The sequence below is a fragment of the Thalassococcus sp. genome, assembly GCF_982780845.1.
This window is the reverse complement of the sequence record NZ_CEYADA010000007.1, coordinates 1-115,343: the sequence shown is the minus strand read 5'-3', so window position 1 is coordinate 115,343 and position 115,343 is coordinate 1. Positions and strand designations below refer to the sequence as shown.

The window sequence follows — 115,343 nt, the reverse complement described above, 5'->3', positions numbered from 1 at the left end:
CAGAAGGCATTCGCGCGCCGCACCCGCAGCGGTGATGACCTCCATCCCCTGATAGCGGCCGATGCCATGATCGACATGAACTACCAGATCACCGGGGGACAGGGACTGAACTTCGGTCAGGAAGTTTTCAGCCTTACGGCGTTTCTTGGGCTGGCGGATAAGCCGGTCGCCCAGCACATCCTGTTCGGAAATGACCGTGATTGACTGGTCGTCATTCCACGGGCCTTCAAAGCCGTGTTCCAACGCCCAGACAGCCAGATGCAGGCCCCGTTTGCCGATGCGCGTGCCATCGGAAATCGGAATGGCTTCGGCCAGCCCTTCATCTTCGATCAGACCGGTCAGTCGTTCGCGCGCGCCCTCGGAATAGGATGCGATGACGACCGGGCCACGCTCAAGCCTTGCTTTAACATGTGATGCCAATGCGCCGAAAAGACTTATACTTTCCTGCTGGCGCTCAAAGGCAAAGTTACGACCCACGCGACCACCAGCATCCACTGCACCGGGACCGGACGCTTGTGGCAGCGGACTTAGCTGAACGGTCCGGCGATCACTTACGGCCTCGTCCCAAGCCGCTTCATTCAGATAGAGTTGATCCGGCGGACAGGGTTTATAGACCGTATCCATTCGGTTCTTCGCGCCCATCGCTTCTTTGCGGGTCTCGTACTGATCCATGATCGAGTCCCAGCGCGCAATGCGGGCCGGTGTCGTCTGTTCATCCAGCACAACTGTGGCGTCAGGCAGGTAATCGAACAGGGTTTCCAGATGTTCGTGGAAAAACGGCAACCAGTGTTCAAGCCCTTGGTATTTGCGGCCCGCGCTGACGGCCTCGTACAACGGATCTGCCGCACCGCCAGAGCCGAATTCGATCCGGTAGTTCTGGCGAAAGCGCGTGATGGCCTTTTCATCAAGGATCACTTCGGACACCGGCGCAAGTTCGATCAGATCAAGCTTGTCCGTGGTGCGCTGACTTACGGGATCGAACCGGCGTGCGCCGTCCAGAATGTCGCCAAACAGGTCCAGACGGACAGGACCGCCCTCACCCGGTGGGAAGATATCGATGATGCCGCCACGGATGGCATAGTCGCCCGGCTCCATGACCGTTGGCGCCTGTACAAAGCCCATACGCACCAGAAAATTCCGCAAGGCGCCTTCGTCTACGCGGTCCCCGACGCGGGCGGTGAAGGCCGCTTCCCGCAAAACTGACCGCGCTGGCAAGCGCTGCGTCGCCGCGTTCAGCGTTGTCAGCAGAACAAATTGGGATGGCATCCCGTGCACCAATCCTGCCAGCGTCGCCATACGCGCCGCAGAGATATCCGGGTTCGGAGATACACGATCAAACGGAAGGCAGTCCCACCCCGGGAAGGTCACAACCGGCATGTCGGGCGCGAAAAAGGCCAAAGCTTCTTGCATGTGCGACAGGCGCTTGGCGTCGCGTGCCACGTGGATGACGGGGCCACCTGCGCGTTCGACCTCTTTCAACACCAGACGAGCATCAAAGCCCTCTGGTGCGCCGCCCATAAGAATTGGTGTGTTCTGTGCCATACTGGCTGACATGGACCGCGCCTCAGGCGGCGTCAACCGCCGAAAACGCCTGCACTCAGGTTCTGGAACATACCCCAGAGCGCTGTCACAAAGATCGACACCATGCCGATGGCCTGCACAATCAGGCGGTGACGCGTCATCGCCTTGCGCAGCGGTTCGTCTGATAGCTGGTTTCCGGTGATCTTACGGGCTGTCCTGATGCTGAGCCCCCAAACCAAGGTCATAGGTGCCGCCATCAGGAAAATCGCCTGCGCCAGTTCGATGTCAAAAACAAAGGCCAGCACGGCCAAAGTGCTCAGCAGGAAGGACCCGATCGCCGCCATGATCAGTCCGGCTTCTTCGGTGATGAACAGAATGCGGTTACAGTTGATCCGGACAAGGCTTTCAAAATCCTGCTCCGCTTGACCACCCTGTCGCGCTGCGCGTGCCACCATGTCGAACGGAACGCCAATCACCCAATGGCTTGCTGTAGACCACAAAACCGCAAGCCCGATCCAGAACCAGAGGTTGGAGAAAGATCTGAAATCGATCAGTTCGTAAACTGTTTGATGCCAATCCACGCGGCACTCCATTCTAAACGTGAGCCATGTCTAGCGCCCCTTTTCAGGATTGCCCAGACAGGCTGTTCGAAACGGCGAAGACTGGACAATACTGTGGCTTCCAGTGCATCCAAGTGGAAACCGGAACACAGTAAGCGGACATCCACATGCAGCCTGTACAAGCCCCCTTTCCAGCCACACGCTTTCGCCGCGCGCGCAAATCCCAAGCCATGCGCGATCTGGTACGGGAAAACACGCTGACACCGGCCGATTTCATCTGGCCCGTGTTTGTGCGCGACGGTGAGGGCGTATCCGAGCCGATCCCCTCGATGCCCGGCGTGAACCGCTTGTCTGTCGACAACATCGTCAAAGCCGCAAAAGAAGCACATAGCCTTGGCATTCCGGCGATTTGCCTGTTCCCCTACACAGATCCATCCAAGAAAACCAAAGACTGCGCTGAGGCATGGAACCCCGACAACCTGTCGAACACCGCCACCCGCGCCATCAAGGATGCGGTGCCCGAGATGCTGGTCATGACGGATGTCGCACTTGATCCCTATAACATCGATGGCCACGACGGATTTGTCGAAGACGGCGTGATCGTGAACGACCGCACGGTCGAGGCATTGGTCAAACAGGCCCTGTCGCAGGCGGACGCAGGGGCAGACATTATCGGCCCGTCGGATATGATGGACGGCCGTATCGGCGCAATGCGTTCGGCTCTTGAGGCTGAGGGGCATCAGAACGTACTTCTGCTCAGCTATTCGGCAAAATACGCATCGTCTTTCTACGGTCCGTTCCGCGATGCTGTGGGCGCATCCGGTGCGCTGAAAGGCGACAAGAAAACCTACCAGATGGATCCCGCCAACAGCGATGAAGCGCTGCGCCTGATCGCACGTGATCTGGCGGAAGGTGCCGATATGGTCATGGTCAAGCCGGGCATGCCCTACTTGGATATTTGCCGCCGCGTGAAAGACACGTTCGGCGCGCCGACCTATGCCTATCAGGTGTCCGGCGAATACGCGATGATTGCGGGCGCAGGCCAGAACGGCTGGGTCGATGGCGAAAAGGTCATGATGGAAAGCCTGATGTGCTTCAAACGCGCAGGCTGCGACGGGATCCTGACCTATTTCGCGCCAGAAGCGTCCCGTTTGCTGAATAAATAGCGATAACTCGCGTACCATATTCAGAATGCGTGACATTCTGCGCAACAAGGGATAGAATTTCGGCATAATTCGGCGCACAAGCCGGAACAGGCAACCATCGAGAGCGGTAATATGAACAATTTTTCACGACGGGGCTTTGCCCTCGCGCTTGGCGCAACCAGCCTGACAGCGGCATGCGCAAACGGTGTCGGCAGCAATGGCGGCGCACGCATTGATGCGCGCGTTGATGCGACACTGAACCAGATGTATTCGCAATACCCCGGCACAAACACGCTGCGTGCGAAATCCACCGGTATGCTGGTCATGCCGCTGGTGACCGAAGCAGGCCTTGGTCTGGGTGGCGCGTACGGACGTGGCGCACTGCGCATCAACGACGTGACAGTCGACTACTATTCGGTCGCGAAAGCATCGGGCGGTCTACAAATCGGCGCACAGCAATACGCGCACGTTCTGTTCTTTATGACGGACGAAGCACTGCTGAACTTCCGCCGCTCGCCCGGTTGGGCGGCTGGCGCGAACGTCGAATATGCGATCCCGTCGGGTGGCGAGACGCTGGCAGCCGAGACCACGACTTCGACCGCACCGATCATCGCGGTGATCTTTGGTCAATCCGGTCTGCGCCTTGGCGCTACATTGGACGGCACCAAGTACACGCGGATCATTCCCTAAGCCATCACGGCAGAATTTGAAAGGGGGTCGAGTTTTCTCGGCCCCTTTTTTCATGTGCGCACAACAAAAAAGGGCCGGAAAACTCCGGCCCTTTTCTAACCTTGTCGAAAAGATCAGCTGCGCGCTTCGCGGATCAGTTTCAGGATATCCTGAGCAGCCTCGGGGATGTTGGTGCCCGGACCAAAGATCGCTTTCACGCCTGCCTTTTTCAGGAAGTCATAGTCCTGCTGCGGGATAACACCGCCACAGATGACCAGAATATCCTCGGCGCCGGCCTCTTTCAGGGCCTGAACCAGCTGCGGTGCCAGCGTTTTGTGGCCAGCCGCCTGACTGGAGATACCGATGACGTGCACGTCATTGTCGACGGCGTCCTGCGCGGCCTCTTCCGGTGTCTGGAACAGCGGGCCTACATCAACGTCAAAGCCGATGTCGGCAAAGGCTGTTGCGATGACCTTGGCACCACGATCATGACCGTCCTGCCCCATCTTGACCACCAGCATACGCGGGCGGCGGCCTTCTTGTTCAGCGAACTCTTCGACTGACCGCTGGATCGCGGCAAAGCCTTCGTCGCCTTCATAGGCCGCGCCATAGACGCCAGCCAATGTCTTCACCTCGGCGCGGTGACGTCCGAATACTTTTTCCATAGCCATCGAAATCTCTCCTACCGAGGCACGGGCGCGTGCTGCCTCAACTGCCGCTTCCAGAAGGTTGCCACCTTCGGCGGAACGACGTTCCAGTTCGGCCAGTGCCGCTTCGCAAGCCGCCGCATCGCGGGTCGCGCGGATGTTGTTCAGACGCGCAACCTGAGCTTCGCGCACCTTGTCGTTATCGATATCAAGGATGTCGAGGTCGTCTTCTTTCTCAAGACGATACTTGTTCACGCCGACGATCACGTCTTCGCCACGGTCGATTAGCGCCTGACGGGTCGCCGCTGCCTCTTCGATACGCAGTTTAGGCATGCCGGAAGCCACGGCTTTGGTCATGCCGCCCATTTCGTCGACTTCTTCGATCAATTTCCACGCGGCTTCGGCCAGATCGTGGGTCAGCTTTTCGACGTAGTAGGAACCAGCCAGCGGATCGACGACCTTGGTCACGCCGGTTTCTTCCTGAAGAACCAGCTGCGTGTTTCGTGCAATGCGCGCACTGAAGTCTGTGGGCAAAGCAATGGCTTCGTCCAGCGCGTTGGTGTGCAGCGACTGCGTGCCGCCCAGAACCGCGCTCATTGCCTCGTAAGCCGTCCGGATCACGTTGTTGTAGGGATCCTGTTCTGCCAAGGACACGCCGGATGTCTGGCAGTGGGTCCGAAGCATTTTGGAACGCTCGCTCTTGGCACCCAGATCGGTCATGATGCGGTGCCACAGCATCCGCGCGGCACGCAGCTTGGCGATTTCCATGAAGAAGTTCTTGCCGATGGCAAAGAAGAACGACAGGCGGCCTGCGAATTTGTCCACGTCCATGCCACGGGCCATCGCCGTGCTGACGTATTCCTTACCGTCCGCCAGCGTGTAAGCCAGTTCCTGAACAAGGTTCGCGCCAGCCTCTTGCATGTGGTAGCCCGAAATCGAGATCGAGTTGAACTTGGGCATCTCGTTCGAGGTGTATTCGATGATATCCGCGATGATCCGCATCGACGGTTCCGGCGGATAGACATAGGTGTTGCGCACCATGAATTCCTTCAGAATGTCGTTCTGGATCGTGCCGGACAGAACCGAGCGGTCATGCCCCTGCTCTTCCCCTGCTACGATAAAGTTCGCAAGGATCGGAATAACCGCGCCGTTCATCGTCATCGAGACCGAAACCTTGTCCAGCGGGATGCCGTCGAACAGGATTTTCATGTCTTCAATGCTGTCGATGGCCACACCGGCCTTACCAACGTCGCCCACAACGCGTGGGTGGTCACTGTCGTAACCACGGTGCGTGGCAAGATCGAAGGCAACCGACACACCCTGCTGACCGGCAGCAAGGTTGCGACGATAGAAGGCGTTGGATTCCTCGGCTGTCGAGAAACCTGCGTACTGGCGGATCGTCCACGGACGACCTGCATACATTGTCGCTTTAACACCGCGCGTGAACGGGCCGATGCCCGGAAGGCTGCCCATATGCGGCAGGTCCTTCACATCGTCTTCGGTGTATAGTGGCTGAACCGGAATGCCTTCCAGCGTGTTCCATGTCAGGTCATCAAGGGGCCGGCCACGCAGTTCCTTTTCGGCCAGCGCCTTCCAGTCGTCTTTGTTGGCTGTCATGTCAGTGTCCTTCCGTAGTGCAAGCCGTCCCCGAATGCGCAAATCGCGCGACCAAAGCGGGGTGGCATGGCGAATGGGAATGCGCGGCACGGGCCTGGCCTGTCCGGCATTGAATTTTTTCTCGGCCCGAGGGGGCGAAGCTATTCGTTTTCAACGCAGTCGCGCCTATATTGATAGGCATGAGACGGATACTTGCCTCTGCCCTTGCGGCGTTGATGTTGTCTGGTCCCGCAGCGCACGCCGCTGACGGAGCCGCAGGTGTGCCCATTCTAGAAGCGGGCAACCATGAATTGTCTGAATTTCTCTGGCTGAAACGGCCCATCGTCGTCTTTGCCGACAGCCCCGCCGATCCACGGTATGTGGAGCAGATCAACCTGTTGACCGAACGGCTGGATGTTCTGGAAGAGCGCGATGTGGTCATTCTGACCGACACCGATCCAGCGGCCCAATCAACCATCCGCACCGAACTACGCCCGCGCGGTTTTATGTTTGTCCTGATCGCAAAAGACGGCACCAAGGTGCTGCGCAAGCCGTTCCCTTGGGACGTGCGCGAAATCACACGATCTATCGACAAACTGCCATTGCGCCAGCAGGAAATCCGCGACCAGCGCAACGCATTGCCATAAGCCACGGCAAACCCCGACTGGCCCGCGTTCATGCCGAACGTGGCCTGAGCCGTGGGGGCGTTCATCACGCCCCCTGCTATCGGGGATTGCCGGATCATCGGCTTATTCGAACTCCATGATCACTTCGTCGACGGCAAGGTTGTCACCAGCCGATGCGTTGATCTTGGACACGACACCCTTACGCTCGGCGCGCAGGATGTTTTCCATCTTCATCGCCTCGACGGTGCACAGCGCCTGACCTTCCTGAACCTCTTGGCCGACTTCGACGTCGACTTTGACGATCAGACCCGGCATCGGGCAGAGCAGCATCTTGGAGGTGTCCGGCGGCAGTTTTTCCGGCATCAGGCGCGCAAGTTCGGCCTGACGCGGGGTGCGCACGTGAACTTTCAGATCAGCACCGCGGGACCGGATACGGAACCCGCCCGAGATTTTGCCAACCTTCAGCACCAGCGGCGCACCATCAACGTCCATCGTCGCCAACTGATCACCCGGCGTCCAATCACCAGATACGCGCAGCTCTGCACCATCTTCGAAACGGACGGTCGAACCGTCACGATCCGCAGCGATAGTCACGTCATAGCTTTGACCCTGCAGGGCAACGTTCCAGCTTTCACCAACGTGGCGTTCGTGGTTATCCAGACGCCCCGAGATACGGGCGCGACGGATTTCCGCGACACGGTTCATCGCTGCCGTTGCCGCTGCGATCCGGCGCAGATCGGCATCGCCCAGTTCAACGCCTTCGAACCCGTCAGGATATTCCTCGGCGATGAAAGCCGTGGTCATATTGCCCGAGGTAAAGCGTTCGTGGTCCATAACCGCAGACAGGAACGGCAGGTTGTGACCAATGCCTTCGACCTCAAAGCTGTCCAGCGCGTTGCGCATCACTTCGATGGCTTCGGCACGGGTCGGGGCCCATGTGCACAGCTTGGCGATCATCGGGTCGTAGTACATCGAAATCTCGCCGCCCTCGTAGACGCCGGTATCGTTACGCACGATGCCAGCACCCAGTTCGCCTTCTGCCGGCGGACGGTAGCGTGTCAGACGGCCGATGGACGGTAGGAAGTTGCGGTACGGGTCTTCGGCATAAAGACGGTTTTCAATCGCCCAGCCGTTGATCTTCACGTCGTCCTGAGTGATCGACAGCGGCTCGCCATTGGCGACGCGGATCATCTGTTCAACCAGATCGACGCCTGTGATCAGTTCGGTCACAGGGTGTTCCACCTGCAGACGTGTGTTCATCTCAAGGAAGTAGAAATTCCGGTCACCGTCGACGATGAATTCCACTGTACCCGCGCTGGTGTAGCCCACTGCCTGCGCCAGAGCGACAGACTGTTCGCCCATCGCTTTACGTGTGGCTTCGTCAAGGAACGGCGACGGCGCTTCTTCGACAACCTTCTGGTTGCGGCGCTGGATCGAACATTCGCGTTCGTTCAGGTAGACGCAGTTACCATGGGCATCGGCCAGAACCTGAATTTCGATGTGGCGCGGCTGTGTGACGAATTTCTCGATAAAGATACGGTCATCGCCGAAGGACGACGCTGCTTCGTTTTTGGACGACTGGAAGCCTTCACGCGCTTCTTCGTCGTTCCACGCGATCCGCATGCCCTTACCGCCGCCACCGGCAGAGGCCTTGATCATCACCGGATAGCCGATCTCGTTCGAGATTTTGACGGCTTCATCGGCGTCTTCGATCAGACCCATGTAACCGGGAACGGTGCTGACGCCCGCTTCCTGCGCGATTTTCTTGGACGTGATCTTGTCGCCCATTGCTTCAATCGCTTTGACCGGCGGGCCTACGAATGCCACACCTTCGGCTTCCAGCGCCTGTGCGAACTTGGGGTTTTCCGACAAGAAACCATAGCCCGGGTGAACGGCCTGTGCGCCGGTCTGACGGATGGCATCCATGACCTTGTCGATCACGATGTAAGACTGGTTTGCGGGCGGCGGGCCGATGTGTACGGCTTCATCGGCCATCTGCACGTGAAGCGCGGCTTTGTCAGCATCCGAATATAGCGCGACCGTCTGGATACCCATCTTGCGCGCAGTTTTGATCACACGGCAGGCGATTTCGCCGCGGTTCGCGATCAGGATCTTGTTGAACATGTCCGTCCCTTTCCAGTCATGGCTCCTGCGGGTCCTCTCCCGCTGGGGCAAGGCATGAAAAAACCGCCAAAGCCAGACGGCTTTGACGGCGTTTCAATAGTGATCGGTCCCAGAAGGGACCGGCTGTTCAGATCAGCAGCGTTCCGGATAGGATTGGCAATAAGCGACGTTGCCGCCTGCGCCAACAATTGCGCCGGTCGCGATGTCGCCATCAACCGCTGCAGCTGTACCTGCACCCGCGGCCGCGCCGATGAGTGCCTGTTCGCCAAGCGTGTCGCCACAAGCCGCAAGGCCGAAGAGCGCCACGATAGCAGAGATTTGTGTGAGTTTACGCATTTGGAATGCTCCTTTTGATTTCTCGCCCTGTGCTGATGGAATAGCGCGAAAACAGCCAAAAGGTTCCAACAATTCGTGCGCACACCTGCGTGATCGGCAGATTTTTGCCCGAACTGCATAAATTCAGAGGAAAAAACGGGCGGCTGGCTCGGGGATGCGCCAAGCCGCCCTTTAGGGGAAGGGTAACGGTAATCGCGCAGCAGATCGCCTGCCTGCGCCGTCAATGACCCGTTAAGGGACATCCAGAGGCTGACAAAAACATTCCCACCTTCCAAGAGGTTGAATGCTTTTGCACGCGGATCGGCTTGATCCCGCCTCTTATCGGATGCCCTAAGCAGGATCATGCCCATAAATCCTGTTCAAACGCTTCGGGAAACGCGTGACGCGCAGCCTTTTCGTCGATGACCAGCAAAGATTCATAGCTTTCCGGATCGAACGGATCGTCCACCGGCAAAACTTCGCGACCGAACAGCCAGCTCAGGCGTCCCGCGTCCAGATTGCCCCGTTCGAACGGTTCGGTCCCGAAATGCAGCCACAACGCGTTCATGAACCACAAGTCCGCCTTGCGATCAGGCGAGCGGCGATCGGCAAAGCGTTCGCGACGTGTGATCGGCGTGACCCCTTTGGGGTTCGGACGGCGAATGGTGAATTGGAAATCTGTACCGGGAAGACGCCCCGGGAAACCGCGATGTTTCAGCATGTGCCGCCCTCCACCAAAGTAAAGGACATCGCGCGGCAGGGTGTCAGGACGGCCTCAGCGGGCCGTCCCGACGAAAACTTATTTGAATTTGCCTGTGTATTCCGGCTCGACGCTGATCGGCTCCGGATCAATGATGACAAACTCTTCTTCTGTCGAGCTGCCGCCACATGCCGCGAGGGTCGCGACAAAGCCGAACAGCGCGAAGAATTTGATGCTCTTAGACATGCTCTTCTCCTGTATCCATTTTTATGGGCGTCGCGGGCCTTGGGTCCCGACTGCCCCGTTTTTGAGGTGGCTCCCTGGAGGAAACCGTCCTTAGGAATACAGGAAGACGTGTCGCAAAGATACGTTTTGCCAGCGCAATCCGTGACTTGTGACTCGAAAGCCGCAAAAGCGGGTTCAAAGTAACGACGCCGCGCAAGATATTGTGTTCGCATTAAAATGCCTCCCAGATGCAGAGACCATCAGAGATGCTGAAAAGTTCGAAAACCTGCAAGGCATCAGGATCGGCAACACCAAATTCAGTTGGCCTGTCACCCATACTGATCACTACCTGAGAAGCGCTCAGGCCCTGCCCTGCGACGTCCTGCAGCACGTAATCCGAACACAAGAATTCCAGATCGCCCGTTGAAACGGCCAGATCATCCGTGGTGTTGGACAGTTCCGGCACAACAAAGCGGTAGCGCAGCAGGTCCATGTCCTTCAGGACTTCCTGCAAATCAGCTATCCGGTCGGATGGCAGGATAATGGACTGCGCAGAGGCAGAGGCCGCAAAGACAGCGGTAGCGAACAGCGCGATAACGTTTGGAATGGCTATGAAGTTTGTGAGAAAGTCGCAGCCCCGACCACCTGATGGTGCTCCTCCCGCCGGGGCCGCGTGACTGCGGATCTTATCCGCTGTCGTTAACTCTGTGCCCGAGTTGCGGTCAATCGCCACGCTCGGTGCTGGAATCATTAGCAGATTGCAAACATTACGCAACAGGTTATCTGAATGCCGGAAATCCCCCGCATTCAGCGCCTGTTCGCGCACGTCATATTTGCACTGCCAAGTCGACATTCTGGTTCCTTCAGAACAAGATTGGAGCGCGCGACAGACGCCGCGCGCAACGGATCACAACGGGATATTGTCGTGCTTTTTCCATGGGTTGGTAAGCTGCTTACCACGCAAGGATGCAAAGGCACGGCTAACACGGCGACGCGTGGACCGCGGCTGGATGACCTCATCGATAAAGCCGCGTTCGGCGGCCACGAAGGGGTTCGCAAAGCGGTCTTCGTATTCTTGCGTGCGTGCTGCGATTTTCTCGGGATCGCCCAATTCGGAGCGGTAGAGAATCTCTGTCGCACCCTTCGCACCCATCACCGCAATCTCGGCTGTGGGCCATGCGTAGTTAAAGTCACCACGCAGGTGTTTGGACGCCATAACGTCATATGCACCACCGTAAGCCTTACGCGTAATCACGGTCACTTTCGGGACCGTTGCTTCGCCGTAAGCGAACAGCAGCTTCGCGCCGTGTTTGATAACACCACCGTATTCCTGCGATGTGCCCGGCAAGAAGCCCGGAACATCAACCAGCGTCAGGATCGGGATTTCGAAGCAGTCACAGAAGCGCACGAACCGCGCGGCTTTGCGGCTGGAGTCGATATCCAGACAGCCCGCCAGAACCATCGGCTGGTTCGCAACAACACCCACGGTCTGCCCTTCCAGACGGACAAAGCCGGTGATGATGTTTTTCGCGTAATCTTCCTGAATCTCGTAGAAGTCGCCTTCGTCCGCGATTTTGGTGATCAGCTCTTTCATGTCATAGGGCGTGTTGGGGTTGTCGGGGATCAGTGTATCCAGCGACTCTTCCACACGGCCCGGTTCATCAAAGAAAGGACGAACAGGCGGCTTTTCGCGGTTGTTCAGCGGCAGGAAGTCGACCAGACGACGAACCTCGGCCAATGCCTCGACATCGTTTTCGAACGCACCATCGGCAACAGACGATTTCTTGGTGTGAGTGGACGCACCACCCAGTTCTTCTGCGGTGACGACCTCGTTGGTCACGGTCTTCACAACGTCAGGACCGGTGACGAACATGTAGGACGTATCCTTCACCATAAAGATGAAGTCTGTCATCGCGGGGCTATACACCGCACCACCCGCACAGGGGCCCATGATGACGGAAATCTGCGGGATCACACCGGACGCCATGATGTTGCGCTGGAACACTTCCGCGTAACCCGCAAGCGACGCAACGCCTTCCTGAATACGCGCACCACCCGAGTCGTTGATGCCGATCACAGGCGCGCCGTTTTGCATCGCCATATCCATGATTTTGCAAATCTTCTGCGCGTGGGTTTCCGACAGCGACCCGCCGAACACGGTGAAGTCCTGCGAGAAGACATAAACCATACGGCCGTTGATCGTGCCCCAGCCGGTCACAACACCGTCGCCTTTCGGGCGGTTTTCCTGCATGCCGAATTCGGTGCAGCGATGGGCGACAAACATGTCGAACTCTTCAAAGCTGTCTTCGTCCAGCAGCAGCTCGATGCGTTCGCGCGCTGTCAGTTTGCCCTTGGCGTGTTGCGAGGCGATACGCTTTTCACCACCACCCAGTCGGGCCTCGGTGCGGCGATCCTCAAGCTCTTGCAGAATATCTTTCATCGGACGGCTCCCTTCGCTGTTCTATGCTGCATCGCAGAGCAAGGGGGCTGGCTCAAGGAAAATTCGGCAAATTTGCAAAGTTTGAATAATGTCAAAATCGAATATTGCAAAATCGCAAATACGCAAACGCGCTGTTGCAAATCATTCTGGCAATGGACAGCCCCCATGTGCCGCCCTACCACTATACCATGAAAAACGCCCCTGACGTCCGGTTTATGGACCGGTCAACGCCACCGCATATTTTGACGCTGATCTTACTGGCCGGAATTTCCGCGCTGGTCATGAACATGTTTTTGCCCAGCCTGCCAAAGATGGCCGAGTACTTTGATGCCGATTACGCGCTGATCCAGCTGTCTGTTGCGGTTTATCTGGGCGTGAACGCGGTGTTCCAGATTTTCATCGGCCCCGTGTCCGACAAACTGGGCCGACGGCCCGTGATCCTTGGCGGGATCGCTGTCTTTCTGATTGCGACGCTGGGCTGCATCTTTGCCACGAACATCTGGGTCTTTCTGGCATTTCGTATGATGCAGGCCACAATCGTGACCGCGATGGTCCTAAGCCGTGCGGTTGTGCGTGATATGGTCCCACAAGATCAGGCGGCCTCAATGATCGGTTACGTCACCATGGGCATGAGCGTGGCGCCCATGATCGGCCCCGCCATCGGTGGCGTTTTAGACCAGGCGTTTGGCTGGCAGGCGAATTTCTGGGCCTTCTTTGCATGTGGCATTCTATTGCTTGCACTGGTCTGGCACGATCTGGGGGAAACCGCTGCTAAGTCCTCGCTCAGCCTAGGCCAGCAGTTCGGCGAATACCCCGAGCTTCTGAAAAGCCAGCGTTTCTGGGGCTATGCGTTGTCTTCTGCATTCTCGTCAGGCGCGTTCTTTGCTTACCTTGGCGGCGCGCCGTTTGTCGGATCCGTGGTCTTTTCCCTGCCCCCTGCGATGCTGGGCCTGTATTTTGGTGCACCCGCGCTTGGTTACTTCATGGGCAACTTCATTTCTGGGCGCTATTCGGTACGCATTGGCGTGAACCGCATGGTCCTGTGGGGCGCGCTGATCAACGGCGTGGGCATCGCCATGTCGCTGGCATTGTTCGGACTGGGGTTGGGATCAGCGATCAGTTTTTTTGGCTTCATGACCTTCGTGGGTTTGGGCAATGGCATGACCATTCCCAACGCGACCGCCGGCGCCCTGTCTGTGCGCCCACATCTGGCGGGCACGGCCTCTGGCCTGTCCGGCGCGATCATGATTGGTGGCGGCGCGCTGTTGTCGGCCCTGGCGGGCATGCTGCTGACGCCAGAGGCAGGCGTATGGCCCCTGCTCTGGATCATGCTCAGCACGTCGATCTGCGGTGTTCTTGCCATTGTGTGGGTCATTCACCGCGAACGTCAGATTTCAGCACTGGACGCCACCAGCTAAATTTTGCAAACCTTTGCAAAGAACATTGCAAAGGCGCAAAATGGCTGTCCAGAAACTCTATGTCGGCGCAAAGCTTCGTGAATTCCGGTCGCGCCTTGCGCTGACCCAAAAGGACTTTGCAGCCAAGTTGGGCGTGTCCCTGCCCTATCTGAACCAGATGGAGAACAACAACCGCCCCGTATCATCGGCGGTTATTCTGGCCTTGGCGCAAGAGTTCGGCTTTGACGTCACCGAGCTTGGCCACGGCGACACGGAACGCCTGATCACCGACATGCGCGAGGCTTTTGCCGATCCGGTGTTCACCGACACGCCCCCACTGGCAGACCTGCGGCTGGTGGCATCAAACGCCCCTGCCCTTGCCCGATCCTTTCTGGAATTGCACCGCGCCTATCGCCAGACCCATGAACGTCTGGCATCCCTCGACGAAGCATTGGGCCGCGAAGGATCGCAGCTTCAGCCCAGCCCGTGGGAAGAAGTGCGCGATTTCTTCCACTATTGCGACAACTACATCGATGCCGTCGACCGCGCGGCCGAGCATTTTGCCCAAAGCCTGGAAGGCCGCGGCGACGTGCGCAGTGCTGTCATCACCCATCTGGAAAACCACGGCATCCGCGTCACCATCGGCCCGATCCGAGGCCTGCGCAACTACGATGCCTTGAATAAGACACTGACCTTGTCGGAATACGCGACGCACGAAACTCAGACTTTCCAGATCCTTTTGCAGGTCGCCCTGCTTCAGCAGGAAAAGCTGCTGGATGCGACATTGGACTTGGCCCGTTTTCAGACCGAAGAGGCGCGGATCATCGCGAAAATCGGCTTGGCCAACTACTTTGCCGGTGCGGTTCTGATGCCGTACAACGCGTTCCTGAGCTCAGCACAGGAAACGCGGCACGATCTGGAACGGCTATCGACACGGTTCGGTGCATCCATCGAGCAGGTCGCGCACCGTCTGTCTACGCTGCAACGCCCCAGCGCCAAGGGTATCCCGTTCTTCTTTGTCCGCGTCGATCAAGCGGGCACGATCACGAAACGCCATTCGGCCACACGCCTGCAATTCGCCCGTTTCGGCGGGGCTTGCCCGCTTTGGAACGTACACAGCGCCTTTGAAACGCCCGGTCGTTTTCTGCGCCAGCTGTGCGAAACGCCCGACGGTGTGCGCTATCTGTCACTGGCGCGGGACGTGTCCAAAACTGGCGGTCAATACGGTGCGCCTGTGCGCCGCTTTGCCATCGCTTTGGGATGCGAGATCAAGCACGCGGGCGCGCTGGTGTACGGCGATGGTCTTGATTTGGCGCGCGACGATGCGTTCGAGCCTATCGGGATTTCCTGCCGGATTTGCGATCGTAAAAACTGCCATCAGCGATCGGTCCCACCGCTTGAACGCAAGCTGACAATCTCGCCCGACCGCCGCGATATCCTGCCTTACGACGTGCAGTAGGTCTGGTTCGGCCAGTCACGCGCCAAGGCCGCCATGACCTGGGCATCGTCTTCGGTCAACGGCCCCTCTGCATGGGGCCGAAACCGCATGCGGAAGGCATCAAGCACCTGTTCGCGATTGTCGTCCGTAACGCCAAATCCAAAGCGGATCGCGTTTTGGTAAAAATCATCTGCGTCGTCGACCATCTCTGGCCAGATCGCCAATCCACGCAAAGCCAAACGCCGCCAGTCAAAGCGCCTGCCAGGATCGATTTTGCGTCCCGGAGCCATGTCTGAATGGCCGATCACCCGTTCAGGCGTGATCGACCAGCGGTCCATGATACCCGTCATCAGTGTCTCAAGCGCAGTCATCTGCGGTTCGGAAAAAGGCTGCGATCCGGTGTTGGAAATTTCGATCCCGATAGAGCGTGAGTTCATATCGGTGATGCTGCCCCACTGCCCCGCGCCCGCGTGCCAAGCGCGCTTGGCCTCATCGACAAGCTGCCAGACCGTGCCGGTTTCGGAAATCACGTAGTGGGCAGAGACCTGTGCTTCTTCGTTGCACAGCCAGTCACGCGCTTTTTCGGCGCAATCCATGGCGGTGTAGTGAAGCACGATATGGTCAGGCTGCGCGCCATCACGTCGCGGCCCGAAGTTGGGCGATGGATGCCAGATGATGCTCAGTTGCTGCTCCGCACGGCGCGGAACGGTGCCGGGTTCCATGTGCAGGCGAAACCGTCGCCGTCACTGTCCAACCCTTCGCGGTCTTTCTCGGGACCGCCGCTGGCCAGAAACGCTTCTTGGGCCAGATCGGGGCTGGCATAGGCGGCACAGTTGCGTTCTTCCTTGGCCTTGCTGGCAAAGCTAGACCGACGGTACAGCGACTGTCCTACCACGTTTGTGGTGCGCAGCGCGTAATCAACGATATTCGGACCCGTCGCGCCTTCGCGTGTTGGCAGGGCTGTGGGCTGGATCACCTGATAGGCCGCTTGGTTTTGTGCACGCAGAGCGGCGTCTGCCTGAATGCTGCGTTCGTCAGAAACAGCGCCGAAGTCGTTTTCGTTGGAAATCCCGACCGAGTTCGAAACGACCTGCGGCGGCGGGTTGGACGGCGATGCCTGAACCGGCACCTGACCCGAATTTGCCGCCCGCAATGCTGCCATGGCGTCGGCCTCAAGGCTGTCATCAGCCGCACTTGCTGTCGCTGCGGCAGAGGTAAAGCTGCCCTGTGGACCCAATGTCGAGGTGCTGACAGAGGCCGCAGGCGGGATCACCGCCGTGCTGGGTGCGCGACCTTCCAGTCGCGCATCGACCGCTGCGCGGCGGTTGCCATCCACGTTGTCAAAACCAACGCCAGCCGCACTATCGGGGATCGAGGGCGAACATGCCGCCACAGCAGAAAGTGCGAAAAATGAAGCAACCAAGAACCGCATGGTCATGTCCCTAACAGGTAAAACGCAGCCGGATTACCACCATTTCTCGGGCTTGGCCACAAAGCCTGCGGCCTGCTCAAGAGCGTAGGCGGTATTCAGCAGATCGCCTTCTTCCCACGGACGACCGATCAGCTGCAGGCCCAGCGGAAGGCCGGTGCTGTCCAAACCGGTCGGCACCGAAATACCCGGCAGACCGGCAAGGTTCACAGTCACGGTGAAGACGTCGTTCAGGTACATCTGGACCGGATCGGCGTTCTGCATTTCTCCCAGACCAAAGGCCGCCGACGGTGTCGCCGGTGTCAGGATCGCGTCGACGCCTTGGGCAAAGACATCCTCGAAATCCTTTTTGATCAGCGTACGGACCTTACGGGCGCGGTTGTAGTACGCATCGTAGAAGCCAGCCGACAGAACGTATGTGCCCACCATAACGCGGCGCTGCACTTCGTGGCCGAAGCCTTCCGCGCGGGTTTTTTCATACATTTCGGTGATGCCGTCGCCTTTACCGATCTGCGCGCGGCGGCCGTAGCGAACGCCGTCATAGCGTGCGAGGTTCGAAGACGCCTCGGCGGGGGCAATCACATAGTAGGTCGGCAGCGCGTATTTGGTGTGCGGCAGCGAGATATCGACAATCTTCGCGCCAGCGGCTTTCAGCATTTCCGTGCCGTCTGCCCACAGCTTTTCGATTTCGGCGGGCATGCCGTCCATGTGGTACTCTTTCGGAATACCAATGGCTTTGCCTTTAATGTCGCCTGTCAGCATCGCCTCGAAGTTCGGCACAGCCAGATCGGCGCTGGTCGAGTCTTTGGGGTCGTGGCCGCACATCGCTTCAAGCATGATGGCTGCGTCGCGCACGTCTTTGGTCATCGGGCCCGCCTGATCCAGAGAGGACGCAAACGCCACGATGCCCCAACGGGAACAACGGCCATAAGTCGGCTTGATGCCGGTGATGCCGGTGAAGGCCGCAGGCTGGCGGATGGAACCGCCGGTGTCTGTACCGGTCGCCGCCAGACACAGATCAGCGGCAACGGCCGAAGCCGAACCGCCGGACGAACCGCCCGGTGTCAGTTGACGATCGTCAACCTTCCACGGGTTCACAGCGTTGCCGTAAACGGATGTTTCGTTGGACGAGCCCATGGCGAATTCGTCCATGTTCAGCTTGCCCAGCATAACCGCGCCAGCATCAAACAGCTGCGTGGTGACAGTGGATTCATATTCCGGCTTGAAGCCTTCCAGAATGCGCGATGCCGCCTGAGACGCCACACCTTTGGTGCAGAACAGGTCTTTGATACCCAAGGGCAAACCACACAGGTCCGGCGCATCGCCCGCCTTGATGCGTTGGTCCGCCGCCTTCGCCATATCCATTGCGATTTCAGGCGTTTTGTGAACGTAAGCACCCAGCGCATCCGCGCCTTCGATGGCGGACAGGCATGCCTCGGTCAGTTCAACAGATGTGACGTCGCCTTTGCGCAGCGCGTCGCGCGCTTCGGCCAGCTTCAGTTTATTCAGATCAGACATTATTCAACCACCTTCGGAACCGCGAAAAAGCCTTCACGCGCGTCGGGCGCGTTTGCGAGGATCTTGTCCTGCTGGTTTCCGTCCGTGACGCCATCCTTGCGGCGCTTCAAACGCATCGGCGTGACCGAGGTCATCGGTTCGACACCTTCAACATCGACTTCGTTCAGTTGCTCGATGAACCCGAGAATGTCGTTGAATTCTTGCGCCAACGCGGGCAGCGCATCGTCTTCGACCTTGATGCGGGCCAGTTTCGCCACGCGCCGTGCGGTCTCTGTATCAATGGACATGGGCCATACCTTGTCTGTCTTTGGGTTTCTTGCAGTCGCGTTTAAACCCGCGTTGCAAAACCCGCAAGCGCATGGGGGCATTTGCGGCCCCCTTACCCGCAGAAACAGTATCGCTTTTGCCTCTTTTGGCTCTACCATCACGCAAAACAATTCAGGGAGAGCTTGCAATGAACATTATCTGGCTTGGACACGCATCGTTCCGCATCGAAATCGGCGATGCCGTTTTGCTGGTGGATCCGTGGCTGAACGGCAACCCCAGCTTTCCGACCGAACGCGCCCAAGAGGCCACCAAAGGTGCGACGCATATCCTGCTGACGCATGCCCATTTCGATCACGTGTCCGAGGTTGTCGACCTGTCCCGCGCCCTATCGGTTCCCGTCGTGGGACAATACGACCTGATGGGCTATTGGACCGAGCACGAGAAAATCGAAACCATCGGCTTCAACAAAGGCGGCACGGTGGATTTGAACGGCATCAAGGTCACTATGGTGCACGCTGTTCACTCCTCGACATTCCAAACGGCAGACGGCCCCGTCGCGCCAGGTAGCGAATGCGGCTTTATGATCTCGGGCGAAGGACACACGATCTATGTCTCTGGCGACACCGACGTGACCGCCGACATGGGCGTGTTCAACGCGCTGCATGAACCGGATATCGGCATCCTCGCCGCTGGCGGGCATTTCACGATGGATATGAAACGTGCAGCTTTCGCCGCGAAAACCTTTTTCAATTTCAAAACACTGATCCCCTGCCACTACAAAACGTTTCCAATTCTTGAACAATCGGCAGAGCTTTTGGTGCAGGCCCTGCCCGATACCAACGTGATCGAACCCGAGGTGCTGGTGCCAATCACGCTTTAAAGCCGCTAACTCTCTGCTTTATCGAACGGGTTCTTCCCGTGGGGATCATTTACGCCTATAGTTGCCGCAACAAAGACAATACGTTGAACAGGCATCCATGGCGCGTAAGAAAACCACGGCGAAACCCAAAGCCACAGCCGCCGCAAAACCCGCAGTTCCCGACCATGTGAACGTGATGATCGTCGCTCAGGCCGGACGTCTGCAGTGGGAAGCAGCCCTGTTTGCCCTGTCCTTTGCGCAAAGCGGCACGTCCAAGCGGTTCCGCCTGTTCATCGCCGAACCTGCCGAAGGGTACAAATGGCCCGGAGAGCCAGGCATCCGGAACAACGAATTGCGCGAGATGCTGACCGAGTTGGGCGCAACATTTGTCACCTTTGAAACCCATCACTTCGGCCCCACCTATCCCTATGGCAACAAGATCGAGGCGCTTAAGGCGCTGCCCAAAGGCGAACCTTTCATCTTTTTCGACACAGACACGCTGGTTCTGGATGCGCTGGACAAGGTGCCGTTCGATTTCGACAAACCCACAGCCTCGCTCCGCCGTGAAGGCACTTGGCCTGTTCTGGAACTCTATGGTCCGGGCTACACGGACATCTGGAAATCGCTTTATGACAAGTTCGGACTAAAGTTTGAAAGCTCGCTGGATCTGTCCCAGCCCGACGAATACTGGCGCCGCTATCTCTATTTCAACGCGGGCTTTTTCTACTACCGCTGCCCGCACGAATTCGGCGATAGATTCCTCGAATACGCTCTGGCCATCCTGAAAGACCCGCCACGTGAACTGGTCTGCCAGAGCCTTGATCCATGGCTCGATCAGGTCGCCCTGCCATTGGTTATCCATGCATTCGGTGGCGGGCGCGATGCTTTGCCCGAAGGGCTGTTAGACGGCAGCGTCACCTGTCACTACCGCGTTATCCCGCTGCTTTACGCCCGCGAAGACGACAAGGTTGTGAATACACTTCAGGCGATTACAGCGCCCAATAAAATCAAGAAAATCCTGAAGAATTACGATCCCTACAAACGGATGATCTATCAGGGACGCGGCGACAAAGTGCGTGCTATGTTCGACCGCAATGACCTGCCGCGCAAAGAACAGGCGATCCGCAACCGGATCAAATCCGCGGGTTTCTGGATGCGCTAGGGCTTGCATGTCAGACATCACGCGTTGCTAATGTCCTCCGTAACCAATGGGAGGCATTGATGACTGAAGATTCCACACCCGGATTCGATACGCTTTTGATCCACGCGGGCGCCCGCCCCGATCCGGCCACTGGCGCACGCCAGACCCCGATTTACCAGACCACGGCCTATGTGTTCCGCGATGCCGAACACGCTGCCGCACTGTTTAACCTGCAGGAAGTCGGCTACATCTATTCCCGCCTGACGAACCCCACTGTCGCCGTGCTGCAAGAACGCATGGCTGCCCTAGAAGGCGGCGTTGGCGCGGTATGCTGTTCGTCCGGTCATGCGGCGCAAATCATGGCGCTGTTCCCGCTTATGCAGCCCGGCTGTAATGTCGTTGCCTCGACCCGTCTTTATGGCGGCACGGTCACGCAGTTCAGCCAGACAATCAAACGTTTCGGTTGGTCGGCCAAGTTTGTCGACTTTGACGATACAGATGCCGTTGCCGCCGCTATCGACGACAACACGCGCGCGATTTTCTGTGAATCCATCGCCAACCCCGGTGGCTACATCACCGATCTCGATGCGATCTCGAAGGTCGCCAACGATGCGGGCCTGCCCCTGATCGTCGACAACACCTCGGCAACTCCCTACCTCTGCCGCCCGATCGAACACGGCGCGACACTGGTTGTGCATTCCATGACAAAGTACCTGACGGGCAACGGCACGGTCACGGGCGGTGTTGTTGTGGATTCCGGCAATTTCGACTGGTCGGCATCCGACAAATTCCCGTCGCTCAGCGCGCCGGAACCTGCCTATCACGGCCTGAAGTTTCACGAAACGTTCGGACCCTTGGCCTTTACCTTCCACGGCATCGCCATCGGCCTGCGCGATCTGGGCATGACGCTGAACCCGCAAGCCGCGCATTACACGCTGATGGGGGTCGAAACCCTGTCCTTGCGGATGCAGCGCCATGTTGAAAACGCGAACACCGTGGCCTCATGGCTGGAACAGCACCCAGCCGTCGAGCGCGTCACATACGCGGGCCTGCCTTCGTCCCCCTACTACGACCGTGTCGAACGTATCTGTCCGAACGGCGCAGGCGGGTTGTTCACTGTGGCGCTGAAAGGCGGCTATGACGCTTGCGTCAAATTCGTCGATAGCCTTGAACTGTTCAGCCATGTGGCCAACCTTGGTGACACCCGTAGCCTCGTGATCCACTCGGCCTCAACCACGCACCGCCAGTTGACACCGGAACAGCAAACCGCAGCCGGTGCGGCACCCAACGTGGTTCGTATCTCAATCGGGATCGAAGACGCGAAAGACCTGATCGCGGATCTCGGCCAAGCCCTGGACAAAGCGTCCAGCTAACCATCTGCGCGGCCCGAGGCCGTAAGCCGGAGGCGACAGGCCGAGATATCGAGCGCGTGGGCCACAGGCCCGCGCACCACTTACAAACAAAAAACCCCGCGTCTCCGCGGGGTTTTCTTTGTCTTATGCGAACCAAATCAGGAAATCTTGGTCAGCAGCTCATCCAGCGACTTCTTCGCGTCACCATAGAACATGCGCGTGTTGTCTTTGTAGAACAGCGGGTTCTCGATGCCCGAGTAACCTGTGCCCTGACCACGTTTCGATACGAACACCTGCTTGGATTTCCAGCATTCCAGAACCGGCATGCCAGCGATGGGCGAATTCGGATCTTCCTGCGCGGCAGGGTTCACGATGTCGTTCGAACCGATAACGATCGAGACGTCTGTTTCCGGGAAGTCCTCGTTGATCTCGTCCATTTCCAGAACGATGTCGTAAGGCACCTTCGCTTCGGCCAGCAGAACGTTCATGTGGCCCGGCAGACGACCCGCAACGGGGTGGATCGCAAAGCGCACATTCTTGCCTTTGGCACGCAGACGACGGGTCAGTTCCGCGACGTTCTGCTGAGCTTGGGCAACCGCCATACCGTAGCCCGGGATGATGATGATGCTGTCTGCATCTTCCAAAGCCTGAGCAACGCCATCAGCGTCGATTGCGATCTGTTCGCCTTCCACTTCCATAGCCGGACCAGCCGCACCACCGAAGCCACCAAGGATAACGCTGATGAACGAACGGTTCATCGCTTTACACATGATGTAGGACAGGATCGCACCGGACGAACCAACCAGCGCACCAACAACGATTAGAAGGTCGTTGCCAAGGCTGAAGCCAATCGCGGCCGCCGCCCAACCCGAGTACGAGTTCAGCATGGACACAACAACCGGCATGTCCGCGCCACCGATACCCATGATCAGGTGATAGCCGATGAACAGAGCTGCCAGTGTCATCAGTGCCATCGGCACCACGCCACCTGTCTGGAAGTACCAGACCAAGCAGACGATCGACAGAAGTGCGGCAGCTGCGTTCAGCAGGTGACCACCGGGCAGCTTGATCGCGGCCGAGTTCACCTTGCCCGCCAGTTTGCCATAGGCAATGACAGAACCTGTGAAGGTCACAGCACCGATGAAGATACCAAGGAACAGCTCGACCCGCAGGATCGAAATCTCGACACCATCTTTCTTCGCCAGAAGTGCTGCAAAGCCCTCAAGCGATTTCTTGGCCGTGTCGTCCATAGACATCACGTTGCCCAGCTCGATGTGCGCGTTGAAACCAACGAACACAGCGGCAAGACCAACCAGAGAGTGCATCGCCGCAACCAGTTCCGGCATCTGGGTCATCTGAACCCGCTGCGCCAGTTGGAAGCCAATCACGCCACCCAGCGCGATCAGGATCAGCGATACATACCACAGGCCCGCACCCGGACCGACCAGCGTCGCTGCCACAGCCAAAGCCATGCCCACGATGCCATACCATACAGCGCGTTTCGCGCTTTCTTGGCCCGACAATCCCCCAAGCGAGAGAATGAAGAGAACCGCTGCGACAACGTAAGCCGCTGTTGTGAAACCGAATTCCATTGTTTCTACCCCTCAGCTTACGATTTCTGGAACATGGCGAGCATGCGCCGTGTCACAAGGAAGCCGCCGAAAATGTTGATGCCTGCCATGAAGACCGACAGACCGGCCAACAGGATCACAAGGAACGAGCTGGACCCGATTTGCATCAGGGCACCCAGAATGATGATCGACGAAATCGCGTTGGTGACAGCCATCAGCGGTGTGTGCAGCGAATGCGACACGTTCCAGATGACCTGGAAGCCGACGAAGACCGACAGAACGAACACGATGAAGTGCTGCATGAAGCTGGCCGGTGCAACCAGACCAACACCAAGGATCAGGGCCGCCATGACACCCAACAGGGTTACCTGCTGTTTTGTCTGGGCCTTGAACGCCGCAACTTCTTGCGCGCGCTTTTCTTCCGGCGTCAGTTCCTTGGCTTTTTCCTGCGGCTTCGCAGCAATCGCCTGAACTTTCGGCGGCGGCGGCGGGAAGGTCACAGCCTTTTCATGGGTGATGGTCGCGCCACGGATGACGTCATCTTCCATGTTGTGGTTTAACTGACCGTCTTTTTCAGGCGTCAGGTCTGTCATCATGTGACGGATGTTTGTCGCGTACAGTGTGGACGACTGTGTGGCCATACGGCTCGGGAAGTCGGTGTAACCGATGATGGTTACGCCATTTTCCGTGACGATCTTCTCGTCCATCACGGTCATCTTACAGTTGCCGCCCTTTTCAGCCGCAAGGTCGACGATAACCGAGCCCGGTTGCATGGCCTTAACCATGTCCTCGGTCCACAGTTCCGGCGCTTCGCGGTTCGGGATCAGCGCTGTGGTGATCACGATGTCCACTTCCGGCGCCAGTTCGCGGAACTTCTTCAACTGCGCTTCGCGGAATTCCGGCGATGAAACAGAGGCATAGCCACCTGTGGCCGCGCCGTCCTGCTGTTCTTCTTCAAAGTCCAGATAGACGAACTCAGCGCCCATGGATTCAACCTGCTCGGCCACTTCGGGACGAACGTCGAACGCCAAGGTGATCGCGCCCAGCGATGTGGATGTACCGATGGCGGCCAGACCGGCAACACCGGCGCCCACAACCAGAACCTTGGCGGGCGGTACCTTACCAGCAGCCGTCACCTGACCGGTGAAGAAGCGGCCAAAGTTGTTACCCGCTTCGATTACCGCGCGGTAACCGGCGATGTTTGCCATGGACGACAGCGCGTCCATCTTCTGCGCGCGGCTGATACGCGGAACCATGTCCATCGCGATGACAGAGGCACCAACATCAGCGGCCTGCTTCATCAGCGCTTCGTTTGCAGCCGGATAGAAGAACGAAATCAGCAGCTTGTCAGCTGTCAGAAGTTTCACTTCGTCTTCGGTCGGCGGGCGAACTTTGGCAACGACGTCAACCGTTTTCCAAAGATCAGCAGCCTTGGCGATAACTTCTACGCCCGCTTCGGCATATGCCTCGTCGGAGAACCCAGCGGCAGCACCCGCGCCGGATTCAATCGCGCAATCATACCCCAGTTTCTGAAGCATCTTCGCCGAATCCGGGGTCATCGCTACACGCGCTTCGCCCTCCAGAATTTCCTTTGGCGTCCCTATTTTCACGGTCTCTGTCCCCTCTCGTGTCAGAACAAGCCTATTGATGCACTGCACCACCAACCCTTTTGGGTCCGTGATACTGACCTACCACAGCCAGTGCGATGCAGCCATAGACCATAACAAACAGCAAAGCAAAAGCCACATTGCGCTTTGTTGCGTAACGACATGCTGCGCCGCAATAAATGTACCTTAACGTCTCACCCCTTAGGTCCGGATCGGACCCTTTGGCCCGCAATGCGGGTGAAACTACAGCAACGAACAGAGGCAAAGTCAGCAATCCGTAAGCGAACTAAGTCCGGAGTGTAGCCAATCGCCTTTCACGGTAAGCCCCGAGAATTGTTTCGTTTTCCACCGTTCGCCCTGCCTTTCTACACCAAAATTTGGCGGGCCAAACAAATTTATTTCGCGGTTTCAAATAGATAACGATATACAAGTGTGTACAATTGCATGCCATTCCGAGCACTGACAAAAAGTCGCGGACCTGCAGGCAAAAACTTTTCTGCAATTCCGGATTTTCACAACGTTGCGTCACTCAAATCGCCAAATTGGCGAATCTCTTCGCGCTCTACTTGCAGTGTTTGCCCCCTGCGATACGCTGCCGGAATATGAGGGAGGAACACCATGGATTTGTCAGGCAAACACGCGCTTGTCACAGGCGGCGGAACAGGTATCGGACTGGCTATTGCACAGGCACTGGCCAACGCGGGCGCCGAGGTCACGATCACGGGGCGCAGGCTCGAAGTTCTACAAGATGCCGCCAGTGACCGCATTCATCCTCTGGCCATGGACGTCAGCGACGAAGCTTCAGTGGTTAACGGTTGCGCCGAGGCCGTCGCCGCACGCGGTCCGATCCAGATCTGCGTGCCGAACGCAGGCATTGCCGAAGGTCGCAGCATTCTCAAGACCGATCTGGATTTCTGGCGCAACATGATGGCCATCAATCTGGACGGTGCGTATCTGACGATCCGTGAATGCCTGAAATCGATGAAAGATACCGGCTGGGGCCGCGTTATTGCGGTGTCATCTATTGCCGGCGTGAAGGGGCTGAAGGGCGCGCCCGCCTATTCGGCCTCGAAACACGCGATGATCGGACTGATCCGTGGGCTGTCGGCGGACTATGCCGGACGCAACATGACTTTCAATGCGCTCTGCCCCGCCTATGTAGATACCGAGATCATAACGCGGAACGTGAGTTCGATCATGGAGCGTACCGGCGTCGATGAAGATAAGGCACGTCACATGATGGTGGGTCTAAACCCCCACGGCAGGTTGATCGCCCGATCCGAGGTAGCTGACGCTGCGTTGTGGTTGTGTGGCGATGGGTCGGCCAGTGTAAACGGTCAGGCGATCCAGATCGCAGGCGGCGAAGTCTAGGCGGCACAGACAAAACAGGGGGCAAGCACAGTGGCAAGCATCGGTACAATCGCACGCCGGACATTTCTGTTTGGCGCTGCCGCCGTCGCGGGCGGGGTCGCCTTTGGTGTCTGGCAGGTCAAAAAGGACCGCCCCAATCCCTTGCAACTTGCCGAGGGCGAAACCGCTTTATCCCCCTTTGTTGTTATCGACAGCGACGGCGTGATCATTGTCACGCCGCGCGCTGATATGGGCCAAGGCACACAAACCACACTGGCCGCCCTTGTCGCGGAAGAACTTGATATCGCTTGGGAGGATATCCGCGTCATCCACGGGCCGCCGTCGAAAGTGTATTACAACCACGCTTTGTTGGCCGACGGTTTGCCGGGCAAGACATACGAACACTCTGCCTGGGCGCGCGCGTTTGGTGACGCGCTTGGCGGTGTCGGCAAACTTCTGGATTTGCAGGTCACTGGTGGCTCGACCGCTATGAAGGACGGGTTCGAAAGAATGCGCATCGTCGGCGCGACCGCACGTCAGTTGCTGGTGAAAGCAGCGGCAAACAGGCTGTCGGTGCCTGTAGGTCAATTAAAGACGCAGGACGGACAGGTCATCGCGCCAGACGGCACCGCCATTCCCTACCCCGATCTCGCCGCCGAGGCCGCACAGCTGGAACCGGATGATGTTATTCTGCGCGATCCATCCCAATGGCGTTATGTGGGCACATCGATGCCGCGTCTGGATGTGCCCGCGAAAACAAACGGAACGTTGCAGTACGGCTTGGACATCCGTCTGCCTGACATGCGCTTCGCAAGCCTTCGCAAAGCACCGTTCGGCGCGCGTGGCGTTGCCTCTTATGACGCGAGCGCGGCGCTCGCGCTGGATGGGGTGGATAAGGTTGTCGAATTGGACAGCGGCCTTGCTGTCATCGCATCGAACACATGGTTGGCAATGAAGGCCGTCAACATGATCGATGTCGACTGGGACATGGACGATGGATCAATCGACACCGACATGGCCTTTGCAGTATTGACCCAAGCGCTTGATACAAAGCCCAATTCCAAGATGCGGGACGACGGCGATGCCGACAGCCTGCCGGATGGTGCGACCGAAATCACAGCCGATTATCAGGTGCCATATCTGGCCCACTCGACGTTAGAGCCGATGAACGCAACGGCTTGGGTCACCGCTGACGGGCTTGAAGTATGGGCAGGCAATCAGGCCCCACTTTTCGGACGGACAGCCTCCGCAAAAGCGGCTGGACTGGATGAAGACCGCGTGACCCTTCACACCCCCCCGATGGGCGGCGGCTTTGGCCGACGAGGCGAGATTGATTTCATGGTCGCAGCCACCCAGGTTGCCATGGCCCTGCCCGGCGTTCCGGTTCAAACCGTCTACAGCAGGGAAGAAGACTTTGCCCACGACTTCTATCGTCCGGGCGCGGTTGCGCGGCTGCGTGGTGCGGTTCAGGATGGCAAACCTGTTTTGTTCGATGCCGCGGTCGCCGTGCAGTCCTGTACGCAGCAAGTGATGGAACGCTGGCTGGGTTTTGCGCCGTCAGGTCCCGACAAAGTGGCTGTCGAAGGCCTGTTCAACCAGCCCTACGCCATCCCGAATTACCGCGTCACCGGACATCTGGCAGATTTGGATATCCCCGTGGGGTTCTGGCGATCTGTCGGCAATTCCCACAATGCCATTTTCCATGAATGTTTTCTGGATGAACTGACCATCGCAGCAGGAGCCGACCCGCTACAAGCGCGGCTGGATTTGATGCAGCCAGAGGACCCGGTTTCGGCCAAGGTTCTGGCAGCTGTTCGGGACATGTCCGGCTGGACCGGTCAGACGCCCGACGGTGTGGGACGCGGCGTGGCGTTTTGCCATTCCTTCGGGACACCCGTCGCACAGGTCGTTGAGGTACACCAGACAGACGCAGGCGTCAAAATCGCCAAGGTTTGGATTGCCTGCGATGTCGGCACTGCGCTTGATCCGGACAATATCCGCGCGCAGATGGAGGGTGGATGCCTGATGGGCCTGTCCTCTGCCATTGGCGAGGAAGTGACATTTAAAGACGGTCAGGTCGACCAGCGAAACTATGGGGCGTACCCGCTGATGCGCATAAATTCCGCGCCGGACGTCGCGGTGGAAATCCTACAGAACAACCCCGCTCTGGGCGGTGTCGGAGAGCCCGGAACACCCCCTGCGGCCCCTGCCCTGGCAAACGCCATTTTCGATCTGACAGGCGTCCGAATCCGGTCTTTCCCGCTGGGCAATACGGTGAAATTCGTCGCGTAATTCCCCCTGAAAATGCACCATAATCAGCGGTTTTCACCGGATTTCCCCTAGAAAACCGTGCCGGATCACATTTCAGCCGCATTGTCGCCAGATGCGTCCCTAAAGTTGCCTCAATGTATCTTTAGATACACACGTGAACGTCCCGCAGTGCGTGGATGAGTAACGGTATGAGGATCGGCAGCGTAGCCTGCTGAATTAGGGTAGAAAAGTTGGCAACGTACGAAGTCCAGTTTTACACGGTTGATCCGAACGGGATTATTCCGACCGGTACCGGCCAACAGTTCACCTGGACCACTGCCGACTATGGCGGCTACGCCATCATCACCGACAACGAAACCAACGGCGGCGACCTTTATCTGGACGATGACAGCGCTGGGGGCGAACAGGCCACAGCAACTGTTGTCGTTGGAACGTCACAGGTAAATACCACCGTTGACGCCGAAATGGTATGGACGGTTACGGATAACGTCACCGGCGAAACCTTCCAGATTGTCCAGTTCGAAGTCGAAGGATCCGGCGGGGGTATGTACACCCTTTCCGAGGTTCCGCTGATCGAAGGCCGTTCGTATACGGTCAACGCATACGACTCGAACCCCAACGCTTCTGCTGGCGACGCGGCCTTTACCTATGCCGACTATGTCGTTGGTGACGATATTGTCGAAGGCACCTCGGGCAACGATTACATCGATGCCAACTATTCCGACGCCGAAAACGAACGCATCGACGAACCCGAAAGCGCGACAGGCGCTGACAGTGTTGTTGCGGGAGCTGGCGACGATACCGTGTTCGCAGGCGTCGGCGACGACACCATTCACGGCGACGCGGGCAACGACCAGCTAAATGGCGAAGCGGGCAACGACCAGATTTTCGCAGGCACCGGCAATGACACCGTGTCCGGCGGCGACGGAAACGACAGCCTTTACGGTGCGACAGGAAGCGACTCGCTTTCTGGTGATGCCGGAGACGACGTCATTTACGGCGACAGCAGCGTCGAGACGCTGAACTGGGTCTTTGAAGGTGATCAAGGCACAGACCTGACCGCTGGCTTCACCCAGAACACCGGCGATATCGACGTTTCGGTCAGCTTCTCGACAACCGATCCCGCAAACGCGGATTTCGAAGTCGACACACAGAACGATCAGTATACCGAAGCTGGCGAACCGTTTGTTGAAAACTCGTCACTGTTTATCTTTGGTCAGGGCGCCGCCTATACGTCCACCACAACGATCGACTTTGCGGCGGCGGCAGGTTCTACGGTTTCTGGCGAAGTCGAAAACGTCACCTTCCGTATCAACGATATCGACTGGGGTGACGCGAACCACACCGATATCGTTACCGTTCGTGCCTACGACGCGCTCGGCAATGAAATCGTTGTCACGCTAACCCCCAGTGGCGGCGACACGATCAGTGGCAACACGATCACCGCAAACACAGTCGCCAACGCGACCTATGATGCGGATGGGTCTGTCCTTGTTGAAATCGCGGGCCCCGTATCGTCGATCGAGATCGACTATTCGAACGGCCAAAGCGGTACACAGGGTATCTGGCTGACCAACATCCAGTACGAAACTGTCCCGACTGCGGGCGGCAACGACACCCTGTTGGGCGGCGACGGCAACGATACGCTTTATGGTGAATTCGGCGACGACTTCCTTGATGGCGGTCTTGGCAGTGACACCCTGTTTGGTGGCGACGGCAACGACTATCTGCTGTCGACTAGCAACGACGTAGCAAACCAGCCGAATTATCTGGACGGTGGTACCGGCAACGACACCATCGAAATTTCCGGTGACTTGACAGGTCTGGACACCATCCTTGGTGGCGACGGCATCGACGAACTGCGCCTGTACCCAAGCGACGGGCGCGACCTGAACGTCGATATGACCACCGGCACAACGTCGGATGGCATGACCGGCGCACAAGAGTTTTCGGGAATCGAAAACGTCACCACCGGCGAAGGCAATGACACCGTCACGGGAGATGCAGGTGACAACGTCATCGCGACCAACGGCGGCGACGACTCGATCCTTGCTGGCGACGGCAATGACACACTCTGGGGTGGCACAGGCAGCGACACGCTTGAAGGCGGAGCCGGTGCTGACATGCTCAACGGCGACAGTGGTATGGACTATGCGTCCTATACCACCTCTGACGCTGCTGTTTATGTTGACCTTGGCACCAATACCTTTACCGGCGGTCACGCGGAAGGCGACCAGAACTGGGGTGGCCTTGACGGTATCATCGGCTCCGACTTCAACGATACGCTGATCGGTTATGACGGGTCTGGCGCCGACTGGACCAACGCCATCTACGGTGGCGCGGGCGACGACTATATCGATGGTATGGGGTCGGACGACTCGCTTTACGGTGAAAGCGGCGCTGACTCGATCATCGGCGGCACCGGCAACGACTATATCGACGGTGGCACCGAAAGCGATACGCTGGTCGGTGGTGAAGGTGGCGATACATTCGTCGGCGGCGACGGCTTTGACTACATTGATTACACCGGCTCGACCGCAGGTGTTAACGTTGATCTGAGCACCAACACATTCTCGGGTGGTGACGCGACAGGCGACACCATGGTCGACACGGTCGAAGGTGTTTGGGGTTCGGATTTCAACGACTCGATCACGGGTGCTGACGTTGGCCCGTCCAGTGACAACCTTATCGACGGTGGTGCGGGCGACGATACGCTAAGCGGCCTAGGTGGCAATGACACCATCGACGGCGGCATCGGCAACGACAGCATCATCGGTGGCACCGGCGCTGACCTTCTGGGTGGTGGCGATGGCAACGATACGATCGTCGGCTCGGAAAACGACACGATCCTTGGTGGCACCGGCGACGACTACATCCAGCTTGAGGATCTGGGCGAAGCTGGCAGCGGCACGATCACCATCGACGGTGGCACCAGCAACCAGACAACAGGCGACACGCTTGATCTGAACGGCCTTGCCGACCGCTCGACCCTGATCCGCAATGTGGATGAGGTGACCGGCGAAACATCCGGCTCGGTCACGTTGCTGGACGGGACAATTGTCACCTTCAGCAACATCGATCAGGTCATCTGCTTTACGCCGGGCACACAAATCCTGACCGAAACAGGTTTCCGCGCAATCGAAGACCTGAAGGTCGGCGATGGGCTGATCACAATGGACAACGGCATTCAGCCGCTGGCTTGGATCGGCTCGCGGTCGGTTCCGGCTGTGGCCAACTTTGCCCCGATCCGCATCACCAAAGGTGCGCTGCCCGGTTTGGAAAACGATCTGGTCGTCTCGCCCCAGCACAAAATGCTGCTGTCCGGTGGTGACGTAGACCTGCACTTTGGCACCGACGAAGTCTTTGCCCCCGCAGCGCATCTGGTCAACGGTGACACGATCCGCCGTGAAGAAGGTGGCATGGTCACATACATCCACCTGATGCTGCCGCAGCACGAGGTGATCTTTGCGGAAGGGGCCCCGACTGAAAGCTTCCATGTCGGCAAAATGGGCCTGAAGTCGCTGTCGGCTGAATCGAAAGAAGACCTGTTTGATGCGTTCCCGCATCTACGCTTCAACCCCGACGCATACGGCCCGACAGCACGCCGTTGCCTACGCAGCTATGAAACCGCAATCCTGACTGGCAGCATTCATGCAGCGGATGAAGATCAGACGGTAGCTGCCTGATAAAAAAGACTTATGCACTCTTGCGGCCCGGAAGGGATTTCGCCAAGGACCACGCGCGCGCTGCTTCGCCAAAGGCCTGAAACAGCGGTCGGGAAACAGGGTCGATGCCCGCTTGCCATTCGGGGTGCCATTGCACGGACATGGTAAAGCCCGGCGCACCTTCAACATAGATCGCTTCCGGCGTGCCATCAGGTGCTAGCCCATCGACCACGATCCGGTTTCCCGGTTTCTTGATACCCTGACCATGAAGCGTGTTTGTCAGCACCTCGCGTGATCCCATCAACTGATGGAACGGCCCGCCCTCTGTGAAAGTGACGGTGTGGCGAAGGGCGAATTTTTCCTCGATCGTGCCATCAGGGGGCATCCGGTGGTTCATCCGGCCCGGAAGGTCGCGGATTTCCGGATAAAGGCTTCCGCCCATGGCGACGTTGATTTCCTGAAAACCGCGGCAGACACCAAAAATCGGCTGACCGCGTTCGATGCAGGCGCGCACCAGCGGAAGAACCAAAGCATCACGGCACCGGTCAAAGGTGCCGTGCGCTTCTGTGGCTTCTTCGCCGTATTCCTCGGGGTGGACGTTTGGCCGACCGCCCGGCAACAGGAAACCGTCGCATAGATCCAGCAGTTCATTGACCGTGACCAAACGTGGGTCAGCGGGGATCAACATAGGCACCGCTTCGGACACTTCTGCCACCGCTTCGTTCACCATCGCGCCCCCTGCCTGAACGCAGTAGGTTTCGTTGATCAAGTGGTGGTTCGTGATAATGCCGACGACCGGACGGGCCATGACGGGTGCCTTTGTTGTTTCTTTCCCTCAATAGGTAGTGCAATCCCCGAGGACATAAAAGCCCCGTCAGATTTCAGCGACCAATCCCACCGCCTCAATGCCTGCTTTTGCGGCGGCCGCGTCGTTGTCAGACGTATCGCCTGTGACCCCAACGGCCCCAAGAACACGACCTTTAGCATCGCGCACCAAAACGCCGCCCGGTACGGGAATCAAATTACCGCCATAAGCGCCGTTGGCTGCGGCGATGAAATAGGCCTGTGCTTCGGCGCGGGCCATTTGGGCTGTACCAGCCATGCCCAGCATCACAGTGCCATAGGCTTTGCCGTGGGCGATCTGGAAACGTCCGGGGGCTGCATCGTCTTCGCGTTCGAAAGCCTGCACATTGCCGCCTTCGTCCAGAACGATAACGGACAGCGGCTTCATGTCATTCGCGCGGCCATGCTCGATTGCCTTGCGGATGATGGTGCGCGCGCGGCGCAGGGACAGATTTGCCATGTGTTTCCTCCTCATGTGCAAAGGGGCGGAAGAACCGCCCCCTGATTAGTGATGTTCTGGCGCGGCTTTAGCCTGCTTTCAACTCAAGACGTCGCTGGTGCAGAACCGGTTCGGTATAACCCGACGGCTGTACACGACCCTTGAACACCAGATCGCAGGCCGCTTGGAACGCGATGCCGTCAAAACCCGGCGCCATTGGGGTATAAAGCGCGTCACCCGCGTTCTGCCCGTCAACGACCTCGGCCATGCGCTGCATGATCTCCATCACCTCGGCTTCGCTGACCACATCATGATGCAGCCAGTTTGCAATGTGCTGGGCCGAGATCCGGCAGGTCGCGCGGTCTTCCATCAGACCGACGTTGTTGATGTCCGGTACTTTGGAACAGCCGACACCCTGATCAACCCAACGCACCACATAGCCAAGTATGCCTTGCGCGTTGTTTTCAACTTCGCGGGTGATCTGGTCCTTGCTCCATTTGCGGTAGCTGGCGGTCGGGATATCCAGAACCGTATCCACATGGGCACGGCGGCCCCCTTTGCGCAAACGTTCCTGCACGGCAAAAACATCAACGGTGTGGTAATGCAGCGCGTGCAGCGTCGCAGCGGTCGGTGACGGAACCCAAGCGCAGTTCGCACCGGATTTCGGGTGGTCAATCTTGGCTTCCAGCATTGCGGCCATCTTGTCGGGCATCGCCCACATGCCTTTGCCGATCTGCGCCTTACCGGACAGACCACATTCCAGACCGATATCGACGTTCCGGTCCTCGTACGCACCGATCCACGCCTTACGCTTGATAAAGTCCTTGCGGCTGAACGGACCGGCCTCCATCGAGGTGTGGATTTCGTCGCCGGTACGATCCAAGAAACCTGTGTTGATGAAAGCCACGCGCGATTTCGCGGCGCGGATGCATTCCTTCAGGTTCACCGAAGTGCGGCGTTCTTCATCCATGATGCCAAGCTTGACCGTGTACTGCGGCAGGCCCAGAACCTTTTCCACATGGGTGAAGATGTCGTTCGCAAACGCTACTTCTTCCGGTCCATGCATCTTGGGCTTAACGACGTAGACGGAACCGGTGACCGAGTTGCCGCTTTCGCGACCCAGATCGTGTTTCGCGATCAGGGCGGTAACCATCGCATCCATCAGACCTTCATAGATTTCGCCGCCGTCTTTGGTCAGGATCGCAGGGTTGGTCATCAGGTGGCCCACATTGCGCACCAGCATCAGTGCGCGGCCTTTCAAAACAACTTCACCCGCCCCATCCGGCGACGTGTAAACGCGGTCGGCGTTCAGCTGGCGGGTAACCGTTTCGCCGTTCTTTTCAAAGGTATCGACCAGATCGCCCTTCATCAGCCCGAGCCAGTTGGAATAGGCCAGAACCTTGTCTTCGGCATCCACACAGGCGACGGAATCTTCGCAATCCATAATGGCGGAAATCGCGCTTTCGATCTGAACATCAGCCAGACCACACTGATCGCGGCTGCCGATCGGGTGCGTACGATCGAACACCAGCTCAACATGCAAGCCGTTGTTTTTCAGCAAGATTGAATCGGGCGCTTTGGGGTGGCCTTTATAGCCGACGAACTTTTCCGGCGCTTCAAGCGGGTTATCATCGACCAGAAGAACACCCTGATGGACATAGTAGCGCTGTGCGTCCGCGTGGCTGCCACCGTTGATCGGGAAAGCGCCATCAAGGAACACGCGCGACCGTGCAACAACGCGCGCGCCGCGACCCTTGGCATAGCCGCCTTTCGGCGCAGGGCTACCCATGGCGTCGGTGCCATAGAAGCCGTCATAAAGGCTGCCCCAACGGGCGTTCGCGGCGTTCAAAGCATAGCGGGCATTTGTGATCGGAACGACAAGCTGCGGACCGGGAACCGACGCGATTTCAGGATCAACGTTGGCGGTGTCGATTTCGAACTCGCCGCCTTCGGGCAGCAGGTAACCGATTTCTTCCAGAAATGATTTGTAGGCTTCGTGATCATGCGGCGCTTTGCGGTTCCGGATGTGCCATTCGTCAATCTTCTGCTGAAGCGCCTCGCGCTTATCCAGAAGCGCCTTGTTCTTTGGCCCCATCTCGTGTGCCAAATCAGACAGACCTTTCCAGAAATCATCAGATTCCACGCCAGTGTCAGGCAATGCCTGCGTTTCAATAAAGTCGAAAAGGGTTTTGTCGATCTGTAGCCCAAACTTTTCGATCCGATCAGACATATAAGCCTCCCTCAGTCAGTATGCCGTTGTGTGCGGTCGCCCCGATGCGAATAGATACGTTGTTTCCGATGGGAAACAAGGCGGAAAAGCAGGAAACTTTTTCAAATCGAGCAAAACATCGGATTAGGTCTTTTGCTCCGGCGATTTGCCTTGGTTCGCGCGGCGATGCCTTCGACATCTGTCAGAACAGTAGCGCACCTCATCCCAGACCTTTTCCCACTTCTTTCGCCAAGTGAACGGCCGCCCGCAGGTTGCGCAGGTCTTTTGCGGCAGGTCGGATTTGCGTTTTCCCCGTGGCATCAGAAATCAAAGCTCTGCTGTCGGCTGTCTGACGTATCGGTCCGCCTTTTACGCGGCGCACGGTCGTTGACGAAATGCCCATCTTTGTCCTTGCGGCTGGCATGCTTCACCACAACACGCGCTGCGGTCTTCCCGAATGACGGATCGCGACGCACTGCCCAGATACGATCCCGCGCTTCTTTTGAGGCCTGCGCCAGATCGACGATGGCGCGCGGATAGGTGCGCCCGATTACCCTGCCCTCGCCGTCCCAGCGCCATGGCTCTTGCAGAAACCGGTCCGGCACCTCGGCCAGTTCCGGGCACCACCGGCGCGTGAAGGCACCTGTCGGGTCCTGATCCAGCCCCTGTTTGACCGGATTATAGATGCGCAACGTGTTGATGCCCGTTGTCCCCGACTGCATCTGCACCTGCGGCCAATGAATACCCGGTTCATAGTCTGTGAACGCGCGGGCGAAATGCTGCCCGCTGTCCCGCCAATCGATCCAGAGATGATAGGACGCAAAGCTCATCAACATTGCGCGCATTCGGAAATTGATCCACCCCGTAGCGTTTAGATAGCGCATGCAGGCATCCACAAACGGCACGCCTGTTTCGCCATTTTCCCACGCAGTCAATGTGGCCCGATCAGCTGGGCGCGACCTGAGGGTTTCAAAAGCGGGATGCAGGCAGCGATGCTCAAGCTCCGGTTCGTCTTCGAGCTTTTGGGTAAAATGATCCCGCCACGCGAGCCGCCCTTGAAAGCTGCGGAGCGACCCAAGCCAACCATCCCGCGTGCAGCGGCGCATTTTCTGTTCATGCGCTGTGCGCTGCACCACTTCACGGATCGACACAGCACCAGTGGCCAGATGAACCGAAAGGCGGGAACAGGCATGTTCGGCAGTGACAGGCGATGACATCGCCTTGCGATAGCTCTGCCCGCGCTCGGCCAGAAAGCTTTCCATGGTTGCCAACGCCGCCGTGCGCCCACCATGCTGCCGCTGCGGACAATGATCATGCGGCGCATCAGGGACCGGATCGCTTGCAAGGGAAACAGGGTTTAACGCCTTTGGCGCAGGCAAAGCATCTTTGGAAAGAAACGCGTTTCGGTGTTTTGACCAATTATCCCGGTCACCCAATCGCCGGACGACAGCGCTTTGTGGCAATTCTTGCCAAATGACGCCCGCGTCGCGCGCCCATGCGGCAACGCGTTTGTCACGGGTGTATGTCCAATCGTTACCTGTTTCTTCGTGACTGATCAGGTGGGTCGCATCGGCCTCGGACAAAACCTTAGCCAGTTCTTCAACCGCATCGCCACACCGGATCACCAAATCCGACCCAACAGCGCGCAGTTGCTCCCGCAAATCGTCGACCGCTTCGGCAAAAACGGAAAACTGGCGGCCTGAGGTATCGCTCAGCCGCCAGTAGTCTGTTTCGAAAATGTACAGCGGTATGACATCGCCAATCTCGACAGCGCGCATCAGCGCCGGATGGTCAGCCAATCTCAGATCCCGTTTGAACCAAAGAACCGCTGTTGTCATGTTTAGTTGTCAGGGGTGCCCGAAACGGACCCTGTCGCGTTGCCGCCCGGCGCGTAATTGCCGCCGTCGTAATTCTCAAGAACGCTTGTGCCCACGTCGGCGGGTGCCGTGCTTTCTTCGCCGCCTTGGTACACCACATAGGTCACGAAAGCCGCCAAAAGGATCGCCGCATAAACCATTGCCGCCTTGATCCCGAAGAGCGGTGTCTTGTGTTCGTATTCTTGCGTTTCGATATTTGTATTCGGTGCAGACATTGTATCCTCACTCGTCGGTTCGGTTAACTGGTTTTGGACCCGAAAAATTCAAGCCCGATCTGCTTTAACAACCGTTGAACCCGTCCTATTGTTCCAACAAAGCGCCGCGAAGCATCGCGCGACAGCAGTCACCTGATACAGGAGGTCCCCGTGAAGGACGCCAGCCCTCAGACCATTTATTTGAAAGATTACAAACCCTTCGGCTACGTCGTTGATGATGTGCACCTGACCTTCAAACTGGCGCCCAACTGCACGCGGGTCGTCAGCAAAATCACCTTTTCACCGAACCCCGATGCGACTGACCGCCAGTTCCGTTTGCATGGCGAGCAGCTGAAACTGATCAGTTCTAAAATCGACGGGACGGATGTAAGCCCTGTCATGCTGGACGACGGCCTGGTGGTCGATGCCCCCAACGAAACATTCGTGTGGGAGGCCGAGGTCGAAATCGCGCCCGAGGCCAACACCGCTTTGGAAGGGCTGTATATGTCGAACGGCATGTACTGCACCCAGTGCGAGGCAGAGGGTTTCCGCAAGATCACCTATTACCCCGACCGCCCCGATGTTATGAGCGTCTTCACCGTGCGGATCGAAAGCGATCTGCCAGTGCTGCTGTCCAACGGTAACCCAGTGGCCCAAGGCGAAGGCTGGGCCGAATGGCACGATCCGTGGCCCAAGCCGGCCTATCTGTTCGCGCTGGTGGCCGGTGATCTGGTCAACCACCCCGACCGTTTCGTCACGCAATCCGGCAAGGATGTGGAACTGAATATCTGGGTCCGCCCCGGTGACGAAAACAAATGTGCCTTTGGCATGGAGGCGCTGAAAGCGTCGATGCGTTGGGATGAAGAGGTCTACGGTCGCGAATACGATCTGGATATCTTTAACATCGTGGCCGTCGATGACTTCAACATGGGCGCAATGGAAAACAAAGGCCTGAACATTTTCAACTCGTCCTGCGTTCTGGCCTCGCCCGAAACAAGCACCGATGCCAACTTCGAACGGATTGAGGCGATCATCGCGCATGAGTATTTCCACAACTGGACAGGCAACCGCATCACCTGCCGCGATTGGTTCCAGCTGTGTCTGAAAGAGGGTCTGACCGTCTACCGTGATAGCCAGTTCACATCGGACATGCGCTCGGCTCCGGTGAAACGGATTTCCGATGTGATCGAATTGCGCGGCCGTCAATTCCCCGAGGATCAAGGCCCCCTGTCCCACCCTGTGCGGCCTGAAAGCTTTCAGGAAATCAACAACTTCTATACGGCGACTGTGTACGAGAAAGGCGCAGAAGTCATTGGCATGCTCAAACTGCTCGTAGGGGATGACGCCTATGCCAAAGCGTTGGACATGTACTTTGATCGCCACGATGGTCAAGCCTGCACGATCGAGGACTGGCTACAGGTATTCGAGGACGCGACAGGCCGCGATTTGACCCAGTTCAAGCGTTGGTATTCGCAGTCGGGCACGCCGCGCCTTGCCGTGTCTGAGAAATTCGAAGACGGCACCTATACGCTGACCTTCAAACAACACACGCCCCCGACACCCGGTCAGGATGTGAAAGAACCTCAGGTGCTGCCCATCGCTGTTGGTCTTCTGGCGCAAGACGGGACCGAGGTGACGCCGACAACCGTTCTGGAAATGACCGAAGCCGAACAAAGCTTTGACTTCGGCGGACTGGACGCGAAACCGATCCCGTCGATCCTGCGCGGCTTTTCGGCCCCTGTGGTGTTGGAGCGGACAACATCACGGGAAGAAAACCTGTTCCTGCTGGAACACGACACCGACCCATTCAATCGCTGGGAAGCGTCACGCACGTTGGCGCGTGAAGGGCTGATCGCCATGATCACCGATGGTGTGGGGTCTGATACGCTCTGGCTGAACGCCTTGAAGACCGCGGTCTCTGACAGCACGCTTGATCCGGCCTACCGTGCTCTTTTGCTGTCGTTGCCAACGCAGTCCGAACTTGCACAAACCCTGTATGAACAAGGCGTCACACCCGATCCGATGGCGATCTGGACAGCGACGGACACGCTTCGGGAAGACATGGCAAAAAGCTGGGCCGATATCCTGCCAGCCTTGGTCGAGGAAACTAAGGTCACCGAGACCTTCAAACCCGACGCGGAACAGTCCGGTAAACGCGCGCTGGCGGCATCGGTATTGGCCATGCAGACCAGATTGGACGGCGGCGCAGTTGCCAAGGCCCAGTTCGAAACGGCCGATAACATGACCCTGCAACTGTCGGCCCTGACCTGCCTGATCCAAGCGGACGCGGCAGAGGACGCGTTGAAAGCCTTCTACGACCAGTGGAAGGACGACCGCCTAGTGATGGACAAATGGTTCGGCCTGCAGGTCGGTGCAGCCAAGCCTGCCGACGCAGCGAAACGCGCGAAAACGCTGACGGAACACTCTGATTTCGATTGGAAAAACCCGAACCGCTTCCGCGCCGTTTTTGGTGGATTGGCCATGAACCACGCCGGTTTCCACAATGCCGACGGATCGGGTTACGCGTTGCTGGCAGACTGGCTGATCAAGCTGGATGCCAAGAACCCGCAAACAACCGCCCGCATGTGCACGGCTTTCCAGACATGGAAACGCTATGATGCAGATCGCCAAGCCAAGATGCGCGCCTGCCTGACGCGGATCAGCGAAACACAAGGCCTGAGCCGCGATACAACCGAGATGGTGTCGCGCCTCCTGGGTTAACTCAATCAAAGCTTGCAAAACTCCCTCGTTTGATCGACCTTTGCGGTCGTTACGAGGGAGTTGATTTGTGCATATTCTGATCGCAATTGTTGGCGCCATTGCCGCCGCCTATTTCTTTTTCATCCGCGCCCGCAACGCAGCCGAAATGACCGGCGAACTTATTGATGCGGCGAATGATGTGCGGCTGGCGGCCCGCCGCTTTGGCTTTAAGCGCAAGGCAAATATCCATCCTGCCGAAACCATCGAAGACCCGCATGTCGCGATGGCAGGGATCGGCACGTCCTTTCTGGAACTGGACGGGATGCCCACCAAGGAACAGCGCGGCGCCCTGATCAACTCTCTGGCCCGCTCTACCGGTTTGGCCACCACGGACGCGGACGAATTGTGTGTTCTCGGGCGTTGGATGATGGGCGAATGCGGTGGGGCCCAGCAGGCTGTTCCGCGGCTCAGCCGGAAGCTTTACAAACTTTCCGGCACCGAAGGGTTCGGCCCCATGATGGCTGTGATCAAGGACATCGCAGAAGCAGGCTCTGGCACGCTAAGCAGCCAGCAAAGAACAGCCCTGGAAGATCTGCAGTCAGCGTTTCGCATCAAATAAGCGGCAAAATCTGGCCTAAAGTTCACACAGCGCGTACTTTTCTTTATATCGTATCCATGTCATGGAAGTTTTGAATATAGGTTATTAAGTGACGGGCCATGAGAGACCGTATTGATCCACTGATCCAAGAACGCGCGCCGTGGCTGTTTGCCAGTCGGCCGGGCACCAAATACGCCCGTGGCGTTCTTGATTTCATGTTGGGATACAAGAAGACCGTCGCTTTGGCGCAGACCTTCCGCGACATGCCCTCGGCTGATCTTATGAAGATTATGGGCGAGCTTCTGGCGAAAGATGTCGAAGCGACCGGTCTGGAAAACATCCCCCGCAATGGCCCTGCTCTTTTGGTGGCAAACCATCCGACCGGCATTGCCGACGGGATCATATTGTTTCACCTGCTGCACACGATCCGGCCTGATCTTTACTTCTTCGCAAACCACGACATTTTGCGGGTCATGCCGCAGATGGAGGACATGATCGCCCCCGTCGAGTGGCGTCAGGAAAAGCGCAGCCACGGCAAGACGCGCGAAACCATGGCCTACACCCGCAAAGCGGTGGAAGAAGGCCGTCTTGGCATCATTTTCCCATCAGGCCGTCTGGCCAAGCGCCGTGGTCTTAGCCTTCATGAACGTCCGTGGATGGCTTCTGCCGCAATGATCGCGCGCAAGTATGAATTGCCTGTGGTGCCGCTGAATATCCGCGCACGCAACTCGGCCCTGTTCTATCTGTTCGATATGATCCACCCGACGCTGCGGGACATCACCCTGTTCCACGAAACGCTGAACAAAGATCGTCAGCCTTTCCGCGTAACTGTCGGCGAACCTATCTCGGCCAAGGGGCTTCCGGCGAAGTCCGAAGAGGGGATCGAGGTATTGCGCGAGGCGACATTGGCGCTTGGTGGCCATCGGGCACCGGCGGTGTCGCTGGTCGAAAATTCGCGCCGCCCTTTCTGGCTTAAGGCGTTAAAACCGACCTAACCTTTTTCGGTACTCGCAGGTGGTTTAAGCGTTGCGGGCCGTGCCACGGGCCGTACCGATCCAACCGGTTTGCAATAGCTTTGGCTGCGCGTCCAGGCCATCATATCATTGCGCTTTTTGCTGCTATGAAACGGGCCCCAATCGGCAGCAACGCCCCGCATTTTCCGCGACACCACCTGATCACGTGCGACGGTTTTTGCCATGATCCGTAATCCGCATGACAAGTTTGCCGGACCACTTTTCAAAGCCGATCCCGTTGTCGCGCGGCATTTATAAAGCCGCGCCGTCGATGGAAAAATCTGCATCAAACCGTACCACAGATCGCCGCCACCAACCGCAGTCGGGCGGAATGTGCTTTCGTGTTTAACCAGCGAAGACACGAGGCCAACCCAAAACGCTTCGCGTTGTTTGATCGACGCTGTCGGATAGGCCGGACACCAATCCGCGATATCCTGCGGCGTCAGCTTTGGCAGGTTCGAGGCATGCGCCCTGAGAGACGACTGGACAACCCGCGTCCACAGCGCGGACGCGCCGTTGTTGCCCCAACGGGCCGCAGGCAGGAAACTGTCGCGGGCAACGGGGCGCAGCGACTTGGCCACGGCCTGCCGATCAGCGGAAAATGTACGATAAGGTGGCGCGGTTTCGACCGGCTCTGCAACACTCTCGGTCGCGCCGGTTTCGGGCGTTTGGGCCCGTGTTGTCGAAGCGCTGACAAAGGCACCGCTGGCAACCAATATGAACACAATAACTCTGAACATCAGGAAAAGTTGTGGCAACAATCCACACTCAACGCAAGTTTGAACACCTTGCTATATCAGCCGGTTGGCCAAATCATGCTCGCGCGTTTGTTCAGGCTTCACGGACACTGCAGCGAAAATTTCTTCAAACTGGCACGGAGAAGCGCGGGTTCCGCCATAGTCATGCCGCATGCTGGCAATAGGATCATGTGCAACAAACAATAAAAGCGGTCCCAAATGCATCCTTCAGCGAAAGCCAAATCGCGGCTCCGGAACATTACGTCTTCCCTGCCCCGCAATATCAATGACACATGGTCGGATCGCGACGCCTTTGACACAGGCCGCAAGCTCGCACGTCAGGATGACTGGGATCTGCTGTCTGCGCTGATGATGGACGCCGATGAAGGGCGCAACGCTACGCGCGAAGGAACACCGTTGTGCGAGGCGCTGGCCAAAGGCGCACGTGCCGATGCGATCATGGTCGCGCAATCTGCAGCGCGCCGCGGCGAATGTGCTGATGCTGCGGCCTGCCTTCAACAGCTTGAAGACGTCTATTCCGAAGACAACCTTGACCCCGCCTGCGGCTTTGTTCTGGCCATGGCCCATCTGGATACAGCGCGGGCCTTTGCCACCCCGACCGATGACGCGGTCAGCCCCGAAAGCAAGAAACACTTCAAGCGTGCCGAAGACATCTTTCAATGTTTTGGCAACCAGAAAGACAGCTCGCTTCTGATCGCGCTGCTGCGGTGTGCGTTGATTGATGCACGCCCCAATCACTGCAAGGACCTTGCCCCTGCATATGACGCGCTGATTGCCGCCGACCCGCAGAACCCTCGCCATCTGCGTCACTACGGCCGCAGCCTTGTCACACGCGGGATCGCACCAGAGGACATCGCGGCGGATATGGCCGATCTTTATGACCTGCAGGCGTACACATGGATTTACGTCGGCGCCCTGGCGCAGGACGCTATGATCGTCAGTTCCTTGAACGTCCAGAAATTCGTGATCGGTGTCCGCAAGGTCCTGTCGGGGCGCACGACGCAGGTAACCGCGAACCGCCTTGCGGCAGCCTGCGCCAAAGCCGCGCGGACCATGCCGGAAAACAGCCGTGCGCAAACCGTTCTGTCCGAATGCGCCGAGTGGGTGTCGGACAACCATATCCGTCAGGTCCAGCCCGACATCTGGCACGGCATCATCGGAACCGAACAACCCAAGCATACAGCCGCAGCAGTGCCCACGCCTCCGGTCCAAAAAGGTGTGCTCGCGCGTTTGGGGCTGGCTTGGCTGTCCAATCGCTAGCCAAAACCGCCCTTCCACCCCTTGAAACGCACCTTAAGCGCTGCTCAGCCTCTTGCCCCTGTGGCACGGCTCGCTTAAACCCGCAGACGTTCAAGCGGATAAGGAAAACACAGGATGCTGGATCTGAGCTTTGAGTCTCCGAAACCCAAGGTGATTGCCGGGGCAAAGCATGATTGGGAACTTGTGATCGGGATGGAGGTTCACGCCCAGATCGCGACCAAGGCGAAACTGTTTTCCGGTGCCTCGACCCAATTCGGCGCCGAACCGAACTCGAACGTGGCTTTCGTTGACGCCGCCATGCCCGGCATGCTGCCCGTGATCAACGAATTCTGTGTCGAACAAGCTGTGCGCACCGGTCTGGGCCTGAAGGCACAGATCAACCTGTTCAGCGCGTTTGACCGTAAGAACTATTTCTACCCTGATCTTCCGCAGGGCTACCAGATTTCCCAGCTGTACCACCCCATCGTGGGCGAAGGCGAAGTGATCGTTGATATGGAGCCGGGCATCGCCCGCCTTGTGCGCATCGAACGCATCCACATCGAACAGGACGCAGGCAAGTCGATCCATGACATGGATCCGGCGATGTCCTTTGTTGACCTGAACCGCACAGGCGTTGCGCTGATGGAGATTGTCAGCCGCCCCGACATCCGCGGCCCCGAAGAAGCGGCGGCCTATGTGGGCAAGCTGCGCCAGATCCTGCGCTATCTGGGTACGTGCGACGGCAACATGCAGAACGGCAACCTGCGGGCTGACGTGAACGTTTCCGTCTGCCGTCCGGGCGCATACGAAAAGTATCAGGAAACGCAGGACTTCTCCCATCTCGGCACACGCTGCGAGATCAAGAACATGAACTCCATGCGCTTCATTCAGGCGGCAATCGACGTCGAGGCACGCCGCCAGATCGCTATTCTTGAAAGCGGCGGTTCCGTCGATCAGGAAACACGTCTGTACGATCCGGACAAGAACGAAACCCGTTCCATGCGGTCCAAGGAAGAAGCACACGACTACCGCTATTTCCCCGATCCCGATCTGCTGCCCTTGGAGATCGAGCAAGAGTGGGTGGACGGCATCGCGGCATCCCTGCCCGAACTGCCGGACGAGAAAAAAGCGCGCTTTGTCAAAGACTTTGGCCTGTCCGAATACGATGCATCGGTTCTGACAGCCGAGGTTCAGAACGCATCCTATTTTGAAGCCGTGGCAGGTGCCGCAGGTGACGGCAAACTGGCCGCAAACTGGGTGATCAACGAACTGTTCGGTCGTCTTAAGAAGGACGACCGCGACATCACAGACAGCCCTGTTTCGCCTGAACAGCTGGCAGGCATCATCAAGCTTATCAAAGCCGGCGACATCTCGGGCAAGATCGCGAAAGACGTGTTCGAGATCGTCTACACAGAAGGCGGCGACCCCGCCGAGATCGTAGAAGCCAAAGGCCTGAAACAGGTCACAGACACCGGCGCAATTGAAAAGGCCGTGGATGACGTGATCGCGGCGAACCCTGCTCAGGTCGAAAAGGCCCAGCAGAACCCGAAACTGGCAGGCTGGTTTGTTGGTCAGGTAATGAAAGCAACAGGCGGCAAGGCGAACCCAGCTGCGGTGAACCAGATCGTCACGGCCAAGCTGGGTCTGTAACCCGACCCAACGATAAGAATTCGATCAAACCTGCCAGTTTCTGGCGGGTTTTTTCGTGGGCGTTTAGGGTATTCCCCACCTGATGCTCATTCGCTCTGGCACATGGCCGCAGGGCTGATATGATCCTTGCCGATCAATGACATGCAGGCCGTTATGACGACGTATGAATACAAAGTGGTCCCCGCCCCGCGCAAAGGCGTGAAAGGCAAGGGCATCAAAGGTGTCGAAGGACGTTTCGCAAACGGCTTAGAGCAAGTGCTGTGTGAACACGGTGCTGACGGCTGGGAATATCTTCGCTCAGATACTCTGCCGTCTGATGAACGGTCCGGCATTGCAACATCTGTTACAACGTGGCGCACTGTTTTGGTCTTCCGCCGCCCGACCGGAACAACCGGTGACGCGGAATTCGAACCCCGTCTGATCGAAGCCGCCCCCACCGCGACAGAAGCCACCGAGCATGCCGACACAGGCGACATTGATGGCGAAGGTGTCGCTGAAACAGAGACCGCCGCCGGGGAAGAAACCGCGCCCGACATGGACGCGGCTTCAGACGACAAGCAGAAAGACGTTTAAACGTCCAGATCCATCGACAGGGCGTGGATGCGTCCCATTAGATCCTTGCCCAAAGCGTCATGCACAGCGCGGTGACGCTTGATCCGGTTCAGGTCCTTGAACGCGTCCGAGCGGATGACCACATGGTAATGGCTTTCCCCACCCTCCTGATATCCGGCATGACCGCGATGGCGTTCACTGTCATCGCGAACCAGAAGTTCCCGAGGCGAGAAAGCCGAGATTAATTTTTCTTCTATTTCAGTAGTCTTAGACATTTTTCCCTCTTAAGCCCCTACACACTGCCAGCCATTCGTCTAAACTCTGGCGTCCGAGTCGAAAAGGTGAAGCACATGAGCAGACCAGACCCCTTCGGTTTTGATATGTCTATCTCTTCTGCGAAGAAGAAGAAAACACGTGGTCGTCGTGGCATGACCGGTGAGTCCGAAACCTCTACGCGCGTGTGCGAGCACGAAGGTTGCGAAGAGCCGGGCAAATTCCGCGCGCCCAAAGCGCCGGATGTGCTGGATGACTTCTTTTGGTTCTGCAAGGACCACGTGCGCGAATATAACGCCAAGTGGAGTTTCTTTGACGGCAAGACCGAAGCCGAAATGAACGCGCAGGAAAGCGCCGACAAGGTTTGGGAACGCAAGACAAAGGAATGGCGCGATCCAGAGGCGCGGGCTTGGGCCCGTCTGGGCATCGAAGATCCCCATCAGGTTCTGGGTGCCAACGCCACGCGCAACCCCGGTAAGGGGGCTACTGATGGTGGCCGCCGCCTGCCGCCGACTGAAAAGCGTGCGATCGAAATCCTTGAAGTCGAGGCCAGCGTCACGACCAAAGCGGATATCCGCAAGGCCTATAAGAAGCTGATCAAGGTGTTGCACCCTGACATGAACGGCGGCGACCGTTCACAGGAAGAGCAGCTTCAGGAAGTCGTCTGGGCATGGGAACAGCTGAAAGACAGTCGGAACTTCAAGTGACCTTCAAAGCCGCCGAACTCGAACTTCCGTTTATCGGCGGCTTTATCCCCTTGGACCAGCGCAGCGCCACAGCGGCGCTGGCCACAAAAAACCTTCTGGAAAACAGTGGATTGGCTGCCTTTGACCGTAGCCACCTTCCCGGCCACATGACCGCGTCGGCGTTTGTCGTGTCACATGACCAAAGCCACGTTCTTTTGATGCACCACCGGAAACTGAACAGGTGGCTGCAACCGGGTGGCCACTGTGACGGCGACACCGACTTCAAAGCCGTCGCGCTGAAGGAACTGTCAGAAGAAACCGGACTGACGGATGTGCATCTGATATCAGATCGTCCCTGCGACGTTGATGTGCATACGATCCCCGCGCGGGGTGATATGCCTGCGCACGACCACCACGACGTCCGCTTTCTGTTCGTTGCAGATATGAAAAGCCCGCTTTTGCCCAATAGCGAAGCGATTGATGTCCGCTGGATACCGCTGTGCGAACTGGACCAATACACAAATGCACCTTCGGTGTTGATTGTCCGAACGTTGGCCAGCCTCGCCAGCAGCGGTTGAATATCTCCTAAAAAATATCGCCCTGCCTCCGTTGGTTGGAACGCGACGTGCAGGAACGACATGCGGAGACTCATTGGTAACGTTTCAAACGTCGCCAACATGGGTCGGCTGTCATTGTGGACAATGAACTTTAAAGGGCGAACCCAGTGCAACACTCTATGCCATCGAAGGACAATGCGACAGCGACACCAATCATGGCCTCAACTGATCAACAAGAAGCAATCACAGATATCGCCGGTCGCATCGGTGATCTGAGCATTTCGTTTGCCGGTGTTTCGGGAAATATCGAGGACACCTCTGTTCAGGTCAAACGCCAGTCCGAACTGTTCCAAGACATCGCGACCCGCGCCAAGGACATGACCGATGCCACATCGACAGTTCTGAATTCGGCGCAAAAAGCACTGCAGACGTCTGCCGACGCGGAAAACACCGCACAACAGTCACAGCAAAACGTGTCCGAGATGGTCACATCCGTCGGTGGGCTGATTGATGACGTCCGTCGCATGGCCGAACAACTGTCCCGACTGGAAGAGTCCCTTGCTCTGGTCGGCCGCTTCTCAAGCGAGATTGACGCGATTTCCCGCAAGACAAACCTTCTGTCCCTGAACGCGGCCATCGAAGCCGCCCGCGCTGGCGAACACGGTCGTGGCTTTATGATCGTTGCGAAAGAGGTCAAGGATCTGTCCGGTCTGACATCCGAGGCGACTTCGGAAATTTCCGACACGCTGGAAAAGCTTGGCAAAGAGTTGATGGCGGTGAAAACCGAAACCACCAGCGCCCTCGAAAAGGCCGGTGGCATCCGCACCCAGATTGATCTGGTCGGTTCCCTGATTGAACAGATGCCTGTGGTGATGTCGGATCTGAACACCGCCCAGCGCGAAATCGTGTCTGCGTCCAGCAAAACGGACAACGATATTTCGGAAATCCAGACACGGATCATCGAAATGTCTTCTGGCATGTCCCAGTCGTCCAGCAACCTTGCCGAAGCGGGCAACCAGATGCGCGAGATCATCGAAAGCTCGGAGGCGATCATCGGCATGACGTCCCGTCTGGGCGTCGAAACCGTGGATACGCCGTTTATCCGTGCGGTTCAGGATTTGGCCAAGCGCATTGGCGAACGTTTTGAAACGGGTGTCCGTCTGGGTGAAATCGGCCTGCACGAATTGTTCGACACCAACCACAAACCGATCCCCGGTTCCGACCCTGTGCAGTATATGACGCGATTTGTGCGCTTTACCGATGCGGTACTTCCGGAGTTTCAGGAACCGATGCTGCTTTTCTCGGATCGTGTGGTGTTCTGTGCCTGCGTCGACAAAAAAGGTTTCTTGCCCACGCATAACGACAAATTCAGCATGCCGCAGGTTGCGGGCCAGCCTGAGTGGAATGCCGCAAACTCGCGCAATCGCCGCATCTTTAACGACCGCGTCGGTCTGGCGGCGGGCAACAGCGAACGTCCGTTCCTGTTGCAGGCCTATCGCCGCGACATGGGCAACGGACGCTTTGCTTTGATGAAAGACCTATCTGCCCCGATCTTTGTCGAAGGTCGCCATTGGGGTGGCGTACGTCTGGCCTATCACGTCTGACAGACTTAGATCGGTTCGATCTTCTGAAACGAGTCGCGCAGGGCATCTGACCATGCGCGGCTTAGCGCCTGAAAACCGGTGTCATCGGCTTCGATGCGGCGTTCGCGGGCAATGCACAGGCCGTCACGTTCGATCACAGCCAGATCAAGCGGCATGCCCACCGACAAATTAGACCGAAGCGTCGAATCCATCGACAGCAGCACGGCCTTTTCGGCATCTTCCAACCGTGTCTCGCTTCGGATCACGCGATCCAGAATGGGTTTGCCGTATTTGTGTTCGCCGATTTGCAGATACGGCGTATCTGGCGTTGCTTCGATAAAGTTGCCTTCGGGATAGACAAGGAACAGACGCATCGCGCCGTCTTTGCGTTGCCCAGCTACAAGCAAGGAAGCACTCGCGCTCTGGTTCATGCGATCCAGCTTTTGCGCCACATCCTGACGGACGTCGGCCAGCGTGTCACCGATTAGCTGCGCCACGGCCAGCATGCTGGGCGCCTTCATGATCGACGTGTGTTCGTCAGCTTCGGGATCGTCGATGGCTTCTGTCAGACGCGCCAGCACGGTTTGCGTGACCGACAGACTGCCCGCTGTCGCGATCATGATGACCTTTTCACCCGGCTCTTCGAAGGTGAACAACTTGCGATATGTCGCAATGTTATCAAGTCCGGCGTTGGTCCGTGTATCGGACAACATCACCATGCCTTCATCCAGCAGCAAACCAACGCAATAGGTCATAACCGTTTTCCTTCTTTCACCCTTGGCTATCCCGTCCTTTTGAACTGCACAAGATATGCCAAAGGACAGGGGCTACTGCTGTTGGGCGACATCAGTCACGATCACCTTTGCGGTCAGGTCTTCGGTGGCCTGCCCTTCAATGAGACCACGGATGGGGGCGGCGTCCTGCGCATCCAGACCGGACCCCAAGCGGACATACAGATCGTTCGGGCAGCATCGGTTTGCGGCGTCAAATCCGACCCATCCCAGTCCATCTACGTAAAGCTCTGCCCAAGCATGTGATTCACCATGCGCCTGACCGTTCGCGTCTGAATAAAGATAGCCGGTCACATAGCGCGCGGGCATGTCCACCCAGCGGGCCGCCGACATAAGAACATGGGTGTGGTCCTGACAAACCCCCTTCCCTCCGGCCAAGGCCTCGGCCGCTGTGGTGGCAGGCTCTGTTTCGCCACTGACATAGGCGATGGCGTCATTGACGGCTGCGGCAAGTGCATGGGCACGGTCCAGTCCGGCAGAAACATCCAACCCTTCGACCGCCGTTTCAGCCAATGACCGGATTGCCGCATCGGGCTGTGTTTGTTGTGTCGGGCGCAGATATGCTGACGGCAGGACCTTTTCACGATGCCCACGCAGGACACCAGCGCAGTCTTGGGTCTCGACGGTGCCTTCGACGATGATCTCGATATCTTCGGCGGGGCCCTGCACGCAGACCGTTTCGGTATAATCCCCTGCACCGCTTAGAAAAGAAGACCCCCGAATGGCCCCTTCACAGGAGACCGACCATTCCAGCACTTTCTGGCCTTCGTGATCGGCAGGTGTCAAACGATGGCTCTGGATCAGGCGTTTTACCGGAGTGTCGAACTTGTAGTGCGTGACATGACGGATATGCAGCTTCATGCGGGTACCCCTGCCAGATATGTGTTCTGAATGATCATCGCCGCCTCGGCATTCCGACGCATATAGCGTGTCAGGAACTCGTGCAGACCTTCATCAAAAATATCGCCAACCCGCGCCTCGGCCAATTCGGCCAGCATTGATCGCGCGACGCCTTGCGCCTGCGATGGTCGCCCGTACCGGCGGGACAGCATATCCAGATGTTCGTTGATGGCCCGCGTGCAAGACAACAAAGACCTCGGGAACTCTTCGTTCAGGATGACGAAGTGGGCGATTTTGGTGGCGGTGATGTCACCGCGATAGGCCCATTTGAATGCCCGATAGGCGGACATGGATCGCAACAAAGCGGTCCACTGCGTCTGATCCAGTGCAGAGCCCACATAAGACAAAGACGGCAGCAGCACGTAGTATTTCACATCCAGCAAACGTGCCGTGTTGTCCCCACGCTCGATCGCCATACCAAGACCGATAAAGCGATATCCGTCATCTCGAAGCTGAGTTCCGTCGATTGCGCCACGGATCAAACTGACCGTGTGCAGCGTCCATTCCGCCAGATCGGTCAGCGACAGTTTGGATCGTTCGGTTCTCTGGAAATCCTTCAGTTCCTGAAAGCTGCTGTTGATCGCGTCCCATGTATGACCGGTCAGTGCCGTCCTTACGACACGGGCGTTTTCCCGTGCCGCACTCAGACAGGACAGAACCGAGGTCGGGTTGTCCGCATCGAAGAACAGGAAGGTCGTGATGTTACGCTCGACCAATTCGCCGAACTTCTCAATGAAACTGTCATAGACGCCCAGCGCCCGAAGCACCGCGTCCCAGTCGTTTCGAAACCCGCCGCCCACATCAGGCAACAAGGCGTTGCGCGCGCCCACTTCCAGCAGGCGTGCGGTTGTTTCGGCGCGCTCGATATAGCGGCCCATCCAGTAAAGGTGATCAGCTGTACGGCTTAGCATGCTCTTACTCCGCCAGAACCCAAGTGTCTTTGACCCCGCCACCCTGTGACGAGTTCACAACCAGCGACCCTTCGGTCAGCGCCACGCGCGTCAGACCACCGGGCACCAGTTCGACCTTTTCACCAACCAGACAGTAGGGCCGCAAATCCACGTGCCGTGGTGCGATGCCTTCATCAACGAAGGTCGGACAGGACGACAGCGCCAGCGTTGGTTGGGCGATGTAATTCCAAGGCTTCTCTTCAATCTTGGACCGGAAGGCCTCGATCTGGCTTTTGGTGGACTTCGGGCCAACCAACATGCCGTAGCCGCCCGATCCATGAACCTCTTTCACAACCAATTCGCCCAGATTTTCCAGAACGTATTTCAGGTCGTCCTTTTTTGCGCATTGCCATGTGGGCACGTTTTCCAAGATCGGCGCCTCGCCCAGATAGAAGCGGATCATCTCGGGCACATAGGTATAGATCGCTTTGTCATCCGCGACCCCTGCCCCTGGCGCAGAGCAGATCGACACGCCCCCAGACCGGTAGACGTTCATCAATCCTGGTACGCCAAGCATAGAGTCCGGACGGAAGCACAGAGGATCGATAAAGGCGTCATCCAGACGGCGATAGATCACATCTACTTTGCGTGGGCCTTCCGTGGTGCGCATCCAGACAAAGTCACCTTCGACAAAAAGGTCCTGCCCTTCGACCAATTCGATGCCCATAAGGTCGGCAAGGAAGGAGTGTTCGTAATAGGCCGAGTTGAACTGACCGGGCGTCAGGATCACCACAGTCGGATCGCCAGAACATTTTTGCGGCGCGACCGAGGCCAACGTCTTTTTCAAAAGGTCCGCATAACCATCCACCGGAGCAATCCGGTTTTCGTGGAAAAGCTGCGGGAACATCCGCATCATGATTTCGCGGTTCTGCAGCATATAGCTAACGCCAGACGGTGTCCGGCAGTTGTCTTCCAGTACATAGAACTGGTCCGGACCGGTGCGCACCAGATCGATGCCGACAATGTGACTCCAGACATTGCGGGGCGGGCGTATCCCGACCATGGCTATTTCGTAGGCATCGTTTCGCGTCACCAGATGTTCCGGAATTATCCCTGCGCGGATGATTTCACCACGGTCATAGACGTCGGCAATAAACGCGTTCAGCGCCATGGCCCGTTGGCGAATGCCCTTTTCAAGCTTGCGCCATTCCGCGGCGGTGAACACGCGTGGGAACATATCAAAGGGGATCAGGCGTTCCGGATCGCCGCCTTCTCCGTAGACAGCGAATGTGATGCCCACACGGCGGAACAGGGCTTCGGCTTCGGATTGCTTCAGGCTGCGCAGATCGTCGGGCATATCGCGGTGCCAACGCTCAAGGCTTTGGTAGGCTTGGCGGACCTCGGCACCGTGTAGCATTTCGTTAAAATAGTTCGGGGCGGCGTTATTCATTCTTTTGGCTCCCACTCAGTCCCATCCCTGATCAGACTGGGCAAAAGCGCAAAGCACAATCCCATGCGCATGTTTTTTCAACACACAAACCAAAAGCGACGCTATTTTCAGCAAGCGGCTCGGTGCAGCGGGCCCACCCAATCCATTTCCTTCTTAACGAAGTCGCATACACAGTGGTTCCCTAGAGCGCAGGATAGATTCCTGTTGATACAAAATTCGCCCATAGATTGAGCAAACTTCGATTCTGCGCGCCGTCAATGCCACAGAAAGCGTCGCAAACGACGCACATATTCGCCCAAAAAATAAACTCACCCCATTTTAACGCTCAAAAATTGTGCAATTTTTCGCATTTTATTGGCCAAATTCATGGTCGGACTCACAACTTTGCATCGTGCTGGACAAAAAATTGGCCTGTCCGAAACGGGCACCCAACAGCGCACTGATCATCCTCCGGTCAGCACCGCTAACAAATCCAACGTGGCACACGGTCGCCATTCCGCCCAAGGGGGGAGGATGGCCGCCGACCAACTAGAGTGCCGATCTAGACAGGGACCGAACGAATGAAAATGACCAAAACCTTGAAGCTGGCCGGCGTTGCTGCCTCGGCTCTGATCGCAGGCGCATCCGGCGCTTTCGCTCAGGAGGCTTCCTGCCCGATTAAAGTCGGCGTTCTGCACTCGCTCTCGGGCACTATGGCGATTTCGGAAACCACACTTAAAGACACAATGGAAATGCTGGTCGAACAGCAGAACGCAAAAGGTGGCGTTCTGGGTTGCGAACTGGAAGCCGTGGTTGTCGACCCCGCATCCGACTGGCCGCTGTTCGCTGAAAAAGCACGCGAACTGCTGACCGTACACGAAGTAGACGTCATCTTTGGCAACTGGACATCGGTTTCCCGTAAATCCGTTCTGCCGGTTATCGAAGAATTGAACGGGCTGCTCTTTTACCCAGTTCAGTACGAAGGCGAAGAAAGCTCCAAAAACGTCTTCTACACTGGTGCCGCTCCGAACCAGCAGGCGATCCCTGCAACAGATTACTTCCTTGAAGAACTGGGCGTCGAAAAGTTTGCTCTGCTGGGCACAGACTATGTCTACCCGCGTACAACAAACAACATTCTGGAAAGCTACCTGAAGTCCAAAGGCATCGCGGAAGAAGACATCTTCGTGAACTACACGCCTTTCGGTCACTCTGACTGGGCGACGATCGTTGCTGACGTTGTTGCACTGGGTGCGGACGGCAAACAGGTTGGCGTCATCTCGACAATCAACGGCGACGCGAACATCGGCTTCTACAAAGAACTGGCCGCGGCTGGCGTATCTGCTGACGACATCCCTGTCGTAGCCTTCTCGGTTGGTGAAGAAGAACTGTCCGGTCTGGACACATCGAACCTTGTTGGTCACCTCGCTGCTTGGAACTACTTCCAGTCCGCTGAAGGCGAAGCCAACGCCGAGTTCATCAAAACGTGGAAAGCCCGCATGGGTGACGAGCGCGTGACAAACGACCCGATGGAAGCACACTACATCGGCTTCAACATGTGGGTGAACGCAGTCACAGACGCTGGCACAACCGACGTTGATGCAGTTCGCACAGCAATGTACGGCCAGGAATTCCCGAACCTGACAGGTGGTACAGCGACAATGCTGCCGAACCACCACCTGTCCAAGCCGGTTCTGATCGGTGAAATCCGCGAAGACGGCCAGTTCGACATCATCAGCCAAACAGAAGAAGTGCCGGGCGATGCATGGACAGACTTCTTGCCGGAATCCGCGGTTCTGAAGTCCGATTGGAAAGACCTTGGTTGCGGTATGTACAACACCGAAACCAGCACATGTGTTCAGATCAAGTCCAACTACTAATCTGACCTAAACGAGGCGCGGCCAGTCCTCCCTTTTTCCGGCCGCGCCCTTTTTCTACCGACGTCCCCCAAATGACAGGCCCTGTCTTATGCTACGCGCAACCCTACTCGTGATCGCGTTTTGTCTTGCCCTGCCCGCCCAGATGGCCACCGCACAAGACAGCCCCCTGCAAACCCTTCTTCAAAGCCAAGCTGGCGAAGTTGCCAAACCCGGCCGTAGATCCGTAGGTGTCGTCATTGACGCTCTGGTTGCCGAAACGCCCGAAGGCACCGCCCTTTTCCTAGAACGCTGGCAGAACAAGGGCGTTTTTCTGAACGAAACCGACGGTCTGTTTTACTACGCCCAGAAATCCGGTGACGGTTACGAACTATTCGACATCGCCACAGATGCCCCTGCCGGCAACGCCACCAAAGACGAGCTGATCGAAATCAGACCGAACGGCGGCGTGCGCCGTGTGATCGGCGGCGCGCTGGTCCAGTTCCAGTTGTCCGATCCCGACAAAGAACGTCGTACCGCAGCGCTCGACGCGATCCTACGCAGCCCCGATGCAAGCCAGATCGAACCGCTGCGCGCCTCGATCGAAGGTGAACCCGATAATGCGCTGCATGCTCGCAAGGAACGTCTTGCAAACCTGCTGACCGCCCGTTTCGGTGCCTCGACAGATGACCGTATCACGGCCATCAACGCCCTTTCTGGCACCATGGACGTCGACAGCCGCGCGGCGCTGAACCAGATCCTGACCAAGTCTGCCGCCGTCGCTCCCGAGTTGCCGCAAGACGCCAACATCGCCCGCGTTCTGACAGTTGGCGAGGACATCTCGCAAAAGGACGCCTATGCGCAATTGGTCGACGCAGGTCTGGCCCCCGAACGTCAAACCGCAGACACGATCAAAGCCCGCCTCAGCGACAACATCGTTGATGGCCGTGTCGGTGGTATCCCTGTGGGGCAGCTCTCGAGCGAAGAAAACCGCGAAAAAGCCTATGCCGCTCTGGCCCAAGCCGGCACAGTTCCCCCGCTGGTCACAGACGAAACCGTCCAAGCTGCAATCGCCACACACGCTTTCTTTGAAACCTACGCCGAGAGTGACGCGGCAATCACAACAGCCGCAGAAACAGCCCTGTCCGAAGTCGAAGCCCGTGTCGCCCGTAACCAGATTTTTGATGTCTCGCTTGATGCGATCTCACTCGCGTCGATCTACTTCCTTGCAGCCATCGGCCTAGCCATCACCTTCGGCGTGATGGGCGTCATCAACATGGCCCATGGCGAATTCATCATGATGGGTGCCTACACAGGCTACGTCGTCCAGCAGATCATCCCCGACTACACTCTCTCGCTGGTCGTGGCCCTGCCGCTGGCCTTCGCAGTCACCTTCGCCGCGGGCGTCGCCATGGAGCGTTTGGTCATCCGCTGGCTTTACCACCGCCCGCTGGAAACACTGCTTGCAACCTTCGGCATTTCCATTGCCCTGCAACAACTGGCCAAAAACATCTTCGGCACCCAAGCCCGCCCCCTGACCTCGCCCGGTTGGCTGGACGGTGCATGGGTCATCAACGACGTGGTCCAGATCGCCAACATCCGCATCGCGATCTTCGTCCTCGCCCTGATCTTCCTCGGCCTCATCCTGTTCGTCCTCAACAAAACCCGCCTCGGCCTTGAGGTCCGCGCAGTAACGCAAAACCCCGGCATGGCGGCCTCCATGGGCATCAACCCCGACCGCATCAACATGCTGACCTTCGGCCTCGGCTCGGGCATCGCAGGTATCGCAGGCGTCGCCATTGGTCTCTACGCAAAGGTCACCTCTGAAATGGGCGCCGACTACATCGTCCAAAGCTTCATGACAGTGGTCGTGGGCGGCGTTGGCAACGTCTGGGGCACCCTCGCCGGTGCGACCCTTATCGGCGGCCTGCAAAAGGGCATCGAATGGTTCAACCCGTCCAACACACTGGCGGCACAGACCTACATGATCCTCTTCATCATCCTGTTCATCCAGTTCCGGCCGCGCGGCATCGTCGCCCTCAAAGGCCGCGCCGCAGGAGATTGATTATGAACGCCCTTATGCCTTCATCTGTCCAGAAATACTCGAAAATGCCCAGCGCAGCCAAAATCCACACCGGTCGGAGCCTGACATGAAACGCAAAAGCTTTGTCGCCGAAAATCCGTCGATTCTGTGGTTCCTCGCCGCGCTGGCGTTGTTCACAATCTTTGTCACGGCCATGTCCGAAGCCGCGGGCATCGGGGTTGTGTCCACCTCCTTCATCAAAACGCTGGGCAAAACACTCTGCCTGTGCCTGATCGCCGTCGCGATGGATATCGTCTGGGGCTATTGCGGCATCCTCAGCCTCGGCCACTTCGCCTTTTTCGGGCTGGGTGGCTACGCTATCGGCATGTGGCTGATGTACGCCCGGACCGAGATCATCGTAACCGAAAGCCTCTCTGCCGCAGCCATCCCGCCAACGCCTGAGGAAATCCATGACGCGGTCGCCACGCAAATTTTCGGCGTCGTCGGCACCAATGAATTCCCGCTGATCTGGGCCTTCGCTGACAGTCTATTTATGCAACTTGCCTTTGTGGTTCTCGTCCCCGGCCTCCTGGCACTTGTCTTCGGCTGGCTTGCCTTCCGCAGCCGCGTGACGGGCGTTTATCTGTCTATCCTGACCCAAGCCATGACGCTCGCCCTGTCGCTCTACCTGTTCCAGAACGACAGTGGGCTGCGCGGTAACAACGGCCTGTCCGGCCTTCAGAATATCCCCTATCTGGGCGATGTCCCGCAAAGCATGATCTCGATCGCCTTCTTCTGGGCTTCGGCGCTTGCTTTGGCATTGGGCTACGTGCTCTGCGCCTATGTCGTGTCCGGCAAGATGGGCAGCGTGATCCGGGGCATCCGCGACAATGAAAGCCGCGTGCGTTTCCTTGGCTACCATGTTGAAAGCTATAAGCTCTTTGTCTTCACCCTGACAGCGGTTATCGCGGCAATCGCTGGCGCACTCTATTATCCGCAGGCGGGCATCATCAACCCCGCCGAAATCGCCCCCATCGCCTCGATTTATCTGGCGGTCTGGGTGGCCATCGGCGGACGTGGTCGCCTCTATGGCGCTGTGATCGGTGCGGCCTTCGTTTCGCTTCTGTCCAGCTGGTTTACCGGCGGCGGCGCGCCGTCCATTCCGCTGGGTTTCTACACCATCCAGTGGACCGACTGGTGGCTGGTGCTGCTGGGCCTGTCGTTTGTTGCTGTCACCTTGCTGGCCCCTCAGGGTATCGGTGGGCTCTTTGATCTGATCGGCAAGAAATCCAAATCCGAGGGCGCGAAATGATGAACACGCTTCTAGAGCTTTCCGGCGTCTCGGTGTCCTTTGATGGGTTCAAGGCGATCAACAACCTCAGCTTCCAGATCGGCGAACCTGAACTGCGCGCGATCATCGGGCCGAACGGTGCAGGCAAGACCACTTTTATGGACATCATCACCGGCAAAACGCGCCCCGATGAAGGCCGCGTGATCTGGGGTGAGAAATCAGTTTCGCTGCTCAAAATGTCCGAAAGCCAGATCGCCCGCGCGGGCATCGGACGCAAGTTCCAGAAACCCACGGTTTTCGAGGCACAGACCGTGCGCGAAAATCTGGCCATGGCGTTGAAAAACGACCGCAGCCCGTTCAGCGTTTTGTTCTATCGCAAGACCAAAGAAGGCGCCGAGAAGATCGGGGCCTTGGCCGAGGAAATCGGACTGACCGACGAATTGACCCGCGTGGCAGGTGAACTCAGCCACGGGCAGAAACAGTGGTTGGAAATCGGCATGCTGCTGGCGCAGGACCCGCGTCTTTTGCTGGTTGATGAGCCGGCGGCGGGCATGACCCCTGCTGAACGGGAACACACCACAGACCTGCTGCGCCGCGCGGCCGAAACCCGCGCTGTTGTGGTCGTCGAACACGATATGGAGTTTGTCCGTCGTCTGGATTGCCGCGTGACGGTTCTGCACGAAGGATCGGTTCTGGCTGAAGGCAGCCTTGAACACGTGACCGCAAATAAAGACGTCATCGACGTTTACCTGGGAAGATAAGCCATGCTCGACGTTCGCGATCTGACACTGCACTACGGCCAAAGCCAAATTCTGCACGGCATTTCTTTTTCCGCCGAAAAGGGCAAGGTCACTGCCGTGATGGGCACAAACGGCGTTGGGAAAACCTCGCTTCTTAAGGCTATCGCCGGTCGCCATCCCTACACAGGTGGCGACATTGTTCTGGATGGTCAAAAGCTGGATCACCTTAGCGCCCATGGTGCGGCGCAGGCGGGTATCGCTTATGTCCCTCAGGGGCGCGAGGTGTTTCCGCTGATGACGGTTGAAGAAAACCTGATGACGGGCTTTGCCTGCCTTCCCAAAGCGGATCACAAAATTCCCGATCACATCTGGGATCTGTTCCCTATCCTGAAGGATTTCCTGCATCGTCGTGGCGGGGACCTTTCCGGCGGTCAGCAGCAGCAGTTGGCGATTGCGCGCGCCCTGATCACCCGCCCCAAAGTCCTGCTTCTTGACGAACCGACCGAGGGCATCCAGCCGAACATCATCCAGCAGATCGGTCGTGTCATTGCCCAACTGCGCGATCAGGGTGACATGGCGATTGTGCTGGTCGAGCAATACTTCGATTTCACATGGGGTCTGGCCGACAGCTTCACCGCGATCACACGCGGTGCGGTGTCGTTGCAGGGCAAACAGGGCGAAGTCACCAAGGAAGCCCTGCTTGAAAAAGTGTCGATCTGACGCGCTAGCATTTCTGTGATCCCGTCGCTTTGGGCTTGAGCCTTTAACGCGGCCTCCGTACCCCTGTTGGGGCAACCGGAGGACACCATGCATTCCAGCCCCCTGCCCCTGACCCGTGATCTGGTTCTGATCGGAGGAGGACACACTCACGCGCTGGTTCTGCGCATGTGGGGCATGAACCCTTTGGCAGGAGTGCGTGTCACCGTGATCGATCCGGTGCCGGCAACGGCCTATTCCGGCATGTTGCCCGGCTTTGTTGCAGGTTACTACAGTCGCCGCGAACTGGATATTGATCTGGTCAAACTGGCCCGTTTTGCCGGTGCGCGTCTGATCACAGGACCGGCTGTTGCGATTGATCCGGTCGACCAGACCGTCACCGTTCCGGGCCGCGAGCCTGTCGCCTACGATGTGGCTTCGATCGACATTGGCATCACCAGCGCGATGCCCGCGCTCAAAGGTTTTCCGGAACATGGTGTTCCCGCGAAACCGCTGGGCCCGTTCGCTGATGCATGGACCAAGCATTTGGCGTCCAACCCGTCTGAACCAGTTGCGATCATCGGTGGGGGGATTGCGGGCTGTGAACTATCGATGGCGATGGCGCATGCCTTGCGCGCCAAAGGTTCGGACGCGCCAGTACATTTGTTGGAACGCGGCATCCTGCTGTCCGACAACAGCGAAAGCGCACAGCGCAAAATCCGCAAATCCATGGCGGACTTGGGCATCACAATACATGAGAATGTGCAAATCTCGGAAATTAATGCCACATCGCTTGTTCTAGCTGATGGCACCACAATTCAGGCATCGTTCATAACAGGCGCCGCAGGCGCAAAGGCCTACGATTGGCTGGGTACATCCGGCCTGAACCTGCACAACGGTTTTGTCGCCGTAAATTCGCGCTTGCAGTCATCGGTCGACAACATCTTTGCCACCGGCGACTGTGCCCATATGATCGACACCCCTCGCCCCAAGGCAGGTGTTTTCGCCGTCAGACAAGCGCCCGTGCTGTTCCAGAACCTGCGCGCGGCCTTGGGCACGGACAAGTGGGCAGAGTACAAACCGCAAAGCGATTATCTAAAGCTTGTCTCGCTTGGACAGAAATCGGCGCTTGCTGAAAAGTTCGGACTGACGTTTACTGGCTCACTACTTTGGCAATGGAAAAACCGGATCGACCAGAAATTCATGGAGAAATTCCGGGACCTGCCCCAAATGGAACAGCCCGCGTTGCCGTCCGAGATCGCCCACGGCGTGAAAGAAGCCTTGGGTGACAAACCGATGTGTGGCGGCTGCGGGGCCAAGGTCGGGCCGACGACGCTAAGCGCCGTGCTGTCCCGCCTGCCCGCCACCCAACGCACAGACATTCGCAGCACCATCGGCGATGACGCCGCAACAATGAAGGTCGGCGGCGTTGAACAAGTGCTGACCACAGACCACCTGCGCGCCTTCACCGACGATCCGGTCGTTATGACCCGCATCGCCGCCAATCATGCGCTTGGCGACATCTGGGCCATGGGGACCGAACCGCAGGGCGCCACTGTCAATCTTGTTCTGCCCCGCCTTTCCGATACGCTGATGGGCCGCACACTTCACGAGATCATGCAAACTGCGCATGAGGTTTTGAGCCACGCAGGCGCGGCAATCGTGGGTGGGCACAGTTCCGTTGGCGACGAGCTGACCATCGGTTTTTCGATCACCGGACTGTGCCACCAACCGCCAATCACCGTGGCCGGTGCCAAGGCCGGCGCTGCAATCATTCTGACGAAACCCATCGGCTCGGGCACCATTATGGCCGCCGAAATGCAAGGTCAGGCAGACGGGCATATCGTGACCAAATCATTGGACCTCATGTGCCAGTCACAAGCCCGCGCTGCCGACATCCTGAAAAATGCTCAGGCGATGACGGATGTCACAGGCTTCGGTCTTGCCGGTCACATTGGCAACATCTGCAAATCATCCGGCACCGGAGCGGTTTTACGGATGGCCGACATCCCCTTAATGGAAGGCGCGGCAGAGCTGGCGCAGTACGGCGTTCGCAGTTCGCTTTACCCGCAAAACAAAGCCGCGTTCCCGGAACTTCCGGACACGCCCGAAACAGCACTACTGTTTGATCCACAAACTGCCGGAGGGTTGCTGGCGGTCGTCGACACACAAAGCGCTGAAGGCACGCTAAATGCCTTGAAGATCGCAGGCTATCAGGCTGCAATTATTGGGGAAATCACAGAAAATCCAGGTCAGATCGAATTGGCCTGAGCGACGATTTCTGCAATCTGATCCGCCGCATCTTCCTGCCCGCTCTCACTCAAATCCGGAACGCTGATTTGCGCCATGAATTCGCGTTCAACAGACTTCATCGACGTGTTGTAGGACGGATCATAGTGTTCTTGCATCAACGCACGTGTCAGCCCCACTTTGTCGCCCTCGGCGATCAGAGCCATCCAGCCGTCAACAATGGCATGACCACGATGCCTGCGGACCACATTCAGCTTTTCCGTTAGGCGATCCGTGTCAGACAAAATGTCGTCGTAGGCCCGCACAAGGTAGCGCGCCCGCGCCTCGATCGGCGCGCTAATATCGATCCAGGGCGCAGAACACATCGCGGCCCACAACGACGGCGGCAACAGAATGCGACCGATCTTGCTGCTTTCCGCCTCGACCACCACAGGACGCGCCGGATCCAATTGCGACAGCGCCATGGCCAGACGGGTTTCGAACATCTTTTGCGATGGCTGCCCTTCCTTGGTCTCGCCCAGCAATGAACCGCGATGTCCGGCCAGTTTTTCGAGATCAAGAATCTGAACGCCCCGCGCAGCCAACCGCGCAAGAAGATCTGTCTTGGCGGTTCCGGTGTAGCCACCCAGCATTATCAGATGGTATTCCAGCGGCGTGTCATACAGCATCGACGTCACAAGACGCCGAAACGTCTTGTAGCCACCGTCCAACACCTCGGATCGCCAGCCAATCTGAGACAGCATCCAAGCAAACGATCCCGAACGTTGCCCCCCACGCCAGCAGTAAACCAAGGGCCGCCACCCACCCTCGTGTTGCGCCAGAGGGCCCTCGATATGTCTGGCCGCGTTTTTGAACACCAAAGCCGCGCCAATCTTACGCCCCAGAAAAGGAGACTGCTGTTTATAGATCGTCCCGACCCGCGCCCGTTCCTCGTTATCCAGAACAGGAAGGCTGATCGCACCGGTCACATGATCTTCGGCAAACTCGGCCGGCGAACGCACATCAATGATGTCGTCAAAACCATGAGCGATCAGGTCGCGAAGCGATGTCGGTTTAAAGGCCATCTGGCTGATTTAGCTGTTGAATGACCAAAGGAAAAGCCAAGTCGTCACACCAAAACCCTGCCGATGGGACAGCGCTTTAAAAAAGAAGTGAAAAATTATTCAAAACCCCTCTGGACACCGGAATCCCCGTCGGCTATTCCGCCTCCACCCGAGGGAGACACCCTCACCCGTGCCCGGGTAGCTCAGGGGTAGAGCAGTGGATTGAAAATCCTCGTGTCGGTGGTTCGATTCCGCCCCCGGGCACCACTTCAACTTTCAGGTTCGGTCCGAAAACTCCCCTAATATTCTGAAATTCCTTGAAGATTTCGGAATCTCCTCGTAAGCCACCCGACAATATCCTACTAAATTCGCCCGCATTGGGATAAGATTCAGGGGTATCGCTTGCATCAAGAGATAAGGGTACCCCGAGGTCAGCCATGCGCTGAAAGCAGACATGCTTACCTCGTTCTTATCACGCGCTAGAAATTCGCGTGGTGCGACGACCATCGCCGGAACAAAGCCTGACCATCGGATGGCACGGGCCTTGCTCTGCTCAGAACAGCGAATGTTACTGGGGCCCCTTCCAAAAGGACGACGTGCAGCGCGGCTGAAATGTCCGGCTTTTTGCATATCCAAAGAGTGATCGCCCCCCTCATTCGCACAATTGAGTCGTGTGCCCTTGGAACGTACCAAAACGGGCCTTTTTTGATGAGTAGAAGCTTCGATGATTCTCGGACGCGTTTTCGGCATGTTGCCTGCCCTCTTGGTCATGCTGGTCGTATTCTGCCACGGCCAGGCTGCCAAAGCCGCATCGTTCGACGTTCTCAGCCTTTATGTGGCAAGTTCCTCGACCGGCAACATCACGTTGACAGATAGCCTTGAAAACCGGGTTCCGGGCGCGACGGCGCTTTTTGTTTCCGATCCTGACAATGACACCTTCGCCAATTCGCTGAGTTCGGGCGTGCTCTATGGGTCTATTACGTGTTCAGATCAGGCGACCTGCGGTCCCTTGGGTAGCTATGGGCATTTCGTCAGACGAGCGCCTACCGGATCAACGACCATTTCCGCCGTGACCTTCCTCGCAGACGCAGACAGCGCGCTTGCGCAGTCCTTTGGCACGCAGAACTTCCTTGTGGTGATCGGGACCCCGGATGCCTACTACATCGGTGGCAGCGCGGCCATTTCTGCCAATGCGACCGGCACGGACATCGCCGAAGAACTGGATACCTTTTTCGCCTCGGTCGAAAGTGTCTCCGACGAGGTGGGTCCGGAAGGGACAGACCTCGTCCATACCGTCGTTCTCTCTGGCACCAGCGACGGGTCGGAGCTTTTGTCCCTGCTGCGCGGCAACACGTCCACAAGTGACGCAGACGTCGGAGCACTGACCTTCTCCGATGGTGTGACCTTCAACAGCGGTTCACTCCAATTGCCGGCAGGCATTTCCAGTTTCACCATCACGGTGCCCACCATCGACGATACCGATATTGAAGGCGATGAGGTCTACACGCTGTCGGTTGCCGGCGTTTCGGCTACTGGCACCATTCAGGACAACGATGGCGTTGCGACGGTTTCTGGCGTCACCAGCGCAACTGAGGTCGAGGGGACAGACCTGCAGCATGTGGTGACGCTCTCAAGCGCTGCAGGCAATGGGCTGACCTTTCCCTTTGATCTGAGCGATGTGACAACCGCGGTCACGGACTATGGCGCGGTGAGCTTTTCCGACGGCGTTACGTTGACAAACGGGGTCCTAAGCATTCCCGACGGCCTAACTGCGTTCAGTGTCACGGTCGCGGGCGCTGACGATCTTTTCGACGAGGCTGACGAAACTTACACGCTCACAATCGGCGAAGCGTCCGCAACGGGCACCATCACAGACGATGACACCGCCGCTTTTAGCGGTGTTAAGACGGCCTCACTGACGGATCTGGACAGCCTTGCTGGCCCAAGCGCAGGCGATCAGGTCACGTGGACCATCACGGTGACCAACGATGGTACAGTTCCCCTGACCGATATTTCCGTAGCCTCCGACACAATGACCCGGATGGATGCGGCTCCCATCAGTTTCTCGGCCGCTGCGTTTTCGCCTTCAAGCGTCGCAACGCTCGCACCCGGTGCATCGACGGACTTCACCGCGGTTTATGTCCTAACACAGGCCGACGTTGATGCAGGTGGTCTGCGCAACACCGCGACTGTCACAGGCACAGCACCGGGTGGCGTAACGCTGAACGACGTCACCGACGATGGCGACGACGGCGATGGGAACAGTTCCGACGACGTCACCGAGTATAGTTTTACCGCCACGCCCGCCATCGCGCTGGTCAAAACCGCCACGCTGAACGATCTGGGCACTCCAGGCGTTGATGCGGGCGACACGATCTCTTACGCCTTCACCGTGGAGAACACCGGCGCGGTCACGCTGACAGGGATCACGATCAGCGATCCGTTGGTCACCGTCTCTGGCGGGCCGATCGACTTGGCCCCTGGCGTGCAGGACAGTACAAGCTTCACGGCCACCTACACGATCACGCAAGCTGATATCGACGCAGGTTCCGTCAGCAATACCGCCACAGTCACAGGCGATCTGCCCGGCGGCGGAACCGTCAGCGACACCTCCGGCACCGGGCCTACGACAGACGACCCGACGGTCACCCCTCTCGATGCCACATCCGGCATCGCGCTGATAAAGGACGCGACGCTGAACGATCTCGGCACGCCGGGCGTCGATGCGGGCGACACGATCTCTTACGCCTTTACTGTCGTGAACACCGGCGGGGTCACCCTCACAGGGATCACGATCAACGATCCGATGGTCGCCGTCTCTGGCGGCCCTATTGATCTGGCCCCCGGCGCGCAGGACAGCACAACATTCACCGCCACCTATACGATCACCGAGCAAGACGTTCTGGCCGGTCACACGACCAATCAGGCCACGGTCACCGGTTACAGGGGTGATGACCCCAATAGCGACCTTTCCGGTACCGCCTCTGATAACGATACAAAAACCGTGACGTTCCTTGGCTCTATTGGCGGCACCGTTGCCGATACCGCAGGCCCGAGGAATGGCACAGTCGTCACCCTTTATCTTGAAGGCTCGGCCACTCCGGTGGCTGTGGCGACGACATCCGCCACAGGCATCTACAGCTTCATCGGTTTGCCTCCAGGGGACTACTGCGTGCGCTTCCAGCATGCCTCGGATGAAACCGTTCTCTCTACCTCCGGCTCGGCGACGGGTGCGGAGATCGACGGCGATCAGGTGTGCGGTATCGGTATCGTCCTTGGCGCCAATCGGACCGTCACGGGCGTCGACGCGCTCATGGTTGACCCGAGCGGTGTCGTCTATGACGCGCTGACACGCGCGCCCATCGCCGGGGCCACGGTGACGCTGCTGTACAACGACACCACCGTTGTACCTAATGACTGGCTGGCAGCGGCAGGCGACAGCAACAACAAGGTGACGGACGCGAGCGGCTCTTATTCTTTCCTGCTTCAATCGCCAGCCCCAAGCGGCACCTACAGCCTGAGCATCACGGCCTCAGGCTACACGGCGTCGACACTTATCCCAGCGCAGCCCGGTTCCTTGACCCCTGAGACAGGTCTTGGGGTTGTCGAGGTCGTGCCTTTCGCAACGGCCCCTGCAGCCGGTCAGGACACGACGCACTATCTTTACTTTGACATGAGTTTCCCGGACTGGACCGATGCCGAAAGTCTTTCGAAGGGTGTCGTCCACAACCACGTTCCGATGGATCCAGTTGGAATCTCGACCGAGCTTTCCCTGACCAAGGTGGCGGACACGAGTGGCCTTTCCAGCCCGGCGCGGGTGGGCGACGTGATCCGCTATACGATCACGGCTGAGAATTCCGGTTCGTTGCCGCTCACATCCGTTTCGCTGGACGACCCGTTAACGCCGGACGAAACCTTGCAAGCTGTCGCTGGCGTGACTGACGATGGCGTGCTTGATCCTGGCGAAAGCTGGACCTGGACCGCAAGCATCACACTCGACACGAACAGCGTGAACAGCGGCAGCATCGCGAACCTCGCCACTTTGTCGGCCACGGACGCGTGGAACACGCCGCTAACGCTCGAAAGCAGCCCGACTGGCAACGCCAGGACCGGCGCGGGCAACGGCACGCCAACCGTAGTCAAGCTGGATGGGCTGATCGATCAGATCCGGCCAGAGTTGGAGACCATCCTTGAAGATGACCTGAAATTGGTTCTGCGCCGCCTCGGAAACAGCTTTTCAGGATACAGCCGTGATGCCGCGAGGCGCCTACAAGACGGTCACCCTGACGACTGTGACGATACGGACGCATCAGACGGCTCTGCGCGACTTACCATCAAGGATAGTGCCGTCAGCGCCGATGGCACATATCACCGTGAAACCTACAACTGCATGCGTCGCGAATGGCGCATTGAAAATCTCGAAGTTTCCTATGCGCGGGCAAACGACACCGGCACGCAGGCCATGTTGAGCTTTACCCATCGCCGCGAACGGCTTGTCGGCGAGGACGCGATCAGGGCCTTCTTCTGGGGCGGCTACGGCTCTCGCAGCGACGTAGATGCCGGAACCGCAACGGGTCGCATCGACGGCATTGGCCTATTCGGGGGCATCTACGGTGCGCAGCGGCTCTCGGGGCAAGGCATGTTTGACTACTACCTCGCGGGTGCCGTTGGACGTCACAGTTTCACATTAGAATTCCCACGCGCGATCACAATCAAGGCAAAGGGCGACTATTCATACAAGGCGTTGTTCGCCGGCGCATCAGTATCCCGTGAATATCAGTTGCAATCCGGATCGTTGACGCCGCGCTTCGGTTTCGATCTGGCCTATGCGCCGGGAACGCATGTGACCGTTACAGCCTCTCAAGGATCACAAACAGAGAACGATGCTTTTGCCTTGGACGATGTCGGAACGTGGAACGTGTTTCTCGAAACGGAATATCGCCGACCATTTGGTACCGACGATCCGGCTACGGTCGCGACCGACTGGATATCGGCCTTCAAATTCCGGCCCTCCCTTCTGTGCGAAGGTACGTTCGGCGACAGACAGGCAGAGTGCGGAATTGGCCTCGCCATGGGGCTGACAGCGACCAGCCGCGATGGAGATACCGCATGGGCGGCCGAGTTCGATGGAACGGCGACGCGTCACGGCAAAACTGCTTCGCTACAGCTGTCATGGGAACGTCGTATTGATGCAATCAACGGATCGATCCGTATCGGCGGCGGCACGGATGCAACGGGCGCGCAAGCGCTTACGATGGAGTTACGCTCGGACTTTTGATCCGGCACATGCTCGCTGACGGAATTTCGACCGCTGCTGGTGCAAAGAGCACTGGGAGCGGACGATCTGAAATGCTGTGACAAGAACCCGAGACCACCGTCTGGAACGGTTGGTCTTGGCCCTGACCCGCCGCTCACCATGCCGTTGCCCTTAGGATCAAGGTTTGCCTCAAAGAAGGCAGACGTTAAGCCGGGATGCTCCAGGTATCGGCAGGTTCCATTGCACAAAACCGGTTCGGGTCAATCTGTGCAGCCGCAAGGGCGGACGCCAAATCCAGCTTAGGATCGTTACGGCCCTCGTTGGTCAACTGGATCGTGCCCCAATGGTGGCCGATTGCATATTGCGCATCCAGTATCTGGAAGCCGGTCACCGCTTCGGCAGGGTTTTGGTGCTGATCGGCCATAAACCAGCGCGGATCATAGGCTCCGATCGGCAACATCGCCAAGCGGATCTTACCGAAGTTTTTGGCCAGATGGTGATAGGGCCGACCCTGATCAAATCCAGTATCCCCGATGAACAGCAGCCTGTCCTGTGGAGTTTCCATCATAAAACCCGCCCAAAGCGCCATAGAGCGATCAGACACCCCTCGCGCGCCCCAGTGATGGCAGGGGGTGCAATGAATTTCCATGTCACCAATGCGCACCGATTGCCCCCAATCCAGCACCCTGCAGCGCAAACCGGTTTTGGCAATGATCGTGTCATTGCCCAATGGGGTGATCACCAAAGGGTCATGCGTTGCCTTAAGCCGCGACAGCGTATCTATGTCCATATGATCGTAATGACAATGCGACAGCAGGATCAGATCAATCGGCGGCAGATCCTGAAACGCGATTCCCGGCTTTATCACCCGCTTTGGCCCGCCAAATTGCACGGGCGATGCGCGGTCCGACCAAAAGGGATCGGTCAAGATATTCATCCCGCGGGTTTGCACCAGCATTGTGGCATGCCCCACCATCGTCACCTTCAAATCGGCAACACGTGCAGATGGCTTTACGACCTGCGCAAGCGGGATGGACTGTGGCCATGGCGTGGGTTTTTCGCCGGTGCGCCACTTCCACAGATCGGCCAAACCTTTTGGTTCCGCACCACCGGGGTTGAAAAAGCGCACGCCATCGAAATGGTCGCTGACTGGACCTTGGTAATACCTGTTCTGCGAGCTGCGCATCTGCATCACTCCACAAGCGCCCAGAGCCGAGCCGCCCAAAGCCGCAGCCGTATATTTAAAAAATCCGCGCCGACTGAATTTCATATTTTCCACTTGGGGCTATCATGCGCGGCCTCGCCGCCGCAACTTTCATTGGTAAGAGCCAGCTAGCACAAGCGGCAATGAAAGCAACCGGCTCTGTCAGACGGACGCAATTTCACCGCCCCCAGTCCCAAAGACCGGGAAAAAATGCGCCATATTATTTGGGGGAATCTAAGTCCCGAGACACCAATCGCACTTATATCGATGGGTTGCCCCGTAACTATTTTATTCGATGCACAGGTCTGTACTTGAAACCAATGAAACTGCAGAGCAAGCGTGCTTTGGGGTCAAATCATGCGACCCGAAGCTTTTCGACACTTTTCAGGATCGTTTCATGCGTAAAGGGTTTGGCGAGCACATCGTTCATGCCTGCAGCCAGACAGCGCGATTTGTCGTCATCAAACAAGCTGGCGGTTAGTGCGATGATCAGGGTGCCTGATCTTCCAGAGGGTAGCGCGCGAATTCGGCGGGTCGCTTCTAGCCCATCCATCTCGGACATGTGGACATCCATCAAAATCAGATCAAAATCCGATTTCTCTGCCGCAGCAACAGCCTCTCGTCCGTTTGTAACGGTCTGGACACGGTGACCGTGGGTTCCCAAAATCGCCTTTGTGATTTCCAGATTGATCGTATTGTCATCCACAACAAGGATATTAAAGGCCTCGGTTGCTCCAACGTGTGGACACCTCGCATCTTGGCTAAAGCCTTGTTCCGCGACCAGTTTCATCCCGCTTTCAGCATCAGCGTTTTCAAGCGGGATCGTAAGCGAGAAAACGCTTCCCTTCCCGTATTTGCTTCGAAGCGCGATTTCACCGCCCAGCGCGTCAACAAGACTTTTTGTGATAGCAAGGCCAAGGCCGCTGCCCCCGAAACGCCGCGCCAGGCCACCTTCGGCCTGCTCGAAACGGTCGAAGATACGTTCATGATCGGCCTCTTTAATGCCGATGCCGCTATCTTCGACTTCGAATTGGATCTGAGACCTTCCCTCTGCCTCCGAAAGCCACCTGCATCTGATGGTTACGCCCCCTGTCTCGGTGAACTTAATGGCATTTCCTGTCAGGTTTACGAGGATCTGGCGAATTCTGTCCTCATCACCGAAATAGGTGCCGACACCTGCGTCCACATCGTAGTTGAGAGATAGCGCCTTTTCCTGTGCCGAGGCCTTCAGCATGTCAGTCACGCCTTCCACAAGCTTGCGCGGTTCGAACCGTACCCTGCGAAGCTCAAGCCGACCTTCTTCCATCTGTGTAAGATCGAGAATGTCGTCAACAATGGTCAGAAGCGACCGGCTGGACTGTTTGATCGTGTCGACCAATTTCAGCTGATGCGCGTCGAGAGGTGAGGCCTGCAAAATGTCCGCAACCGGAATAATCCCGTTCAACGGCGTTCGCAGTTCATGACTGACTGTCGCCAAAAACCGCGATTTGGTTTCCAGCGCGGTTTCCGCCTGCTGGCGTGCTTCGTTGATTGAGGAAATGTTTTCTACAATGCGATGGCGCATTGCACCAAAACTTTCGGTCAGTCGTCCGACCTCATCGTTGCCGGGACGCGGCAACTCGGCATCGTAATCCCCTGCCCCCAATTTGTCGGCGGCCGCAGCCAATTTTACCAACCGCTTTGTGATGATGCGGTCCACGAAGAAACCCAAAACCGCGATCGACAAAGTTAGAAACGAAAGAGCAGCAGCACCAAGGCGTCTCAGTTCGGAATGCAAGCTGGCTAATTGTTCGCTTAGATCCACGTCGATTTCGATACGTCCCCAGGTCTCGCCCCGAATATGGATATCACGAGACATTCTGATAATGTTGGCCCCAGTCGCTTGCTCAACATCGTGCAAAGGGTAGATCTGACGATCATCGTCACGGACAACAAGAATTCTGTGCCAGTTCTCAAACTGGTCCTCGATATTGTTCAGTGTTTCATAGATTGCCGCGTTCTGATTGCTCAGAATAAATGGCACGAGACCGTCGATCAGAACATCGACCTGTCTTTGAACCTCGCGCCTTTCAGCCTCGACCAGAACAGTGGTGACACGGGGAACCCATAGCAATTGGAAGAGCGCAACACAGATCAATGTGAAGAACGCTGTCGCGACGAAAAGACGTTTTCTTATCGACCAATTAGACATGACGTATCCAATTTGGGACGTGTCCGGCTGAGAACTACTCTACACCAGTCTCGACATAAAAGTCTTCCAATCCGAGATCTCGCAATACCTGATATTCGCCGGAATCGGTGCGCACAGCCTCTAGCATCGGAATCTGCGCGAGCAGTTCCCTCCCCTCGGGGCTGGCGGACATACCAATAAACGCCTGACGAACTTTCTCTGCATCTTCATCCGGCACGCGTGGGTGCACAACAACAGGATGTGGCGGCATGCGTGTCGTCTCGTAGACGATCCGAAGTCGATCGCGGATTGCGGGGTCGAGCGCGTTGAAAGTTGCCATGACACCGCCTGCCGCTTCTGCTTCGCCAAGCAATACGTTCAGGTAAGCAGAACTATGTGTGTTCACAAAATCCGGGACGAAGTTCAGCCCATGTTGGCGGCTGAGGTCCGCCCTCATCAAAAGGGACGCTCCTAACGCGTTGGGTGCTGGAAAGGCGATTTTCTTGCCTTCAAGGTCCGCGACCTCTTTGTAGCCCGAGTTCTTTTCGACAACGAGCACACCGAACAATTGACGCGCACCGTCGCGGACCAATGGCTCGTACCCCTGAGTGTCGAAAGCAATCAGCGAGTGATAGGGATTCATATAGGTGAAATCGAATTCGCCCCTTGCAAATCCTTGCTCGAAATCGGGGATTCTGGGGGAGCCGACCATCGTTAAATTCAGACCGGTCCGACGTTCAAGCTCATCCAAAATCGGTGCCCAGATATCAGACAGCCGCCGCGCTTCGAATTGGGGAACCACGCCGAAAGAGTATTCTGTTTCAGACCATGCTGACGCGCCTCCAGATGCCACAAGAAAGGCACTGGCGCTAATCGCTTTGAAGATCTGCCGAAATGAGCTGCAGACCATTTGCTACCCCACAATCTGAACTTTTAATCTTTTGTAGGTGAACAGCTTCTCGCGCTCAAAGATAGGCCCCATAAGGATAAACAGTGTATCTTTAGTTCGAAACCCGACCTGTCTTTCGATCAAAATCAGCCAGTTTTTGACGAACTGATACTGATGTCGTGGTCAGAAACTGTGACGTTCTATGCAAGTCCTTCGAAGATCAGCGGACTTAAAAATTCCAAGAATGAGGCATAAAAATTTGGACTTTCTGGGCGCTTGTGTGCCCTTGGCCAAATGTTTTTGGGTCTGGTATGCGCAGTCGCGACACGCATTTGAAAAGGACTACCTGATGTTCCAACCGACTTCGTCGTTCAAAGAAAACCTTCAACAGCTTCCGTCCATCGACGATATCGAGAAATTAGAGTTGGTCGATGCTGCAGGAAATGTGGTCGCAGCCATTGAGAACCAACCGGGCAAACAGGGGTCTCTGGCAGTCTACCAATACCTGCTCGAAACCTATGGGGCACTAAATGCCGAAGCCGCCACACATGGACTGGCGGTCTTTGCAGAACACACCAAAGACGCACGGAACCGACCCGGTGCACACCCAAACATAGACCGCCTATTCGATGTACAAAGCGGCGGCGAAGCGTTGACCATGCAGATCGTACAACGGTAACGGATTGGGAAGATATCGGCCGTAGCAACGTACTTGCACAGGTGAGGCCGAGATATCTTCGGCCTCACCTTCCGTTTGATCCTGAAAACCTAAGAACCGGTATTCGCCCTTACCAAATGCAGCGATTGCCCGCCGCCCCTGTTCTTTTCTAGATCAGATTGTCTAATTCAGGCCATTTCGGCGGCGAGTTCGCGCGCGCCGATTTCCAAAAGATGCGCCACGTGGGGCGCAAAGCTGTTCCAGACGTCGATACGGAAGCGTTCCGAAGTATCGCGCCACAGCGTTACGGTCACGCCGTCAAAAACAGTGCGACGCGCGGTGCCGTCGGCAATCGCATCGATGTCGCGCGGACAACCAAGTGTCAGAAGCTCTCCTGCACGATCACCTTCGATCTCAAAGGAGATTTCGCGTCCGGATACATCCACGAGGCTGTGCGGCACATCAACGGACGCACAGGCGGCCATGATCGCAGCAGCATCGTCCGTCATGATGATCCATTCGTCCGGACCAAGACAGGCCGTGCCCAGCGTCACGCCACCAATCTTACGCGGAAGGCTGTAGCCGAGAGCCCGTTCAAGCGGACCAAGATCGCCGCGCGCCCGCAGCGAAAGCCGCGCACGATGGGGAACTTTGGTCACGCTGACGGCAGCGTTCGAGACAAGGGTTTCGGTCGGGAAGGACGTGAGCGCGTTCATGCTGCGGCTCCGATCTTGAGACGGTTGTTTTCGGGATCGACAAAAATGGTCGAGACGATTTTGGCGGCAATGGTGCGATCGAGCATCGGGATATAGACGGTTTCGCCCATCCGGTCCTGCCCGCCTTCGATCAGCGCCAGCGCAATCGGCTGGCCCACGGTGCCCTGATCATAGGACGACGTCACAAAGCCCACCATCTTCATCGGGATCGGCTGGTTCGGGTCGAGCACGATCTGAGCCCCCTCTTCCAGTTTGGAGCCGTCTTCGGTCAGAAGACCGACCAGCTGGCGGCGTCCCTTAGCTACCAGATCAGGCCGCGCCATGCCGCGCATACCGACAAAGTCTGCCTTCTTCTTGCCAACGGCCCAGCCCATACCCGCATCAAACGGCGTCACTGTGCCATCGGTGTCCTGACCAACGATGATGTAGCCCTTTTCGGCGCGGAGCACGTGCATCGTTTCGGTGCCATAGGCGCAGATGTCATATTGCTGACCTGCCTCCCAAAGCGTTTCCCACAGCTGGCGACCCAGCGGTGCAGGTACGTTGACCTCGAAACCGATTTCGCCGGTAAAGCTGACACGCCACAGACGCGCGGGAATGCCAGCCACGTCCACTTCGGCACAGGACATGTGCGGGAAGTTTTCCTCGGTCAGCACCAGATCCGGCACAAGGGGTTGCAACAGTTTGGCAGCGTTCGGGCCGTTCAGTGCAATGGTTGACCACTGTTCGGTCACCGAGGTCAGCCAAACATCAAGATCGGGCCATTCGGTCTGCAGATAGTCTTCCATCATGTTCAGCACGCGTGCCGCGCCACCAGTGGTGGTCGTGACGTGGAAACGGTCATCAGAGATGCGACCGATCACGCCGTCGTCACGAATGAACCCATCGTCGCCGCACAGCAGGCCATAACGGCATTTGCCAGGTGCGAGTTTGAGGAACGGGTTTGTGTACATGCGGTTAACGAACTCAGCGGCATCAGGACCAACCACTTCGATCTTGCCCAGCGTGGAAGCGTCAAAGATGCCTACGCTGGACCGCGTTGCTGCGCATTCACGCTTGACCGCGGCGTCCATATTTTCACCCGACTTGGGGAAATAACGCGCGCGGCGCCACTGGCCGACGGGTTCATACACAGCACCGTTTTCCTCGGCCCATGCGTCGATCTGCGTTTTCCGCGTCACTTCGAAATGGCTACCACGGTGATAGCCAGCAAAGGCGCCAAATGTTGTCGGCGTGTAAGGCGGGCGGAAGGTTGTCAGACCCACCTGCGGCTGCTTTTTGCCAAGCGCATCGGCGGCAATGTTCAGACCGTTGATGTTCGACATCTTGCCTTGATCGGTCGCCATGCCGTTGGTGGTGTAGCGTTTGACGTGTTCGATCGAACGCATGCCCTCTTTCACCGCAAGACGCAGGTCTTTGGCCGTCACGTCGTTTTGGTAGTCAACAAACGCCTTGGCGCGCCCCGGCTGTTTGTCGGTCGGCAGCTCTTTGTGCATCACGCCCGTACCAGGACGATCCTCGTCCACGGCATAGCTGGCCGCGTCACCCGCCTGGCCCAGTGCATCCAGTGCGGCTTGGGCCTGTGCCGCGCCATCTGTCAGCGCTGCTTCAATTCCCCACAGGCCACGGCCCGCGCCCGCGATCACGCAGTCTTCGGGCGTATCGGACGGCAAGAAAGTGGTCAGGTCATCGTCCCACGCCAGTTTGCCCTTCGTGTGCGAAAACAGGTGCAGCGACGGCGTCCAGCCACCGGACATCAGCACAGCGTCACACTTGATTTCGGAGCCCGCGCTCACTGTGCTGCCAGAGACCTTATTCACGCGTAGCGAAGACACGCGCAGACGACCAGAGGTCGCCGTGGCTGTGTGGCTCAGCTTGACCGGAATGTTCAGCGCTTTCGCCTGATCCAGAAGATCAGCGCGCACTTCGGCGCGTGTGTCGACGATGGCCTGAACCTGCGCACCTGCGCCTGCCAGATCGAACGCGGCGTACCATGCGCTATCGTGCGATGTCAGAACAACAGGACGTTTGCCCACCAGAACGCCAAAGCGGTTCAAGAAGGTCTGCGCCGATCCCGCCAGCATCACGCCCGGACGGTCGTTGCCGTGGAAGACCAGCGGTTTTTCCAGCGCACCCTGCGCCAGCACAACCTGCTTGGCCCGCACACGCCACATACGTTCGCGCGGAGTATCCTGCGGCACCTCGTCAAGGTGATCGGTCAAACGCTCGACCATACCGATGAAGTTTTCGTGGTAGTAGCCGATGGCGGTGGTGCGCGTCATAACCTTCACACCTGCCGCCTCAAGCTCGGCCAGTGTGGCAGACAGCCAATCCCATGCCGCCACGCCATCAATCTTGGCCTGCGGCTCAGAAAGCAGAGTGCCGCCCGCCTCGGAATGTTCATCAACCAGAACCACCTTCAGGCCCTTGCCTGCTGCCTGACGCGCAGCAGCCAGACCAGACGGTCCCGCACCAACGATCAGCACATCGCAATGCATGTTGCGCGATGCGTAGACGTCGGGGTCTTCTTCGGTCGGGCTGACGCCCAGACCGGCCGCAGCGCGGATGAATGGCTCATAGACTTTGTGCCAGAAGTTCCGCGGCCACATGAACGTCTTGTAGTAAAAGCCCGCCGAGAACAGCATGTAGGCCGCGTCGTTCACAGCACCCACGTCGAATTTCAGCGACGGGTATTTGTTTTGCGACGTTGTCTCGAGCCCCTTGCGCAGTTCCTGCATGGTCGCGCGCGTATTCGGTTCGAACTGACCCTTGCCACGGCGCGTGCCGATCAGGGCGTTGGGCTCTTCCGAGCCTGCTGCTACCGGGCCACGCGGACGGTGGTACTTGAACGACCGGCCCATAAGGTGGTTGCCTTGGGCAAGCAGAGCCGAAGCAACAGTATCGCCGCGGAAACCTTCAACATCGTGACCGTCAAAGGTGAAACGGATGGGCTGTGTGCGGTCGATGCGACCACGTCCAGGAATGCGATAGCTCATGCTTTGCCCTCCGTCAGAGTGCTAAGGTCCGGGCGCGGTGTGCCCGAGGGATAGGTGGTCAAAAAGCGGTCAGACACGGTGTCACGCACCGCGTTGAAGAAGCGGCCACACCCGTGCAGGTGACGCCAGCGTTCGTAATGCGCGCCTTTGGCGTTCTCGCGGATGAACAGGAACTCTTCCCACTGTTCGTCGGTCTGGCTCATGGGATCGGCGGGACGCACGATGTGCGCCTGACCGGCATAGGCGAACTCGGCCTCGGGCAGGGTTTCTTCGCAATGGGGGCAATGGATCAGAAGCATGTGTTTGTCCTCAGTGTGCGACAGCGGCAGCGGCGGCTTCGTCGATCAGACGACCGGTGCGGAAGCGTTCCATGGTGAAAGGCGCGTTGATCGGGTGCGGCTCGTCCTTGGCCACGGTCCAGGCAAAGGTATGCGCGGCGCCCGGTGTTGCCTTGAACCCGCCCGTACCCCAACCGCAGTTAACGTAAAGCCCCTGAACCGGCGTCTTCGAAATGATCGCAGAGCGATCCGGAGTCACATCAACAATGCCGCCCCATTTGCGCAGCATCCGCATCCGGTTGAAGATCGGGAAGACCTCGGTGATCGCGGCGACTGTATGTTCGATCAGCGGCAGGCCGCCGCGCTGGCTGTAGGATGTATACTGGTCCGTGCCCGAACCGATGACCAGCTCGCCCTTGTCGGATTGACTGATATAGGCATGCACCGCGTTCGACATCACCACGCAGGGGAAAATCGGTTTGACCGGCTCCGACACCAGCGCCTGCAGCGGATAGCTTTCCAACGGAAGGCGCACATCGGCGGTTTGCATAACGGTTGAGGTATGGCCCGCCGCCGAAACAGCGACCTTCTTGGCCTTGATGAAACCCTTGGCGGTTTCGACACCCGCGACAGAGCCGTCTGCGTTCCGGCGAATGGCTGTGACGGCGCAGTTCTGGATGATGTCCACACCACGTTCAGCCGCGCCACGGGCATAGCCCCATGCCACCGCATCGTGCCGCGCCGTCCCTGCCCGCTCCTGCAGCGCCCCGCCCATGACGGGATAGCGCGCATTCGCCGAGATATTCAGCGGCGGGCAGTAGTCTTTGCATTCCTGCGGGGTCAGCCAGCGGTTATCGACACCGTTCAGTCGGTTGGCGTGGATGTGACGCGTGAACGACTGCACGTCGTGCACGTTGTGCGCCAGCATCAGAACGCCGCGCCGCGAATACATAACGTTGTAGTTCAGCTCTTGGCTGAGGTTTTCCCACAGATCCACCGCATGATCGAAAAGCCGCGCGCTTTCGTCATACAGATAGTTCGACCGGATGATCGTGGTGTTCCGACCGGTGTTGCCACCACCCAGCCACCCCTTGTCGATCACAGCGACATTGGTGATGCCGTGCTGTTTGGCCAGATAATAGGCCGCGCCCAACCCGTGGCCGCCCGCCCCGACAATGATCACGTCGTATTCTTTCTTGGGCTGACTATCGGGCCACTGCTCGGTCCAGCCTGTATGGCCGTTCAGGGCATTCTTCAGCAGGGCAAAGGCGTTAAAACGCGTCATATGGCGGCCTCGCAAGTTGGTTTGTTGAGGGTGATTTCACCAAATTTACGCGAGTCGGCTGTCACTTGCGGGTAGTATCGGGACAACTCATGTGTAAATATGGGACATGGCGCATTCAGATCATAAACGTCTTAAAGTCGGCTTTTTGCTTGCCGAAAGCTTTACCTTATCCGCGTTCGCAAATTTCGTGGATGTGCTCCGGCTTGCCGCAGACGAAGCCGACCGTTCGCGCCCGATCCTATGTGACTGGGACGTTTTATCCGACACGATGAATCCCGTCCGATCATCCTGCGGCGTGCGGGTATCACCGGACACACGGCTGCGGGACGCGGGGACATATGACTACCTGATCGTTGTCGGCGGCTTGATGAGCGAAGAGACCGGCCTGTCGAACGCCATGATCACCTTCCTGCGCACACGCGCCGCGGCGGGAACACCACTCGTGGGTCTGTGTACGGGGGTGTTTCACCTGCAAGAAGCTGGTCTTCTGGCCGGCTATCGCTGTTGTGTCAGTTGGTTTCACCATCAGGATTTCCTTGACCGCTTCGAAACCGAGCGCCCCGTTTCAGACCAGATTTTCGTAGTCGACAGGGACCGACTGACCTGCTCGGGCGGACATGGCGCATCGCATCTGGCCGCCTTTCTTGTGACGCGGCATCTCGGCCAATCGGCAGCGATCAAAAGCCTGAACATCATGATGATCGACAATGCCCTAGGTGGGGATCGCCCCCAACCTGGTCAAAGCCTTGCGCGGCAACCAAAGGACCCGCTTGTGAAACGGGCCGTTCTTTTGATGCAGCAGAATATCGAGGTGCCGCTGACGATCTCGGCCCTCGCAGGTCGTTTGGGAACCGCCCGCCGCACGTTATTGCGCCACTTCGAGGCCGACCTGTCTGCCAGCCCATCGCGCGTTTACATGGATCTGAGGCTGGATCGCGCGCAGTCAAAGCTGACGAATTCGGACGCCTCTATCCCTGAAATTGCACAGCTCTGCGGATTTTGTGACGGGGCACATCTGTCCAAAACACTGAAACAGGATCGCGGCTTCACTCCGAGCCAGTACAGAGCGGCCAAGCAATCACAAGACCTGCTGTCCAACACCTCACCATAGCGCTTAGCGGGGTTAATCTTTCGTCTGACCGTGAGACCTGAGTCGGATCGCTTTTTAAGTACCGAGAGTCTACATTCATTTGGTGCCGGAAGGGCCGCGAACCGAACTTGAGAAATCGCGCCCAGAATAGGCGCAACCCCATTGAGAAAACGGTGACTGAATTGGCGCAAAAGCGCATCGATCCGCCTTCCAGCATGTCAAACCATCGCGCCCAAAACCCACCAAGCCATTGATCTAAAATTGAATTTCACAAAGTCAAACCAACGAACAACGGATCTATTTACAAAATTAATAAAATAATACTTAATGAGTCGCACAGAGCCGTAGACTGCTCTGAAAGGGAGGGAACTATGACATTTAAGACAACGCTTTTGGCGTCGGCCATCGCTATTGCACCAGTGGCTGCTTTTGCCGCTGATATGACCATCGGTTTTAGCCAGATCGGCTCTGAGTCCGGATGGCGCGCGGCCGAAACGACGGTCACAAAACAAGAGGCCGAAAAACGTGGCATCGACCTGAAGTTTGCCGATGCACAGCAAAAACAGGAAAACCAGATCAAGGCGATCCGTAGCTTTATCGCGCAGGGCGTGGATGGCATTCTGGTGGCTCCGGTCGTGGCCACCGGCTGGGACGAAGTACTGGAAGAAGCCGCAGATGCGGAAATCCCCGTAGTTCTGCTGGACCGGACGATTGACGCGGACGAGTCGCTTTACCTGACCGCAGTGACATCCGATCTGGTGCACGAAGGCCGCGTTGCCGGCGAATGGCTGGTCAACGAGATGAACGGTGCCGACTGCCGTATCGTCGAATTGCAGGGCACCACGGGCTCATCCCCCGCCATCGACCGCAAAAACGGCTTTGAGCAGGGTATCGCTGGCCATAGCAACCTTGAAATCGTGCGCAGCCAGACCGGTGATTTCACCCGTGCGCAAGGCAAGGTCGTGATGGAAAGCTTCCTTAAGGCAGAAGGCGGCGAAAATATCTGCGCGCTTTATGCCCATAACGACGACATGGCCGTCGGTGCCATTCAGGCGATCAAAGAGGCCGGATTGAAACCCGGCGAAGACATCAAGATCGTTGCCATTGACGCCGTTCCTGATGCCCATAAGGCCATCGCCGCAGGCGAGATGAACGCCACAATCGAACTGACGCCGAACATGGCAGGCCCCGCGCTTGATGCACTGGAAGCCTATCTGGCCAGTGGTGCGATGCCTGCGAAATGGATCCAGACAGAGTCCAAGCTGTTCACAAGCGCGGATGACAATGAGGCGATCTTCAACATGAAAAAAGACCTCGGCTACTGATACGAGTGTCTTGTTCCGGGCGTTTTATAGCGCCCGGTCCTCTGCCGGACGACGCTCCTCCGTCCGGCAGCTTTTCGACGGCCATAGGCAGACCGCACCTTGGCGGATAAGGTCCCCTGTATGACAAATATTTCCACATCGGACAGGCCCGTTTTACATGCACGGGGCATATCGAAATTTTTCCCCGGCACGATCGCGTTGGATGATGTCGAACTGCGCCTTATGCCCGGCGAAGTGCACGCGCTTTTGGGTGAGAACGGCGCTGGCAAATCGACACTGATCAAATGCCTGACAGGGGCCTACCGACGCGACGCCGGTGTGATCAAGCTGGACGGAACCGAGGTCGAACCCGCCTCGACCGCGGACAGTCAGAGATTGGGGATCGGCACGGTATACCAAGAGGTCAACCTGCTGCCCAACCTGACCGTTGCCGAAAACCTGTTTCTGGGTCGGCAGCCCATGCGCGGCGGCTTTATTGCTCGCAAACGCATGAATGCTGAGGCCCGCGCGGTGCTGCAGGATTACGGGCTAGAGATTGATCCCGCCGAACCGCTGACCGCCTATTCTGTCGCCATCCAACAGGTGATCGCGATTGCGCGCGCGGTTGAGATGTCTGGCAAAGTATTGATCCTTGATGAGCCCACAGCCAGCCTTGATCATGACGAAGTGCAACTTCTGTTCGGGGTGATCCGCAAGCTGAAGAAGCGCGGATTGTCCATTGTATTCATTACGCATTTCCTTGATCAGGTCTTTGCTATTTCGGACCGCGCCACGATCCTGCGCAACGGTCGCGTGATCGGTGAATGTGTGTTGGCCGAGGTCACGCAGCATGATGTCGTGACAATGATGTTAGGCCGCCAGCTTGAGGCGCGTGTCAAAGCCCGCGATGTGGGCGTGGCAGGCAAGACGCTGGTCGAGGTCGCGGGCCTAGGAAAACGCGGGATGATCGCGCCGTTCTCTCTTGATATCCGCGAAGGCGAAGTTGTCGGACTGGCCGGTTTGCTGGGGTCCGGAAGAACGGAAACAGCCAATCTGATCTTTGGCGTGGTACCCGCAGATCAAGGCAAGATCATGCTGCGCGGACAAGAAATTGGCGTGAGCAATCCGCGGGATGCGGTGGCACATCGTTTCGCGCTCTGCCCCGAAGATCGCAAAGTGGATGGCATCGTCGGTGACCTGTCGGTGCGCGATAACATCATCCTTGCGCTTCAGGCGCGGCAAGGCTGGATGCGACCGATCCCGCGCGCAAAGGTTCAGGAAATCGCCAAAAGCTATGTCCGGGCGCTGGATATCCGGCTCGCGTCGCTCGATATGCCTATCCGGCTTTTGTCAGGCGGCAATCAGCAAAAGGCGCTTCTGGCGCGGTGGTTGGCCACAAACCCTGACTTTCTTATCCTTGATGAACCGACCCGAGGCATCGACGTTGGTGCCCACGCCGAGATCATCGCATTGATCGAACAGTTGCGCGCCGATGGCATGGCCCTGCTGGTGGCCTCGTCCGAGCTTGAGGAACTGGTGGCCTATTCCACCCGAGTCATCGTTCTGCGCGACCGAAAACAGGTGCGGGAACTGGCTGGCGACGAAATCACACCCGACAATATCATCAACGCTATCGCCACGGAGGAGGTCGCATGACCCAGCCCACCGTCGGACCACGCCCATCCGTTTTCAAACGCATTATGCCTCAGCTTGTGATCCTTGCGGTGGCACTGGCGCTGAACGTGGCGGTGTTTCCCGAGTTTTTCCATATCGATTTCCGCAACGGGCGGCTGTTTGGAAATCTGATCGATGTTCTGAACCGCGGCGCGCCGGTCGCGTTGTTGTGCATTGGCATGACACTTGTGATTGCAACCAAGGGGATCGACCTTTCGGTCGGCGCGGTCATGGCCATTGCGGGCGCGGTGGCCGCAGCGACTGTGGTTGATGGACACAGTTGGGGAACGGCCCTGTTGGCAGCACTGCTGGCGGGCGGCCTGTGCGGATTGTGGAACGGGTTTCTGGTGGCGGTGCTGCGCATCCAGCCCATCGTGGCGACGCTTGTCCTGATGGTGGCCGGACGCGGGATCGCGCAGCTTGTGACCGAAGGCAAAATCCTGACGTTTGACAACGCGGGCCTGAGCAACTTGGGCGCGGGCACGATTGCTGGTGTCCCTACCCCGATCCTGATCTGGCTGGCGCTTGGGGCCCTTGTGACGTTCGGCGTCCGTCGTACGGCGTTGGGTATGCTGATCGAAGCCATCGGGATTAACGAACGGTCCTCTCGTCTTGCGGGGATTAACAGCCGCGTGCTGCTGGTTTGCGTCTATCTCGTATCCGGGCTTTGCGCGGCGCTTGCTGGCGTGATCGTTGCCGCTGATATCAACGGCGCGGACGCCAACAATGCAGGTCTATGGCTGGAACTGGACGCGATCCTGGCGGTCGTGATCGGTGGGAATTCGTTGCTTGGGGGCCGGTTTTCTATTGTCGCCTCTCTGCTAGGTGCGCTGATCATCCAGTCCATCAATTCGGTCATTCTGCTTTCGGGCCTACCGCCGGAATTCAACCTTGTGATCAAGGCGCTTCTGATCCTTGGCATCCTTGTGATCCAGAGCCCGAGGATCGGAAATTACATCTACATGCTCCGCGCTTCTGGCCCACAGCCACAGCCCGATCCTCTTGTCCGACAACGTCCCGAAAAGGAAGCTGCCCAATGATCCGCTCCACGCATCTGCCGCTTTTGATTACGCTGGCGACGTTTATTGTGGCCTATGCGCTTTGCGCGTCGGCCTACCCCGCAATGCTATCGCTGAGGGTTGTGGCGAACCTGCTGACGGACAACGCGTTTCTGGGAATTGCTGCCGTTGGCATGACCTTTGTTATTCTGTCTGGCGGGATCGACCTGTCGATCGGATCGGTGATTGCCTTCACCGGCGTTTTCCTGGCTGTGATCCTGCGCGACACCTCGCTTCATCCGCTGGTGGCCTTTGCCTTGGTTTTGGCGCTGACTACAGGGTTTGGTGCGGCGATGGGCGCGACGATCCACTATCTGGAAATGCCCCCGTTTATCGTGACGCTAGCGGGCATGTTTCTGGCGCGCGGCGCGGCCTATGTTCTGTCCACCGAAAGCGTGCCGATCACGCATGAATTCTACGACATGCTTCAAGGTCTCTACTGGAAGGTCGACGGCGCACGGTTCCGTTTGATTGGTGGCCTGATGGTTCTGACGTTCCTGATTGGCATCATCACCGCGCACCGCACCCGCTTTGGCCAGAACGTCTATGCGCTGGGTGGTGGTGAGCAAGCAGCACGTCTGATGGGCGTGCCGATGGCCAGCACCACCATCGGAATTTACGCCGTTTCCGGCGGACTGGCGGGGCTTTCGGGGATCGTCTTCTCGCTCTATACGTCGGCGGGCTATTCGCTGGCCACTGTCGGGGTCGAGTTGGATGCCATTGCTGCCGTTGTCATTGGTGGCACGCTGTTAACTGGTGGATATGGCTTTGTCGCAGGGACATTCTTTGGCATCCTTATCATGGGTCTGATACAGACCTACATCGTCTTCGACGGCACGCTGTCGAGTTGGTGGACCAAAATCGTAATCGGAGGACTGCTGTTTGCATTCATCCTCCTGCAGAAAGGACTGACGTGGGCGGCAGAGAAAAGAGCAACACGGGCTCGGCAACGCACAGCGACTGGTTCCGCCGCTCTCTCATGACATTGGTCACAGCGGGCGGCGCAGGGGCGGAACGCGCGTCCAATCACACGGCCTTCGTGGTGGACCAGCTTGGCCGCGCCATCGTTGCTGGCGAATACCCTGCCGAAACAATGATCCCGCTTGATCCTGATCTATGCGAGATGTTCGGCGTGTCGCGAACCGTGGTGCGCGAGGCGAAAAAGACACTGATTGCCAAGGGCATGATCCAGTCGAAGGCCAAGGTCGGCACGCATGTACGTCCTGCAGACGAATGGAACATGTTCGATGAAGACGTCCTGCGCTGGCACGCGACAGCACGCAATCCGACGCGTTTTTACGAAGAGCTTTACGAAATCCGCATGATCTTTGAACCGGCGGCCGCCGCGCAAGCCGCGGGGCGTGTCAATCAGGTCGATCTGGATGAGCTGAACGCCTTGTGCGACCGGCTGGCCACAGCGGACAACCGCACCGATTTTGCGCTTGCCGACTACGAATTCCACAAACAGGTTCTGCGCCTGTCCGGAAACCGGTTCCTACAGTCGCTGGGCGATCTGGTGCAAACCGCGCTTTATTCGCTGTTCATGGCAGAACACATCGGCGACTTCTCTGAGCGCCGAGAGTCCGTCGCCCAAAGGCACCGCGCCATTGTATCGGCCATCGCTTCGGGCGCGCAGTTGGATGCGCGTGATGCCATGAGTCGCGTCATCCATGACGGCTATGCCAATGTGGTCATGAAAGGCGCCGTCGCTGGCTAGGTGCCCTGCGCAGTTTCTGACATCACGATGCGACCGCGCGTTTACCTTGATGGTTTGCGGCCAGCGCATGGAAAATGATCAGGCCAAGCCCAAGCACGATGCCGATCCACATGATCGTCGGGGACTTCCATAGAACCAGCAAAGCTAACCCCAGCCGAAGGAACATTTCCCAGCGCGCCATGGGTCCGCGATCAAACCGCGCAAGCGCTGATGCCATCAGATACAGCGCAAGGATCAGACGTGCAGCCAGCCATCCAAGGGCAACCCACTCGATCTGGCCCGTATACCCTTCAATCAAGGCCCGCTGTCCCGTTTCGCTGGTGATGGTCACCGCCTCTTCGATCAGAAGAAGTTCGGGATACCAAGCAAATACAAAGGGGATCGTGAACATCACGATGCCGACCCTGACGGCGGCAAAGCCTGTGCGCATCGGCTCGGTTCGGGTGATCGAGGCCGCAGCAAAGGCCGTAATCGCCACCGGCGGCGTGATCGCCGAGGCGACAGCGAAATAGAACACAAACATATGCGCAGTGAAAAAGCTGACCCCGAGGTTGGCCAGCAGTGGCCCCAACAGCAAGGCAACGTTCACATAGGCCGGAACCGTTGGCATGCCCATGCCCAGCAGGATCGCGCACAACATTGCGCATGTCAGCGCGAGCATCAGATAAACGCCACCGACGATATGAATTTCGAACCCAAAGACCGAAATCACCTGCGCCTTTTCGAGCCATGAGGTCACAGCGCGGGTCAGTTCTCCGGTCAGCCCGCTTTCGTTCAGAAACGCCGAAATAATCGAGACCGCGAACAACAGCAGGAATAGTCGCGACAACAAAAAGCCCCCGTCCGCCAGCGACATCAGAACCCGCGATGGTTTTGCGCGCGTTGACGGATCAAGAAACAGCAGCGGCAACAGCACCGCCACGGCCCACCAACCGGCTGAGACCGCGTCGCCAGTTGAATTAGTAATTGTGCGGATCACCCCCGTAGGCAGGATCGACGCCAGAATGCTGCCGCCCAGCGCATCCTTGTTGCCCAGAAGCAGGAACAGGATCGTCATGATGGGCACGAAGATGATGATCAGGTTCAACCAGTCCTGTTTGTTCATTAAAAGGTCGTCGGGAATGTCACGCATCGGTTCGACTTTCTCGCGGCGGGCCTGAAAGACGACGGCAAGGAAGATCGAAAAGAAAAAGAACATCGCGGGCAGAAACGCCGCCGTGATGACCTTATCGTAAGGCACCGCCGTCAGGGCCACCAAGACAAAGGCTGCCACGCCCATGACCGGTGGCATGATCTGCCCGCCGGATGATGCCGCGGCCTCGACCCCGCCTGCGAACTGCGGCGAAAAGCCGTTGCGCTGCATCATCGGAATGGTCAGTCGTCCCGTAGACAGCACGTTCGTCACCGGACCGCCTGTGATTGTGCCGAACATGGCAGACGACACGATAGCTGCGTGGGCCGGCCCGCCTCGCAGTCTGCGCGTGCTCATCACCGCCAGCTTGATCAGCGACGTGCCGCCTGCCGATGACCCGAAAAGCGCGCCAAGAATCACATAGGGAAAGACCTGACTGACAACGATTTCCATAAAGCGGCCCATGAAACCGTCGGGCGTGATAAAGACGTTGGTGGCCTTCTGTATCGCCGCCGCCGTGACATCGCCGCCATCGGCCCCCAGCTTGGTCAGAAGAAAGCTATTGTCGGACAAATCAAACACCCAGATCAGGGCGGTACCGACCGTGTAGATCACCACGATGCTCGCCACGGCCACCAACGGCAGCCCCCAGACACGCACATTGTAGAGGAAAAACAACGTGATGATCGTGAACAGCAGCGGAATAATCCAGATGCCGAAGCGGGCCTGACAGGCGGGCACCTCGGCCTCGAACGAAATACCGGGAATGACGCCCGCCGAGCGTTCCGCCGCCTCTTGGATCAGGCGGGCGCGTTCGCCAGTGATCTGATCGATCAGACAGATCGAGTCAATTTCGACAAGATAGCCGAAGGCCGCCAGAAACGCGGCAAGGATCAGACCGGCATCCAGCAGAAAACCCACCCAAGCGATATTCGGTCGCGTCTCGCGCCATGCCCGATACACGCTGGAATCCAGCGCGACGATCAGCATCATCAGCAGAAAGACAGGCGGGTAGAAATACTCTGGCGGGAAGTGGGACACACGGAAGAACGGACGCCCCGTCAGGTCGCGCGCCAGATCCTGAAGGCCGGGAATTTCCGGCAGGGTGTTCGCCATACCGACAACAACAAGGGTCAGGGCAAGCCAGAAGGCAATCCGCTGGCCCAGCGGCTTGGACAAAGGTGTGGTGTCAGTCATGGTATGTCACTTTATGAAAAAGGGCCGCACGTGGCGGCCCCTGTAAGCGGGTTACGGACGCAGGCAATCCGCGACGGTGTGGCCCGCATCTTCAAACGCGCGAATGGCACCGGGATGCATTTTGATCTGCACCGCGCCACAAGCACCCTGACTTTTCCCATCAAGGTCGCCAAAGCTCATCATCAGGAAGGGGCCGCGTGGCGAACTGGTCAGGAACCGTTCCTGCCCTTCAAGGTAGGCTGTGGTGATATCGTATACCAACGTTTCGTCCATTGAGGCCGAGACGATCTGACCAAAGGCCGTAGCAAAGCTGTCAAAGCTGTCGTCATCCGTCACGATTGTGATGTCGTTGCCCTCATAGGCCTTGCGGACCTCATCAACTGGCACGGAATAAGGCGCGTGCCCCGGTGCAGCCATGATCTGCTGACCCAGTTCGCTGGCTAAAAGGTCAGAGGGAACGTCGTGGATGGTGATCCCTCCAGCCGCCGCAATCGCGATCTGACGACCCGAGGGCAGACCTTCCGGAATGGTCCACGCATCAGCGCCACCGCCTGTGATGCTCGAGACCGTGTCGGGCCATGGGTTCTGGATACCTTCATATCCTTCGCCGTCTTTCAGTCCGCTCAGCAACTGGATCATCGCCCGACCCGAGGTCAGGGCAGCACCACGCGGCGGGCCGTTCCAGATACGCTTACCGCTCAGATCACGCACGTCTTCTACGGGATTGCTGTTGTAATAGCCAAAAATCTGGGCCGATCCCGCATTGAAGAACAGAACACGGATATTCGAGGCCAGCTCGGCGCCCTTCTCCGGACCAACACCACTGTAGGGACCGATGCCACGAGACAGAAGGAACGGCAGGATCAGCGGCGCCGGAGCCATATCAAGACGGCCTTCGGCGACAGCCTGAACAGAGTTGGTCAGCGTCGCGCCTTCGGTGATCTGCAGGTTGGCAACTCCTGCGCTGTCCAGAACGGCGGCCAGCGTGGTGTCGATGTAATGCGGGGTCGAACCCGGCGTGGTGGTCTCAGCGGTCAGCGTCGCTTGCGCCGCGGCCGCAAGCGGTGCAGCAGCCAGCACAGCACCGAGAATGGTCTGTCTGATCATGGAATCCTCCCTAACTTTTGCACCTTCCTCCAAAGGCGGCCGCGCCCTGACGGACGCGAGCCTTTTTACGCTGGCAGAAACTATATGACTTGTCACGTAATTTTTTTTCGGGTCTTATCGGACCCATCGGAGGAGACATATGAGCCTGGATTCAAAGATCGATCGTGATCGAATTCAACGCAGACAGAACCGCGAAGACCTGAACGTTTTCTCGCGCCTGCCTGCGGTCTATTCGACGTCGCGCAAGCAAGGTCAGCAACTGCTGCAAATCGGCGGAGGCCTGTCGATTGTCGAATGGCGCACCTTGTGGGACCTTCACGAAGCAGGACCGATGACCATACGCGACCTGTCAACGATCCAACGCACCGATCATTCTCTGCTAAGCCGCGCCCTACCCGATATGAAACGCAAGGGATATGTGCGGATGGAACGCTCTGAAGAAGACGGACGCCAAACCATTGTCGAGCTAACAGACGAAGGCCGCAGCGCCTACGAATCCGCCGCCCCTATAATGGCCCGACGTCGCGCGGCCCTGCGCGAGCGGTTTTCCGACGACGAAATCCGGGCGTTCACAGGATTTCTGGACCGGTTCGAAGAGTTCCTTCAAATCCCTGTAGATCAAATCCTGAATGCGGAGACGGCGGAATGACCGACAAACCGAACGTTCTCTGGATCATGGCAGATCAACTCCGGTTCGATTACCTCAGCTGCTACGGCCACCCGCACCTTCACACCCCGCATATTGACGCGCTGGCAGATCGCGGCGTGCGGTTTACCAACACCTACGTTCAATCGCCGGTCTGCGGCCCGTCCCGCATGTCGGCCTATACCGGCCGCTACGTGCGCAGCCACGGCTCGACCTGGAACGGCATGCCTTTACGAATTGGCGAGCCGACACTGGGCGATCATCTGCGCGAGGCCGGCGCACGCGCCGTTCTGGTGGGCAAGACCCATATGGCCGCTGATGCAGAAGGTATGGCTTGGCTGGGTATTGATCCCAAAAGCGAAATCGGTGTGCGCGCCTCTGAGTGCGGTTTCGAAGTGTTCGAACGGGACGATGGGTTGCACCCCGATAGCCCCCGCCAGCAATGGTCTGCCTATGACGACTATCTTGTCGCGCATGGGTACGACTCGGACAACCCATGGGAAGACTTCGCAAATTCAGGCAAAGACGACGACGGAGAGCTTCTTTCGGCTTGGCTTTTAAAGAATTCGCGGATGGCGGCGAACGTCCCCGAAGAACATTCGGAAACCGCCTATATGACCGACCGCGCCATAGATTTCATGGAACAGGCAACAGCGGATGGACGGCCATGGATGTGTCATCTGTCCTACATCAAACCGCACTGGCCCTATATTGTGCCCGCCCCCTATCACGACATGTATGACGAACGTCATATCGTGCCGCCCGTCAGGTCCACTGCCGAACGGGACACTGATCATCCGCTGATGAGCGCCTATCACGATGCCCGCGTCTGCAAGAGCTTTTCACGCGATCATGTCCGCGAACATGTGATCCCCGCCTATATGGGGCTTATCAAACAGCTGGACGACAATCTGGGCCGTCTGTTCGCCTGGATGGACGAAAAGGGGCTGTCTCAAAATACCATCATCGTTTTCACGTCCGACCATGGCGATTACATGGGTGACCACTGGATGGGAGATAAGGATTTTTATCACGAGATGGCTGTGAAAGTTCCCCTGATCATCGCCGATCCACGCCCCGAAGCAGACGCCACACGCGGCAGCGTTTCGGATGCTCTGATCGAGATGATCGACCTTGCGCCTACGTTGATGTCCGCGCTGGGTTGCACCCCCAAACCGCACATCATCGAAGGCCGCGATTTGACACCGCTTTTGCACGGCACCGAAGGGTTTTCACGTAAATATGTCATCAGTGAACACGACTATCACTGGTCCGATATGGCCCGCACGCTTGAGCAGCGACAGGAAGACGCCCACACCAAGATGATCTTTGATGGCCGCTGGAAGTACATCCGCTGCGAAGGCTTCCGACCGGTGCTGTTTGATCTTGCAACCGATCCATCCGAATTGACCGATCTGGGGGGGTCGACGGATGCCGAACACATCACAGTGCGCGCCCGCATGGAGGCCGCCCTTCTGGATTGGGCCACGCGCCACCATACACGTATCACCGCAACACCCAGTCTACTTGCCCGCCAGAAAATGGCCGCAGAAAGCGGTATCCTGATCGGCTTCTGGGATGAGGATGAATACTTCACCACAACCGGTAAACGGTTCGAAGATCTGAAACCGGTCGGGCGCTGACCGCGACTCACCCCGCAGCGGCCGAGGCCTTCGCAGCTCCTCTTTGCTGTCCGCCAGTTTCAGATACGTCCCGTTATTCTGGATCCTTCGGGTCCGGCGTCGCTGTCTGATCAGCCCACGCGCTGTATCGCTTGAAGCGCCGATTTCGCGGCTTTTTCTTTGACGGGGCCGAAGCCGCGGACCTCATTGACCAAGCCCGCCGCGTCAATGGCCTGCGAAATGTTGGCTTCGTTCAGATTGGCGATCAAACGATCCAGCATCGCGCGGTATTCTGTGATCAACGCGCGTTCCAGACGGCGTTCTTCGGTGTAGCCGAACGGGTCGAACGCGGTGCCGCGCAGGCGCTTGCCATGGGCCAGAACCCGCATCGCGGGCCTGATCCACGGCCCGAACGCCCGCTTCAACGGTCGCCCACGCGCGTCTTTTCCGGGCAACATCGGTGGCGCGAGGTGGTGCGTCACGGTGAAGTCGCCCTCGAACCGGTCTTTCAGGCTGGTCAAAAACCCTGTGGCCGTGTGCAAACGGGCAACCTCGTATTCGTCCTTATAGGCCATCAACTTGAACAACCCGCTCATCGCGGCTGCTGTCAGTTCACCGGCGGCACCGGACACACGGGTCTCGGCCGCCTGCACCTTGGCGATTATCTCGCGGAAGCTTTTGGCCCAAGCATCATCCTGATATTCGCTTAGAAACGTCGCGCGACGGGTAATTTGTTCGTCCAGCGTCTGGATCGGAGGCGTTACCAACCCTGCCGCTTCGTTCACGGCGCTTACGTCCTCGGCGGCGATCCGCCCCCAGCCAAAGGCACGTTTGTTCAGGTCGGGTTTGACGCCGTTCAGGTCGATCGCGCGCATCAAGGCATTCAGCGACAGCGGCACCAATCCCGCCTGCCATGCCGCACCCAGCATCATAACGTTGGCAAAAACCGTATCGCCCAGCAGCGCCTCTGACAGCGCGTTGGCATCAAGTGTACCCAGCTTACCGGTTGCTGCCGCAATGGCATCAAGCCGTGTCTTGGCATTCAGGTCCGCGTCGCGGTTCTGCACCAGATCCCCTGTCGGCATGACGGCCGTGTTCAGAACGCCCCGTGTCCCCGAATGGAAGGTTTGTGACGCCTTGGGCGAGGAGCTAACTACGATATCGCAGCCGATCAATGCATCCGCGCTTGCCGGTTCGACCCGCACTTGATTGACCTTCTGTGCATCGCGCCCCATGCGGATATAGCTGATGACAGGGCCGAATTTTTGCGCAAATCCCATAAAATCAAGCACTGACGCGCCTTTGCCCTCAAGATTTGCCGCCATTGCGATCAACTGGCCCACGGTGACAACCCCCGTACCGCCAACGCCCGTCACGACGATATCCCACGGCGTGTCCAGCGTCGGCTGCTCCGGCGCTGGCAGGGATTTACTTAGCCGTTCGAACGCAGCCTCACCGCGTTGCGCGCCTTTCTTCAGACTTGCGCCCTCGACGGTGACAAAGCTGGGGCAAAAGCCGTTCAGGCAGGTGAAATCCTTGTTGCACGTATTAAGGTTGATCTTCCGTTTGCGCCCGAATTCGGTCTCTAACGGCTCGACACTCAGGCAGTTGGACTCGACCGAACAATCACCGCAGCCTTCGCAAACCAAAGGATTGATCACGGCAAACCGTTTGGGATCTTCCATCTTGCCACGTTTGCGCAGACGCCGTTTTTCAGTCGCGCAGGTTTGCTGATAGATAAGGACCGTGGTGCCGGAAATATCGCGCAATTCTCGTTGGATACGATCCATTTCGTTGCGGTGAAAGGCCTGCACGCCTTCTACCTTGGGCAAGTTTTCAGGTTGATCGCTGACCATCACCACGCGCTTGGCCCCTTCGGCCAGCACCGAACGCGCAATCGCCTCGACCGTGATCGGCCCGTCCACATGCTGGCCACCTGTCATGGCCACGGCGTCGTTGAACAGAATTTTAAAGGTGATGTTTGTGCCCGCAGCAATCGCCTGACGCACCGCAAGCGAGCCCGAGTGATAATAGGTCCCCTCGCCCAAATTCTGGAACACGTGGCGATTTCCGTTGAACTGCGACCGCGCCACCCAGTTCACCCCCTCGCCGCCCATCTGGATCAGCGACGTGGTGTTCCGCCCCATCCACGATGCCATAAAGTGGCACCCGATCCCCGCGAATGCCTGCGATCCATCGGGGACTTTGGTGGACGTATTGTGCGGACAGCCCGAACAGAAGTACGGCGTCCTTGTTGCCCCTGAAACGCTGATCGGATGCGGTTCGGGCGTGATTTTTGCGGCGATATCAACCAGATCAAGATCGACAGAATTCCGTTCAAGTCGGTCGGCGATATGCTGTGCCAGCATCACGGGGCCAAGTTCGGACGTCCACGGGATCAGGCGATTGCCTGTTTCGTCGCGTTTGCCCACCATCCGTCGCGGCTTGCGGCCCGGAAAATCATAGAAATACTCTTTCAGCTGGCTTTCGATGATGCCGCGCTTTTCCTCGACCACGAGCAGCTCATCTTTGCCCTGCGCGAACTCAAGCGCGCCTTCGTGTTCCAGCGGCCAGACCATGCCGACCTTGTAAATATCGATGCCCAGCGCGGCGGCGCGGGTTTTGTCGATGCCCAACAGGCGCAGTGCCTCAAGCACATCCAGATGTGCCTTGCCCGTCGTCACGATGCCGAACCGCGCCTTGTGGCCCCATTCAGCACGATCAATGGGATTGGCGCGGGCAAAGGCCATGACGGCGTTTTTCTTATGCTCCAGCCGCGCCTCGATCTGCGGCCCCGGAAGATCGGGCCAGCGGTAATGCAGACCGTCCTCGGGCGGAGTGAAGTCCGGCTTTACAAAGGAACGGTCCGGCTGGAGTTCGAACGACATGCCGGATTCAACCGTTTCCGATATCGCCTTGAAGCCAACCCACATCCCCGAAAAGCGCGACAGAGCATAACCCCATTCCGCAAATGGCAGGAATTCGGCCACGTTCGCAGGGTTCAGAACGGGCATGAAGAAGTTCATGAACGCCACGTCCGACTGGTGCGACATAGACGAGGACACGCAGCCATGGTCGTCCCCTGCCACCACAAGCACCCCGCCATTGGGCGAGGCCCCATAGGCATTCCCGTGTTTCAGCGCATCGCCTGCACGGTCCACCCCAGGACCTTTGCCGTACCAAAGCCCAAAGACCGCTTCGCACGTCTTGTGCGGGTCGGTTTCCACCTGCTGGGTGCCGATCATCTGTGTGGCCCCGAACTCTTCGTTTACGGCTGGTAGGAACGTGACGCCCGCATCTTTGACCAGTTCCGCGTTTCGCCCGATTTCAAGATCGATCCCCCCGACCGGCGATCCGCGATATCCCGAAACATAGCCACGCGTATCCAGACCCGCGGCCTTGTCACGCCGTGCCTGATCCAGCGCCATACGGACGATGGCCTGCGTCCCGGTCATAAACACGCGCCCTGTTGTCTTGGTGTAGCGATCGGATAAGGCGTAATCGCGCAGGATCGGGGTTTGGTCGGTCATGGCGTGCCTCCTCGGGTATTATGTCCTGAGGAAAAGCTTGTCGCATGCGGTGTGAAAAAGGCTTTCAACCTTATCAGCCTTCAGGCATATTTTGATTTATTTTATTCAGGAATTATCAATTCATGGAAAATTCAAATCAAGTTTCGGAAGTAGAGGCAAAACTTCTTTCGATTTTGCAACGTGACGCCTCTGCCAGTGTCGCGGACCTTGCTGCCGCGACGAACACTTCGTCTGCGACCGTATGGCGGCGCATCCGAGCGCTGGAAGAGCGCGGCGTGATCGGCCCGCCTGTGCGCCTTGTCGATCCGGCTAAGGTCGGGCGCGGGATGGATGTTTACTGTCAGGTCAGAATGAAATCGCAGGACAAGGACGCGCGCGCAGCCTTCAAGCGCGCGGTCGACGCCGAGCCGTCAATCCTTGAGGTTTATTCCGTCAGTGGCGAATGGGACTACATGCTGCACATGGTTGTGCGCGATATCGAGGATTTCGAAGCCATCCTGATGCGCAGACTTCTTGAACTTGATTGCGTTGCGGGAACATCCACGATCTTTGCGCTGCGCCGCATCAAACACACCCGCGAAGTGCCGCTATGAAAGCCCGCCGCGCTTCGGTATCAGTGAAAAGATAGCAAACCGCACATCTGCATTTCCACGGGCCGCACACCGCCATGAAAAAGCATCACAAGCCATATTCGGCGAAGAAGACGATCCTTTTCGGGCTCGCTATTGCTGCCTTCTTTACTGCGGTGTCTGTGTTTTTTCTGATCATGCAGGCGCGGAACAGTTTTCACCGTCTTGCAGGCCAGATCACAATGGTGGCCGAGGACAGTCTGGACATTCGCGATGTGCGGGGCATCACCACCCACCTGATCGTTCCGCCTGACGCGATATTGCTTGATCTGGACAGTCTGAGCGATCTGAGCGTCGGGCAGCACGTCATGACACGCGGTGAGTTCATTGGTGAAAAGCTGTTCGAAGTAGACGGCTTGCGCGTCATTCAGGGCCCTGACCCAAAATGATTGAAACCAAGGCACACCCCCGCCGTTCCGCAATCCTGAAAACTGCCGTGGTGATCTGCGTCTATCTGGCGATCTCGTTTACATTGGCCAGCTTTCCGGCTGACACAATCATCGACAAGGTCGGCAGCGATAACGCCTATGTGCTGATGTTCGCCTTGGGCATGATCGGCGGCTTCACGACCTTCACCGGTATCCCCTACCACTTTGTTTTAATGAGCCTTGCCGTAGGCGGGCTTGATCCGGTGGCGCTTGGCGTTTGCACGGCTATTGGCGTGATGCTGGGCGACAGCACTATGTTTCTGATCGGCAAACAGGTCAAAGACAGCCTGCCGCCGCGCGTTGTGGCGACGATTGACCATTTTGCAGAGTATCTGCTGAAACACCCCCGCTTTGTGACCCCTGCCCTTGTGGCCTATGGAACAGTGTCGCCGTTTTCCAACGATTTCGTCGTCGCGTCGCTTAGCATGGGGGGCTACGGATACTGGCGCACGATCCTGCCGCTGACTGTTGGCAACATCTTCTACAACATCGCGCTCGCGTATCTGGGGCTTTATGCCTACGACACGATCATCGGGTGGTTTTGACCAGCGTAGCGGCCAGTCTAGACCCAAACGTGATCTTCCGCCGCGGCATGTAGCGCGTCGATGAACAGGTCGGCATAGGGCGGCAGCTGGATGTGTTTCAGCCTGAGAAGGTTGAGCTTCCGGCTACTGGTGGGATCAGTCAGACGCAGCCCTTTCAACTCTCTGGCCTTGGCTTCGATGCGGAATGCGTGACCGGGCATCAGGCTGACACGTTCGGTTTTCCGGATCATGGATTTTAGTCCGTGCAAACCGGTACAAGTCCAATACTGATTGGTCATCGATTCACCAGCGGCCACAAAAATCGCGTCCACGTAGCTTCGGATCACGCTGCCGGATGCGGGCAAGGCCCAGGAATGTTCCAACAGTTCGGCCAGCGACACTTCGTTGCGATCCCAAAGGGCGCTGGACCTGCCAACGACGGCCTCAAGCGGAAGGGAAATCAATGGATCGGCCACCACGTCGGGGGTCAATTGATCGACCAGCAAACCGCCAATCATCACGTCCACCTCGCCTGCGTGCAACTTATCCAGAAGCAGGTCGTCGTATTCTTCGATCACGGACACCCGCAGGCTTGCGTTTTGCTTGTCCAGCGTCTCGAGCGCTTTGGGGATCAGCTCGATCATCGAAATGGGTGTTGCCCCGATGATCAAAGGCCCGCTTTGCCCTTGCTGGGCCAATTCGATTTCGCTGACGGCCTGCCCCAAAACCGCGTCAATCGCCCGTGCGTGACGAAGCAGCAGCTTACCATAGGCATTCAGGCGCGCACCGAACCGGCCGCGTTCGATCAGCGTAACGCCAAGCTGTTGCTCAAGAATTCCGATTTTATTGGTCAATGCAGGCTGCGAAATGCCTTCGGCTTCCGCGGCACGAATGAACGTTCCGTGGGTGTCAATCGCGCGCAGATAACGCAGATGTCTCGGGTCTATTTTCATAACCAAACCAAATTGATTTCTTAATTTTCATTATTGGACGAATAGAAAACTGACTGTCAAGCTGACTTCAAAGGACAAGAAAAACTGTTCTCGGGAGGAAAAAATGACAGTTTCAAAGATCGCCAGAGTTGCTGCGATAGGCACCGCAATTCAACTATTGATGTCGCAAACCGCCATCGCGGAAACGTTGAAAGTTTCAACATTCCTGCCGCCGAAACACGCCTTCAACCGCATGCTAGAGGCATGGGGACAAGAGCTGTCTGACAAAACCGATGGCGAGCTGACCGTCGAGATTTTCCCCGCAGGCCAGTTGGCCCCGCCCCCGCGCCAGTTTGATCTGGTTCGCTCGGGTGGTGCGGACGTTTCTGTCGTTCTGCACGGCGCAACGCCGGGTCGCTTTGCACTGAGCGAATTGGCCGGTTTGCCGCTGGTGGCCCCCTCGGCAGGATCGGACAGTGCGATCACATCGCGCCGTCTGACAGAACTGGTGCCCGACTATCTGACCGAGGAACATGCAGGCACGCGCGTTCTTTGGATGGCCGTCACGCCGCCCTTGATGTTCCACGTAAAAGGGTTTGATCCCAGCGACTTGGACAGCTTCAAAGGCAAGCGCATTCGCTATCAGGGTGTTGTCTGGCAGAAGATCATCGAAGCGATAGGCGCATCGCCCGTGCCGGTGCCGCCTGCGGAAACCGCCGATGCGATGGCCAAAGGTGTCGTCGATGGCGCGACCTTCCCGTTTGAGGCAACGATCCCCTTTGATCTTGCGCCGGTATCGGACTTTACCCTGACGCCCGGCATTGCCAGCGCAAGCTTTTCGGTTGTGATGGGCGACCACGCGTACAATCGCCTGAGCGACGAACACAAAGCCCTGATCGACGCGACCACTGGGCCTGATCGTGCAGAAGCCTTTGGCGCGATGTGGGACAAAGGCGAAGGCGCAGGCCGTGCCTTTATGGAAAAAGGCGGTGTCGAAGTCTTGGCGCTGGAACAGGACAAACTGGACAGCCTTCGTCAGACACTGGCGTCGGTCGTCGACGAGGTGACCCAAGCCTCCGAAGCCAGCGGGCTTCCCGTGGCCAACTTCCTGAACGCCTACACCAAATAGACCAAGTTCATGATGTTCAGGAGTTTTACGAACAAATTGCTTGGCGCGATGCAATTCGTGGCCGGTCTTGCCTTGGCATCCATGATGCTGGTGACCGTCGCCGATGTCGCGCTGAGGTTTCTGTTCAACACCCCGGTGCGCGGCACTTATGACCTTGTAAGTGTCGCGCTGCTGGTCATGGTCATGTTCGGAATTGCGCCTGTGATCCTGCAGGGCGCTGATATCGTGATTGACCTGTTCGACAGGGTTCTGCCCGCGAGCGTGTTGCGCGTGCTTCAATCCATTTCGGCACTGGGCGCTTTTTGCGCGTTCCTCTTTATCGGGTGGTCCATGTGGGGCCCAGCGCATGACGCTTGGCTTTACGGCGATCGTTCGCTGGAACTGGGCCTGCCGCTCTGGAGCTATTGGGCCGTGGCCTTTGTCGGGTTGTTCGGCATTCTTTGGGCCGCACTGGCCTTGCTGTCCGCTCGCCTCAAAAACCGGCCTGAAAGCGAGGAACAGATATGAGTTCTTTTGCTTTGGGCCTGTCCGGCATCGGCATCATGTTTGCCCTGCTTCTGGCCCGCCAACCTGTCTGGCTGGCCTTGGCGGCCTGCGGGATCATCGGAAACTCGATCCTGAATTCGGTGTCCATGACCAAATTCGTGACGGGCACCGGTGTCTTTGACCTTGCGTCGTCCTATCCGCTGTCCGTGATCCCGCTGTTCGTTCTGATGGGCGAGGTTGCATCAGGATCGCGCATGTCGCGTGATCTGTTTCAAGCGGCCCGTGTCGCGCTGTCAGGGCTTCGTGGTGGGCTTTCCATGGCGTCCATCGCGGCGTCAGGGGCTTTTGGCGCCATCTGCGGATCGTCGGTTGCAACCGCCGCCAGCATGACGCGGATCGCCCTGCCCGAGATGCGCAATGCGGGCTATGAAGAAGGCTATGCCGCGTCCTCGGTCGCGGCGGGTGGATCGTTGGGCATCTTGATCCCGCCATCCATCATTCTGGTGATCTACGGTTCAATTGCCGAAGCCTCGGTCGCGCGCCTGTTCGCGGCGTCGATGATCCCGGGTATTGTCCTGTTGGCGCTGTACCTTGTTGTTGCATGGGTTTTGGCCGGTCGCGCGGTAAATGCCGAAAACCAACCGAAGCCATCGACGCTGGAACGGGTGAAAGCGCTGCTGAAGCCATGGCATTTCATTTTGCTGTTCGTGTCGACGATCGGCGGGATCTATGCCGGTATCTTCAGCCCAAATGAAGCCGCATCTGTCGGTGCCTTCGGTGCGATCCTGATCGGCTTTCTGCGGCGCACGCTGGATTGGTCTGGCTTGGTCAATGCGATCCAGGCCTCGGTCCGAATCTCCTGCGGGCTGTTCCTGATCATCATCGGCGCCAAGCTGTTTGCCAATTTCATCGTGCAAACCCGACTGCCTGACACGCTCTTGGAGCTTGCGATGGCTGCTGAACTGACGCCGTTTCTGATCATGGCCCTGATCGTTGTGATCTACATCGTGATGGGATGTTTTCTGGAAGGGATCGGCATGGTTCTGATCACCGTTCCAGTCTTCCTGCCCATCGTCGAAGGCTACGGTTTCGACCCGATCTGGTTTGGTGTTCTGGTGGCTGTTCTGGTCGAACTCGGCCTGATCACACCGCCTGTCGGCATGAATCTTTTCATCATCAAAGCACAAAGCCAGACGCTTGATATGGCGCGGCTTTTCCGGTCGATCATCCCGTTTTTGATCGCCCCAATCATCCTTGTGGCCCTGCTGTTCGCGCTTCCGCAAATCGCGCTGTGGCTACCCAATCTGCTTTTCTAAAACCCCAGAGGACTACATGACCAAGAAGATCGCTCTTGAAGAGCATTTCATGCACCCTGATTTCGTCGACTACTGGTCAAAGACGGCAATCAACATCAGCCCAGCGCTATTCGGCAAAGCCCGTGACGCGCTTGAAGACTTCGGTGAACAACGTCTTGGCGCAATGGACCAGATCGGGATCGAAAAATCCGTTCTGTCGTTGGCTGGCCCCGGTGTGCAGGCGGAAACGGAAACGAAGACCGCAGTGCGTATGGCCAAACAGGTCAATGATTTCCTTGGCCAGAAGATCGCCGATACGCCGACGCGTTATGGCGGCTTTGCCCATCTCGCGCTGCAGGATCCGACCGAGGCCGCAAACGAACTGGAACGCTGCGTGCGTGATCTGGGGATGTCGGGGGCCATGATCAACGGCTGCTCCAACGGCACCTATCTGGATGATGATCGCTATTCCGTGGTTTGGGAACGCGCCGCCGATCTAGGCGTGCCGCTGTACATTCACCCCAACAACCCGCCAGACGTGCCCTTCATGTATCACAACCACCCCGAACTTTGGGGGCCTGTGTGGTCATGGACAGTCGAGACCGGCAACCACGCGCTTCGCATTCTGTTCAGCGGCGTATTCGATCGCTTTCCCAAGGCGAAACTGGTTCTGGGGCACATGGGTGAAACCCTGCCCTATCAGCTTTGGCGTTTCGACAGCCGGTGGGAGATTTCGAACCGTGGCGACATGCGGCTAGAGATGAAGCCTTCGGAATATTTCAAACGCAATGTCTGGTGCACCACTGCGGGCGTCTATTCGGACGAACCGCTGCGCTGTGCGATTGACGCGATTGGCGCGGATCGCGTCATGTTCTCGGTCGACTATCCGTTCGAACGCCCCAAAGAGGCAGGCGATTGGTTTGATGCCGCGCCACTGACCGACGAAGAACGCGCCAAGGTCGGGCGTGAAAATGCGATCGCGCTGCTTAACCTGTAAGATAACGCTAACATTTTTCCCATGACGGAAATTGCCGCCGTCATGGGACACTCCTATGCGATTCCCTATTCGGAAAAACTCGGAAACCGCTGACACGCTTCTGCCCGCCTTCGCGGCCTTTTCCGGCAAAAATCCTTTAGAAAATCGGGCAAAACCGCGTTGTATTAGCCGTTCACACTGTACCTGAGGCCCAAGCTGGTACAGTACATACCCAGATTCGCCGTATCGAAGAGGCCCGAAATGACACTGATCCGCGAAGATGACCTGATTGCCTCCATTGCCGAGGCTCTGCAGTACATTTCGTATTTCCACCCATCCGATTTCATTGGCGCGATGTCTGCAGCTTGGGAGCGTGAAGAAAACCCCGGCGCAAAGCAGGCCATGGCCCAAATTCTGGTGAACTCGCGTATGTGCGCCATTGGCCGCCGTCCGATTTGTCAGGACACTGGTGCCGCCAACATCCACATCAAATACGGCGTTGAAGCCAAGACAGACTTCAAACGGTCCCTGCAAGAGATCTGTGATGAAGGCACCCGTCAAGGCTATCTGCGTGACACGAACCCGCTGCGCGCGTCCGTCGTGGTCGATCCCTTTGGTCAGCGCAAAAACTCGGGCGACAACACGCCCTGTATGCTGACCGTTGAAATGGTCGCTGGTGACAAGATCGACGTGGAAGTCGCGGCCAAAGGTGGCGGCTCTGAAAACAAATCCAAGTTCACCACATTGAACCCGTCGGGTTCGGTTGCTGACTGGGTTGTCGAAACCGTGGAAACGCTTGGCGCTGGCTGGTGCCCGCCCGGCATTCTGGGGATCGGCGTTGGCGGCAACGCGGACAAGGCGATGGCGCTGGCCAAAGCGGCCCTGTCCGAGCCGATTGACCTGCACGATCTGATCCGTCGCGGTCCGTCGAACAAAACCGAAGAACTGCGCCTTGAGATTGCCGAACGCGTGAACGCTCTGGGCATCGGTGCGCAGGGTCTTGGCGGTGTTACAACGGTTCTGGACGTCAAAATCCGGTCGTTCCCGACACACGCTGCATCTCTGCCCGTCGGCCTGATCCCGAACTGTGCCGCGACACGTCATGCGCATTTCACGCTTGATGGCTCCGGCCCTGCGGAATTCACGCCGCCGGACATCTCGCTCTGGCCGGAAATCCTGCTGGACGCGGCAAGCGCCCATGCCCGCCGGATTGATCTGGACACGTTGGATGACGATGTCATCGCAACGCTTGAACCGGGTCAGACGCTGCTGCTGTCCGGTACGCTCTATACCGGCCGCGACGCGGCCCATAAGCGCATGATCGACATGTTGGATAAGGGCGAGCCCCTGCCCGTCGATCTGAAAGGCCGCGCGATCTATTACGTCGGCCCCGTGGATGCCGTGGGTGACGAGGCGATTGGCCCCGCCGGCCCGACGACCTCGACCCGTATGGACAAGTTCACAGACCGTATCCTGTCCGACACTGGCCTGAAGGTGATGATCGGCAAAGCCGAGCGTGGCCCCGTCGCGCTAGAAGCGATTGCCAAGCACAAAGCGGCTTATCTGATCGCGGTTGGCGGTGCGGCCTACCTTGTGTCCAAGGCGATCAAGGCGGCCAAGCCTGTTGCGTTCGAGGATCTTGGCATGGAAGCGATCTATGAGCTGCGTGTTGAGGACATGCCGGTGACGGTTGCCGTGGACACCAAAGGCAACTCGATCCACAAAACAGGCCCTGCCGCTTGGAAGCGTGTTCCCGAACTGAGCTAAGGCATTCCAAACGAAATAAAAATGGCGCCCCGAGCATCTCGGCGGCGCCATTTTTTAATACCCTGCCTGTTCCTTAGCGCGTGGGCATCGAAATCCGGAATTGCATCAGTTCAATACCCGGATTGTCCTCGTAAATTCCGGCATTCGATCGGTGATCATAGCTTAGCGCCATGCGCCAGCCAGACGGTGCCTCATACCCGATTTCAATTCCGGAACGGAACGCAATCGGTCCTCCCAGATCGAACCCGCCGTTGTCAAAGTAGAGACCCGGCATGGAATGCAGTTCCGTGTAGATCGGCGTATTGCCCAAATCCATTTTGTATGTGGTTCCAAACCCCACCCACGTTGCGCCATTTTCCGAAACAGAGACGCCAAACGCATTGCCGAAGGGACCGCGCTTATGACCCAAGTCATAGCGGAAATAGATTTCGTCTTCCTCGATGGCATTGCGTTCTATGACCTCGCCCAGCGCCAGCGAAAGGCGCGGAGTGACCTCTGTTTTGCCCAAGCAGCCAGTTTCCGTGCCGCAATGATTGAACGTCATATCCGTCAATCCGGCAATCAGCATCAAAACTGCAAATGACCCGTCTGCCATCCTATCCTCCTTAATCAATTGGGAATACTTGGCATCAGTTCACCTTAGAAGTCCAGTAAAGAGGCGCCCTTAACAATCAAAGCAACTTTGAACGCATTCACAATTTGGAAATCTCGGGATGCCGACTTGACTCCCCTCAACCTGTATAACAGATTTGTACCGCAAGGTGATGCGGGCTTCCCCGTCACGCTTGCACAGGAGGAGAACGCGGATGCCCGACTTATTTCGCGGTCGTATCGGGGGAGTTGCAGGCCAGATCGGCTCGATTGCAGTGACCCTGTTCGGCCTTTTGATTCTGACCTTTGTGATCGGACGGGTGATGCCCACCGATCCGGTCCGCGCGATTGTCGGCGAAGACGCGACGCGCGAGGTCTATGAAACTGTGTATCGGCAGCTTGGGCTGGATCGGCCCATGTGGGAACAGTTTTTTGTCTATCTGAAAGACGTGGCCACGTTCGATTTCGGGACCTCGGTACGCACAGGCCAACCCGTTCTGAATGACATCCTCTATGTTTTGCCCGCCACTATCGAACTTGCGACCTTTGCGATCATTTTCGGGGCCGGACTGGGCATTCCTTTGGGCGTCATGGCGGCGGTGCACAAAGATCGCTGGCCGGATCACCTTATTCGGGTGTTCAGCCTGTCGGGTCATTCCATGCCGATTTTCTGGACAGGAATGATTGCCCTGTTGGTGTTCTACGCCCAACTGGGCTGGGTCGGCGGCTCTGGCAGAATGAGTCAGTTCTACATCGGACTGGTGCCTGAAAAGACGAATTTCCTGTTGATCGACAGCATGCTGGCCAAGGAATGGGACGTGTTTCGATCGGCCTTGAACCACATTGTTCTACCTGCATCCCTGCTGGGCTACTCATCCTCAGCCTACATCACCCGAATGACCCGCAGCTTCATGTTGGACCAGCTAGGTCAGGAATACGTCACAACCGCCCGCGTGAAAGGCCTAAGCAACCGCCAAACCATCTGGCGCCATGCCTTTGGCAACATCCGCGTGCAATTGGTGACGATCATTGCGCTGGCGTACGGAGCGCTGCTTGAAGGCGCAGTGCTGATTGAAACGGTCTTCGCTTGGCCGGGTTTTGGCCAATACCTGACCTCGAACCTTCTGATCGGAGATATGAACGCGGTCATGACCTGCGTCCTTGTGGTGGGCGTGATCTTTATCGCCCTGAATATCCTGTCCGACCTTCTTTACCGCATTTTCGATCCGAGGACACGATGAGCATGTCACATCAAACCGCCCGATCTTCCACCAGCGCCACTGCCGCACGCCCGCGCAGTCAAAGCGTTCAGACCGCGATCAATATCCTGAATTTCCTGCTAAAATCCCCGACCTCAGCCTTTGGCATTGTCGTCATGGCCTTGCTGATCCTGACGGCGATTGTCGCCCCTCTGATTGCAGTACACGATCCCTACATGCAGAACTTAGACAACACGTTGTCCCCGCCCAGCGCCGCGCATTTCTTTGGCACGGACGAGCTTGGGAGAGATATTTTCTCGCGGATTGTCCATGGCTCACGGATCACGCTGACCATCATCTTTCTGGTGACAATCACAGTCGGCCCCATCGGGCTGTTTGTGGGAACTGTTGCCGGCTATTTCGGCGGCAAGACCGATGTCGTCCTGATGCGGGTGACCGACATCTTCTTGTCCTTCCCCTCGCTCATCCTGTCGCTGGCGTTCGTAGCCGCGCTCGGCCCCAGTCTAAACAACGCGATTATCGCAATTTCACTGACGGCATGGCCCCCGATCGCCCGCTTGGCCCGCGCTGAAACCATGACGTTTCGCGGCGCCGACTATATCTCGGCCGCGCGGCTTCAAGGGGCATCGCCCGCACGGATCATCTGGAAAAGCATTGTGCCTATGTGCCTGCCCTCCGTCCTGATCCGCCTGACGCTGAACATGGCAACGGTTATTCTGACTGCCGCTGGTTTGGGGTTTCTGGGTTTGGGCGCACAGCCGCCAATGCCGGAATGGGGCGCAATGATCGCCACAGGCAGACGCTATATGATCGACAGCTGGTGGCTCGTGACCTTTCCGGGTCTTGCCATCCTCTGCGTCAGCCTTGCCTTCAACCTGTTGGGCGACGGCCTGCGCGATGCCCTTGATCCCAAACAAATGACGAAGAGATAACTATGGCTGACCCTATTCTGGACATTCAGAACCTGACCCTTCGCTATCCCAACGCCCCGACCCCAGCCGTGCGCGGCGTCAGCTTTACCCTTGGCCAAGAACGCCTTGGAATTGTTGGGGAAAGCGGATCGGGAAAATCAACCGTTGGCCGTGCAATCATGCGTCTTCTGCCTGATGCGACGATGCAGGCCGACCGGATGAACTTTGCTGGCGTCGATCTTTTGAACGCGTCGGAAAAGCACATCCTGAAGCTGCGCGGCGCACGGATGTCGATGATCTTGCAGGACCCGAAGTATTCGCTGAACCCAATCCAGCGCTGCGGCGATCAGGTGGCCGAAGCTTACCGGACGCATGTTTCGACCACGAAATCAGAGGCAAAGGCCAAAGCAATCGCCATGCTGGAAGCTGTGCAAATCCGCGATCCCGAACGGGTCTATGATCTTTACCCGCACGAAGTATCAGGCGGCATGGGCCAGCGGATCATGATTGCGATGATGCTGCTGACCGATCCCGAACTAGTCATCGCGGATGAACCGACGTCAGCACTGGATGTGACGGTACGCTTGCAGGTGCTGAGCATTCTGGATGATCTGGTGAAACAACGCGGCATCGGCCTGATCATGATCAGTCACGACCTCAACCTTGTCCGGAATTTCTGTGACCGCGTGCTGATCATGTACGCCGGACGCATAGTAGAAACGCTGGACGCCAAGGACCTTGATCACGCACAGCACCCATATACCCGCGGGCTTCTTGCAGCGCAGCCACGCATAGGCGGACCACGACGCCCCCTGCCCGTTCTTGACCGCGATCCATCATCCTGGTTGTCGGAGGCCACAGCATGAAGCCGTTCGAAGTAGAAAACATGTCGATCACCTTCGGCAATGTCACCGTCTTGCCCGCCGTCAGCTTTCAGGTCGAGGCTGGCGAGTGCTTTGGTCTGGTTGGCGAAAGCGGGTCCGGCAAATCGACCGTTTTGCGCTGTGCGTCGATGCTGCTCAATCTGTGGGACGGAGACGCGCGGATTGGCGGGAAATCGGTGAAAGACATGCCCGCGATGGAGCGCTGCCGCACCCTTCAAATGGTGTTTCAGGATCCCTACGGATCGCTGCACCCACGCCATTCCATTCGCACGACCCTATCCGAGCCACTACGCATTCACGGGCTGGACAATCAACAGCAACGGATGGAACAGGCCATGACGGACGTGGGCCTGCCTTTGTCGTTTCTTGACCGGTTCCCGCATCAGCTCTCTGGCGGGCAACGCCAACGCGTCGCGATCGCGCGTGCGCTGATCCTTGAACCGGATGTGCTGTTCCTGGACGAACCCACCTCGGCGCTGGATGTGTCAGTGCAGGCGGAAATCCTGAACCTGCTGGTGCGCCTGCGCGAAGAAAAAGGCTTTACCTACATCATGGTCAGCCACGATCTGGCGGTCATCGATCACATGTGCGACCGTTTTGCAGTCATGAAATCCGGCCATATCGTAGAAGTCCTGCCCCGCACAGCCATTCTGGACGGATCAGCCAAAGCGCCCTACGCGCAGGAACTGATCGCTGCCAGCTTGGCCTATGAAGGCGCGGCTTGATATGAAGTTATGGTTGGCTCCTGCCTTACAAGGCGGGAGCCTCATCTTTTGCAGTTCCGACTTTGTGGTCACTCGTTGCTAAACCTAACTGGGACAGATGGTCCTTGTCGCGGCCCATCGTTTCATTCAGTTTCGTTCTGATTGTCCCAGAGGAGTTTGTGGTTTGGCATGTTGAACCTCTTAGACCGGATTTTGTTGATCCGAAACGCAATAGTGAAAACAGTCTCAGTCTCTAAGGCCTTGAAGGTCTTTCACTCAGATTCAAAAGAGACCCCAGTCATTCTGAAGTTTTCTTATGCTGGCAACGTGCAATATCACAAACTTTCCGAGCAGGAAGTCCGCGCACTGATCCTTGAACTTTGTAACGCTATGGATTCCAGTTCAGACTCTGGAGAAATATAATTCCAAGGTAAGGGCTCCAAACCGGACACTCGACCTGCATCAGCATTTCCACCCCTTGCGCCCTCAACACGACAATCGCGTGGAAAAAAGAAAAGGCGCATCTTTTACAAGATGCGCCCTTCCCGTCGGGAGAAAACTGTTTACCGGTTTTTCACAACGTCCTCAAAGCGCGACACCCAAGGATCAATAACCACCCCCGACACGTCCGACTGATAGGCCGCCGTTACAACGCGTTCTGAAAACGGCTGGATCGCGGTGACTTTGTCGTCGATCATCTCTTGGATTTGTTCGTACTGCTCGGACTGCGCGGCCTCATCCCGTTCGACCAGCGCGCTTTCGATCAGGGCGTTCAGTTCTGCATCCTGATAGGATGTTCGCCAGCTTTGGAAGTTGGTCAGGCCCGCCTCTTGGCTGTTGTCTGGGTTATAGACCAGCGCGCGCAGGTTGCTGTCCGGATGCGGTTGCTGACCACCACCGCCACGACCGACCAGAAGCTCAAAGTTCCGTTCGCGCATCGCACCGTAAATCTGGCCGCCGCCGCCGGTGATGATTTCGGCATTGATGCCCGCCTGTGCCAACGTGCCTTGAATGGCGGTCGCAGAGTCGAGGAACTGCTGCGTGGAAATCACGCGCAGTGTTGTGTCGAACCCGTTGGGGTAGCCCGCTTCGGCCAACAGCGCCTTGGCCTTTTCAACGTCCAAGGTATAGCCGGGATCGGGCAGTGCGGCGAAGGCCGAACTGTTGATGACGCGCTGACGTTTGATTCCGAAGTAAGGCATGATCGCGCCGTTGATGCCATCGTAGTCGATCAGATAGCGCAGCGCTTCACGCACCTTCGGGTTTGCGAATTTCTCATCGCCCATCGATACGGCAAGGTAGTAGAAACCGGCGCTTGGGACGGTTTCGACGGTGATGGCATCGTTGCTTTCAAACGCCTTCAGGTCCGGCGCGGCAAGGCTGAAGCCCACGTCAATGTCACCTTGTTCCAGCCCCAAACGCTGGCTTTGGCTTTCCGGCAGATGGCGCATCAACACGCGTTTCATGGCCGGCTCTTCACCCCAGAACGCGTCATTGCGTTGCAGGATCACAAACTCATTCGCGCGCCATTGATTAAGAACGAAGGCCCCAGAACCAGCAGAGTTGTTGGTCAGCCACGCCTGCCCGTTATCATCGCCCGCGTTGGCCATCACCAGCTTGCTATCAAGGATCGATCCAACACCCGCCTGCGCCAGATACATCAGGATCATTTTGGGGTCGCCCGCTTGGGGCATCACCATTTTAAAGGTGTGATCGTCGATCACCTGAAACTGGTCGTCGATGCCCTCTGCCGTGAATCCACGCGAACTCAGGCCCGAAGACTGCGCCTGTCCCAAAGTCATCAGGCGGTCAAAGCTGAACTTTACATCTTGGGCTGTTACCGCATTACCAGAGGCGAATTTCGCGTCCTGACGCAGGTGGAACACGACCGACAGGTTGTCTTCGCCGATTTCCCAACGCTCGGCCAAGCGGGGCTGTAGGGCCTTGGTTTTCGGGTTCAATTCGACCAGTGCGTCATAGACGTTGTTCAGGATCTGCACCGCTTCGCCACCAGTGATGGCGGCGGGATCCATCGTCAGGACGTTTGTCATGTCGAACGCAGCGATCAGTTGATCGTCCGGCGTTTCGGCGAATGCGGGCTGGGTGGCCGCCAGCAACGCTGACAGCGCAATCCCCGTAAGTAGCTTATTCATAAGGTCTCCTCCCCTTGTGTTAAAAGCGTGTGATCGTTCAGCGGATGCGGTTGTTATCGATCAGGTCAAAATCGATGTCCTCGCCCAGACCAGGTCGGTCGGGGACATGAACAAAGCCGTCGCTATCCATCGGGTCAGACAAGGATTTGAGGTAATCAAACCCGTCGTCATATTCGAGGAACGGGTGCAAAAGGCCCCGTTCGTACCATTTGCAATTCTTGGTGGCCGCTACGACGTGCAGGTTCATCGCCGTATTGCCGTGAACCTCGCATTCCATGCCAAAGGCTTCGGCCAGATGCATCGTTTTCAGCGCAGGTGTGATCCCACCCACGTCGTTCACGCCAGTTCTCAGAATGTCGCAAGCACCGGATTTGATCCATTCCGCGCGATGCCAATGTTTGCCACCCACGCTTTCAGGACCAATTACAGGGATATCCAGATTGTCAGACAGCCAGCGGTAGGATGACATCGATTGCTCATCCATCGGCTCTTCGATCCAGGCGAAGCCCAGCTTTTCAAGACCGCGCCCCAGCTCCAGCGCCTCGGTCCTTTTGTACCAGTGGAAGGCATCGATCATCAGGGCGATGTCGGGACCGACCGCTTCGCGCACAGCGGCGCAAGCCTTCAGGTCCATCTTTACATTGGGCGCCCAGCTGACGGGCGGCATCCAAGTGTGCAACTTGATGCCCTTATAACCCCGCGCCACCAGCTTTTCGGCAAAGCGACCGTAGTCTTCGGGTGTCGCAAGGCCGCCCTCAAGCTCGTCTCCGCACATAATGGACCCGTAGGCCAGCACCTTGTCGCGATAGCCCCCGATCAACTTGTATACAGGTTGTCCAAGCGTCCGGCCCGCCAGATCCCACAACGCGCAATCGATCACTGCGAGCGTCCGGTCTGTCAGTTGTGCCGCTGATCCACGTTGCCAGTGCGCAAGCTCTTGCCAGAGGCGTTCACGGTCGCGGTAGTCCTGTCCGATCAGAACCTTTTTGACATACTTATCAATTACATGTGGTCGTGCGACCTCTGGCGGACAAAAGCTGTATCCCTCATGCCCGTCTTCGGTGCGGATTGTGACTATTGCCTGCGACACGTCGTGTTCTGGTCCGGGATGGGCATGGCCCGCGCTGTCAGAATGACGGCGGGTTTTATGCCGAAAGACGCAAACATCGATTGCAGTAATGATCACAAGTGTCTCCTTTTCCCGCTTCGACGTCGGGCAGTCCATTTATCTGTATAACAGATTCATATGACATGCTTTCGAAGCCCGTCAACAAAAACACCAAAGTTTTCTGCCGAAGGATGCGCATATTCACACTACACCCTGAATATACTGGCCTTTTCGCCATGACTTCGGCTAACATCCTGTCGTACAGAAAGCCGAAAGGTGCACATATGTCCGAGGCAAGCGCGATGACAAACACGGCAGCCCCCCCGAATCCCGCCCGTACACGGGCCGTGATGATTGCCGACGAGTTGCGTCGCGAAATTGAGAACGGCCACTTCAGACCGGGTGACCGGCTACCAAGTGAATCCGAGCTGACCCGCGCCCATTCGGTCAGCCGGACAGTCGTACGAGAGGCGCTTGGATTGCTGCGCTCTGAAGGGCTGGTGGAGGCCCGTAAAGGGTCCGGTGTGTTCGCCCTTGATCCCGCGAATGCCCGACGCTCGCAGCCTTTTTCCGATCTGGATATGGAACGCCTTTCGGGCGTGATCGAACTTTTCGAACTCAGATCCGCCTTTGAAATTCGCGCGGCTGGTCTGGCCGCGGCCCGTAGATCGGCACAACAGATCGATGCAATCGTCGAGGCAAACAAGGCCGTTTCAGCGGAATATGAAAACGGTGGCAACACCCGCGAGGCCGACTTTGCCTTTCACTATGCCATAGCGCAAGCCACTCAGAACAAACGGTTTCCCGAATTTCTGGCCCTGATCCGGCCAGGCATCGTGCCACGTGTAGAACTTGAAGCAGGCAGTGGAACACCGCGCGCGTATAAGCCGAACACGGAACTGGTGGACGAACATATGCGCATCATTGACGCGATCATCGACGGTGACCCAGCCCGCGCGGAAGAGGCGATGAAAATCCACCTAGAAGGCAGTCTTTCACGCTACCGTGATCTGCTTCGCAAAGCCAATGGATGACAGGCGCGCCGGCTTTCCGGCACGCCTGATCGGGATTAATTGCGATCCTTGATCAGATCCTGAAGCATCGCACGCTCTTCCTCGGTCAAGTCGGTCAGGGGCGCGCGCACATGGCCTGTTGCGAAGCCGCGCAACGCGACACCAGCCTTGATCGCAGACACCGCATAGCCGGACTTCCGATCGCGGATTTTCGCGAAGGGATAGTAGAAGTCTGTCAGCAGCTTTTCACACTTGGCGTCGTCACCTGCGGTGAATGCCGCGTGGAATTCCAGCGCGGTTTCCGGCACAAAGTTGAACACTGCCGAGGAATAGGTCGGCATCCCTGCCCCGCGATACGCCTGTGCAAACAGTTCGTGTGTCGGCATCCCGCCGATGTAGGACAAACGATCACCCATCGTCACGGTCACACGGCGCACAGTGTCGATATCGCCGGTGCCATCCTTGAAACCGATCAGGTTCGGGCACTCATCGGCCAGTTGTGCCAGAGTTTCAGCGGATACGCGCGATGCCCCACGGTTATAGACAATAACCCCCATGTTAGTTGCCTTACACACAGCGCGGATGCGGTTTGCCGCCCCATCCTGCGGCCCTTCCGCCAGATAGTGGGGTAGTAACAAAATACCGTCACCACCGGCAGCTTCGATATCACGGGCCAGATCGCAGGCCATCCGGACACCATAGCCGCAGCCTGCAATCACAGGCGCATCGCCTGAAACTTCGCGCGCGGCTTTCACCACGTTTACGATCTCGGACGGCGACAACGAAAACATCTCCCCCGTGCCGCCCGCAACGATCAGGCCCGCAACTTTGTAGGCAGACAGCCATTCAAGGTGCGACTGAAACGGCTTTTTCGCAAAGTTGTCCTGGTCATCAAACGGCGTCACCGGAAAGGACAACAGTCCGTGTCGAATGATTTCGCGCAGATCATTTGGGGCGATCATTAAGGGCTCTCCTAAGTTTTGAGATTGTATGAAAAGTCAGACGTCCTGCTGCCAATCGGCGGGCAGCAATGCGTCCGGCATGTTTTGAAAGCAGACAGGCCGAAGGAACCGGCGGATTGCCAAGGTCCCGACGCTGGTGGCGCCAAAATTGGTGCTGGCAGGATAAGGACCGCTGTGAACCATCGCGTCACAGACCTCGACCCCGGTCGGGAAACCATTCACCAGAATGCGCCCCGCCTTTTGCTGCAGAATAGGCGTCAAGGATTTGGCCAACGGCAAATCGTCATCCGTCAGATGCATGGTGGCGGTCAGCTGTCCGACAAAGCTCTGCGCGACGTCCAGCATCTGTTCATCGTTGTCGACCGTGACGATCAGGCCAAAGGGCCCAAAGATTTCTTCTGACAAGATCGGCTGGGCAATCCAGTCGGTCGCTTTGACGGAAAACAGGGTTGGCCACACGGATCGCCCGACACCTGTTTCATCCAGATGGGCGTGGACATTGTCGCCGTGTTTTACGTGATCGACCCTATCGTGATAATCGCTTGCGATCCCGCTGGTCAGCATGGTCTGGGGCGCAACTTTGGACAGCGCCTTGATCGTTGTATCAGCAAAAGTTTGCAAATGCTCAATTGGCAGGATGGCAATACCAGGGTTGGTGCAGAACTGGCCTGCCCCCATTGTCAGGGAGGAAGCCCAGCCTTCTGCAATGTTTTGCACATTCGTCCGTGCAGCATTTGGCAACAGGAACATCGGATTGACGCTGCCCAATTCGCCGAAGAAAGGAATGGGATCGGGGCGCGCAGCACAAAGGTTAAACAACGCTCGCCCGCCTGATAGCGAACCGGTAAAACCCACAGCCTTGATTAACGGATGCTGAACAAGGGCATGGCCCACATCCCGCTTGCCCCCTTGGATCAGAGAAAATACGCCCTTCGGCATGCCCGTAGAAACTACGGCAGCAGAGATCGCATCAGCAACAATTTCACCGGTGCCGGGATGGGCCGAATGCCCTTTAACCACGACAGGGCAGCCCGCGGCCAAAGCCGACGCGGTATCACCTCCGGCAACAGAGAATGCCAAGGGGAAATTAGATGCACCAAAGACCGCGACCGGACCAACGGGCTGCTGGATCATCTTGATGTCCGGGCGTGGCAATGGCTGGCGGTCCGGCAATGCAAGGTCGTGGCGCCGGTCAAAACAGGCACCATCCTGAATATGCTCAGCGAACAGGCGAAGCTGATGGACAGTGCGTCCGCGCTCCCCTTCCAGCCGCGCTTTGGGAAGGCCGGTTTCCTGCATCCCGATCTGCGTAATCGCAGATGCTCTTGCTTCGATCTCATCTGCGATCGCCCGCAAGAACGCCGCCCGTTGGCGTGCCGACGTCTGGCTGTAGGTTTGAAAAGCGGCGCTTGCGGCTTTTGCTGCCGCATCCACCAAATAACGCGTTCCCACCGCGAAACTATGAGGCTGCCCTTCTGCCGGATCGGACTCAAACCTCTGCGGACTGTCGACCCACTCGCCTGCAACCAAATGCAATCCGTGTGGTGCATATACATTGGCGATCTGATCCATGATGTTCCCCCCGAACAGCGGTCAAAATTTCTAGCGCTCAATTTGATGCACTAATATATTAGTTAAAACAGGTGGTCAATCAGCGTGAAAATCACGCTATAAGACACACAAACAATCGTGAGATTTCAATCGTATGGACAGCTTTCTACAATCAGCACTGAATGCCATGCAGCAAGGAAGAGGATCGGGCCTACCCGCAGCTTCGGGCCGAATCTATGACGATCTGCGGCAGCGTATTCTGTCGCTCGAGCTTGTTCCCGGTACGTCGCTGTCCCGTGCGGAACTGGCAAAACACTACGATGTCAGCCAGACGCCCCTACGCGACGCGCTACAACGTTTGGAACAAGACAGCCTGATCAAAATATACCCACAGTCCAAAACACTGGTCACACACATCGATCACGATCGAATTTCACAGGCGCTTTTCCTAAGGCGTGCTTTAGAAACCGAAGTCTGCCTCATGTTGGCGACTACACCACAGCCGTTTCTTCTTGCCCAGCTGCGCGCCGTTATCGAGGCGCAAAGATCTGTAAGCGCGGATACGGCCAAGCTTCGACAGTTTCAGGAGCTGGACGAATACTTTCATTTCTTGATGTTCGACGCCCTGAGCAGAAGCGATCTGCATTCATTGATGCGATCCCGAACATCGGATCTTGATCGTGTCAGACGGTTACAAACCCACTCGTCCGGACAACTCGACCTTATTTTGCAAGGGCACGTCGAGATTACAGATGCGCTGGAAAGCGGCGATGCAACCCGCGCTGTGACGGCCTTAAGACGGCATCTGGAAAAGCCAGATGATTGGGTACTGACCTATCAGAAAAGATTTCCCGATTACTTTGCCGCCTAACGGGACCTATTTGCCGAAAATTGATGCCTCAAAGCCCATGTTAAAGCCGGATTTTCCAGTGATCCAAAAACAAAAAAGCACCAACGACCATGTCGTGGTGCTTATTGTCTGAATTCATCGTTTTGAGAGATACTAATGAGGTTTTTGCTAGGTTTGGCGGTGACCTACT

At 57.6% G+C, this 115,343-nt stretch carries 94 protein-coding genes and 1 tRNA gene (1 of these 95 running past the window's edge); 51 read left to right on the top strand and 44 right to left on the bottom strand.

The genetic code is table 11. The annotated features are described in order from the left end of the window. Both mfd and AC4FIA_RS09770 read right to left on the bottom strand, forming a co-directional pair. A protein-coding gene (gene mfd, locus AC4FIA_RS09775) for a transcription-repair coupling factor (protein WP_490365783.1) crosses the window boundary here: on the bottom strand, positions 1-1,542 show its beginning. Its footprint begins 1,950 nt before the window's first position; the window shows 1,542 of its 3,492 coding nt (coding positions 1-1,542); its start codon is at positions 1,540-1,542; its stop codon lies off the left edge, out of view. A 32-nt stretch (positions 1,543-1,574) separates the two neighbouring features. After that, positions 1,575-2,102, bottom strand: a complete 528-nt coding sequence (locus AC4FIA_RS09770; protein WP_103910282.1) for a component of SufBCD complex — start codon at positions 2,100-2,102, stop codon at positions 1,575-1,577. Between the two features lie 146 nt (positions 2,103-2,248). Between AC4FIA_RS09770 and hemB the strand changes: the two genes are divergently transcribed. Together hemB and AC4FIA_RS09760 are read left to right on the top strand one after the other, a co-directional pair. Continuing rightward, the gene (gene hemB, locus AC4FIA_RS09765; protein WP_490365689.1) at positions 2,249-3,247 is read left to right on the top strand and encodes a porphobilinogen synthase; all 999 of its coding nucleotides are present in this window, start codon (positions 2,249-2,251) and stop codon (positions 3,245-3,247) included. A 111-nt stretch (positions 3,248-3,358) separates the two neighbouring features. Beyond that, positions 3,359-3,916: a lipid-binding SYLF domain-containing protein gene (locus AC4FIA_RS09760; protein ID WP_287477138.1), complete on the top strand. Its 558-nt coding sequence runs from the start codon at positions 3,359-3,361 to the stop codon at positions 3,914-3,916. 113 nt (positions 3,917-4,029) lie between these two features. Here AC4FIA_RS09760 and scpA read toward each other — a convergent pair whose 3' ends face one another. Continuing rightward, positions 4,030-6,159, bottom strand: a complete 2,130-nt coding sequence (gene scpA, locus AC4FIA_RS09755) for a methylmalonyl-CoA mutase (protein WP_103909518.1) — start codon at positions 6,157-6,159, stop codon at positions 4,030-4,032. 179 nt (positions 6,160-6,338) lie between these two features. Between scpA and AC4FIA_RS09750 the strand changes: the two genes are divergently transcribed. Next, the gene (locus tag AC4FIA_RS09750) at positions 6,339-6,785 is read left to right on the top strand and encodes a DUF4174 domain-containing protein (RefSeq protein WP_287475276.1); all 447 of its coding nucleotides are present in this window, start codon (positions 6,339-6,341) and stop codon (positions 6,783-6,785) included. Positions 6,786-6,887: 102 nt separating this feature from the next. Here the strand turns inward: AC4FIA_RS09750 and AC4FIA_RS09745 are convergent, their stop codons facing one another. From AC4FIA_RS09745 to AC4FIA_RS09720, 6 genes are all read right to left on the bottom strand, one after another. Further along, positions 6,888-8,888, bottom strand: a complete 2,001-nt coding sequence (locus tag AC4FIA_RS09745) for an acetyl-CoA carboxylase biotin carboxylase subunit (protein ID WP_490365688.1) — start codon at positions 8,886-8,888, stop codon at positions 6,888-6,890. Between the two features lie 132 nt (positions 8,889-9,020). Next, entirely contained in the window at positions 9,021-9,224 is a 204-nt protein-coding gene (locus AC4FIA_RS09740) for a hypothetical protein (RefSeq protein ID WP_103909515.1), read from the bottom strand. 340 nt (positions 9,225-9,564) lie between these two features. Then, positions 9,565-9,924 carry a hypothetical protein gene (locus AC4FIA_RS09735; RefSeq protein WP_103909514.1) on the bottom strand — a complete coding sequence of 120 codons (360 nt, stop codon included), beginning with the start codon at positions 9,922-9,924 and terminating at the stop codon, positions 9,565-9,567. Positions 9,925-10,002: 78 nt separating this feature from the next. Then, the gene (locus AC4FIA_RS09730) at positions 10,003-10,149 is read right to left on the bottom strand and encodes a hypothetical protein (RefSeq protein WP_200813172.1); all 147 of its coding nucleotides are present in this window, start codon (positions 10,147-10,149) and stop codon (positions 10,003-10,005) included. 211 nt (positions 10,150-10,360) lie between these two features. After that, positions 10,361-10,981 (bottom strand): DUF6497 family protein, encoded by a 621-nt coding sequence (locus tag AC4FIA_RS09725; protein ID WP_490365687.1) that lies wholly within the window; start codon positions 10,979-10,981, stop codon positions 10,361-10,363. A gap of 54 nt (positions 10,982-11,035) precedes the next feature. Then, positions 11,036-12,568, bottom strand: coding sequence for an acyl-CoA carboxylase subunit beta (locus AC4FIA_RS09720; protein ID WP_490365686.1), 1,533 nt, complete (start codon positions 12,566-12,568; stop codon positions 11,036-11,038). Between the two features lie 188 nt (positions 12,569-12,756). On the opposite strand from AC4FIA_RS09720, the gene AC4FIA_RS09715 reads away from it, so the two are divergent. Together AC4FIA_RS09715 and AC4FIA_RS09710 are read left to right on the top strand one after the other, a co-directional pair. Next, positions 12,757-13,986 carry a multidrug effflux MFS transporter gene (locus AC4FIA_RS09715; protein ID WP_490365782.1) on the top strand — a complete coding sequence of 410 codons (1,230 nt, stop codon included), beginning with the start codon at positions 12,757-12,759 and terminating at the stop codon, positions 13,984-13,986. 40 nt (positions 13,987-14,026) lie between these two features. Continuing rightward, positions 14,027-15,424 carry a helix-turn-helix domain-containing protein gene (locus AC4FIA_RS09710; RefSeq protein WP_490365685.1) on the top strand — a complete coding sequence of 466 codons (1,398 nt, stop codon included), beginning with the start codon at positions 14,027-14,029 and terminating at the stop codon, positions 15,422-15,424. On the opposite strand, the gene AC4FIA_RS09705 is transcribed toward AC4FIA_RS09710, so the two are convergent. The 4 genes from AC4FIA_RS09705 to gatC are packed head-to-tail and all read right to left on the bottom strand — an operon-like array spanning position 15,409 to position 18,637. Next, complete coding sequence (locus tag AC4FIA_RS09705) at positions 15,409-16,125, bottom strand: N-acetylmuramoyl-L-alanine amidase (RefSeq protein WP_490365684.1); 717 nt, start codon at positions 16,123-16,125, stop codon at positions 15,409-15,411. The two genes, AC4FIA_RS09710 and AC4FIA_RS09705, sit on opposite strands and share 16 nt — an antisense overlap. After that, positions 16,083-16,835: a hypothetical protein gene (locus AC4FIA_RS09700; RefSeq protein WP_490365683.1), complete on the bottom strand. Its 753-nt coding sequence runs from the start codon at positions 16,833-16,835 to the stop codon at positions 16,083-16,085. Before AC4FIA_RS09700 ends, AC4FIA_RS09705 begins: the two co-directional genes overlap by 43 nt. A gap of 33 nt (positions 16,836-16,868) precedes the next feature. After that, entirely contained in the window at positions 16,869-18,350 is a 1,482-nt protein-coding gene (gene gatA, locus AC4FIA_RS09695) for an Asp-tRNA(Asn)/Glu-tRNA(Gln) amidotransferase subunit GatA (RefSeq protein ID WP_490365682.1), read from the bottom strand. Further along, complete coding sequence (gene gatC, locus AC4FIA_RS09690) at positions 18,350-18,637, bottom strand: Asp-tRNA(Asn)/Glu-tRNA(Gln) amidotransferase subunit GatC (protein ID WP_287475264.1); 288 nt, start codon at positions 18,635-18,637, stop codon at positions 18,350-18,352. The genes gatA and gatC overlap by 1 nt, the downstream gene beginning before the upstream one ends. 167 nt (positions 18,638-18,804) lie before the next feature. On the opposite strand from gatC, the gene AC4FIA_RS09685 reads away from it, so the two are divergent. The 3 genes from AC4FIA_RS09685 (at position 18,805) to AC4FIA_RS09675 (ending at position 21,990) form a co-directional block, all read left to right on the top strand. Further along, complete coding sequence (locus AC4FIA_RS09685; RefSeq protein WP_490365681.1) at positions 18,805-19,497, top strand: metal-dependent hydrolase; 693 nt, start codon at positions 18,805-18,807, stop codon at positions 19,495-19,497. Positions 19,498-19,594: 97 nt separating this feature from the next. Further along, on the top strand, positions 19,595-20,638 hold the full coding sequence (locus AC4FIA_RS09680) for a hypothetical protein (protein ID WP_490365680.1): 1,044 nt from the start codon (positions 19,595-19,597) through the stop codon (positions 20,636-20,638). Positions 20,639-20,697: 59 nt separating this feature from the next. Continuing rightward, positions 20,698-21,990 carry an O-acetylhomoserine aminocarboxypropyltransferase/cysteine synthase family protein gene (locus tag AC4FIA_RS09675; RefSeq protein ID WP_490365679.1) on the top strand — a complete coding sequence of 431 codons (1,293 nt, stop codon included), beginning with the start codon at positions 20,698-20,700 and terminating at the stop codon, positions 21,988-21,990. 137 nt (positions 21,991-22,127) lie between these two features. Here the strand turns inward: AC4FIA_RS09675 and AC4FIA_RS09670 are convergent, their stop codons facing one another. Then, on the bottom strand, positions 22,128-23,561 hold the full coding sequence (locus AC4FIA_RS09670) for an NAD(P)(+) transhydrogenase (Re/Si-specific) subunit beta (RefSeq protein ID WP_490365678.1): 1,434 nt from the start codon (positions 23,559-23,561) through the stop codon (positions 22,128-22,130). Between the two features lie 17 nt (positions 23,562-23,578). After that, on the bottom strand, positions 23,579-25,150 hold the full coding sequence (locus tag AC4FIA_RS09665; RefSeq protein WP_490365677.1) for a Re/Si-specific NAD(P)(+) transhydrogenase subunit alpha: 1,572 nt from the start codon (positions 25,148-25,150) through the stop codon (positions 23,579-23,581). 615 nt (positions 25,151-25,765) lie between these two features. Here AC4FIA_RS09665 and AC4FIA_RS09660 point away from each other — a divergent pair. The 3 genes from AC4FIA_RS09660 (at position 25,766) to AC4FIA_RS09650 (ending at position 32,454) form a co-directional block, all read left to right on the top strand. Continuing rightward, on the top strand, positions 25,766-26,518 hold the full coding sequence (locus tag AC4FIA_RS09660; protein WP_490365676.1) for an SDR family NAD(P)-dependent oxidoreductase: 753 nt from the start codon (positions 25,766-25,768) through the stop codon (positions 26,516-26,518). A gap of 30 nt (positions 26,519-26,548) precedes the next feature. Then, on the top strand, positions 26,549-28,789 hold the full coding sequence (locus tag AC4FIA_RS09655; RefSeq protein WP_490365675.1) for a xanthine dehydrogenase family protein molybdopterin-binding subunit: 2,241 nt from the start codon (positions 26,549-26,551) through the stop codon (positions 28,787-28,789). A gap of 209 nt (positions 28,790-28,998) precedes the next feature. Continuing rightward, complete coding sequence (locus AC4FIA_RS09650) at positions 28,999-32,454, top strand: Hint domain-containing protein (protein ID WP_490365674.1); 3,456 nt, start codon at positions 28,999-29,001, stop codon at positions 32,452-32,454. A gap of 10 nt (positions 32,455-32,464) precedes the next feature. On the opposite strand, the gene AC4FIA_RS09645 is transcribed toward AC4FIA_RS09650, so the two are convergent. The 6 genes from AC4FIA_RS09645 to AC4FIA_RS09620 all read right to left on the bottom strand — a co-directional run bounded on the left by AC4FIA_RS09645 (position 32,465) and on the right by AC4FIA_RS09620 (position 38,016). Continuing rightward, a complete protein-coding gene (locus tag AC4FIA_RS09645) occupies positions 32,465-33,241 on the bottom strand; it encodes a gamma-glutamyl-gamma-aminobutyrate hydrolase family protein (protein ID WP_490365673.1) in 777 nt (258 codons plus the stop codon). A gap of 66 nt (positions 33,242-33,307) precedes the next feature. Continuing rightward, positions 33,308-33,736 carry a GlcG/HbpS family heme-binding protein gene (locus AC4FIA_RS09640; protein WP_103909498.1) on the bottom strand — a complete coding sequence of 143 codons (429 nt, stop codon included), beginning with the start codon at positions 33,734-33,736 and terminating at the stop codon, positions 33,308-33,310. Positions 33,737-33,803: 67 nt separating this feature from the next. Next, a complete protein-coding gene (locus AC4FIA_RS09635; RefSeq protein WP_490365672.1) occupies positions 33,804-35,945 on the bottom strand; it encodes a malate synthase G in 2,142 nt (713 codons plus the stop codon). 123 nt (positions 35,946-36,068) lie between these two features. Next, positions 36,069-36,245: a DUF2256 domain-containing protein gene (locus AC4FIA_RS09630; RefSeq protein WP_490365671.1), complete on the bottom strand. Its 177-nt coding sequence runs from the start codon at positions 36,243-36,245 to the stop codon at positions 36,069-36,071. Next, the gene (locus AC4FIA_RS09625; protein WP_490365670.1) at positions 36,245-37,762 is read right to left on the bottom strand and encodes an FAD-binding domain-containing protein; all 1,518 of its coding nucleotides are present in this window, start codon (positions 37,760-37,762) and stop codon (positions 36,245-36,247) included. Before AC4FIA_RS09625 ends, AC4FIA_RS09630 begins: the two co-directional genes overlap by 1 nt. 2 nt (positions 37,763-37,764) lie before the next feature. Continuing rightward, the gene (locus tag AC4FIA_RS09620; RefSeq protein WP_490365669.1) at positions 37,765-38,016 is read right to left on the bottom strand and encodes a hypothetical protein; all 252 of its coding nucleotides are present in this window, start codon (positions 38,014-38,016) and stop codon (positions 37,765-37,767) included. A gap of 150 nt (positions 38,017-38,166) precedes the next feature. On the opposite strand from AC4FIA_RS09620, the gene pepN reads away from it, so the two are divergent. From pepN to AC4FIA_RS09605, 3 genes are all read left to right on the top strand, one after another. Further along, the gene (pepN, locus tag AC4FIA_RS09615) at positions 38,167-40,716 is read left to right on the top strand and encodes an aminopeptidase N (protein ID WP_490365668.1); all 2,550 of its coding nucleotides are present in this window, start codon (positions 38,167-38,169) and stop codon (positions 40,714-40,716) included. A gap of 67 nt (positions 40,717-40,783) precedes the next feature. Then, positions 40,784-41,314, top strand: a complete 531-nt coding sequence (locus AC4FIA_RS09610; protein ID WP_490365667.1) for a hypothetical protein — start codon at positions 40,784-40,786, stop codon at positions 41,312-41,314. A 98-nt stretch (positions 41,315-41,412) separates the two neighbouring features. After that, positions 41,413-42,288 (top strand): lysophospholipid acyltransferase family protein, encoded by an 876-nt coding sequence (locus AC4FIA_RS09605; protein ID WP_103909491.1) that lies wholly within the window; start codon positions 41,413-41,415, stop codon positions 42,286-42,288. On the opposite strand, the gene AC4FIA_RS09600 is transcribed toward AC4FIA_RS09605, so the two are convergent. Next, entirely contained in the window at positions 42,285-43,046 is a 762-nt protein-coding gene (locus AC4FIA_RS09600) for a transglycosylase SLT domain-containing protein (protein ID WP_490365666.1), read from the bottom strand. The genes AC4FIA_RS09605 and AC4FIA_RS09600 overlap by 4 nt on opposite strands. 216 nt (positions 43,047-43,262) lie before the next feature. Here AC4FIA_RS09600 and AC4FIA_RS09595 point away from each other — a divergent pair, with 216 nt between their 5' ends. From AC4FIA_RS09595 to AC4FIA_RS09585, 3 genes are all read left to right on the top strand, one after another. Next, positions 43,263-44,324 carry a hypothetical protein gene (locus AC4FIA_RS09595; protein WP_490365665.1) on the top strand — a complete coding sequence of 354 codons (1,062 nt, stop codon included), beginning with the start codon at positions 43,263-43,265 and terminating at the stop codon, positions 44,322-44,324. Positions 44,325-44,438: 114 nt separating this feature from the next. Beyond that, positions 44,439-45,953 (top strand): Asp-tRNA(Asn)/Glu-tRNA(Gln) amidotransferase subunit GatB, encoded by a 1,515-nt coding sequence (gene gatB / locus AC4FIA_RS09590; protein WP_287475234.1) that lies wholly within the window; start codon positions 44,439-44,441, stop codon positions 45,951-45,953. A 153-nt stretch (positions 45,954-46,106) separates the two neighbouring features. Further along, positions 46,107-46,526 carry a DUF4177 domain-containing protein gene (locus AC4FIA_RS09585; protein ID WP_490365664.1) on the top strand — a complete coding sequence of 140 codons (420 nt, stop codon included), beginning with the start codon at positions 46,107-46,109 and terminating at the stop codon, positions 46,524-46,526. Here the strand turns inward: AC4FIA_RS09585 and AC4FIA_RS09580 are convergent. Continuing rightward, positions 46,523-46,780: a BolA family protein gene (locus AC4FIA_RS09580; protein WP_490365663.1), complete on the bottom strand. Its 258-nt coding sequence runs from the start codon at positions 46,778-46,780 to the stop codon at positions 46,523-46,525. The genes AC4FIA_RS09585 and AC4FIA_RS09580 overlap by 4 nt on opposite strands. A gap of 75 nt (positions 46,781-46,855) precedes the next feature. On the opposite strand from AC4FIA_RS09580, the gene AC4FIA_RS09575 reads away from it, so the two are divergent. The 3 genes from AC4FIA_RS09575 to AC4FIA_RS09565 all read left to right on the top strand — a co-directional run bounded on the left by AC4FIA_RS09575 (position 46,856) and on the right by AC4FIA_RS09565 (position 49,625). Beyond that, positions 46,856-47,485 carry a J domain-containing protein gene (locus tag AC4FIA_RS09575; RefSeq protein WP_490365662.1) on the top strand — a complete coding sequence of 210 codons (630 nt, stop codon included), beginning with the start codon at positions 46,856-46,858 and terminating at the stop codon, positions 47,483-47,485. After that, on the top strand, positions 47,482-48,042 hold the full coding sequence (locus AC4FIA_RS09570; RefSeq protein WP_490365661.1) for an NUDIX hydrolase: 561 nt from the start codon (positions 47,482-47,484) through the stop codon (positions 48,040-48,042). Before AC4FIA_RS09575 ends, AC4FIA_RS09570 begins: the two co-directional genes overlap by 4 nt. A 194-nt stretch (positions 48,043-48,236) precedes the next feature. Continuing rightward, positions 48,237-49,625 carry a methyl-accepting chemotaxis protein gene (locus AC4FIA_RS09565; protein ID WP_490365660.1) on the top strand — a complete coding sequence of 463 codons (1,389 nt, stop codon included), beginning with the start codon at positions 48,237-48,239 and terminating at the stop codon, positions 49,623-49,625. Positions 49,626-49,630: 5 nt separating this feature from the next. On the opposite strand, the gene AC4FIA_RS09560 is transcribed toward AC4FIA_RS09565, so the two are convergent. From AC4FIA_RS09560 to AC4FIA_RS09545, 4 genes are all read right to left on the bottom strand, one after another. Continuing rightward, entirely contained in the window at positions 49,631-50,359 is a 729-nt protein-coding gene (locus AC4FIA_RS09560; RefSeq protein WP_490365659.1) for a proteasome-type protease, read from the bottom strand. Positions 50,360-50,431: 72 nt separating this feature from the next. Next, positions 50,432-51,256: a transglutaminase family protein gene (locus tag AC4FIA_RS09555; RefSeq protein WP_488047698.1), complete on the bottom strand. Its 825-nt coding sequence runs from the start codon at positions 51,254-51,256 to the stop codon at positions 50,432-50,434. Further along, positions 51,253-52,206: an alpha-E domain-containing protein gene (locus AC4FIA_RS09550; protein WP_490365658.1), complete on the bottom strand. Its 954-nt coding sequence runs from the start codon at positions 52,204-52,206 to the stop codon at positions 51,253-51,255. The genes AC4FIA_RS09555 and AC4FIA_RS09550 overlap by 4 nt, the downstream gene beginning before the upstream one ends. Before the next feature lie 4 nt (positions 52,207-52,210). Then, the gene (locus AC4FIA_RS09545) at positions 52,211-53,635 is read right to left on the bottom strand and encodes a circularly permuted type 2 ATP-grasp protein (RefSeq protein WP_490365657.1); all 1,425 of its coding nucleotides are present in this window, start codon (positions 53,633-53,635) and stop codon (positions 52,211-52,213) included. Positions 53,636-54,201: 566 nt separating this feature from the next. On the opposite strand from AC4FIA_RS09545, the gene urtA reads away from it, so the two are divergent. From urtA to selD, 6 genes are all read left to right on the top strand, one after another. Further along, complete coding sequence (urtA, locus tag AC4FIA_RS09540) at positions 54,202-55,491, top strand: urea ABC transporter substrate-binding protein (protein ID WP_490365781.1); 1,290 nt, start codon at positions 54,202-54,204, stop codon at positions 55,489-55,491. Between the two features lie 88 nt (positions 55,492-55,579). Then, positions 55,580-57,532 (top strand): urea ABC transporter permease subunit UrtB, encoded by a 1,953-nt coding sequence (urtB, locus tag AC4FIA_RS09535; RefSeq protein WP_490365656.1) that lies wholly within the window; start codon positions 55,580-55,582, stop codon positions 57,530-57,532. Between the two features lie 85 nt (positions 57,533-57,617). Next, positions 57,618-58,802 (top strand): urea ABC transporter permease subunit UrtC, encoded by a 1,185-nt coding sequence (gene urtC, locus AC4FIA_RS09530; RefSeq protein WP_490365655.1) that lies wholly within the window; start codon positions 57,618-57,620, stop codon positions 58,800-58,802. Beyond that, the gene (gene urtD / locus AC4FIA_RS09525; protein WP_490365780.1) at positions 58,802-59,542 is read left to right on the top strand and encodes an urea ABC transporter ATP-binding protein UrtD; all 741 of its coding nucleotides are present in this window, start codon (positions 58,802-58,804) and stop codon (positions 59,540-59,542) included. The genes urtC and urtD overlap by 1 nt, the downstream gene beginning before the upstream one ends. 3 nt (positions 59,543-59,545) lie before the next feature. Continuing rightward, positions 59,546-60,241 carry an urea ABC transporter ATP-binding subunit UrtE gene (urtE, locus tag AC4FIA_RS09520; protein ID WP_103909478.1) on the top strand — a complete coding sequence of 232 codons (696 nt, stop codon included), beginning with the start codon at positions 59,546-59,548 and terminating at the stop codon, positions 60,239-60,241. An 87-nt stretch (positions 60,242-60,328) separates the two neighbouring features. After that, positions 60,329-62,488, top strand: coding sequence for a selenide, water dikinase SelD (gene selD / locus AC4FIA_RS09515; RefSeq protein WP_490365654.1), 2,160 nt, complete (start codon positions 60,329-60,331; stop codon positions 62,486-62,488). On the opposite strand, the gene mnmH is transcribed toward selD, so the two are convergent. Continuing rightward, positions 62,470-63,531 carry a tRNA 2-selenouridine(34) synthase MnmH gene (gene mnmH / locus AC4FIA_RS09510; protein ID WP_490365653.1) on the bottom strand — a complete coding sequence of 354 codons (1,062 nt, stop codon included), beginning with the start codon at positions 63,529-63,531 and terminating at the stop codon, positions 62,470-62,472. The genes selD and mnmH overlap by 19 nt on opposite strands. Before the next feature lie 171 nt (positions 63,532-63,702). Here mnmH and AC4FIA_RS09505 point away from each other — a divergent pair. Together AC4FIA_RS09505 and AC4FIA_RS09500 are read left to right on the top strand one after the other, a co-directional pair. Further along, positions 63,703-63,777 (top strand) — tRNA-Phe (locus AC4FIA_RS09505). 457 nt (positions 63,778-64,234) lie between these two features. Continuing rightward, entirely contained in the window at positions 64,235-68,788 is a 4,554-nt protein-coding gene (locus AC4FIA_RS09500; RefSeq protein ID WP_490365652.1) for a DUF7507 domain-containing protein, read from the top strand. 184 nt (positions 68,789-68,972) lie between these two features. Here AC4FIA_RS09500 and AC4FIA_RS09495 read toward each other — a convergent pair whose 3' ends face one another. The 3 genes from AC4FIA_RS09495 to AC4FIA_RS09485 form a co-directional block, all read right to left on the bottom strand. After that, a complete protein-coding gene (locus tag AC4FIA_RS09495; RefSeq protein ID WP_490365651.1) occupies positions 68,973-70,037 on the bottom strand; it encodes an MBL fold metallo-hydrolase in 1,065 nt (354 codons plus the stop codon). 289 nt (positions 70,038-70,326) lie between these two features. Further along, entirely contained in the window at positions 70,327-72,162 is a 1,836-nt protein-coding gene (locus AC4FIA_RS09490) for an ATP-binding protein (protein ID WP_490365650.1), read from the bottom strand. A gap of 34 nt (positions 72,163-72,196) precedes the next feature. After that, a complete protein-coding gene (locus AC4FIA_RS09485; RefSeq protein ID WP_490365649.1) occupies positions 72,197-73,051 on the bottom strand; it encodes a phosphate/phosphite/phosphonate ABC transporter substrate-binding protein in 855 nt (284 codons plus the stop codon). A gap of 328 nt (positions 73,052-73,379) precedes the next feature. Between AC4FIA_RS09485 and AC4FIA_RS09480 the strand changes: the two genes are divergently transcribed. Continuing rightward, positions 73,380-73,709 carry a DUF2322 family protein gene (locus AC4FIA_RS09480; protein ID WP_490365648.1) on the top strand — a complete coding sequence of 110 codons (330 nt, stop codon included), beginning with the start codon at positions 73,380-73,382 and terminating at the stop codon, positions 73,707-73,709. A 167-nt stretch (positions 73,710-73,876) separates the two neighbouring features. Here the strand turns inward: AC4FIA_RS09480 and AC4FIA_RS09475 are convergent, their stop codons facing one another. Genes AC4FIA_RS09475 through AC4FIA_RS09460 form a run of 4 tightly spaced genes read right to left on the bottom strand, consistent with a single transcriptional unit; the run spans position 73,877 to position 78,963 of the window. After that, a complete protein-coding gene (locus AC4FIA_RS09475) occupies positions 73,877-74,404 on the bottom strand; it encodes a sarcosine oxidase subunit gamma (protein WP_490365647.1) in 528 nt (175 codons plus the stop codon). Next, positions 74,401-77,400 carry a sarcosine oxidase subunit alpha gene (locus AC4FIA_RS09470; protein ID WP_490365646.1) on the bottom strand — a complete coding sequence of 1,000 codons (3,000 nt, stop codon included), beginning with the start codon at positions 77,398-77,400 and terminating at the stop codon, positions 74,401-74,403. Before AC4FIA_RS09470 ends, AC4FIA_RS09475 begins: the two co-directional genes overlap by 4 nt. Further along, complete coding sequence (locus AC4FIA_RS09465) at positions 77,397-77,699, bottom strand: sarcosine oxidase subunit delta (RefSeq protein ID WP_103909465.1); 303 nt, start codon at positions 77,697-77,699, stop codon at positions 77,397-77,399. The genes AC4FIA_RS09470 and AC4FIA_RS09465 overlap by 4 nt, the downstream gene beginning before the upstream one ends. Before the next feature lie 10 nt (positions 77,700-77,709). Continuing rightward, positions 77,710-78,963 carry a sarcosine oxidase subunit beta family protein gene (locus tag AC4FIA_RS09460; RefSeq protein WP_490365645.1) on the bottom strand — a complete coding sequence of 418 codons (1,254 nt, stop codon included), beginning with the start codon at positions 78,961-78,963 and terminating at the stop codon, positions 77,710-77,712. A 106-nt stretch (positions 78,964-79,069) separates the two neighbouring features. On the opposite strand from AC4FIA_RS09460, the gene AC4FIA_RS09455 reads away from it, so the two are divergent. The 6 genes from AC4FIA_RS09455 (at position 79,070) to AC4FIA_RS09430 (ending at position 85,806) form a co-directional block, all read left to right on the top strand. Next, entirely contained in the window at positions 79,070-80,074 is a 1,005-nt protein-coding gene (locus AC4FIA_RS09455; RefSeq protein ID WP_490365644.1) for a GlxA family transcriptional regulator, read from the top strand. Between the two features lie 350 nt (positions 80,075-80,424). After that, positions 80,425-81,378, top strand: a complete 954-nt coding sequence (gene ytfQ / locus AC4FIA_RS09450; protein ID WP_490365643.1) for a galactofuranose ABC transporter, galactofuranose-binding protein YtfQ — start codon at positions 80,425-80,427, stop codon at positions 81,376-81,378. 120 nt (positions 81,379-81,498) lie between these two features. Continuing rightward, positions 81,499-83,013 carry a sugar ABC transporter ATP-binding protein gene (locus tag AC4FIA_RS09445; RefSeq protein ID WP_490365642.1) on the top strand — a complete coding sequence of 505 codons (1,515 nt, stop codon included), beginning with the start codon at positions 81,499-81,501 and terminating at the stop codon, positions 83,011-83,013. Then, positions 83,010-84,071 carry an ABC transporter permease gene (locus AC4FIA_RS09440; protein WP_490365641.1) on the top strand — a complete coding sequence of 354 codons (1,062 nt, stop codon included), beginning with the start codon at positions 83,010-83,012 and terminating at the stop codon, positions 84,069-84,071. The genes AC4FIA_RS09445 and AC4FIA_RS09440 overlap by 4 nt, the downstream gene beginning before the upstream one ends. Continuing rightward, entirely contained in the window at positions 84,068-85,072 is a 1,005-nt protein-coding gene (gene yjfF / locus AC4FIA_RS09435) for a galactofuranose ABC transporter, permease protein YjfF (RefSeq protein ID WP_490365640.1), read from the top strand. The genes AC4FIA_RS09440 and yjfF overlap by 4 nt, the downstream gene beginning before the upstream one ends. Continuing rightward, on the top strand, positions 85,069-85,806 hold the full coding sequence (locus AC4FIA_RS09430) for a FadR/GntR family transcriptional regulator (RefSeq protein WP_287476700.1): 738 nt from the start codon (positions 85,069-85,071) through the stop codon (positions 85,804-85,806). Before yjfF ends, AC4FIA_RS09430 begins: the two co-directional genes overlap by 4 nt. Positions 85,807-85,828: 22 nt before the next feature. On the opposite strand, the gene AC4FIA_RS09425 is transcribed toward AC4FIA_RS09430, so the two are convergent. Together AC4FIA_RS09425 and AC4FIA_RS09420 are read right to left on the bottom strand one after the other, a co-directional pair. Further along, the gene (locus tag AC4FIA_RS09425; protein WP_490365639.1) at positions 85,829-88,135 is read right to left on the bottom strand and encodes a TRAP transporter permease; all 2,307 of its coding nucleotides are present in this window, start codon (positions 88,133-88,135) and stop codon (positions 85,829-85,831) included. Positions 88,136-88,186: 51 nt separating this feature from the next. Then, positions 88,187-89,242 (bottom strand): TAXI family TRAP transporter solute-binding subunit, encoded by a 1,056-nt coding sequence (locus tag AC4FIA_RS09420; protein WP_287476702.1) that lies wholly within the window; start codon positions 89,240-89,242, stop codon positions 88,187-88,189. 139 nt (positions 89,243-89,381) lie between these two features. Between AC4FIA_RS09420 and AC4FIA_RS09415 the strand changes: the two genes are divergently transcribed. Further along, positions 89,382-89,891 (top strand): MarR family winged helix-turn-helix transcriptional regulator, encoded by a 510-nt coding sequence (locus tag AC4FIA_RS09415; RefSeq protein ID WP_490365638.1) that lies wholly within the window; start codon positions 89,382-89,384, stop codon positions 89,889-89,891. After that, complete coding sequence (locus tag AC4FIA_RS09410) at positions 89,888-91,531, top strand: sulfatase-like hydrolase/transferase (RefSeq protein WP_490365637.1); 1,644 nt, start codon at positions 89,888-89,890, stop codon at positions 91,529-91,531. The genes AC4FIA_RS09415 and AC4FIA_RS09410 overlap by 4 nt, the downstream gene beginning before the upstream one ends. 110 nt (positions 91,532-91,641) lie before the next feature. Here AC4FIA_RS09410 and AC4FIA_RS09405 read toward each other — a convergent pair whose 3' ends face one another. Then, positions 91,642-95,040 (bottom strand): indolepyruvate ferredoxin oxidoreductase family protein, encoded by a 3,399-nt coding sequence (locus AC4FIA_RS09405; protein ID WP_490365636.1) that lies wholly within the window; start codon positions 95,038-95,040, stop codon positions 91,642-91,644. Positions 95,041-95,162: 122 nt separating this feature from the next. Here AC4FIA_RS09405 and AC4FIA_RS09400 point away from each other — a divergent pair, with 122 nt between their 5' ends. The 3 genes from AC4FIA_RS09400 (at position 95,163) to AC4FIA_RS09390 (ending at position 96,642) form a co-directional block, all read left to right on the top strand. Next, entirely contained in the window at positions 95,163-95,633 is a 471-nt protein-coding gene (locus tag AC4FIA_RS09400; RefSeq protein WP_490365635.1) for an Lrp/AsnC family transcriptional regulator, read from the top strand. A 74-nt stretch (positions 95,634-95,707) separates the two neighbouring features. Beyond that, positions 95,708-96,058, top strand: coding sequence for a hypothetical protein (locus AC4FIA_RS09395; protein WP_490365634.1), 351 nt, complete (start codon positions 95,708-95,710; stop codon positions 96,056-96,058). Then, positions 96,055-96,642, top strand: a complete 588-nt coding sequence (locus AC4FIA_RS09390; protein ID WP_490365633.1) for a hypothetical protein — start codon at positions 96,055-96,057, stop codon at positions 96,640-96,642. The genes AC4FIA_RS09395 and AC4FIA_RS09390 overlap by 4 nt, the downstream gene beginning before the upstream one ends. A gap of 17 nt (positions 96,643-96,659) precedes the next feature. On the opposite strand, the gene AC4FIA_RS09385 is transcribed toward AC4FIA_RS09390, so the two are convergent. Then, a complete protein-coding gene (locus AC4FIA_RS09385) occupies positions 96,660-97,574 on the bottom strand; it encodes a LysR family transcriptional regulator (RefSeq protein WP_490365632.1) in 915 nt (304 codons plus the stop codon). Between the two features lie 103 nt (positions 97,575-97,677). On the opposite strand from AC4FIA_RS09385, the gene AC4FIA_RS09380 reads away from it, so the two are divergent. The 5 genes from AC4FIA_RS09380 (at position 97,678) to AC4FIA_RS09360 (ending at position 103,206) form a co-directional block, all read left to right on the top strand. Further along, a complete protein-coding gene (locus AC4FIA_RS09380; RefSeq protein ID WP_490365631.1) occupies positions 97,678-98,682 on the top strand; it encodes a TRAP transporter substrate-binding protein in 1,005 nt (334 codons plus the stop codon). A gap of 9 nt (positions 98,683-98,691) precedes the next feature. After that, positions 98,692-99,189 carry a TRAP transporter small permease gene (locus AC4FIA_RS09375; RefSeq protein WP_490365630.1) on the top strand — a complete coding sequence of 166 codons (498 nt, stop codon included), beginning with the start codon at positions 98,692-98,694 and terminating at the stop codon, positions 99,187-99,189. After that, the gene (locus AC4FIA_RS09370) at positions 99,186-100,484 is read left to right on the top strand and encodes a TRAP transporter large permease (RefSeq protein WP_490365629.1); all 1,299 of its coding nucleotides are present in this window, start codon (positions 99,186-99,188) and stop codon (positions 100,482-100,484) included. The genes AC4FIA_RS09375 and AC4FIA_RS09370 overlap by 4 nt, the downstream gene beginning before the upstream one ends. A 16-nt stretch (positions 100,485-100,500) precedes the next feature. Further along, positions 100,501-101,460 (top strand): amidohydrolase family protein, encoded by a 960-nt coding sequence (locus AC4FIA_RS09365; RefSeq protein WP_490365628.1) that lies wholly within the window; start codon positions 100,501-100,503, stop codon positions 101,458-101,460. Between the two features lie 240 nt (positions 101,461-101,700). Further along, the gene (locus AC4FIA_RS09360) at positions 101,701-103,206 is read left to right on the top strand and encodes a fumarate hydratase (RefSeq protein ID WP_490365627.1); all 1,506 of its coding nucleotides are present in this window, start codon (positions 101,701-101,703) and stop codon (positions 103,204-103,206) included. Between the two features lie 73 nt (positions 103,207-103,279). Here the strand turns inward: AC4FIA_RS09360 and AC4FIA_RS09355 are convergent, their stop codons facing one another. Next, positions 103,280-103,801, bottom strand: coding sequence for an acyloxyacyl hydrolase (locus AC4FIA_RS09355; protein WP_490365626.1), 522 nt, complete (start codon positions 103,799-103,801; stop codon positions 103,280-103,282). Positions 103,802-104,012: 211 nt separating this feature from the next. On the opposite strand from AC4FIA_RS09355, the gene AC4FIA_RS09350 reads away from it, so the two are divergent. From AC4FIA_RS09350 to AC4FIA_RS09335, 4 genes are read left to right on the top strand one after another with little or no spacing between them, the layout of a single operon-like run. Then, entirely contained in the window at positions 104,013-105,038 is a 1,026-nt protein-coding gene (locus AC4FIA_RS09350; RefSeq protein WP_490365625.1) for an ABC transporter permease, read from the top strand. Between the two features lie 2 nt (positions 105,039-105,040). Further along, positions 105,041-105,949, top strand: coding sequence for an ABC transporter permease (locus tag AC4FIA_RS09345; protein WP_490365624.1), 909 nt, complete (start codon positions 105,041-105,043; stop codon positions 105,947-105,949). 2 nt (positions 105,950-105,951) lie between these two features. Then, positions 105,952-106,794, top strand: a complete 843-nt coding sequence (locus tag AC4FIA_RS09340; protein WP_490365623.1) for an ABC transporter ATP-binding protein — start codon at positions 105,952-105,954, stop codon at positions 106,792-106,794. Continuing rightward, entirely contained in the window at positions 106,791-107,537 is a 747-nt protein-coding gene (locus AC4FIA_RS09335; RefSeq protein WP_490365622.1) for an ABC transporter ATP-binding protein, read from the top strand. Before AC4FIA_RS09340 ends, AC4FIA_RS09335 begins: the two co-directional genes overlap by 4 nt. Before the next feature lie 542 nt (positions 107,538-108,079). Here AC4FIA_RS09335 and AC4FIA_RS09330 read toward each other — a convergent pair. Further along, positions 108,080-109,669, bottom strand: coding sequence for an ABC transporter substrate-binding protein (locus AC4FIA_RS09330; protein ID WP_490365621.1), 1,590 nt, complete (start codon positions 109,667-109,669; stop codon positions 108,080-108,082). A gap of 37 nt (positions 109,670-109,706) precedes the next feature. Then, positions 109,707-110,855: a mandelate racemase family protein gene (locus AC4FIA_RS09325; protein ID WP_490365620.1), complete on the bottom strand. Its 1,149-nt coding sequence runs from the start codon at positions 110,853-110,855 to the stop codon at positions 109,707-109,709. Between the two features lie 206 nt (positions 110,856-111,061). On the opposite strand from AC4FIA_RS09325, the gene AC4FIA_RS09320 reads away from it, so the two are divergent. Then, a complete protein-coding gene (locus AC4FIA_RS09320; RefSeq protein WP_490365619.1) occupies positions 111,062-111,811 on the top strand; it encodes a FadR/GntR family transcriptional regulator in 750 nt (249 codons plus the stop codon). 35 nt (positions 111,812-111,846) lie between these two features. On the opposite strand, the gene AC4FIA_RS09315 is transcribed toward AC4FIA_RS09320, so the two are convergent. Together AC4FIA_RS09315 and AC4FIA_RS09310 are read right to left on the bottom strand one after the other, a co-directional pair. Next, positions 111,847-112,749, bottom strand: coding sequence for a 5-dehydro-4-deoxyglucarate dehydratase (locus AC4FIA_RS09315; protein WP_490365779.1), 903 nt, complete (start codon positions 112,747-112,749; stop codon positions 111,847-111,849). A gap of 39 nt (positions 112,750-112,788) precedes the next feature. Beyond that, positions 112,789-114,324: an aldehyde dehydrogenase (NADP(+)) gene (locus tag AC4FIA_RS09310; RefSeq protein ID WP_490365618.1), complete on the bottom strand. Its 1,536-nt coding sequence runs from the start codon at positions 114,322-114,324 to the stop codon at positions 112,789-112,791. Positions 114,325-114,490: 166 nt separating this feature from the next. On the opposite strand from AC4FIA_RS09310, the gene AC4FIA_RS09305 reads away from it, so the two are divergent. Continuing rightward, positions 114,491-115,174 (top strand): GntR family transcriptional regulator, encoded by a 684-nt coding sequence (locus AC4FIA_RS09305; RefSeq protein ID WP_490365617.1) that lies wholly within the window; start codon positions 114,491-114,493, stop codon positions 115,172-115,174. Positions 115,175-115,343 lie beyond the last annotated feature (169 nt).

Bases quoted from the DNA above. Each gene is read 5' to 3' on its own strand.
- hemB (WP_490365689.1), top strand. From the start codon at position 2,249: ATGCAGCCTGTACAAGCCCCCTTTCCAGCCACACGCTTTCGCCGCGCG.
- AC4FIA_RS09760 (WP_287477138.1), top strand. From the start codon at position 3,359: ATGAACAATTTTTCACGACGGGGCTTTGCCCTCGCGCTTGGCGCAACC.
- scpA (WP_103909518.1), bottom strand. From the start codon at position 6,159: ATGACAGCCAACAAAGACGACTGGAAGGCGCTGGCCGAAAAGGAACTG.
- AC4FIA_RS09750 (WP_287475276.1), top strand. From the start codon at position 6,339: ATGAGACGGATACTTGCCTCTGCCCTTGCGGCGTTGATGTTGTCTGGT.
- AC4FIA_RS09745 (WP_490365688.1), bottom strand. From the start codon at position 8,888: ATGTTCAACAAGATCCTGATCGCGAACCGCGGCGAAATCGCCTGCCGT.
- AC4FIA_RS09740 (WP_103909515.1), bottom strand. From the start codon at position 9,224: ATGCGTAAACTCACACAAATCTCTGCTATCGTGGCGCTCTTCGGCCTT.
- AC4FIA_RS09735 (WP_103909514.1), bottom strand. From the start codon at position 9,924: ATGCTGAAACATCGCGGTTTCCCGGGGCGTCTTCCCGGTACAGATTTC.
- AC4FIA_RS09730 (WP_200813172.1), bottom strand. From the start codon at position 10,149: ATGTCTAAGAGCATCAAATTCTTCGCGCTGTTCGGCTTTGTCGCGACC.
- AC4FIA_RS09725 (WP_490365687.1), bottom strand. From the start codon at position 10,981: ATGTCGACTTGGCAGTGCAAATATGACGTGCGCGAACAGGCGCTGAAT.
- AC4FIA_RS09720 (WP_490365686.1), bottom strand. From the start codon at position 12,568: ATGAAAGATATTCTGCAAGAGCTTGAGGATCGCCGCACCGAGGCCCGA.
- AC4FIA_RS09715 (WP_490365782.1), top strand. From the start codon at position 12,757: ATGAAAAACGCCCCTGACGTCCGGTTTATGGACCGGTCAACGCCACCG.
- AC4FIA_RS09710 (WP_490365685.1), top strand. From the start codon at position 14,027: ATGGCTGTCCAGAAACTCTATGTCGGCGCAAAGCTTCGTGAATTCCGG.
- AC4FIA_RS09705 (WP_490365684.1), bottom strand. From the start codon at position 16,125: ATGGAACCCGGCACCGTTCCGCGCCGTGCGGAGCAGCAACTGAGCATC.
- AC4FIA_RS09700 (WP_490365683.1), bottom strand. From the start codon at position 16,835: ATGCGGTTCTTGGTTGCTTCATTTTTCGCACTTTCTGCTGTGGCGGCA.
- gatA (WP_490365682.1), bottom strand. From the start codon at position 18,350: ATGTCTGATCTGAATAAACTGAAGCTGGCCGAAGCGCGCGACGCGCTG.
- gatC (WP_287475264.1), bottom strand. From the start codon at position 18,637: ATGTCCATTGATACAGAGACCGCACGGCGCGTGGCGAAACTGGCCCGC.
- AC4FIA_RS09685 (WP_490365681.1), top strand. From the start codon at position 18,805: ATGAACATTATCTGGCTTGGACACGCATCGTTCCGCATCGAAATCGGC.
- AC4FIA_RS09680 (WP_490365680.1), top strand. From the start codon at position 19,595: ATGGCGCGTAAGAAAACCACGGCGAAACCCAAAGCCACAGCCGCCGCA.
- AC4FIA_RS09675 (WP_490365679.1), top strand. From the start codon at position 20,698: ATGACTGAAGATTCCACACCCGGATTCGATACGCTTTTGATCCACGCG.
- AC4FIA_RS09670 (WP_490365678.1), bottom strand. From the start codon at position 23,561: ATGGAATTCGGTTTCACAACAGCGGCTTACGTTGTCGCAGCGGTTCTC.
- AC4FIA_RS09660 (WP_490365676.1), top strand. From the start codon at position 25,766: ATGGATTTGTCAGGCAAACACGCGCTTGTCACAGGCGGCGGAACAGGT.
- AC4FIA_RS09645 (WP_490365673.1), bottom strand. From the start codon at position 33,241: ATGGCCCGTCCGGTCGTCGGCATTATCACGAACCACCACTTGATCAAC.
- AC4FIA_RS09640 (WP_103909498.1), bottom strand. From the start codon at position 33,736: ATGGCAAATCTGTCCCTGCGCCGCGCGCGCACCATCATCCGCAAGGCA.
- AC4FIA_RS09635 (WP_490365672.1), bottom strand. From the start codon at position 35,945: ATGTCTGATCGGATCGAAAAGTTTGGGCTACAGATCGACAAAACCCTT.
- AC4FIA_RS09630 (WP_490365671.1), bottom strand. From the start codon at position 36,245: ATGCCACGGGGAAAACGCAAATCCGACCTGCCGCAAAAGACCTGCGCA.
- AC4FIA_RS09625 (WP_490365670.1), bottom strand. From the start codon at position 37,762: ATGACAACAGCGGTTCTTTGGTTCAAACGGGATCTGAGATTGGCTGAC.
- AC4FIA_RS09620 (WP_490365669.1), bottom strand. From the start codon at position 38,016: ATGTCTGCACCGAATACAAATATCGAAACGCAAGAATACGAACACAAG.
- AC4FIA_RS09605 (WP_103909491.1), top strand. From the start codon at position 41,413: ATGAGAGACCGTATTGATCCACTGATCCAAGAACGCGCGCCGTGGCTG.
- AC4FIA_RS09600 (WP_490365666.1), bottom strand. From the start codon at position 43,046: ATGTTCAGAGTTATTGTGTTCATATTGGTTGCCAGCGGTGCCTTTGTC.
- AC4FIA_RS09595 (WP_490365665.1), top strand. From the start codon at position 43,263: ATGCATCCTTCAGCGAAAGCCAAATCGCGGCTCCGGAACATTACGTCT.
- gatB (WP_287475234.1), top strand. From the start codon at position 44,439: ATGCTGGATCTGAGCTTTGAGTCTCCGAAACCCAAGGTGATTGCCGGG.
- AC4FIA_RS09585 (WP_490365664.1), top strand. From the start codon at position 46,107: ATGACGACGTATGAATACAAAGTGGTCCCCGCCCCGCGCAAAGGCGTG.
- AC4FIA_RS09580 (WP_490365663.1), bottom strand. From the start codon at position 46,780: ATGTCTAAGACTACTGAAATAGAAGAAAAATTAATCTCGGCTTTCTCG.
- AC4FIA_RS09575 (WP_490365662.1), top strand. From the start codon at position 46,856: ATGAGCAGACCAGACCCCTTCGGTTTTGATATGTCTATCTCTTCTGCG.
- AC4FIA_RS09565 (WP_490365660.1), top strand. From the start codon at position 48,237: ATGGCCTCAACTGATCAACAAGAAGCAATCACAGATATCGCCGGTCGC.
- AC4FIA_RS09560 (WP_490365659.1), bottom strand. From the start codon at position 50,359: ATGACCTATTGCGTTGGTTTGCTGCTGGATGAAGGCATGGTGATGTTG.
- AC4FIA_RS09555 (WP_488047698.1), bottom strand. From the start codon at position 51,256: ATGAAGCTGCATATCCGTCATGTCACGCACTACAAGTTCGACACTCCG.
- AC4FIA_RS09550 (WP_490365658.1), bottom strand. From the start codon at position 52,206: ATGCTAAGCCGTACAGCTGATCACCTTTACTGGATGGGCCGCTATATC.
- AC4FIA_RS09545 (WP_490365657.1), bottom strand. From the start codon at position 53,635: ATGAATAACGCCGCCCCGAACTATTTTAACGAAATGCTACACGGTGCC.
- urtA (WP_490365781.1), top strand. From the start codon at position 54,202: ATGACCAAAACCTTGAAGCTGGCCGGCGTTGCTGCCTCGGCTCTGATC.
- urtB (WP_490365656.1), top strand. From the start codon at position 55,580: ATGCTACGCGCAACCCTACTCGTGATCGCGTTTTGTCTTGCCCTGCCC.
- urtC (WP_490365655.1), top strand. From the start codon at position 57,618: ATGAAACGCAAAAGCTTTGTCGCCGAAAATCCGTCGATTCTGTGGTTC.
- urtD (WP_490365780.1), top strand. From the start codon at position 58,802: ATGAACACGCTTCTAGAGCTTTCCGGCGTCTCGGTGTCCTTTGATGGG.
- urtE (WP_103909478.1), top strand. From the start codon at position 59,546: ATGCTCGACGTTCGCGATCTGACACTGCACTACGGCCAAAGCCAAATT.
- selD (WP_490365654.1), top strand. From the start codon at position 60,329: ATGCATTCCAGCCCCCTGCCCCTGACCCGTGATCTGGTTCTGATCGGA.
- mnmH (WP_490365653.1), bottom strand. From the start codon at position 63,531: ATGGCCTTTAAACCGACATCGCTTCGCGACCTGATCGCTCATGGTTTT.
- AC4FIA_RS09500 (WP_490365652.1), top strand. From the start codon at position 64,235: ATGATTCTCGGACGCGTTTTCGGCATGTTGCCTGCCCTCTTGGTCATG.
- AC4FIA_RS09495 (WP_490365651.1), bottom strand. From the start codon at position 70,037: ATGAAATTCAGTCGGCGCGGATTTTTTAAATATACGGCTGCGGCTTTG.
- AC4FIA_RS09490 (WP_490365650.1), bottom strand. From the start codon at position 72,162: ATGTCTAATTGGTCGATAAGAAAACGTCTTTTCGTCGCGACAGCGTTC.
- AC4FIA_RS09485 (WP_490365649.1), bottom strand. From the start codon at position 73,051: ATGGTCTGCAGCTCATTTCGGCAGATCTTCAAAGCGATTAGCGCCAGT.
- AC4FIA_RS09480 (WP_490365648.1), top strand. From the start codon at position 73,380: ATGTTCCAACCGACTTCGTCGTTCAAAGAAAACCTTCAACAGCTTCCG.
- AC4FIA_RS09475 (WP_490365647.1), bottom strand. From the start codon at position 74,404: ATGAACGCGCTCACGTCCTTCCCGACCGAAACCCTTGTCTCGAACGCT.
- AC4FIA_RS09470 (WP_490365646.1), bottom strand. From the start codon at position 77,400: ATGAGCTATCGCATTCCTGGACGTGGTCGCATCGACCGCACACAGCCC.
- AC4FIA_RS09465 (WP_103909465.1), bottom strand. From the start codon at position 77,699: ATGCTTCTGATCCATTGCCCCCATTGCGAAGAAACCCTGCCCGAGGCC.
- AC4FIA_RS09460 (WP_490365645.1), bottom strand. From the start codon at position 78,963: ATGACGCGTTTTAACGCCTTTGCCCTGCTGAAGAATGCCCTGAACGGC.
- AC4FIA_RS09455 (WP_490365644.1), top strand. From the start codon at position 79,070: ATGGCGCATTCAGATCATAAACGTCTTAAAGTCGGCTTTTTGCTTGCC.
- ytfQ (WP_490365643.1), top strand. From the start codon at position 80,425: ATGACATTTAAGACAACGCTTTTGGCGTCGGCCATCGCTATTGCACCA.
- AC4FIA_RS09445 (WP_490365642.1), top strand. From the start codon at position 81,499: ATGACAAATATTTCCACATCGGACAGGCCCGTTTTACATGCACGGGGC.
- AC4FIA_RS09440 (WP_490365641.1), top strand. From the start codon at position 83,010: ATGACCCAGCCCACCGTCGGACCACGCCCATCCGTTTTCAAACGCATT.
- yjfF (WP_490365640.1), top strand. From the start codon at position 84,068: ATGATCCGCTCCACGCATCTGCCGCTTTTGATTACGCTGGCGACGTTT.
- AC4FIA_RS09430 (WP_287476700.1), top strand. From the start codon at position 85,069: ATGACATTGGTCACAGCGGGCGGCGCAGGGGCGGAACGCGCGTCCAAT.
- AC4FIA_RS09425 (WP_490365639.1), bottom strand. From the start codon at position 88,135: ATGACTGACACCACACCTTTGTCCAAGCCGCTGGGCCAGCGGATTGCC.
- AC4FIA_RS09420 (WP_287476702.1), bottom strand. From the start codon at position 89,242: ATGATCAGACAGACCATTCTCGGTGCTGTGCTGGCTGCTGCACCGCTT.
- AC4FIA_RS09415 (WP_490365638.1), top strand. From the start codon at position 89,382: ATGAGCCTGGATTCAAAGATCGATCGTGATCGAATTCAACGCAGACAG.
- AC4FIA_RS09410 (WP_490365637.1), top strand. From the start codon at position 89,888: ATGACCGACAAACCGAACGTTCTCTGGATCATGGCAGATCAACTCCGG.
- AC4FIA_RS09405 (WP_490365636.1), bottom strand. From the start codon at position 95,040: ATGACCGACCAAACCCCGATCCTGCGCGATTACGCCTTATCCGATCGC.
- AC4FIA_RS09400 (WP_490365635.1), top strand. From the start codon at position 95,163: ATGGAAAATTCAAATCAAGTTTCGGAAGTAGAGGCAAAACTTCTTTCG.
- AC4FIA_RS09395 (WP_490365634.1), top strand. From the start codon at position 95,708: ATGAAAAAGCATCACAAGCCATATTCGGCGAAGAAGACGATCCTTTTC.
- AC4FIA_RS09390 (WP_490365633.1), top strand. From the start codon at position 96,055: ATGATTGAAACCAAGGCACACCCCCGCCGTTCCGCAATCCTGAAAACT.
- AC4FIA_RS09385 (WP_490365632.1), bottom strand. From the start codon at position 97,574: ATGAAAATAGACCCGAGACATCTGCGTTATCTGCGCGCGATTGACACC.
- AC4FIA_RS09380 (WP_490365631.1), top strand. From the start codon at position 97,678: ATGACAGTTTCAAAGATCGCCAGAGTTGCTGCGATAGGCACCGCAATT.
- AC4FIA_RS09375 (WP_490365630.1), top strand. From the start codon at position 98,692: ATGATGTTCAGGAGTTTTACGAACAAATTGCTTGGCGCGATGCAATTC.
- AC4FIA_RS09370 (WP_490365629.1), top strand. From the start codon at position 99,186: ATGAGTTCTTTTGCTTTGGGCCTGTCCGGCATCGGCATCATGTTTGCC.
- AC4FIA_RS09365 (WP_490365628.1), top strand. From the start codon at position 100,501: ATGACCAAGAAGATCGCTCTTGAAGAGCATTTCATGCACCCTGATTTC.
- AC4FIA_RS09360 (WP_490365627.1), top strand. From the start codon at position 101,701: ATGACACTGATCCGCGAAGATGACCTGATTGCCTCCATTGCCGAGGCT.
- AC4FIA_RS09355 (WP_490365626.1), bottom strand. From the start codon at position 103,801: ATGGCAGACGGGTCATTTGCAGTTTTGATGCTGATTGCCGGATTGACG.
- AC4FIA_RS09350 (WP_490365625.1), top strand. From the start codon at position 104,013: ATGCCCGACTTATTTCGCGGTCGTATCGGGGGAGTTGCAGGCCAGATC.
- AC4FIA_RS09345 (WP_490365624.1), top strand. From the start codon at position 105,041: ATGTCACATCAAACCGCCCGATCTTCCACCAGCGCCACTGCCGCACGC.
- AC4FIA_RS09340 (WP_490365623.1), top strand. From the start codon at position 105,952: ATGGCTGACCCTATTCTGGACATTCAGAACCTGACCCTTCGCTATCCC.
- AC4FIA_RS09335 (WP_490365622.1), top strand. From the start codon at position 106,791: ATGAAGCCGTTCGAAGTAGAAAACATGTCGATCACCTTCGGCAATGTC.
- AC4FIA_RS09330 (WP_490365621.1), bottom strand. From the start codon at position 109,669: ATGAATAAGCTACTTACGGGGATTGCGCTGTCAGCGTTGCTGGCGGCC.
- AC4FIA_RS09320 (WP_490365619.1), top strand. From the start codon at position 111,062: ATGTCCGAGGCAAGCGCGATGACAAACACGGCAGCCCCCCCGAATCCC.
- AC4FIA_RS09310 (WP_490365618.1), bottom strand. From the start codon at position 114,324: ATGGATCAGATCGCCAATGTATATGCACCACACGGATTGCATTTGGTT.
- AC4FIA_RS09305 (WP_490365617.1), top strand. From the start codon at position 114,491: ATGCAGCAAGGAAGAGGATCGGGCCTACCCGCAGCTTCGGGCCGAATC.